The organism is Microbacterium faecale (assembly GCF_014640975.1).
Lineage (GTDB): Bacteria > Actinomycetota > Actinomycetes > Actinomycetales > Microbacteriaceae > Microbacterium > Microbacterium faecale.
In genome coordinates this window covers 653,566-767,820 of record NZ_BMHO01000001.1, presented here as the reverse complement: position 1 = coordinate 767,820, position 114,255 = coordinate 653,566, and the positions used below count along the sequence as shown (strand labels likewise).

At 68.5% G+C, this 114,255-nt stretch carries 109 protein-coding genes (2 of these 109 cut by a window edge); 45 read left to right on the top strand and 64 right to left on the bottom strand.

Going from position 1 to position 114,255, the window contains the following annotated elements; translation table 11 throughout:
* A protein-coding gene (locus IEW87_RS03515) for a TIGR03620 family F420-dependent LLM class oxidoreductase (RefSeq protein WP_229730902.1) crosses the window boundary here: on the bottom strand, positions 1-567 show its 5' portion. Its footprint begins 267 nt before the window's first position; the window shows 567 of its 834 coding nt (coding positions 1-567); the start codon lies at positions 565-567; the stop codon falls past the left edge of the window.
* A 70-nt stretch (positions 568-637) separates the two neighbouring features.
* A complete protein-coding gene (locus IEW87_RS03510) occupies positions 638-1,723 on the bottom strand; it encodes an enoyl-CoA hydratase/isomerase family protein (protein ID WP_188710913.1) in 1,086 nt (361 codons plus the stop codon).
* 86 nt (positions 1,724-1,809) lie between these two features.
* On the opposite strand from IEW87_RS03510, the gene IEW87_RS15010 reads away from it, so the two are divergent.
* Positions 1,810-3,621, top strand: a complete 1,812-nt coding sequence (locus IEW87_RS15010; protein ID WP_229730900.1) for an ABC transporter ATP-binding protein — start codon at positions 1,810-1,812, stop codon at positions 3,619-3,621.
* A 16-nt stretch (positions 3,622-3,637) separates the two neighbouring features.
* On the opposite strand, the gene IEW87_RS03500 is transcribed toward IEW87_RS15010, so the two are convergent.
* On the bottom strand, positions 3,638-4,006 hold the full coding sequence (locus tag IEW87_RS03500; protein ID WP_188710912.1) for a hypothetical protein: 369 nt from the start codon (positions 4,004-4,006) through the stop codon (positions 3,638-3,640).
* A gap of 143 nt (positions 4,007-4,149) precedes the next feature.
* Between IEW87_RS03500 and cofG the strand changes: the two genes are divergently transcribed.
* The 5 genes from cofG to IEW87_RS03475 are packed head-to-tail and all read left to right on the top strand — an operon-like array spanning position 4,150 to position 10,363.
* Positions 4,150-6,612, top strand: a complete 2,463-nt coding sequence (cofG, locus tag IEW87_RS03495) for a 7,8-didemethyl-8-hydroxy-5-deazariboflavin synthase CofG (protein ID WP_188710911.1) — start codon at positions 4,150-4,152, stop codon at positions 6,610-6,612.
* Positions 6,609-8,177 carry a flavin-containing monooxygenase gene (locus IEW87_RS03490; protein ID WP_188710910.1) on the top strand — a complete coding sequence of 523 codons (1,569 nt, stop codon included), beginning with the start codon at positions 6,609-6,611 and terminating at the stop codon, positions 8,175-8,177. Before cofG ends, IEW87_RS03490 begins: the two co-directional genes overlap by 4 nt.
* Positions 8,174-9,184: a glucose-6-phosphate dehydrogenase (coenzyme-F420) gene (gene fgd / locus IEW87_RS03485; protein ID WP_188710909.1), complete on the top strand. Its 1,011-nt coding sequence runs from the start codon at positions 8,174-8,176 to the stop codon at positions 9,182-9,184. Before IEW87_RS03490 ends, fgd begins: the two co-directional genes overlap by 4 nt.
* A 32-nt stretch (positions 9,185-9,216) precedes the next feature.
* On the top strand, positions 9,217-9,831 hold the full coding sequence (gene cofC / locus IEW87_RS03480; protein WP_188710908.1) for a 2-phospho-L-lactate guanylyltransferase: 615 nt from the start codon (positions 9,217-9,219) through the stop codon (positions 9,829-9,831).
* A 22-nt stretch (positions 9,832-9,853) separates the two neighbouring features.
* Positions 9,854-10,363, top strand: a complete 510-nt coding sequence (locus tag IEW87_RS03475; RefSeq protein ID WP_188710907.1) for a methylated-DNA--[protein]-cysteine S-methyltransferase — start codon at positions 9,854-9,856, stop codon at positions 10,361-10,363.
* A gap of 59 nt (positions 10,364-10,422) precedes the next feature.
* On the opposite strand, the gene IEW87_RS03470 is transcribed toward IEW87_RS03475, so the two are convergent.
* The 14 genes from IEW87_RS03470 to hemE form a co-directional block, all read right to left on the bottom strand.
* On the bottom strand, positions 10,423-11,286 hold the full coding sequence (locus IEW87_RS03470; RefSeq protein ID WP_188710906.1) for an LLM class flavin-dependent oxidoreductase: 864 nt from the start codon (positions 11,284-11,286) through the stop codon (positions 10,423-10,425).
* A 75-nt stretch (positions 11,287-11,361) separates the two neighbouring features.
* Positions 11,362-12,675: a glutamate-1-semialdehyde 2,1-aminomutase gene (hemL, locus tag IEW87_RS03465; RefSeq protein WP_188710905.1), complete on the bottom strand. Its 1,314-nt coding sequence runs from the start codon at positions 12,673-12,675 to the stop codon at positions 11,362-11,364.
* Between the two features lie 18 nt (positions 12,676-12,693).
* On the bottom strand, positions 12,694-13,665 hold the full coding sequence (locus IEW87_RS03460) for a 3-hydroxyacyl-CoA dehydrogenase family protein (protein WP_188710904.1): 972 nt from the start codon (positions 13,663-13,665) through the stop codon (positions 12,694-12,696).
* 10 nt (positions 13,666-13,675) lie between these two features.
* Positions 13,676-14,650 (bottom strand): sugar phosphate isomerase/epimerase family protein, encoded by a 975-nt coding sequence (locus IEW87_RS03455; RefSeq protein ID WP_188710903.1) that lies wholly within the window; start codon positions 14,648-14,650, stop codon positions 13,676-13,678.
* A 2-nt stretch (positions 14,651-14,652) separates the two neighbouring features.
* A complete protein-coding gene (locus tag IEW87_RS03450) occupies positions 14,653-16,995 on the bottom strand; it encodes a glycoside hydrolase family 3 N-terminal domain-containing protein (protein WP_188710902.1) in 2,343 nt (780 codons plus the stop codon).
* Between the two features lie 82 nt (positions 16,996-17,077).
* Positions 17,078-18,061 carry a porphobilinogen synthase gene (hemB, locus tag IEW87_RS03445; protein WP_188710901.1) on the bottom strand — a complete coding sequence of 328 codons (984 nt, stop codon included), beginning with the start codon at positions 18,059-18,061 and terminating at the stop codon, positions 17,078-17,080.
* Entirely contained in the window at positions 18,058-18,894 is an 837-nt protein-coding gene (locus tag IEW87_RS03440) for a uroporphyrinogen-III synthase (protein WP_188710900.1), read from the bottom strand. The genes hemB and IEW87_RS03440 overlap by 4 nt, the downstream gene beginning before the upstream one ends.
* A complete protein-coding gene (gene hemC, locus IEW87_RS03435) occupies positions 18,891-19,931 on the bottom strand; it encodes a hydroxymethylbilane synthase (RefSeq protein ID WP_229730898.1) in 1,041 nt (346 codons plus the stop codon). The genes IEW87_RS03440 and hemC overlap by 4 nt, the downstream gene beginning before the upstream one ends.
* Before the next feature lie 3 nt (positions 19,932-19,934).
* Complete coding sequence (hemQ, locus tag IEW87_RS03430; protein ID WP_188710899.1) at positions 19,935-20,612, bottom strand: hydrogen peroxide-dependent heme synthase; 678 nt, start codon at positions 20,610-20,612, stop codon at positions 19,935-19,937.
* Between the two features lie 58 nt (positions 20,613-20,670).
* Positions 20,671-20,937 (bottom strand): hypothetical protein, encoded by a 267-nt coding sequence (locus tag IEW87_RS03425; protein WP_188710898.1) that lies wholly within the window; start codon positions 20,935-20,937, stop codon positions 20,671-20,673.
* Positions 20,927-21,349, bottom strand: coding sequence for a phage holin family protein (locus tag IEW87_RS03420; RefSeq protein WP_188710897.1), 423 nt, complete (start codon positions 21,347-21,349; stop codon positions 20,927-20,929). The genes IEW87_RS03425 and IEW87_RS03420 overlap by 11 nt, the downstream gene beginning before the upstream one ends.
* Positions 21,349-21,687, bottom strand: a complete 339-nt coding sequence (locus tag IEW87_RS03415) for a hypothetical protein (protein ID WP_188710896.1) — start codon at positions 21,685-21,687, stop codon at positions 21,349-21,351. The genes IEW87_RS03420 and IEW87_RS03415 overlap by 1 nt, the downstream gene beginning before the upstream one ends.
* 81 nt (positions 21,688-21,768) lie before the next feature.
* The gene (locus IEW87_RS03410; RefSeq protein WP_188710895.1) at positions 21,769-23,283 is read right to left on the bottom strand and encodes a protoporphyrinogen/coproporphyrinogen oxidase; all 1,515 of its coding nucleotides are present in this window, start codon (positions 23,281-23,283) and stop codon (positions 21,769-21,771) included.
* Positions 23,280-24,317: a uroporphyrinogen decarboxylase gene (gene hemE, locus IEW87_RS03405; RefSeq protein WP_188710894.1), complete on the bottom strand. Its 1,038-nt coding sequence runs from the start codon at positions 24,315-24,317 to the stop codon at positions 23,280-23,282. Before hemE ends, IEW87_RS03410 begins: the two co-directional genes overlap by 4 nt.
* 132 nt (positions 24,318-24,449) lie before the next feature.
* On the opposite strand from hemE, the gene IEW87_RS03400 reads away from it, so the two are divergent.
* The 3 genes from IEW87_RS03400 (at position 24,450) to IEW87_RS03390 (ending at position 26,984) form a co-directional block, all read left to right on the top strand.
* Positions 24,450-25,733: a glutamyl-tRNA reductase gene (locus IEW87_RS03400; RefSeq protein ID WP_229730897.1), complete on the top strand. Its 1,284-nt coding sequence runs from the start codon at positions 24,450-24,452 to the stop codon at positions 25,731-25,733.
* Positions 25,734-25,884: 151 nt separating this feature from the next.
* On the top strand, positions 25,885-26,523 hold the full coding sequence (gene mobA / locus IEW87_RS03395; RefSeq protein WP_188710892.1) for a molybdenum cofactor guanylyltransferase: 639 nt from the start codon (positions 25,885-25,887) through the stop codon (positions 26,521-26,523).
* A complete protein-coding gene (locus IEW87_RS03390; protein WP_188710891.1) occupies positions 26,520-26,984 on the top strand; it encodes an ASCH domain-containing protein in 465 nt (154 codons plus the stop codon). Before mobA ends, IEW87_RS03390 begins: the two co-directional genes overlap by 4 nt.
* Positions 26,985-26,994: 10 nt before the next feature.
* On the opposite strand, the gene IEW87_RS03385 is transcribed toward IEW87_RS03390, so the two are convergent.
* The 7 genes from IEW87_RS03385 to IEW87_RS03355 are packed head-to-tail and all read right to left on the bottom strand — an operon-like array spanning position 26,995 to position 35,649.
* Positions 26,995-28,125, bottom strand: a complete 1,131-nt coding sequence (locus IEW87_RS03385; protein ID WP_188710890.1) for a flavin reductase — start codon at positions 28,123-28,125, stop codon at positions 26,995-26,997.
* A gap of 17 nt (positions 28,126-28,142) precedes the next feature.
* Positions 28,143-29,447, bottom strand: a complete 1,305-nt coding sequence (locus tag IEW87_RS03380; RefSeq protein WP_188710889.1) for an NtaA/DmoA family FMN-dependent monooxygenase — start codon at positions 29,445-29,447, stop codon at positions 28,143-28,145.
* Positions 29,444-31,123, bottom strand: a complete 1,680-nt coding sequence (locus IEW87_RS03375) for a CocE/NonD family hydrolase (protein ID WP_188710888.1) — start codon at positions 31,121-31,123, stop codon at positions 29,444-29,446. Before IEW87_RS03375 ends, IEW87_RS03380 begins: the two co-directional genes overlap by 4 nt.
* Before the next feature lie 16 nt (positions 31,124-31,139).
* Positions 31,140-32,183: an ABC transporter ATP-binding protein gene (locus tag IEW87_RS03370; RefSeq protein WP_188710887.1), complete on the bottom strand. Its 1,044-nt coding sequence runs from the start codon at positions 32,181-32,183 to the stop codon at positions 31,140-31,142.
* Positions 32,180-33,904, bottom strand: a complete 1,725-nt coding sequence (locus IEW87_RS03365) for an ABC transporter permease (protein ID WP_188710886.1) — start codon at positions 33,902-33,904, stop codon at positions 32,180-32,182. Before IEW87_RS03365 ends, IEW87_RS03370 begins: the two co-directional genes overlap by 4 nt.
* Positions 33,905-33,910: 6 nt before the next feature.
* Positions 33,911-34,462, bottom strand: coding sequence for a nuclear transport factor 2 family protein (locus IEW87_RS03360; RefSeq protein WP_188710885.1), 552 nt, complete (start codon positions 34,460-34,462; stop codon positions 33,911-33,913).
* Positions 34,463-34,518: 56 nt separating this feature from the next.
* A complete protein-coding gene (locus IEW87_RS03355) occupies positions 34,519-35,649 on the bottom strand; it encodes an ABC transporter substrate-binding protein (protein WP_188710884.1) in 1,131 nt (376 codons plus the stop codon).
* A gap of 239 nt (positions 35,650-35,888) precedes the next feature.
* Between IEW87_RS03355 and IEW87_RS03350 the strand changes: the two genes are divergently transcribed.
* Genes IEW87_RS03350 through IEW87_RS03340 form a run of 3 tightly spaced genes read left to right on the top strand, consistent with a single transcriptional unit; the run spans position 35,889 to position 39,409 of the window.
* Positions 35,889-37,403, top strand: coding sequence for a GMC family oxidoreductase (locus IEW87_RS03350; RefSeq protein ID WP_188710883.1), 1,515 nt, complete (start codon positions 35,889-35,891; stop codon positions 37,401-37,403).
* Positions 37,400-38,866, top strand: coding sequence for an aldehyde dehydrogenase family protein (locus tag IEW87_RS03345; RefSeq protein ID WP_188710882.1), 1,467 nt, complete (start codon positions 37,400-37,402; stop codon positions 38,864-38,866). The genes IEW87_RS03350 and IEW87_RS03345 overlap by 4 nt, the downstream gene beginning before the upstream one ends.
* Positions 38,867-38,872: 6 nt before the next feature.
* Complete coding sequence (locus tag IEW87_RS03340) at positions 38,873-39,409, top strand: MarR family winged helix-turn-helix transcriptional regulator (RefSeq protein WP_188710881.1); 537 nt, start codon at positions 38,873-38,875, stop codon at positions 39,407-39,409.
* A 133-nt stretch (positions 39,410-39,542) separates the two neighbouring features.
* Here the strand turns inward: IEW87_RS03340 and IEW87_RS03335 are convergent, their stop codons facing one another.
* Positions 39,543-39,848: a HepT-like ribonuclease domain-containing protein gene (locus IEW87_RS03335; RefSeq protein ID WP_229730895.1), complete on the bottom strand. Its 306-nt coding sequence runs from the start codon at positions 39,846-39,848 to the stop codon at positions 39,543-39,545.
* Positions 39,849-39,886: 38 nt separating this feature from the next.
* Positions 39,887-40,330, bottom strand: a complete 444-nt coding sequence (locus IEW87_RS03330; RefSeq protein WP_188710879.1) for a helix-turn-helix domain-containing protein — start codon at positions 40,328-40,330, stop codon at positions 39,887-39,889.
* A 101-nt stretch (positions 40,331-40,431) separates the two neighbouring features.
* On the opposite strand from IEW87_RS03330, the gene IEW87_RS03325 reads away from it, so the two are divergent.
* Positions 40,432-41,004 carry an HhH-GPD-type base excision DNA repair protein gene (locus IEW87_RS03325; protein WP_188710878.1) on the top strand — a complete coding sequence of 191 codons (573 nt, stop codon included), beginning with the start codon at positions 40,432-40,434 and terminating at the stop codon, positions 41,002-41,004.
* On the opposite strand, the gene IEW87_RS03320 is transcribed toward IEW87_RS03325, so the two are convergent.
* On the bottom strand, positions 40,906-41,349 hold the full coding sequence (locus tag IEW87_RS03320; RefSeq protein WP_188710877.1) for a ribosomal maturation YjgA family protein: 444 nt from the start codon (positions 41,347-41,349) through the stop codon (positions 40,906-40,908). The genes IEW87_RS03325 and IEW87_RS03320 overlap by 99 nt on opposite strands.
* A gap of 152 nt (positions 41,350-41,501) precedes the next feature.
* On the opposite strand from IEW87_RS03320, the gene IEW87_RS03315 reads away from it, so the two are divergent.
* The 4 genes from IEW87_RS03315 to IEW87_RS03300 all read left to right on the top strand — a co-directional run bounded on the left by IEW87_RS03315 (position 41,502) and on the right by IEW87_RS03300 (position 45,447).
* The gene (locus IEW87_RS03315; RefSeq protein ID WP_188710876.1) at positions 41,502-43,223 is read left to right on the top strand and encodes a cytochrome c biogenesis protein DipZ; all 1,722 of its coding nucleotides are present in this window, start codon (positions 41,502-41,504) and stop codon (positions 43,221-43,223) included.
* 79 nt (positions 43,224-43,302) lie between these two features.
* Positions 43,303-43,599 (top strand): HhH-GDP family DNA glycosylase, encoded by a 297-nt coding sequence (locus IEW87_RS03310; protein WP_188710875.1) that lies wholly within the window; start codon positions 43,303-43,305, stop codon positions 43,597-43,599.
* A 195-nt stretch (positions 43,600-43,794) separates the two neighbouring features.
* Positions 43,795-44,793, top strand: a complete 999-nt coding sequence (locus IEW87_RS03305; protein WP_188710874.1) for an amidohydrolase family protein — start codon at positions 43,795-43,797, stop codon at positions 44,791-44,793.
* A gap of 6 nt (positions 44,794-44,799) precedes the next feature.
* On the top strand, positions 44,800-45,447 hold the full coding sequence (locus IEW87_RS03300) for an RraA family protein (protein ID WP_188710873.1): 648 nt from the start codon (positions 44,800-44,802) through the stop codon (positions 45,445-45,447).
* A 15-nt stretch (positions 45,448-45,462) separates the two neighbouring features.
* On the opposite strand, the gene IEW87_RS03295 is transcribed toward IEW87_RS03300, so the two are convergent.
* Positions 45,463-46,236, bottom strand: coding sequence for an IclR family transcriptional regulator (locus IEW87_RS03295; protein WP_188710872.1), 774 nt, complete (start codon positions 46,234-46,236; stop codon positions 45,463-45,465).
* A 151-nt stretch (positions 46,237-46,387) separates the two neighbouring features.
* Between IEW87_RS03295 and IEW87_RS03290 the strand changes: the two genes are divergently transcribed.
* The 6 genes from IEW87_RS03290 to IEW87_RS03270 are packed head-to-tail and all read left to right on the top strand — an operon-like array spanning position 46,388 to position 53,602.
* On the top strand, positions 46,388-48,148 hold the full coding sequence (locus IEW87_RS03290; RefSeq protein WP_229731169.1) for an ABC transporter permease: 1,761 nt from the start codon (positions 46,388-46,390) through the stop codon (positions 48,146-48,148).
* 35 nt (positions 48,149-48,183) lie between these two features.
* Positions 48,184-49,206, top strand: a complete 1,023-nt coding sequence (locus IEW87_RS03285; RefSeq protein WP_188710870.1) for a DODA-type extradiol aromatic ring-opening family dioxygenase — start codon at positions 48,184-48,186, stop codon at positions 49,204-49,206.
* Positions 49,203-50,372: an ABC transporter ATP-binding protein gene (locus tag IEW87_RS03280; RefSeq protein ID WP_188710869.1), complete on the top strand. Its 1,170-nt coding sequence runs from the start codon at positions 49,203-49,205 to the stop codon at positions 50,370-50,372. Before IEW87_RS03285 ends, IEW87_RS03280 begins: the two co-directional genes overlap by 4 nt.
* A 32-nt stretch (positions 50,373-50,404) precedes the next feature.
* Positions 50,405-52,297, top strand: a complete 1,893-nt coding sequence (locus IEW87_RS15005; RefSeq protein WP_229730893.1) for an FAD-dependent oxidoreductase — start codon at positions 50,405-50,407, stop codon at positions 52,295-52,297.
* Entirely contained in the window at positions 52,294-52,968 is a 675-nt protein-coding gene (locus tag IEW87_RS03275; RefSeq protein ID WP_229730891.1) for an RraA family protein, read from the top strand. The genes IEW87_RS15005 and IEW87_RS03275 overlap by 4 nt, the downstream gene beginning before the upstream one ends.
* The gene (locus tag IEW87_RS03270; RefSeq protein ID WP_188710867.1) at positions 52,958-53,602 is read left to right on the top strand and encodes an RraA family protein; all 645 of its coding nucleotides are present in this window, start codon (positions 52,958-52,960) and stop codon (positions 53,600-53,602) included. The genes IEW87_RS03275 and IEW87_RS03270 overlap by 11 nt, the downstream gene beginning before the upstream one ends.
* Before the next feature lie 91 nt (positions 53,603-53,693).
* Here the strand turns inward: IEW87_RS03270 and IEW87_RS03265 are convergent, their stop codons facing one another.
* A complete protein-coding gene (locus IEW87_RS03265; protein WP_188710866.1) occupies positions 53,694-54,782 on the bottom strand; it encodes an amidohydrolase family protein in 1,089 nt (362 codons plus the stop codon).
* A gap of 311 nt (positions 54,783-55,093) precedes the next feature.
* On the opposite strand from IEW87_RS03265, the gene IEW87_RS03260 reads away from it, so the two are divergent.
* From IEW87_RS03260 to IEW87_RS03245, 4 genes are read left to right on the top strand one after another with little or no spacing between them, the layout of a single operon-like run.
* Positions 55,094-56,524: an NAD-dependent succinate-semialdehyde dehydrogenase gene (locus IEW87_RS03260; protein ID WP_188710865.1), complete on the top strand. Its 1,431-nt coding sequence runs from the start codon at positions 55,094-55,096 to the stop codon at positions 56,522-56,524.
* The gene (locus IEW87_RS03255; protein WP_268234588.1) at positions 56,433-57,419 is read left to right on the top strand and encodes a p-hydroxycinnamoyl CoA hydratase/lyase; all 987 of its coding nucleotides are present in this window, start codon (positions 56,433-56,435) and stop codon (positions 57,417-57,419) included. Before IEW87_RS03260 ends, IEW87_RS03255 begins: the two co-directional genes overlap by 92 nt.
* The gene (locus tag IEW87_RS03250; protein ID WP_188710863.1) at positions 57,412-59,514 is read left to right on the top strand and encodes an acetate--CoA ligase family protein; all 2,103 of its coding nucleotides are present in this window, start codon (positions 57,412-57,414) and stop codon (positions 59,512-59,514) included. Before IEW87_RS03255 ends, IEW87_RS03250 begins: the two co-directional genes overlap by 8 nt.
* Before the next feature lie 29 nt (positions 59,515-59,543).
* The gene (locus IEW87_RS03245) at positions 59,544-60,674 is read left to right on the top strand and encodes an ABC transporter substrate-binding protein (RefSeq protein WP_188710862.1); all 1,131 of its coding nucleotides are present in this window, start codon (positions 59,544-59,546) and stop codon (positions 60,672-60,674) included.
* A 101-nt stretch (positions 60,675-60,775) separates the two neighbouring features.
* Here IEW87_RS03245 and IEW87_RS03240 read toward each other — a convergent pair whose 3' ends face one another.
* Positions 60,776-61,555, bottom strand: coding sequence for a YwaF family protein (locus IEW87_RS03240; protein WP_229730887.1), 780 nt, complete (start codon positions 61,553-61,555; stop codon positions 60,776-60,778).
* A 117-nt stretch (positions 61,556-61,672) separates the two neighbouring features.
* On the opposite strand from IEW87_RS03240, the gene IEW87_RS03235 reads away from it, so the two are divergent.
* Positions 61,673-62,080 (top strand): DUF1801 domain-containing protein, encoded by a 408-nt coding sequence (locus IEW87_RS03235; protein ID WP_188710861.1) that lies wholly within the window; start codon positions 61,673-61,675, stop codon positions 62,078-62,080.
* 104 nt (positions 62,081-62,184) lie between these two features.
* Here IEW87_RS03235 and IEW87_RS03230 read toward each other — a convergent pair whose 3' ends face one another.
* The 7 genes from IEW87_RS03230 to IEW87_RS03200 form a co-directional block, all read right to left on the bottom strand.
* A complete protein-coding gene (locus IEW87_RS03230) occupies positions 62,185-62,754 on the bottom strand; it encodes a DapH/DapD/GlmU-related protein (RefSeq protein WP_188710860.1) in 570 nt (189 codons plus the stop codon).
* A 554-nt stretch (positions 62,755-63,308) separates the two neighbouring features.
* Positions 63,309-64,694, bottom strand: coding sequence for a glycine--tRNA ligase (locus IEW87_RS03225; RefSeq protein ID WP_188710859.1), 1,386 nt, complete (start codon positions 64,692-64,694; stop codon positions 63,309-63,311).
* A gap of 149 nt (positions 64,695-64,843) precedes the next feature.
* Entirely contained in the window at positions 64,844-65,512 is a 669-nt protein-coding gene (locus tag IEW87_RS03220) for a YdeI/OmpD-associated family protein (protein WP_188710858.1), read from the bottom strand.
* 52 nt (positions 65,513-65,564) lie between these two features.
* Positions 65,565-66,821: a glycosyltransferase gene (locus tag IEW87_RS03215; protein WP_188710857.1), complete on the bottom strand. Its 1,257-nt coding sequence runs from the start codon at positions 66,819-66,821 to the stop codon at positions 65,565-65,567.
* Between the two features lie 80 nt (positions 66,822-66,901).
* On the bottom strand, positions 66,902-67,291 hold the full coding sequence (locus IEW87_RS03210; RefSeq protein ID WP_188710856.1) for a type II toxin-antitoxin system VapC family toxin: 390 nt from the start codon (positions 67,289-67,291) through the stop codon (positions 66,902-66,904).
* Complete coding sequence (locus IEW87_RS03205; protein ID WP_188710855.1) at positions 67,288-67,557, bottom strand: type II toxin-antitoxin system Phd/YefM family antitoxin; 270 nt, start codon at positions 67,555-67,557, stop codon at positions 67,288-67,290. The genes IEW87_RS03210 and IEW87_RS03205 overlap by 4 nt, the downstream gene beginning before the upstream one ends.
* 27 nt (positions 67,558-67,584) lie before the next feature.
* On the bottom strand, positions 67,585-67,980 hold the full coding sequence (locus tag IEW87_RS03200; RefSeq protein WP_188710854.1) for a hypothetical protein: 396 nt from the start codon (positions 67,978-67,980) through the stop codon (positions 67,585-67,587).
* A 124-nt stretch (positions 67,981-68,104) separates the two neighbouring features.
* On the opposite strand from IEW87_RS03200, the gene IEW87_RS03195 reads away from it, so the two are divergent.
* On the top strand, positions 68,105-69,550 hold the full coding sequence (locus IEW87_RS03195) for an MFS transporter (RefSeq protein WP_373285084.1): 1,446 nt from the start codon (positions 68,105-68,107) through the stop codon (positions 69,548-69,550).
* 194 nt (positions 69,551-69,744) lie between these two features.
* Here IEW87_RS03195 and IEW87_RS03190 read toward each other — a convergent pair whose 3' ends face one another.
* The 8 genes from IEW87_RS03190 to IEW87_RS03155 all read right to left on the bottom strand — a co-directional run bounded on the left by IEW87_RS03190 (position 69,745) and on the right by IEW87_RS03155 (position 75,733).
* A complete protein-coding gene (locus IEW87_RS03190; RefSeq protein ID WP_188710852.1) occupies positions 69,745-70,425 on the bottom strand; it encodes a GNAT family N-acetyltransferase in 681 nt (226 codons plus the stop codon).
* 85 nt (positions 70,426-70,510) lie between these two features.
* A complete protein-coding gene (pcaC, locus tag IEW87_RS03185; protein WP_188710851.1) occupies positions 70,511-70,906 on the bottom strand; it encodes a 4-carboxymuconolactone decarboxylase in 396 nt (131 codons plus the stop codon).
* Positions 70,903-71,685 carry an alpha/beta fold hydrolase gene (locus IEW87_RS03180; RefSeq protein ID WP_188710850.1) on the bottom strand — a complete coding sequence of 261 codons (783 nt, stop codon included), beginning with the start codon at positions 71,683-71,685 and terminating at the stop codon, positions 70,903-70,905. Before IEW87_RS03180 ends, pcaC begins: the two co-directional genes overlap by 4 nt.
* A 9-nt stretch (positions 71,686-71,694) precedes the next feature.
* On the bottom strand, positions 71,695-72,978 hold the full coding sequence (locus tag IEW87_RS03175) for a lyase family protein (RefSeq protein WP_229730886.1): 1,284 nt from the start codon (positions 72,976-72,978) through the stop codon (positions 71,695-71,697).
* A 55-nt stretch (positions 72,979-73,033) separates the two neighbouring features.
* Entirely contained in the window at positions 73,034-73,591 is a 558-nt protein-coding gene (pcaG, locus tag IEW87_RS03170; RefSeq protein WP_188710848.1) for a protocatechuate 3,4-dioxygenase subunit alpha, read from the bottom strand.
* Positions 73,591-74,409, bottom strand: coding sequence for a protocatechuate 3,4-dioxygenase subunit beta (gene pcaH, locus IEW87_RS03165; protein ID WP_188710847.1), 819 nt, complete (start codon positions 74,407-74,409; stop codon positions 73,591-73,593). The genes pcaG and pcaH overlap by 1 nt, the downstream gene beginning before the upstream one ends.
* A gap of 75 nt (positions 74,410-74,484) precedes the next feature.
* On the bottom strand, positions 74,485-75,252 hold the full coding sequence (locus IEW87_RS03160; RefSeq protein WP_188710846.1) for an IclR family transcriptional regulator: 768 nt from the start codon (positions 75,250-75,252) through the stop codon (positions 74,485-74,487).
* 91 nt (positions 75,253-75,343) lie between these two features.
* On the bottom strand, positions 75,344-75,733 hold the full coding sequence (locus IEW87_RS03155) for a hypothetical protein (RefSeq protein ID WP_188710845.1): 390 nt from the start codon (positions 75,731-75,733) through the stop codon (positions 75,344-75,346).
* Positions 75,734-75,820: 87 nt separating this feature from the next.
* Here IEW87_RS03155 and IEW87_RS03150 point away from each other — a divergent pair, with 87 nt between their 5' ends.
* The 7 genes from IEW87_RS03150 to IEW87_RS03120 all read left to right on the top strand — a co-directional run bounded on the left by IEW87_RS03150 (position 75,821) and on the right by IEW87_RS03120 (position 84,277).
* Positions 75,821-77,365 (top strand): hypothetical protein, encoded by a 1,545-nt coding sequence (locus IEW87_RS03150; protein WP_188710844.1) that lies wholly within the window; start codon positions 75,821-75,823, stop codon positions 77,363-77,365.
* The gene (locus IEW87_RS03145; RefSeq protein WP_229730884.1) at positions 77,362-78,978 is read left to right on the top strand and encodes a class I SAM-dependent DNA methyltransferase; all 1,617 of its coding nucleotides are present in this window, start codon (positions 77,362-77,364) and stop codon (positions 78,976-78,978) included. The genes IEW87_RS03150 and IEW87_RS03145 overlap by 4 nt, the downstream gene beginning before the upstream one ends.
* On the top strand, positions 78,971-80,095 hold the full coding sequence (locus IEW87_RS03140) for a restriction endonuclease subunit S (RefSeq protein ID WP_188710843.1): 1,125 nt from the start codon (positions 78,971-78,973) through the stop codon (positions 80,093-80,095). The genes IEW87_RS03145 and IEW87_RS03140 overlap by 8 nt, the downstream gene beginning before the upstream one ends.
* Positions 80,092-81,276: a hypothetical protein gene (locus IEW87_RS03135; protein WP_188710842.1), complete on the top strand. Its 1,185-nt coding sequence runs from the start codon at positions 80,092-80,094 to the stop codon at positions 81,274-81,276. Before IEW87_RS03140 ends, IEW87_RS03135 begins: the two co-directional genes overlap by 4 nt.
* Before the next feature lie 220 nt (positions 81,277-81,496).
* On the top strand, positions 81,497-81,643 hold the full coding sequence (locus tag IEW87_RS03130) for a hypothetical protein (RefSeq protein WP_188710841.1): 147 nt from the start codon (positions 81,497-81,499) through the stop codon (positions 81,641-81,643).
* Positions 81,644-82,010: 367 nt separating this feature from the next.
* On the top strand, positions 82,011-82,703 hold the full coding sequence (locus IEW87_RS03125) for a PIN domain-containing protein (protein ID WP_188710840.1): 693 nt from the start codon (positions 82,011-82,013) through the stop codon (positions 82,701-82,703).
* Positions 82,704-82,789: 86 nt separating this feature from the next.
* Positions 82,790-84,277 carry an HNH endonuclease signature motif containing protein gene (locus IEW87_RS03120; RefSeq protein WP_188710839.1) on the top strand — a complete coding sequence of 496 codons (1,488 nt, stop codon included), beginning with the start codon at positions 82,790-82,792 and terminating at the stop codon, positions 84,275-84,277.
* 85 nt (positions 84,278-84,362) lie between these two features.
* Here IEW87_RS03120 and IEW87_RS03115 read toward each other — a convergent pair whose 3' ends face one another.
* Together IEW87_RS03115 and IEW87_RS03110 are read right to left on the bottom strand one after the other, a co-directional pair.
* A complete protein-coding gene (locus IEW87_RS03115) occupies positions 84,363-84,914 on the bottom strand; it encodes a hypothetical protein (RefSeq protein WP_188710838.1) in 552 nt (183 codons plus the stop codon).
* A 134-nt stretch (positions 84,915-85,048) separates the two neighbouring features.
* A complete protein-coding gene (locus IEW87_RS03110) occupies positions 85,049-85,696 on the bottom strand; it encodes an Rv1352/Rv1906c domain-containing protein (RefSeq protein ID WP_188710837.1) in 648 nt (215 codons plus the stop codon).
* Between the two features lie 153 nt (positions 85,697-85,849).
* Between IEW87_RS03110 and IEW87_RS03105 the strand changes: the two genes are divergently transcribed.
* Positions 85,850-89,014: a type I restriction endonuclease subunit R gene (locus IEW87_RS03105; protein WP_188710836.1), complete on the top strand. Its 3,165-nt coding sequence runs from the start codon at positions 85,850-85,852 to the stop codon at positions 89,012-89,014.
* 8 nt (positions 89,015-89,022) lie between these two features.
* Here IEW87_RS03105 and IEW87_RS03100 read toward each other — a convergent pair whose 3' ends face one another.
* A complete protein-coding gene (locus tag IEW87_RS03100; protein ID WP_188710835.1) occupies positions 89,023-89,460 on the bottom strand; it encodes a MarR family winged helix-turn-helix transcriptional regulator in 438 nt (145 codons plus the stop codon).
* Between the two features lie 105 nt (positions 89,461-89,565).
* Here IEW87_RS03100 and IEW87_RS03095 point away from each other — a divergent pair, with 105 nt between their 5' ends.
* The 6 genes from IEW87_RS03095 to IEW87_RS03070 all read left to right on the top strand — a co-directional run bounded on the left by IEW87_RS03095 (position 89,566) and on the right by IEW87_RS03070 (position 95,455).
* A complete protein-coding gene (locus tag IEW87_RS03095) occupies positions 89,566-90,492 on the top strand; it encodes an SDR family NAD(P)-dependent oxidoreductase (RefSeq protein WP_188710834.1) in 927 nt (308 codons plus the stop codon).
* The gene (locus IEW87_RS03090) at positions 90,489-91,376 is read left to right on the top strand and encodes an amidohydrolase family protein (protein WP_308420909.1); all 888 of its coding nucleotides are present in this window, start codon (positions 90,489-90,491) and stop codon (positions 91,374-91,376) included. Before IEW87_RS03095 ends, IEW87_RS03090 begins: the two co-directional genes overlap by 4 nt.
* A complete protein-coding gene (locus IEW87_RS03085) occupies positions 91,373-92,548 on the top strand; it encodes an acyl-CoA dehydrogenase family protein (protein ID WP_188710833.1) in 1,176 nt (391 codons plus the stop codon). Before IEW87_RS03090 ends, IEW87_RS03085 begins: the two co-directional genes overlap by 4 nt.
* Before the next feature lie 22 nt (positions 92,549-92,570).
* A complete protein-coding gene (locus IEW87_RS03080) occupies positions 92,571-93,035 on the top strand; it encodes a MaoC family dehydratase (protein ID WP_188710832.1) in 465 nt (154 codons plus the stop codon).
* Between the two features lie 90 nt (positions 93,036-93,125).
* Entirely contained in the window at positions 93,126-94,721 is a 1,596-nt protein-coding gene (gene menE, locus IEW87_RS03075) for an o-succinylbenzoate--CoA ligase (RefSeq protein ID WP_188710831.1), read from the top strand.
* A 107-nt stretch (positions 94,722-94,828) separates the two neighbouring features.
* On the top strand, positions 94,829-95,455 hold the full coding sequence (locus tag IEW87_RS03070) for a magnetosome magnetite crystal formation protein family (RefSeq protein ID WP_188710830.1): 627 nt from the start codon (positions 94,829-94,831) through the stop codon (positions 95,453-95,455).
* 61 nt (positions 95,456-95,516) lie between these two features.
* Here the strand turns inward: IEW87_RS03070 and IEW87_RS03065 are convergent, their stop codons facing one another.
* Genes IEW87_RS03065 through IEW87_RS03045 form a run of 5 tightly spaced genes read right to left on the bottom strand, consistent with a single transcriptional unit; the run spans position 95,517 to position 100,185 of the window.
* The gene (locus tag IEW87_RS03065; protein ID WP_188710829.1) at positions 95,517-96,701 is read right to left on the bottom strand and encodes a Bcr/CflA family efflux MFS transporter; all 1,185 of its coding nucleotides are present in this window, start codon (positions 96,699-96,701) and stop codon (positions 95,517-95,519) included.
* Positions 96,702-96,720: 19 nt separating this feature from the next.
* On the bottom strand, positions 96,721-97,578 hold the full coding sequence (locus tag IEW87_RS03060) for an ABC transporter ATP-binding protein (protein ID WP_188710828.1): 858 nt from the start codon (positions 97,576-97,578) through the stop codon (positions 96,721-96,723).
* Positions 97,568-98,344 (bottom strand): ABC transporter permease, encoded by a 777-nt coding sequence (locus IEW87_RS03055; RefSeq protein ID WP_188710827.1) that lies wholly within the window; start codon positions 98,342-98,344, stop codon positions 97,568-97,570. Before IEW87_RS03055 ends, IEW87_RS03060 begins: the two co-directional genes overlap by 11 nt.
* Positions 98,344-99,180, bottom strand: a complete 837-nt coding sequence (locus IEW87_RS03050; RefSeq protein ID WP_188710826.1) for an ABC transporter permease — start codon at positions 99,178-99,180, stop codon at positions 98,344-98,346. The genes IEW87_RS03055 and IEW87_RS03050 overlap by 1 nt, the downstream gene beginning before the upstream one ends.
* Before the next feature lie 3 nt (positions 99,181-99,183).
* Positions 99,184-100,185 (bottom strand): ABC transporter substrate-binding protein, encoded by a 1,002-nt coding sequence (locus tag IEW87_RS03045; RefSeq protein WP_188710825.1) that lies wholly within the window; start codon positions 100,183-100,185, stop codon positions 99,184-99,186.
* A gap of 155 nt (positions 100,186-100,340) precedes the next feature.
* Here IEW87_RS03045 and IEW87_RS03040 point away from each other — a divergent pair, with 155 nt between their 5' ends.
* The gene (locus IEW87_RS03040) at positions 100,341-102,320 is read left to right on the top strand and encodes a tannase/feruloyl esterase family alpha/beta hydrolase (protein ID WP_229730882.1); all 1,980 of its coding nucleotides are present in this window, start codon (positions 100,341-100,343) and stop codon (positions 102,318-102,320) included.
* Between the two features lie 77 nt (positions 102,321-102,397).
* On the opposite strand, the gene IEW87_RS03035 is transcribed toward IEW87_RS03040, so the two are convergent.
* The 11 genes from IEW87_RS03035 to IEW87_RS02985 all read right to left on the bottom strand — a co-directional run bounded on the left by IEW87_RS03035 (position 102,398) and on the right by IEW87_RS02985 (position 113,076).
* The gene (locus IEW87_RS03035) at positions 102,398-102,991 is read right to left on the bottom strand and encodes a carboxymuconolactone decarboxylase family protein (protein ID WP_188710823.1); all 594 of its coding nucleotides are present in this window, start codon (positions 102,989-102,991) and stop codon (positions 102,398-102,400) included.
* Complete coding sequence (locus IEW87_RS03030) at positions 102,984-103,979, bottom strand: VOC family protein (protein WP_188710822.1); 996 nt, start codon at positions 103,977-103,979, stop codon at positions 102,984-102,986. Before IEW87_RS03030 ends, IEW87_RS03035 begins: the two co-directional genes overlap by 8 nt.
* Before the next feature lie 34 nt (positions 103,980-104,013).
* Positions 104,014-104,934, bottom strand: a complete 921-nt coding sequence (locus tag IEW87_RS03025) for a fumarylacetoacetate hydrolase family protein (RefSeq protein ID WP_188710821.1) — start codon at positions 104,932-104,934, stop codon at positions 104,014-104,016.
* Positions 104,935-104,938: 4 nt separating this feature from the next.
* Complete coding sequence (locus tag IEW87_RS03020) at positions 104,939-106,342, bottom strand: aldehyde dehydrogenase family protein (RefSeq protein ID WP_188710820.1); 1,404 nt, start codon at positions 106,340-106,342, stop codon at positions 104,939-104,941.
* A 17-nt stretch (positions 106,343-106,359) separates the two neighbouring features.
* Positions 106,360-107,502 (bottom strand): TRAP transporter substrate-binding protein, encoded by a 1,143-nt coding sequence (locus IEW87_RS03015; protein WP_188710819.1) that lies wholly within the window; start codon positions 107,500-107,502, stop codon positions 106,360-106,362.
* Positions 107,503-107,624: 122 nt separating this feature from the next.
* On the bottom strand, positions 107,625-109,025 hold the full coding sequence (locus tag IEW87_RS03010; RefSeq protein ID WP_188710818.1) for a TRAP transporter large permease: 1,401 nt from the start codon (positions 109,023-109,025) through the stop codon (positions 107,625-107,627).
* A gap of 2 nt (positions 109,026-109,027) precedes the next feature.
* Positions 109,028-109,558, bottom strand: a complete 531-nt coding sequence (locus IEW87_RS03005) for a TRAP transporter small permease (RefSeq protein ID WP_188710817.1) — start codon at positions 109,556-109,558, stop codon at positions 109,028-109,030.
* 4 nt (positions 109,559-109,562) lie between these two features.
* Positions 109,563-110,444: an NAD(P)-dependent oxidoreductase gene (locus IEW87_RS03000; RefSeq protein ID WP_188710816.1), complete on the bottom strand. Its 882-nt coding sequence runs from the start codon at positions 110,442-110,444 to the stop codon at positions 109,563-109,565.
* Between the two features lie 28 nt (positions 110,445-110,472).
* Positions 110,473-110,901 (bottom strand): carboxymuconolactone decarboxylase family protein, encoded by a 429-nt coding sequence (locus tag IEW87_RS02995; protein WP_229730881.1) that lies wholly within the window; start codon positions 110,899-110,901, stop codon positions 110,473-110,475.
* A 143-nt stretch (positions 110,902-111,044) separates the two neighbouring features.
* Positions 111,045-112,016 (bottom strand): AraC-like ligand-binding domain-containing protein, encoded by a 972-nt coding sequence (locus IEW87_RS02990; RefSeq protein WP_188710815.1) that lies wholly within the window; start codon positions 112,014-112,016, stop codon positions 111,045-111,047.
* A gap of 121 nt (positions 112,017-112,137) precedes the next feature.
* The gene (locus tag IEW87_RS02985) at positions 112,138-113,076 is read right to left on the bottom strand and encodes a LysR substrate-binding domain-containing protein (protein ID WP_229731168.1); all 939 of its coding nucleotides are present in this window, start codon (positions 113,074-113,076) and stop codon (positions 112,138-112,140) included.
* A gap of 116 nt (positions 113,077-113,192) precedes the next feature.
* On the opposite strand from IEW87_RS02985, the gene IEW87_RS02980 reads away from it, so the two are divergent.
* Positions 113,193-114,255 carry the 5' portion of an aminomethyl transferase family protein gene (locus tag IEW87_RS02980; RefSeq protein ID WP_229730879.1) on the top strand. 311 nt of this gene lie beyond the right edge of the window, so only the first 1,063 of its 1,374 coding nucleotides appear in the window; its start codon is at positions 113,193-113,195; its stop codon lies beyond the right edge, outside the window.

The following is a 114,255-nucleotide window of genomic DNA, read 5'->3' as shown; positions in this document are numbered from 1 at the left end:
CGCGGTCTCGCGCGCGGTGTCGGCGTCGGCTGCGAGTGACACCTTCAGCTCAGGCGCGAGCACAGCATCACCGAGGATCCCGCGAGCGTGCTTCGTGTGCGCGGGAGTCGTCAGGTACGGGTGCGCCCCGAGCGACCGCTCGGCGGCGAGCGCCAGCGTCTTGTCGCCGAGCGCCGCGAGCAGGCGCGCGTCAGTCGGCACGCCCTCGGCGTCGAGCGTATCGAGGTAGGCGCGCATCGCCGCGAGCGGGCGGACGCGCTCCGGCGTCGCCTCCCGGTGGCCCGATCCGATGCCGAGTACGAACCGCCCTGGGTGGGCGTCTTCAAGCCGCAGGTAAGAGGCGGCGACCTCGACCGGATCCGCGTTCCAGATGTTGACGATGCCCGTCGCGACGGTGACGCTCTCGGTCTCGTTCAGCACGGCCTCGACGCTCTCGAGCTCGGCCGCGGGAGAACCGCCGATCCAGAGGGTGCGGTAGCCGAGGCGCTCAGCGACCGCGGCGGTGCCGGGCACCCAGGTCCGCTCGGCCAGCCACACGCCGTACGTTCCGAACTGTTGTCTGCTCACGATGTCGCCTCCCTCTTGGCGCGCCCCACCCTACGCACCTGATGTGACACACGGGTATCGTGCGCGTAACTCAGTGCCGCAGAGGAACCACTTCGTGCGCGAAGGCGCGTCCGACGATGTCGTCGGGCAGATCCTCGAGCCGCGCGGGTGACCAGTGGGGATCCTGATCCTTGTCGATCATCTGCGCGCGGATCCCCTCGAGCATGTCGGGCTGCGTGGCGACGAACCACATCACGAGGCGGAACTCCTGGTCGAGTGCAGCGCGGAGGTTCGGCAGTGCGCGGGCCGAGCGGATCGCGGCGAGCGTGACGGCGAGGGACGTCGGCGGTCGCTCCTCGAGCGCGGCGAGCGCTGCCGCGGGCGACCGACCGGATCCGGCGAAACGCGGTTCGTCGGCGAGCTCGCGAAGCCGCTCGCGCACCTCGAGGAGCGTCTGCCGCGAGAAGGCGTCGTCGATCCATTCGCGCGCAACGACGAGGTCGCTCTCGTCCGGCGTCTCGTCGAACAGCCACAGCAGCTGACCGGGAGTATCCGGGTCAGCGCGGGTCTCGAGCGCCTCGATGACGCCGGGCAGATCCTTGCGCCAGACGAAATGATCCGCGAAGCCGGCGTAGAGCGCGTCAGCCGCGTCCATCGTGTCGCTCGTCAGGGCCAGGTACTCGCCGAGCCGCCCCGGCGCGTGGGCGAGCAGCCAGGATCCCCCGACGTCGGGCGTGAACCCGATGCGCGTCTCGGGCATCGCGAGGCGCGAGGTCTCCGTGACGATGCGCACCTGCGCGTGACCGGCGAGGCCGATGCCGCCGCCCATCGTGATGCCGTCGGCGACGGCGACGACCGGCTGGGGGTGCTCGGCGATGGCGGCGTTGAGGGCATACTCCGTGCGGAAGAACTCCTCGGCCGCGTCGCGGTTGCCCGCGGAGATCGCCTCGTGCAGGCTGCGGATGTCGCCTCCCGCGCAGAAGCCTCGGTCACTGGTCGCATCCAGGAGCACGGTGTCGATGTCGGAGTCCTCACGCCAACGCCGGAGCCCAGCCGCGATCGCTCGCACCATCGCCGTGTCGACAGCTCCGATCGCCCGTGGGCGGTCGAGCGTGATGCGTCCCACGGATCCGTGCTTGCGCACGAGAACGCGTTCGTCGTCGAGTGTCTCGGTCACTTTCCTCACGCTACCCGGCCCGGGGTCCCACCGCTCGGCGCTTTATCCGACAAAATGGAGCCACCGCCGATCTGAGGGAGGCGCGCGTGAGCGACGGCAAGGTGATCGAGTTCGCCGACGTGACCATGGTCTTCGGCGATGTCCCGGCCGTCGACGGGCTTACCGCCCGCGTCGACCCCGGGCGCGTGACGGCGTTCCTGGGTCCGAACGGCGCTGGAAAGACGACGACGCTCCGCGTGCTCCTGGGCGACTTGCGCCCGTCGCGTGGCCGGGCGACGATCGGCGGATCCGAGTACCAGCGGATCGCGCGGCCCGCCGCGTCGATTGGTGCGGTGATGTCACTGCTCCCGCTCGAGAAGGCGCGCCGCAAGACGGTCGCGAAGTACCTCGAGCGCCAGGCGCGACGCGTCGGCGTCGGCGTCGGACGGGTGCGCGAGGTGCTGACGATCGTTGGGCTCGCCGAGATGGCCGACATGCGCATCGGCAACTTGTCGCTCGGGATGAAGCACCGGCTCGCCGTCGCGGAGGCGCTGCTCGGCGATCCGAGCGTGCTCGTGTTCGACGAGCCCGCGAACGGCCTCGACCCGGAGGGGATCCGGTGGATCCGCCTGCTCATGCGTCGCTTCGCCGACGAGGGGCGCACTGTGCTGATGTCGTCGCACGTACTCAGCGAGGTCGAGCAGGTCGCCGACGCCTTGCTCGTGCTGAATCAAGGCAGCCTGCTCTTCGAGGGGCCGATCGAGCTGCTCAGCGAAGCCGAGAGCGGTCCCGTCACGGTCGACGCGGAGGATCGCGACGAGCTGCTGGCGGTGCTCGACGACGCTGGACTCGACTATCGCATCCTGCGCTCGGGCATCACGATCGACAGCACGACGACGGCCGAGGTCGGATCCCTCGCGGCGAAACGCGGCTTGGCACTCACGACCCTCACGCATCGCGGTCCCTCGCTCGAGGACATCTACCTGCGGATCATCGACGGCACGTGGACCGCGCCCGCGCGCACCGCCGCGCTGTCGCCGTCGCACTTTGCCGCGGACGCGCCGGGCGACGACGCGGCCGAGGGTGCGGGAGACGCGCATTCGGGCACGGCCGATTCGGGCACGGACGACACGGAAGGCGAAGCTGGCATCAAGCCCGCTGACGCCACGGCGGAATCAGCTGACGAGGACGCCCGCTCGAACGAGGCGGACACCGCCGCGATCGTTGGCGCCGTCGGGGTCGCCGGTGCGAGCGGCGCCGCGGACGCGGCAGGCATCACCGACGACCGCGAAGACGACGCGGACGACGCCGCGATTGAGGACGCGCAAGGCGCCGACGCAGAGCTCTTCGAAGGCGACGCCGACGCCAACACGTCGAATCCTGCCGACGACACGCACGAGGGCGACGCACACGAGGCGTCGGACGACACCACGCCGGACGGCACGGACCCTGCGGGCGCGGACACCGACACGGGTACGGACGCCGATGTCGACACCGGCGCCGACGCGGATGCGGGTACCAACGCGGACGTAGACGCAGACGCCAGCCTCGACGCAGACGCGGCAGACACCGCCACGCCCCATGCGGCCGGTGCCGTCGGGGGACTGCCGGGCCTCGCCGGGCTGGCCGGACTCGCGCAGGGCCTGCGCGCGGGTGACGAAGACGGCGTCGGCAATGACGAAGACGACCCCTCGGCCGGAGCGGTATCTCCCTCGTTGCGCGCCGCGTTCGAACGCGCGGGCCAGCTCGAGCGCGACGCCGACGACATCGAGTCGGACATCGAGGCGCGGGAAGCGCGCGCCGACGCGGGGGACGACTGGGAGGCGCAGCTACGCGCGCTGTTCGACGACGAGTCAGATACCTCCGCCGACAACGACGCGTTCCCGACCGCCAACTTCGAGGTGCCCGGGCGCGACTGATCGTCGTGCGTCGGCGTCAGCCCAGCTCGGCGTCCTCGTCGCGCTGCAGTGCCTTCGCGAGCGCGATGCCGTACCGGGTCGTGACGAGGATCCGCTCGAACTCGTCATCGCCCTCGAGGTCGATGACGACCCCGGGACGGCCGTTGCGCATCGCCGCGAAGTCGTCGCCGAAGACCGACTTCCACGTGCCGTACGCGAGGCGGCTGGGAACGTGGGTCCCGGGCGAGCGCACCCCGCGCAGCCAGGTGAACGGATCCTCGGTGAGCTGCACCTTCGCGATCCGCGCGCGTTCGACGCGCACGATCTCGGAGCGACGCGCCAACACGCGCTCGAGCGGCGCGAGCTGGATCTCGAGTGTGTCGGTGTCCACGAGCAGCCTGACCATGACACCATCCTGGCACCGACTCAGCTCCGCCGCTCGCGCAGGAGTGCGGTCGCTCGGCACGAGCGGCCCCGAGCCACGCCGCTCCTCGCCTGTCACGCCGGAAACCGCCGTACACCTGCCGCGAAGTGACAGACTATCCAGTGATGACGACGCTGGTTTCCCCCGCTCTCACACGTGCCATCGACCGGGCCGAGCGCGGCGAACGTCTCGGCACCGACGACGCCGAGGCGCTGCTGACCGCGGGCGGGTCAGACCTCGATCGGCTCCTCGAACGCGCGTCCGCGGTGCGCGACGAGGGGCTGCGTGACGCCGGGCGGCCGGGCGTCATCACTTACTCGCGCAAGGTGTTCATCCCGCTGACGACCCTCTGCCGCGACCGCTGCCATTACTGCGTGTTCGTCGACACCCCGGGGCAGTTGCTCGCCCAGCGCAAGCCGGCGTACATGAGCGAGCAGCAGGTGCTCGCCGTCGCGCGTCAGGGCCAGGCGATGGGGTGCAAGGAGGCGCTGCTCACCCTCGGCGATCGTCCCGAGGATCGCTGGCCCGAGGCGCGCGCGTGGCTCGACGCGCACGGCTACTCCTCGACGCTCGACTACGTCGGAGCGATGGCACGGCGCATCCGCGAAGAGACCGGCCTGTTGCCGCACCTGAATCCCGGCGTGATGCACCCCGAGGAGTTGGCGGAGCTGCGCGACGTCGCCCCCTCGATGGGGGTCATGCTCGAGACGACCTCGCGTGCGCTGTTCGAGAACCGCGGCGAGGTGCACTACGGATCCCCCGACAAGGATCCGGCCGTCCGGCTGAAACTGCTCGACGACGCGGGCCGCGCGCGGATCCCGTTCACCACGGGGATCCTCGTGGGCATCGGCGAGACGATTCGCGATCGCGCCGAGTCGATGATCGCGCTGCGTGACGCGCACGAAAAGCACGGGCACCTGCAAGAGATCATCGTGCAGAACTTCCGTGCGAAGCCCCGCACCGCGATGCAGAACGCGCCCGACGCGCAACTGCTCGAGTACGTCGCCGCGGTGGCCGTGATGCGGCTCGTGTTCGGGCCGAAGATGCGGATCCAGGTGCCGCCGAACCTGCAGGATCTCGTAGAGCTCGACCTGCTCGCGCGCGCCGGCGCCGATGACTGGGGCGGGGTGTCACCGCTGACAGCGGATCACGTCAACCCCGAGCGCCCCTGGCCGCACCTCGACGACCTCGCTGACCACACCGCAAAGCTCGGCTTCACGCTCCGCGAGCGGTTGACCGCGCACCCGGAGTTCCGCGGCGACGAGTGGATCTCCCCAGCGCTTCGGGCATCCGTGGATGCGCTCGCGGATCCCACGACCGGCCTCGCCCGTGAGAACACCACACCGCAGGGCGCCAACCCGCGCCCGCGCGCCCGGATCGTCCGCGATTCTCCGGACGTCCCGGACTCCGGCCCCACCCCCATTGGGTCGCCAGAGTTTGCCGCCCCCGGGGGCCGCAACACCGCAAACTCTGGCGACCCATTTGGTGGGGCCGGCGGAGAGAGCGCTGCGGGGGCGACGCGCGGCGGGGACGGCGGCGGTAGCGCGCCCGGCGGGCTGATCGCGGCAGTCATCGAGCGGGCATCGCAGGATCCGAGCGCCGTCGAGGACGACGAGTGGGTCCGACTGCTCACCGCGACCGGCGATGAACTCGACGCCGTCGTGCAGGCCGCCGATGACGTGCGCCGCTACACGGTCGGCGAGGCCGTCAGCATCGTCGACAATCGCAACATCGCCTCGACGCTGTTCGGCTCGGCGGATCCGGGTGGTTACGACCTCGACGAGCTCGCCGCAATGGCGCGCGATGCGACCGACCTCGGGCTCACGGAGATCTGCGTGCAGGGCATGGTGCCCGGCGACGCGAGCGGGTACCTCGACATCGCACGCACGATCTCCCGCGAGGCCCCGGGGGTCCATCTGCACGCCTTCCGCCCGCAGGACGTGGCGGACCTCGCCGATCGCGCGGGGCTCGGCCTATCGGGCGCCCTGACGGCGATGCGCGACGCCGGCGTCGACACGGTGCCGGGCACGGGAGTCAAGATCCTCAGCGAACGTGTACGCGCGCTCGTCGCCCCGGGTGACCTTGAGATCGACCGGTGGATCGAGACGATCACGGCCGCGCACCGCGCCGGATTCTCCTCGACCTCGGTGCTGTTCTACGGGCACGTCGAGACCGCCGCCGAGCGCGTGGCGCACCTGCGCGAGCTCATCCGGATCCAGCGTGAGACCCGTGGCTTCACCGAGTTCGTGCCGATCCCGATTCCGGGGTGGGGGCGCCCCCTCGTCGAGGGGCGGGCGACGATCGACGAGCACCGCGCGATGGTCGCCGTCTCGCGGCTCATGCTGACCGGGATCATCCCCCACATCCAGCTGCCCTGGACCCGGCTCGGGCTCGATCAGACGCGCGAGCTGCTGAACGCGGGCGGCGACGACCTCGGCGGCACGCTGCGCGACGGCCGCGTCGGCCCCCTCAGCGGCGTCGAGGCCGGGCAGGAACTGACCCTCGATGCGGCCCGCGCGCTCGTGAAGCCGCTGTTCCGTCCGCTCCGGCATCGCACCACGACCTACGGCGAGGTCGGATCCGCATGACACTGCGCGTGGATGCCGTCATCGTCGGCGCCGGGTTCGCCGGAATCGCGCAGGCGCTCGCGCTGCGCGAGGCCGGTATCGAGTCGTTCGTCATCCTCGAGCGCGAAGGCCGCATCGGCGGCACGTGGCGCGACAACACGTATCCGGGCATCGCCTGTGACGTGCCGTCGCACCTCTACTCCCTCGCGTCGCATCCCTGGCCTCACTGGACGCGGGCGTTCGCCCCGGGCGGCGAGATCCAGGCGTACCTCGAGCGGATCGTCGCCGACGAGGGCCTCGACCAGCACCTGCTGCTCGGCACGGCACTCACCGACGCCCGCTGGGAGGACGGCGCCTGGCAGCTCTCGATCTCCCGCCCCGTGCAGGAGTCCGGCAGTCGTGCGATCCCGGCGTCCGAATCGGCCGGATCTGGTGACATCGGGGCAGGACTGCCGTCCTCCGGCGGCCGCGAAGTCGTCGCCGACCACCTCGTGCTGGCGGCCGGCCGCCTGACCGAGCCGCAGATCCCCGACATCCGCGGCCTCGGCACGTTCGTCGGGCCCCTGTTCCACTCCTCTCGATGGGATCACGACGCGCTGCCCCACGGCGATCTGGCGGGCCGGCGCATCGCGGTCGTCGGCACCGGAGCCTCGGCGGTGCAGCTCGTCCCCGAACTCGCCCGCCGCGGCGCCGAGGTCACGCTGTTCCAGCGCACGCCGGCGTGGATCGTGCCGCGCGAGGACCACCCCGTCGACACCGCCGACCGCCAGCGACTGACGGACGAACCGGACGCCCTCACGGAGCTGCGCGAGCGCCTCTACGCCGAGGGCGAGGCACGATACGCGTCGCGCTCCGGGGATCCTGATGCCGCGGCCGCCGCACGCGACGTCGCCCTCGCGCACCTCGCGCGGCAGGTGCCGGATCCGGGACTGCGGCGCGCGCTCACCCCCGACTACGCGTTCGGATGCAAGCGCGTGCTGCTCAGCGACGACTTCTATCCCGCGATCGCGAGCGGACGCGTCACGCTCGAGCCGTCGGCGCTCTTCGAGGTGCGCGGATCCACACTGATCGCGGCCTCGGGGCGCACTCTCGACGCCGACGCCCTCGTCCTGGCCACCGGGTTCGCGACGACCCGCCAGCCGTACGCTGGCCTCGTCACGGGCGAACGCGGACAGACGCTCGACGAGCACTGGCGCACCGGCATGACGGCCGTCGCGTCGACGCTCGTGTCCGGCTTCCCCAACCTCTTCGTCGTGAACGGCCCGAACGCGTCGCTCGGCCACAACTCCTCGATCCTCGTGTCGGAGGCGCAGGCGGAGTTCGCCGCCTCGCTCATCGCCGAGCGTCAGTCGGCGCCGTTCGCGTACCCCGCACCGGTGCGGGTCACGGAGGCGGCGGAGCGCGCGTCGACCGACGAAATCGCCCTCCGCGCCGCGACCACCCCCTGGCTGACGGGCGGCTGCAGCAACTGGTACGTTGATGATCGCAGCGGGCGGCTCGCGCTGCTGTGGCCCGGCACGGTCGCCGATTTCCGCGCCCGCCTCGAGCGAGCCCGGTCCGCCCTCACCGAAGGAGTCACGACATGACGGTCCCCTTCCGATTCGGCTACAAGGCCTCCTCCGAACAGTTCGCCCCGCGCGAGCTCGTCGACTACGCGGTCGGCGCTGAGGAGAACGGGTTCGACTCCGCGTTCCTCAGCGACCACTTCCAGCCGTGGATGCACGACGGCGGGCACGCTCCCGCCACCCTGCCGTGGCTCGGCGCCGCGGGCGAGGCCACGAAACGGATCCTGCTGGGTACCTCCGTCCTCACCCCCACTTTCCGCTACCACCCGGGTGTCATCGCGCAGGCCTTCGGCACGCTCGGTCTGCTCTACCCGGGCCGCATGATCCTCGGCGTGGGCACGGGAGAGGCGCTGAACGAGGTCACGCTCGGCCAGAACTGGCCGGACCCGCCCGAGCGCTTCCAGCGGATGAAAGAGGCGATCCTCATGATCCGCGAGCTGTGGCGCGAGGAACGCGTGACGTACGAGGGGAATTACTACACCGTCAACAACGCCACGGTCTATGACCGCCCGGAGCAGGAGGTCCCGATCTACATCGGCGCCTCCGGCCCGGCCGCCACGCGACTGGCCGGGCGCATGGCCGACGGCTGGATCACGACGAGCGGAAAGGCGAACGAGCTCTACACCGACAAGCTCATCCCGGCCTTCGACGAGGGGATCCGCAAGGCCGACCGCAACAAGGACGACGTCGACCGCATGCTCGAGGTGAAGGTGTCATTCCGCCCGGACCGCGACGCGGCGCTCGAGAACACGCGCTTCTGGGCTCCCCTCGCGCTCACTCCGGACGAGAAGATGGGCGTCGACGACCCCGTGGAGATGCAGCGGTTGGCGCAGGAGCTGCCCACCGAACGCGCCGCGAGCCGGTTCATCGTGTCGGACGACCCCGAGGAGCACGTCGCGCAGATCCAGCGCTATCTCGACCTCGGCTTCACGCATCTCGTGTTCCACGACCCGGGCCACGACCAGGAGACCTTCCTCGAACTGTACGGTCGCGAGGTTCTCCCCCGCCTCCGCGCCGCGGTAGCCTGATCACCGCCCCATTCCTCCCCCGAAGGGACCCCATGCTCTGGAGCGTTGTCATCCCGGTGAAGACGACCCAGTCCGGTAAATCCCGGCTGGAGATCTCTGGCGCCGATCGTCCGCAGCTTGCGCTCGCGATCGCGCTCGACACCGTCGCCGCCGCAGCGAGCGCGCAGGCGGTCGGCGAGGTCGTCGTCGTCACGAGCGACGCCGACGTGCAGGCGGGCGTCGAGCAGATCGACGGCGCCACCTGGATCCCGGACCCCGGCATGAGCCTCAACGGCGCGGCTCGTGCCGGCCTGGAACGCGCCTCCCACGAGGCCCGCGCGGTGATGCTTGGCGACCTGCCGGCGCTGACTGCGGCGGATCTCGACGACGCACTCGCACGCGCGACCGGCCAGGAGCGCGCGGTCGTTCCGGATGCCGAAGGGTCCGGATCCGTGCTCGTCACCTGGCGCGTGCCGGGCGCGCACGAGGCGCACTTCGGCACGGACTCGGCAGCGAAGCACGCGGACGCCGGTCATACCGTGTTGGACGTGCCGGCCTCCTCGACCCTGCGACGCGACGTCGACACCGCGGAGCAGCTTGAGGTGGCCGCCGCGCTCGGTCTCGGCCCGCGCACGACCGCGTTGCTGGAAGCAGCTCGCGCGGCATAGCGCCTCGCGCAGGGAGGCGACGATGTCCCCGCACCGCTACACCGTGACTGCGACACCGGTCGGGGCCGCCGTCGCCGTCTTCACGAGCGCGGATCATCTCGTCGCACTCGGCACGGCGGACGATCCGCTCTGGGTCGTCGATTCCGTCGCGCGCGAGCTGCGCGGATCCCTCGAGCCTGCGAACGCCGACGTGGCCGGGCTCGGCGCCCAGTTGGACGAGTACTTCGCCGGATCCCGGCGCGAGTTCGACCTCGAGATCGACTGGAAGCTCGCGAAAGGTTTCCAGCGCGAGGCGCTGCAGTGCGTCGCCGAGATCCCGTACGGCGAGACGGCGAGCTATGGCGAGGTCGCTGAGATGGCCGGGCGTCCGCGTGCCGCACGTGCCGTCGGCACCGCCTGCCGTTTCACACCGATCACCCTCATCGTGCCGGCGCACCGCGTGATCCGCTCCGACGGCACGCTCGGCGAGTACGCCGGCCGCGAGGACATGAAGCGGTTCCTTCTCGCGCTCGAGGGTGCCGACGTGCGCTGAGCGCGCCCCGCTGGCGGTCGCCGGGCCCCGCGCTCACCTCTTCGGCCGTCGGTGCGCGCTCACAGGGCCGGCGGCCCCTGCCGTGCGCGTTCGAGTAGCCACTCGGGCGTGACGGTTCCCGGATCCCACCACGAGTCGATCCACCACGTCGCTCCCGCGTCGGCCGCGGCGCGTGCCTGCTCCGCCGCGATCGCCGGGTCAGCGTCGAGGCGACCCTGGAAGATGATGTCGAAGGGCTCGTCCGTCTCCGCGCGGTGTTCCGCGACCCACGCCGCGAGGGCGGCGATGTCGTCCGGGCTGGCTTCCGCGTCCTCTGGCGAGTCGCCGCGCACCTGCGGCACGATGCCTTCCCACCGCAGCGCACGGTCGAGGCTGCGGCGCGGCGGGCGCTGCGCGTCCCAGACCGCAACGGGCCAGACAGGGATCCGCCCGCCCACCGGTGCGAGCGGGAACTGGAAGTCACCCGTCGTCACGTGCTGCCCCTCGAAGTCGAACACGTCGGTCGACCAAGATCGCTCGAGCCACCCGAGCGTGTCGTCGAGCGTCTCCGCGCGATCGCGCAACGCAGTGGGCTGACCCGCGACCGACGTGAACGCACGGTCGATCGGCACACCGACCCCCACCGGCAGCACGAAGCGCCCGCCCGACAGGTGATCGATCGTCAGTGCCTGTTGCGCGAGCTCCCACGGGCGGCGCCGCGGAACCGCGAACACCATCGCACCCAGTGTGATCCGCTCGGTGACGGCGGCGGCCGCGCCGAGCAGCGCGAACGGATCCCACGTTGCGCCCGCATCGAACTCGCCCGCGTCGAGACTGACGCCGTCCCAGGTGAAGAACCCGTCCCACCCGTTCGCCTCGCACTCGCGTGCGAGCCGCACCTGCTGGGCCGGGCTACCGTAGCTTCCGATGAATCCGAATTTCATGTGGCACACGCTACGGCGGACCTCAGACATTCGAAACGGGTCGATCTCCGTTCCCGCGGCCCTCCCCGCCCCGCGTCAGGCGCGGGCGGCGGCGCGCGACGCGGCGGGCAGTGCCTCGACGATGCGTCCGAGCGCCTCGTCGTCATGCGCGGCGGTGACGAACCACGCTTCGAACACGCTCGGCGGCAGGTGCACGCCCGCGTCGAGCATGGCGTGGAAGAACGGCGTGAAGCGGTGCGCGTCCTGCTGCTTCGCCGATGTGTAGTCGGCGGGCTTGCTGTCACGGAACACGAGGCCGAACAGCGATCCGACCCGCGGGATCGCGTGCGCGACGCCCTCGGCGGCGAGCGCGGCAGACAGCGCCGTGGTCACCTGGTCGGCCGCGCGATCGAGGTGCGCGTACACCTCGGGCGTCGCCCGCTCGAGCGTCGCGAGCCCCGCGGCGACCGAGAGCGGGTTCCCCGAGAGGGTTCCCGCCTGGTAGACGGGCCCGGTCGGTGCGAGCTGCTCCATGACGGCGCGCTTGCCGCCGAGCGCCGCGAGCGGCATCCCGCCGCCGACGACCTTGCCGAACGTGATGATGTCCGGCTCGTAGGGGTGGCCGGCCTCGACCTCGCGCCCCCACTCGCCCGCAGGGTGCACGCGGAAGCCGGTGAGCACCTCGTCGACGATGAGCAGGGATCCGGCGTCGTGCGCGATCTCGGCGAGGGCGGCGTTAAATCCGGCCGGCGGCTCGATGACGCCCATGTTCGCGGGCGCCGCCTCGACGATGATGCCGGCGATGCGCTCGCCGTGCGCGGCGAAGACCTCGCGTACGGCGTCGAGGTCGCCGTAGGGAACCACCAGCGTCGACGCCGCGACCGACGCGGGCACGCCGGCCGTGCCGGGCAGCGCGAGCGTCGCGACGCCGGATCCGGCGGCCGCCAGCAGCCCGTCGGAGTGGCCGTGGTAGTTGCCGTCGAACTTCACGAGCAGGTCGCGGCCGGTGACGCCGCGGGCGAGGCGGATCGCGGTCATGGTCGCCTCAGTACCGGTCGAGACGAGGCGCACCTCCTCGATGGGTGCGAGTCCTCCCGCCTGCACGCGCTCCGCGATGAGCGACGCGAGGCGGACTTCGCCCTCGGTCGGGGCGCCGAACGACAGCCCCTGCGCCGCGGCGGCCTGCACGGCCGCGACGACGTCTGGGTGCGCGTGGCCGAGCAGCGCGGGGCCCCACGTCGCGACGAGGTCGACGTACTCCTGCCCGGCGGCGTCGGTCACGTACGCACCGCGCGCCGACGCGAGGAAGCGCGGCGTGCCGCCGACGGATCCGTATGCGCGGACGGGCGAGTTCACGCCCCCGGGAATGACGCGGCGGGCACGGTCGAAGAGCTCGTCGTTACGGTCCATCCCGCTATTATCTCGCGCTTACGTGTGCTGTTCCTCAGTCGGGCCCTCGTCGAACGGCGACGGGCCGACCTCGTCGAGCACCTCGGCCATCTTCGCGTAGACGCGGTTGCGGTACGCGACGAGTTCGTCGATGCGTGCGGGGTCGATGTCGCGGAACCCGCCGCCGGTCTTCGTGCCCAGCGTTCCCGCCTCGACCAGCTTCGCGAGCATCTCGGGCGTCTGGAACCGGTCCGGGTAGCCGCCGTGCAGCGACTCGTAGCAGAACGCATAGACGTCGAGCCCCGCCATGTCGGCGATGGCGAACGGCCCGAAAAACGGCAGCCGGAACCCGAACGTCGAGCGCGCGATGTTGTCGACGTCTTCGGCGCTCGCGACGCCCTCCTCCACGAGCTTTGTGGCCTCGTCGAAGAGCGCGTACTGCAGCCGGTTCAGCACGAACCCGACCGAGTCCGCCACGCGCGCGACGGTCTTACCGGCGCCGCTGACGAGCGCGCCGGCGACCTCGACCGCGGTCTCGTCGGTCGAGGCGTGAGGGATGATCTCCACGCCAGGGATGAACGGCGCGGGGTTGGAGAAGTGCACGCCGAGGAAGCGCTCGGAATTCACGACCGGCTCCGCGAGCTTCGCGATGGAGATCGTCGATGTGTTGCTGCCGATCACCGCGGTCGCGTTCGCCTCGGACACGCGGCGGAGGGTGTCGTGCTTGATGTCGATGCGCTCCGGAACCGCCTCTTCGATGTAGTCCGCGCCAGCGGCGGCCTCCTCGATCGAGTCCGCCGCGGTGATCCGCTCGGCGATGATCGCCGCCGCACCCGCGCGGAACAGCCCCTGCTCCTCGAATTCCGCGGCCTCGCGGTGCACCCGCTCGGCGTTGGCGCGTGCGACCTCGCCGGAGACGTCCGCCAGCACGACATCGTGCCCCGCCAGGGCGAAGATCTGTGCGATGCCTCCGCCCATGTACCCGCTGCCGATGATCGCGATGTTCGTCATGTCGCACCCTTCATGTGGTCGTCCGGTGTGGCGGCTGCTGCACGCGGCTCGTTCCGGCGGCGTATCCGTCGCGCTTGGGAAGCACGTGGCGGCGCAGGTAGTCCTGGTTGTCGGCGCAGACGCTCAGGCCGTCGCCGCCGTAGTGTTCCGCGCAGATGACGCCCTGGAATCCGTTCTCGATGGCGTACGCGAACGCGCGGCGATAGTCGATGACGCCCTGTCGCATCGGCGTCGGCAGCGCGACGTAGGAATCGCGGGCGACGTCCTCGTCGCGCGCATAGTTCTTCACGTGCCAGAAGTTCGCGTACGGCAGCGTCTTCTCGACGACGTCCCACCACGGCTCGATCGGACGATGCAGGCGCACGAGGTTGCCGATGTCGGGATTGAGGCCGACGTTGTCGAGCCCGATGTCCTGCACGAGCCTGACGGCGGAGTCGGCCGTACCGAGGAAGGTGTCCTCGTACATCTCGAGCGACATGACGATGCCGAGCTCGGCGGCGTGCCGGCCGAGCTCGCGCAGACGGGTGACGGCGAGCTCCCAGTCGGCAGGGTCGTCCTGGTGCCCCTCAACCGTCCAGAACCACAGCTGCTCCTGTTGCCGGGCCGTCAGCGGACGGTGCAGCCCGAACGACACCGTGTCGATGCCGAGCGCGGCCGCCGCGTCGAGCGTGCGGTGGCTGTAGTCGAGGTTCGCCTCGCCCGTGGCTGGATCCGTGACGCTCTGTCGGATCACGGACACCGAGGCAGCCTCGACCCCGGCCTCGCGCGAGACGGCGGCGAAGTCGCGCCGCCCGCCCTCGTCAAGGTCCCCGATCCGCAGCCACGAGTCGGTGAGGTCGACGAGGTTGAAGCCGGCGTCGGCAACCTCGCGGAGGGGCCCCGCCCACGCTTCTGCTCCCGCCTCGGCGACGCTGCGACCGTCGCTCGTGCGGCCCGGGAACGGGAGGGTGGCGGCGGCGATCGGCCAGGTCTGGGCGGTGTACATCGTCAGTCCTTCGCGGTGGGGTGGATGGTGACGGGAGTCTCGAGCACGGGACGGTCGACCTCGCGCACCGCCCCCTCGATCGTGAGCTCGGCAGGGTCGCCGACGTCCGTCAGCGACAGCCCCGCGGTCAGCAGTAGCGCGCCGGGCTCGACAATGCGGCGCCGGGCGAGCCCCGTGAAACTGAAGCGATCGGCGTGCAGTTCGAACGCCACGCGGGCCGTCTCGCCGGGGGCGAGGTCGACGCGGGCATAGCCGACGAGCTGCTGCACCGGTCGCGTGATCTGCGCGACGGGGTCGGCCGCGTACAGTTGCACGACGGTCGCGCCGGGCCGCGATCCGGTGTTGGTGATGGTCGTCTCGGCGGTGACGGTGCCGTCGGTCGCGATCGCGTCGCGGTCGAGCCGCAGCTCGCCGTATGCGAACGACGTGTACGACAGGCCGTGGCCGAACGGGAAGGCCGGGGCGATCGACAGGTTGCTGATCCGGTCGCCGTCCTGTCCGAGGGGTGGCGCGAGGTACGTGTGCGGCAGGGCGCCGTTCGTGCGCGGGATCTGCACGGGCAGGTGCCCGCTCGGGTTCACGGATCCGCTCAGCACGCCCGCGAGAGCGTGCGCACCCTCGACGCCCGGCATGAACGCCTGGACGATCGCTGCGGCGCGGTCGACGTATGCTCCGAGCGCGTATGGTCGCCCCGACATCACGACGAGCACCACGGGACGGCCGGTCGCCAGCAACGCCTCGACGAGGTCGCCCTGCGACCCGGGAAGGTCGAGGCTGGGGGCGTCGGATCCCTCACCCGAGGTGCCCTTGCCGAACATGCCAGCGCGATCGCCCACAACCGCGACGATGAGGTCGCTCTCGGCGGCGTTCGCGGCCGCGCGGGCGATCTCGTCGACGTCGGGTGGGTCCACGAGCGGACACCCGCGCAGGGCCACGACGTCGGCGTCAGGAAGCACGGCGCCGAGGGCCTCGGGGATCGCGCTCGCGTCGAGCCCGAGCCCCAGCTGCGGGTGCCGGGGCAGCACGTGGATCGGGTACGAGTACGCGCCCATCATCGCGCGGGGGTCGTCGGCGCAGGGGCCGACGACCGCGATCCGCGCCGTGTCGGCCGCGAGCGGAAGCGCGCCGGCGCGGTTGTCGAGCAGCACGATCGACTCGTCGGCGAGACGGCGGGCGATTGCGCGGTTGCGCGGGCTGTCGAAGTCGACGTCCTCCGGGCCCCGTGGACGCCAGTCCGCGTCGAGGAGACCCGCGTCGAGCTTCTGCCGCAGGATCCGGCGCGCGGACGTCTCGACGTCGGCCATGGTCTGATCCGGATCCGGGTCGCCCTCGGTGAGCTGGCGGTAGGCGGCGATGTCCGGCAGCTCGACGTCGAGTCCGGCGTGCAGGGCGAGGCGCCCCGCGTCGGCTACGGTCGCCGCGACGCCGTGCTTCGCTTTGAGGAACGCGACGGCCCAGTAGTCGGACACGACGGTGCCGTCGAAGCCCCATTCGCCGCGCAGCAGCTCGGTGAGCAGCCACCGGTCGGCGGCGGCGGGGACGTGGTCGAGCTCGGTGTACGAGTTCATGACGCTCGCGGCGTGCCCGACGCGCACCGCCATCTCGAACGGCGGCAGCACGAGATCGCGCAGCTCGCGCTCGCCCATCGCGACCGGCGCGTGGTTGCGTCCGCCGCGCGAGCTGGCGTGGCCCGCGAAGTGCTTGAGCGTCGCGATGACGCCGTTCTCCTGCAGCCCGCGCACGTAGGCGGTCGCGAGCGTCGACACGACGTACGGATCCTCGCCAAGTGTCTCCTCGACGCGCCCCCACCGATAGTCGGTGACGACGTCCAACACGGGAGACAGCCCCTGGTGCACACCGACAGCCGCCATGTCGGATCCGATCGCGCCGGCCATCTCGCGCACGAGCGCCGGGTCGAACGTCGCCGCCCATGCCATCGGAGCGGGGTAGACGGTCGCGCCGAGGGTCGTGAAGCCCGTGAGGCACTCCTCGTGGACGATCGCCGGGATCCCCAGCCGCGTGTTCTCGATCAGGTACCGCTGCGCGGCCTCGACCTGCGCCATTCCGTCGCGCGGGGCGACCGGGGTCGTGCCGAAGACGCGCGTGAGATGCCCGATGCCGTCGTTCGTCGCCTCTTCGAAGGGCGGCCGCCCCGCCGAGAAGACGTCCTGCATGGGCGCGATGATCTCGGTGGAGTCCCGCCGATCGGCCCAGTAGCCGCCGAGCTGCGCGACTTTCTCGTCGAAGGTCATCTGCGCCAGCAACGCCTCGACCCGTTGGTCCGGATCCGCGGTGGGGTCGCTCCATGCCGGTCGTGCGGCATCGCCGTCGGGGGCATGCGTCATCGTCGACACTCCAGCCTAATTTGGTCTGATAGGCAACAATTATAGCCGCTCCCGGGACCGGTCGGCGAGGTGTCGGTGGGTGTTACGCGTCCTCGCGGATCCACCCCGCGGCCTCGACAGCCCAGTAGGTGAGGATCGCGTCGGCGCCCGCGCGCGCGAACGACGTGAGCGAATCGAGCACCGTCGCGCGGCGGTCGAGCCACCCCTTCTCGGCGGCCGCCTCGACCATCGAGTACTCGCCCGACACCTGATAGGCCCACACCGGCACGTCCACGGATCCGCGCACGTCGGCGAGCACGTCAAGGTACGGCAGGCCGGGCTTGACCATGACGATGTCGGCGCCCTCCTCGATGTCGAGCAAGGCCTCACGCACGCCCTCCCGCGCGTTGGGTGGATCCATCTGGTACGTGCGGCGATCGCCCGTCAGCCGGGAGTCGACGGCCTCGCGGAACGGCCCGTAGAACGCGCCGGCGTACTTCGCGGAGTAGGCCATCAGGATCGTGTCGGTGAAGCCCTCCTCGTCGAGCGCCTCGCGCACGGCGGCGACTTGGCCGTCCATCATGCCGCTGAGCCCGAGCAGCTGCGATCCCGCCCGCGCCTGCGCGACGCCCATCTCGGCGTACCGGGAGAGGGTCGCGTCGTTGTCGACGGCCCCGGACGGCGTCAGCACGCCGCAGTGGCCGTGGTCGGTGAACTCGTCGAGGCACAGGTCGGTCTGCACGACGAGTGCGTCGCCGACCTCTCGCGCGATCTCGCCGACCGCGAGGTTGAGGATCCCGTTCGGGTCGACGGCGCCGCTTCCGGTCGCATCGCGCACGGCGGGAACACCGAAGAGCATGAGCCCGCCGATGCCCGCCTCCGCCGCGTCGACGGCCGCGCGACGCAGCGAGTCGAGCGTGTGTTGCACCTGCCCGGGCATCGACGAGATCGGCCGCGGCTCGGAGATCCCCTCGCGGACGAACATCGGCAGCACGAGCTGCGCGGGAGCGACGCGCGTCTCCGCCATCAGACGGCGCACCGGCGCCGACTGGCGCAGGCGACGCGGACGGTGGGTGGGGAAGCTCACTCCTTCTCCTCGCGGAGATCGAGGACGTCGGTCGGCGGAATCTGCAGCGCGTCGGGCGTGGGCGGCGGCACGGGGATGCCAGCGAGCGCGTCGATGAGCGACTCGACGGTGCGTTCCGGGGCGATCACCTGAATCGGGAGGTCGACGCCCGAGGCGTCGTGAGCCGTCTGGGGACCGATCGCGGCGATGACCGTCTGATCGGGGATCTGCGCGAACTGCTCGCGCACCTGGCGCGCGACGGATCCACTCGTGACGAGGATCGCGTTGATGCGGCCGTTGTTGACGTCACGGAGGACACGATCGGTCGCGGGGACGCCGACCGTGCGATAGGCGACAACGGCGTTGACGTCGTGCCCGGCCTCTTCGAGACGAACCGAGAGCACCGGCTTGGCGATCTCGCTGCGCAGGCACAGGATCCGCTTGGGTGAGGGCTCGAGCGCGATCATCTCGGCGGCCATGCCTTCGGCCGAGTTGTCGTGCTCGGGCACGAGGTCGACCGGGTACCCGACCGCCGAGAGCGCGGCGGCAGTCGTCTCGCCGACGGCGGCGATCTTCGTCGTCTGCGGGATCTGCGCGCCGTAGGCGTACAGGACGTCGACCGTGGTCGCGCTCGTCACGGTCAGCCAGGCGTACTGCCCGGCCGCCAGCTCGGCGATGACGTGCTCCAGCTGCGTGCTGTCTTCGGGAGGAGCGAAGTTGATCAGCGGCGACACGACAGGGACCCCGCCCTGCGCACGCAGCCGCGCCGCGACATCGTCACCCCACGGGCCACCGCGCGGCACGAGCACGCGCCACCCGGTGAGGGGTTTCTCCGCCTTGGCTTCCTTCGTCATGAAGATGGGGCCGCCTCTCTGTTCACGATGTCGGCTGCCCCATAGCGCAACAGCCGACGCGCGAGCTCAGATCCGATCTCGCGTGCCCGGACCGTCAGGCCCGAGCTGTCGGCAGCAGCGCCGCTGCCTCGTGCCTGAATATACCCCTCGATCAGGGATTCGAAGCCATCGAGGCGCTCAGAATGGTCAAGCGTGACATCATTGTGAGATTCATCGTCGTAGACGCCGGCCCGCACGTGGACGGTGCCGTCGGAGGTCTGCGCGTGAATCCCGACCGGCGCGTGGCAGCCGGCCTCGATCCCCCCGAGCACCGCACGCTCAAGCGTGACCGCGAATCGCGTCAGCGGGGCGTCGAGCTCGCCGAGCCAGGCGAGCAGCTGCGGATCCGCGTCCGTGAGGGTCTCGACGGCGAGCGCGGCCTGCCCCGCGGCTGTCGGCCAGGACGAGAGCACGCGGGGTTCGACGCTCAGGCCGGCGACCGTGGGGATCTCGGCATCATCGGATCCGGTACGGACGAGACCGGCAGCGGCGAGGATGACGGCGTCGAGCTCGTCGTCGCGGACGCGGCCCATCCGGGAGTCGATGTTGCCGCGCAGGTCATGCACGGCCGCCTGCGGGTTGGCGCGCCGCACCTGCGCCATGCGGCGCGGGGATCCCGTGCCGATGCGCGACCCCGGCGGAAGCTCGTCGAGCGTGATGCCGTCGCGCGTGATGACGACGTCGCGGGCGTCGGCACGCGGAGGCGTGGCGGCGATCACGAGCCCGGGCGGCTGCTCGACCGGGAGATCCTTCAGGGAGTGCACGAGGATGTCGCACTCCCCCGCCCTTAGCGCCTCGCGCAGCCGCGTCGCGAAGACGCCGGCTCCGCCAAGGGAGGCGAGCGAGGCACGGTTCGTGTCGCCCTCGGACGTGATCTGCACCAGCTCGACCGGGCGACCTGAGACGCGTTCCAGTTCGCGCGCGACCGTCCCCGACTGCGCGACCGCGAGCCTGCTGCGTCGGGTTCCGAGGCGGATCGGCGTCATTTCGTTCGTCATGACTTACCTCAATACGTCCGCGACGTCGCTGACCTCGATGCGGCGTCCGGTGTAGAACGGCAGCTCCTCGCGGACGTGGAGACGTGCATCGGTGTAGCGCAGGTCGCGCATCATGTCGACGAGGTCGGTGAGAGAGTCGGACTCCATGGGGAGCATCCACTCGTAGTCGCCGAGCGCGAAGGCGGGCATCGTGTTCGCCACGACGCTCTTGAAGGCGGCACCGCGGCGGCCATGGTCGGCGAGCATGCGGCGGCGCTCGTCGTCGGGCAGGAGGTACCAGTCGTAGCTGCGCACGAACGGGTACACCACGAGCCAGTCACGCGCGTGCTCGCCGCGCAGGTAGCCGGGGATGTGGGCCTTGTTGAACTCGCTGTCGCGGTGCACGGCCATGGCGCTCCACGTCGGCAGGAGCGTCTCGAGGAGGCTCGTGCGGCGCAGGCGGCGGACCGCATCCTGCAGCTGCTCGGCGCTCGGCCCGTGCGACCACACCATGAGATCGGCGTCGGCGCGCATTCCGCTGACGTCGTAGAAGCCGCGGATCGTCACGCCGTCGGCGCTCAGCTCCTCGACGAGGGCGGCGAGCTCGCCGGCGTCGTCCGCGGCGACCGAGCGCTGCGGATCACGTCGCCAGACGGTCCAGAGGCTGAAGTTATCACCGGAGGGAGCAGAGTTTTCGGGCATGCCTCCATCTTGCTCCTCTGGAGCCGATGAGGGTAATCCTGCCTGTGCGAACGCTCAATCAGCGCGAGATCGCGCGCGCCAGTGCCCATACGGCGGAGCCCGCTGCGGCGGATCCCACGACGATGCCCGCGAGCGCCGCGACGGGCCGGCTGGCGGCGACCGCGCGCGCCTTGCGCACGGCGCGGTCGGTCGCGTTCGAGATGCGCTTGGGATAGTTCGCCTTGATCTCGATCGCGGCGAGCGCGGCCTTCAGCTCGGCGCGCGCCAGCTGCACGGGATCCGAGATGCCGCTCGGGACGACCGTGGGAGAGGACTCAGAACTCATCCGCGAACTCCTTCACGATCGCCGCGTCGGCCTTCGCCGCCTGTCCGGGGCTCTCGAGCTTCATGATGGCGCGCACGTGGCGCACGTATGCCCAGATGCCGCAGAGGGCGATCATCACGATGCCGATGCCGAGCACGATGAGCGCGGAGGCCCACAGCGGCAGCCACAGGGCGAGCAGGATGATCAGGAACGCGAGGAACGCGGGGATCGTCCAGAACAGGAAGAACAGCGCCGCAATCGCGAAGATCGCGGTCCAGCCGCCGTGCTTGACGAGCGTGCCGACGTACTTCTTGATCGCGTCGAGCTCGGCCTTGAGCAGGTTCTTGACGAGATCGGGAACGTCGCCGATCAGCGTGAACAGGCCGTCGTCGGCGCGGTCGCGCAGGGGTGATGCCTGTCGGTCGCGGGCCATCAGTCGGCTGCCTTCTTTGCCTCGGAGACCGCGGTCTTCGTCTTGCGAGCCGCCGTCTTCGCCTCGCCCGCGGCGGCCTCAGCCTTGTCCTCGGCGGATCCCGAGGTCTCCGCGGCCGCCTTGGCGACCTTGGTGAGGCCGTCCCACGCGACGCGCGGGATCGTCATCGCGCTCTGCTGCGCGAAATCCTTCGCCTTGCCAACCTGCTTCTGCACGGCGTCGAGCTCCCAGACCTTTTCAGCCTGTGCCTTCAACTGCTCGTAGCGCGCGCGACCCGCGCGGGTGCCGAGCACATAGCCGATGCCGAGGCCGACGATCAGACCGAGCTTTCCTCGCATGGGTACCCCCTAGATGAGTCCGAAGAGCTTCGACAGCTACGTTACATTCCCGAAGTGGAATGATGCAGGCCCCTTGAAAATTCAGTCGGATTCGGGAAACAGCACCGCGCGACGGATCCGGTCGGCTTCCGCGATCGCGTCGGGCACGACCTGCGCGAGGCCGGTGCCCGCGAGCCACGCGCCGACCGCCCCGATCGTGGGGGCTGAGCGGATCGCGGCACGAGCGGAGCGCGTGCGCTCGGCCTGGCCGATGGTCGACGCGGGCTGCGACTGCGCGAAGCGCTCCACGCGCGAGGCGATGAGTGCCGTGCGGTCGAGATCGACGCCGAGCAGCGCGGACGCCTCCGCGAGCGCGAGGGTCGCGGCATCCGCCGCGGAGAGGCCGTCGGTCGCGGGCGGTCCGTCCGCGGACCCGAACGACACGCGCAGCGCGTGCACGCCGGCGCCCGCTTCGTCGGCCACCCACTGCCACTTCGCGGTCGTGTGGGTGAGCGCCTTGGCGCGGTGGGATCCCGGGACGGTGAGCACGCCGGTGCCGCGCGGAGCGGCGTCGAGGGCGTCGCTGCGAACGACGAGCGTGACGATCGCGATCGCAGGGCCCGGGGCAGGCGGATCCGCCGCGAGGCCGTCGGCGATCGGCGCGACGAGGCGGCGTGCGGGCGCTTCTTCGGTCGCGACGATGACGGCGTCTGCGGCGAGCGCGTCCTCGTCGGCGAGCGTGACGCGCCACGCACGCGGGCTCTGCTCGGCGTCGTCGATGGGTTCCGGATCCTCGGGCTCGGTCGCGTCCGCGCGCTCAATCGCCAGCGCGCGCACCCCGGGGCGAACCTCGCCGCCGAGCTCGACGATGTCGTCGACGAGGGCGGTCACGAGCCTGCCCATCCCGCCGCGGAGTCCCCGCACGGCTCCGCCCGGCGCGACCTGGCGGTCGGCGACAAGCGCGGCGACGCCTCCGGAGAGCGATCCGGCGCGTGTGACGGCCGCGTTGAGGCCGGGGGCGGCGATGTCGGGGTCGATATCGTCAGCTGTTGCGGAATAGACGCCCGTCGTCACGGGCGCCACGAGGCGGTCGCGCACCTTGGCGCCCATGCGCGATCCGACGAGCTCGCCGAGGGAGCGAGCGTGGCCGATCGTGAGCACCGGACGAATCCGATCGAGATACGCGCGCCAGACACCGCGCCAGCCGAGAACGCGACGCACGTCATCGGCGAAAGGGTTGGCGGGGATGCCGAGGATGCCGCCCACGGGAAGCGGTGCGGCGCCGACGCCCGGGACGCCCGCGACCCACGCGCCGCCGGCTCCCGTGCCGGGGGTGACGACCTCGTCCGCGAGCCCGAGGTCGTCGAGCAGGCGCTCGACGTGGTCACCGCGCGTGGCGAAGCTCTCGGCCCCCAGGTCGAGCATCAGTCCCGCGACACGCGCCGAGCGGATGGCGCCTCCGGGGGCGTCCGCGGCGTCGACGAGCGTGACGCCGATGCCGAGCTTCGCGATCTCGCGGGCCGCGACGAGGCCGCCGATTCCTGCACCGACCACGACGACGCGAGCATCCTCGGCCCGCTCGTGCAGGTCAGCGAGGTCGTAGGCCTCGTCGCTCACAGCGCGTGCACCAGCTCGACGATGCGCGTCAGCACGGTCGGGTCGGTCTCGGGCGGAACGCCGTGGCCGAGGTTGACGATGTGACCGCGTGCGGCGCGACCTGCGGCGACGACCTCGCGCACGTGCTCCTCGAGCACGGGCCAGGGCGCCTGCAGCAGGGCGGGGTCGATGTTGCCCTGCAGCGTGATGTCCTGTCCGACGATGCGCGCCGCTTCGTCGAGACCGAGCCGCCAGTCCACGCCTACGGCGTCGACGGATCCGTCGAGCGTCATGTCCGCGAGGATGGGGCCGGTGCCGACGCCGAAGTGGATCCGCGGCACCTGGGTGATCTCGTCGAGCGCGCGGGCCGAATGGGGCGCGATGAAGCGGCGATAGTCCGCGGGCGAGAGCGACCCGGCCCAGGAATCGAACAGCTGGACGGCCGACGCGCCGGCCTCGACCTGAACCGAGAGGAAGGCGGCGGCCACGTCGCTGAGCCAGCCCGCGAGCCGGTCCCACGACTGCGGGTCGGCGTGCATCATGGCGCGCGCACGGAGGTGGTCCTTCGACGGGCCGCCCTCGATCAGGTAGGCGGCGAGCGTGAACGGAGCGCCCGCGAACCCGATCAGTGGAACGCCCTGCGGGTGCAGCTCGTCGGTCGTGATCCGCACCGCCTCGCGGATCGGATCGGCGGCAGCGACGACCTCCTCCGCGGGGATGCTCGTGATCCGGTCGACGTCAGCGGCCGTGCGCACGGGGTCGGCGAACACCGGCCCGCGACCCGGCACGATCTCGACGTCGATGCCGATCATCTTGAGCGGCACGACGATGTCACTGAAGAAGATGGCCGCGTCGACGCCGTGCCGGCGGACGGGCTGCAGCGTGATCTCCGCGGCCATGTCGGGGGTGAGGCACGCGTCGAGCATCTCGGTGCCGACGCGAAGCTCGCGATACTCGGGGAGCGAACGACCCGCCTGGCGCATGAACCAGATGGGGGTCGTCTCGGGGCGCTCGCCGCGGAGCGCACTCAGGAGCGGGGCATCGATGAGAGACATGGCTCCATCTTCCCACCGGCGATTCGGGATCCCCCGAGAGCGCGGTCGCGTTGGCGGGCGGCGAGGCTTCGTTCCCTGGAACCATTCAGATCTTGTTTCGACGGCGTGTAGAATCGGAGGGTGCTTCTTTGTGTGTCCGCGAGTCACAAGACCGCTCCGTTCGAGCTCCTCGAACGACTGAGCGCTCACGCGGAACCGCTGAACCCCCTCATTGCCGCCGACGATCCCGCGATCGCAGGTTCGGTCGTGCTGTCGACGTGCAATCGATTCGAGGCGTATCTCGACGTCAGCGGCGGATCCGACGAGAGTCGCGCGACGGCGCTCGTTGCCGTGCGCGACGCGCTCGCGAAGGCCACCGGCATCGACGGCAGTGAACTGAACGGCAGCTACGAGGTCACGCAGGGCGCCAAGGTCGCCGAGCACCTCTTCGCCGTCGCGTCCGGGCTCGAGTCGGTCGTCGTCGGCGAGGGCGAGATCGGCGGGCAGGTGCGCCGCGCGCTCGGCGAGGCCCGCACGCAGGGAACGACGACCCGCGACCTCGAGCGTCTCTTCCAGCGCGCGACCGAGACGCAGAAAGCGGTGAAGAACAGCACGGCCCTGGGCCGCGCGGGCCGCTCGTTGGTGCGCCTCGCCCTCGATCTCGCCGATAGCCGCATCGCTGACTGGTCGACCATGCGCGTGCTGCTCGTGGGCACCGGCTCCTACGCGGCGGCCACGCTCGCCGCGCTGCGTGACCACGGCGTGCGCGACATCACGGTGTACTCGCCGTCGGGCCGCGAGCAGTTCGCGACCAAGCACGGCCTGAGCCAGACGTCGCACGCCGCGTTCCCGACCGCGGCGGCCACGAGCGACATCGTCATCACGTGCACGAGCCGCGAGGAGCCGGTGCTGACCGCCGCGACGCTCGCGGCCGGCGGCTTCGACGGATCCGCTTTCGTCATCGACCTCGGACTGCCGCGCAACGTGCACCCGGACGTCGGCGACGTGGCGGGCATCACGCTGCTCGACCTCGAGACGATCCGGCTGCACGCGCCGCTTGAGGAACTGCAGGCGACCGACGCCGCCCGCGAGATCGTGCGTGAGGCCGCTTCGAAGTTCGCCGGCGACCGACGTCGACAGGCCGCCCAACCCGCCGTCGTGGGTCTGCGCAAGCACGTCTTCGAGGTGCTCGAGCGCGAGCTGGAGCGCGGGAAGAACCGCGAGCACGCGGAGGACATCGCCGAGGCGCTGCGGCACTTCACCGGCATGCTGCTGCACACGCCCACCGTGCGCGCACAGGAGGCCGCGGTGGATGGTCGCGCCGACGAGGTGTTCGATGCGGTCGAGACGCTGTTCGGCATCGACGTGCGCCCGCACATCACGTCGGCCGAGCCTCCCGCCGAGTGCCCGGCGAGCTCCGACTACCGCGCGAGCTGAACCCCCTCCCGCTGGGTAAGCCACCCACGGCGTCCATGCCGTCGCCGCAGGACGACGGCACCGGAAGGCGGATGATCACCGGATCGCACGGTGTCGTGCCGTCGCCGTCCGCTCGCTGCCGTAGTCGTGCACGGGACAGTAGGCTCGGGCCGTGGAGACGCTGACGGTGGTGCTGGCCGGCGGTCGCTCCTCGCGGCTGGGCATGCCGAACAAACCCGCACTGCTCATCGACGGCGCGTCGATCATCGACCGGGTGGTTGCGGCTGCCCCTCCCGGACCGATGGTCGTGGCCGGCCTCGCCGACGGCCTCACCCGCGCGGCGCTGGTCGTGCGCGAGGATCCGCCGTTCGCCGGTCCGGTCGCGGGTATCGCGTCCGGGGTCGCGGCGGTTCCCGAAGAACCGACCCGCGTGGTCCTGCTCCTGGCCGGCGACATGCCGTTCCTCGACCAGCGATTTCTCCGTCAGCTCGTCGCCCATGCGCCGGCCATGGCGCGCGACGAGACGGGTCGGCTGCAGTTTCTCTGCGCGGCCTGGCCCGAATCGCTGCTGCGGGCACGGCTGGACGAGCTCGGCGATGTCACCAACGCCCCCGCGAAGCGGTTGTACGACGGCCTGGACGTCACCGTGGTCGATGCGCCGCCCGGCACGATGCACGACATCGACACACCTGAGCATCTGGAGTCGGCTCGAGCGCGCATCCTCCGCTCCGGTGGCTCAACCGAGGCGAGCGGCGCGAACGAGCCCCGGCGGCACCTCTCCGGCGAGGAAGGAAGAGACGCAGAACCATGAGCGACGTCACCACGTTCTGGGCCGAGGCGCGCGCCGCCGTTGCGGTGTTGCCGAAGGATCCGCCGCCTGCCGACCGTGTCTGGGGCTTCGGCGCGACGCCCGCGCACGCCGACGAACTGCTGGCGCTCGTCCTCGCGGGCGTCAAGACAGGCACGGCCGGTTTCGGCTGGGAGTACGAGGCGGACGGGGAGTCGCTGCCTGTGCCCGGCGCCTTCGACGTGATCCTCGACGGATCCGGCGCCCCGCGCGCGATCATCGAGACGACCGACGTCGATGTCGTCCCGTTCGACGAGGTGACGGACGAGCACGCGCATGCCGAGGGCGAGGACGACCGCACGCTCGCCTCGTGGCGGCGGATCCACCGCCGGTTCTACGAGGAGCACATCGATATCGGGCGACCGTTCCGCGAGGACATGCCGATCGTGTGCGAACGCTTCCGCCTCGTCTATCCGGTCGACTGAGGGCGGATCGTCACAGCCCGGCGACGTCCGTCACGGCCGCGTGAGCCAGGGCGCGAGCCTCATCGTGGTAGCGCTGGATGGCGCGGATCGCCGTCGTGAGGTCGCCGTCGCGCAGCGCGCCGATGAGGTCGCGCAGCGCGCGCTGGCCGTGGAACTCGCGCCAATCCTTCTGATCCCACAGGGACCGCCACGCCCACGCGATGCTCAGTCGGCGATATGACTCGAGCAGCTGCGCGGATCCCGACTGCGCGACGATCGTGTGGTGCAGCTCGGTGTGCAGTGCGAGGAACTTCTCGCGTCCGTCCGGCGCACGCGTGAGCGCCTCCATCTCGTCGACGAGCTCCGCGAGCGTGCGGATCACGTCGTCCGGCACGCGACCCACGAGGTTGGCGACGACGCCGATCTCGATGTTCGCGCGAGCGGAGTAGATGCTCTCGATGAGGTCGCCGCCGATGGGCGCGGGGGTGAAGCGCCCGTCCGGCAGCCGGTCGACGAGGGATTCCGTCGAGAGGGTCACGAGCGCGTTGTTCACGTCGTCGGGCCGCGCCTCCAGCCGCACTGCGAGCGCCTCGATGTCGAGCGGTTCGCCGACGCCGACGTCGCGCTGCAGCACGAGCCGCCGCATCTGCTCGTATGTCGCGTGCTCACGCAGCCGGTCCCAGCGACCGAAGGATCCGCCGAAGTAGGTCAGCGGACGCCCGTCGACGGTCGACGCGTCGCGCACCTCGCCGAAGAGCACAGTGTGCGTGCCGACCGTCGCGGTCTCGCGCAGGCGGCACGAGAACGTCGCCAGCGCGCCGTCGAGGACGGGGGCATCCACGGACGACGAATCGCGGTGGGCGACGCCCGCGAACTTGTCGCCGGGGCCCGCGAACTGGCGCGCGAGCGCGCCCTGGCCCTCCGCGAGCACGCTCACCGTGAAGGATCCGCTGCGCACGATGGCCTCGCGCGTCGAGCTGCGTTCGTTCATGCAGGCGAGAATGACGGGCGGATCATCCGAGACCGGCGCGACAGCGGCGACCGTCGTGCCGAACGACTGCCCGTCGACCCGCGTGCACAGCACGGTCACGCCGCTCGTGAGCGCCCCGACCGCGCGTGCGTACACCTCGATCTCGTCGACGCCGTATTCAAAGCTCGTCATGACCGCACCGCTCGCCGTTACGCGGAGGGCCGCGCGAGTCCGAGGTTCTCGCGGAACGTGGATCCCTCGTACTCGGTGCGGAAGTAGCCGCGCTCCGTCAGCTCCGGTACGAGCAGGTCGCAGATCGCGTCGAGGCCCTCGGGGTTGAACGGCGCGTTCATGTTGAACCCGTCGCACGCCTCCGACTCGAACCACTCGATCATGAGATCCGCGGCCTGGGCCGCCGTGCCGACGAACCACACGTGGCCCGTCGAACGCGCCCGATCGACGATGAGCTCGCCGAGCGTGAGCCCCTGCTCGACCGCCTTGCGACGGAAGATGTGGTAGCGGCTGCCCATCTTCGGGTCCTCGGAGAAGCGCTCGGCGGGGATGCGCTCGTCGAAGGCGATGTCATCGATGTCGAGGAAGAGGTCCCCCGCCACCTGACGGCGGCCGGCGTCGAGGTCGACGTTGTCGGCGAGCTCCTGCGCCATCTCCCGCGCCTCCGCCTCGGTGCGACCGACGACCGGGACGATGCCCGGCAGCACGGTCACCGTGTCGGGGTCGCGCCCGTGCTCCGCCACGCGCTTCTTGAGGTCGCGATAGAAGGTCTGCGCCCCGGCCAGGTGCGGCTGCGCCGTGTAGATGAGGTCGGCGACCTTTGAGCCGAACGCCATGCCCGTCGCCGACGAGCCGGCCTGCACGAGGATGGGGTGGCCCTGCGGCGGGCGCGGGATGTTGATCGGCCCCTGGACCGTGAACTGCGCGCCCGCGTGTTCGATGGGGCGCAGACCGTCGGTGTCCAGCCAGCGGCCAGCCTTGCGGTCAACGATGATCGAGTCGTCGGACCAGCTGTCCCACAGCTGCTTGACGACGTCCACGTGCTCGTCCGCGCGGTCGTACCGCTCCTCGGCCTCCGGCACCCCGGAACCGCCGAAGTTCGCGAACCCGTCGCGCGAGGTGACGATGTTCCAGCCCGCGCGCCCACCGGACATGTGGTCGAGGCCCGCCATCTGGCGCGCGACGTTGTACGGCTCGGTGAAGGAGGTCGAGACCGTGCCGATCAGGCCAATGTCCTTCGTAACCGCGGCGAGCGCCGACAGCGTGCTGATCGGCTCGTAGAAGCCGTTCATCATGATGTCGCCGCGCATGGTCGCGTTCGCGTGGACGCAGTCGCCGAGGAACACCGCGTCGAGCTTCGCCCGTTCCGCGGTCCGCGCGAGGTCGGCCATGAAGGGGAGGCCGGCGAGTTCGTCGGCCCGGCTCTCCTCGCGTCGCCAGCTGTCGCGGTGGTAGCCCGCCGGCAGGAGGAACGTCGTCAGGATCATGCGCTGGCGTCTCATCGGGGATCTCCGTTCGTGGGGTTCGGCGGGGTCATCGGAAGGCTGAGGTGGGAGTCGTGCTCGCCGCCAGAGTGCAGACGCCACCGACCGCCGTTGCGCAGGTCGGTGTGGGCGATGACGGGCGAGGTGGGGTCCGGTGCGCGCGCGACGAAGTCGTTGCCGAGGATCGTCACCGCGATCTTCTCGCCGGCGTGGAAGCGCGTCGCTGAGGGCCACAGCTCGATCTCGAGCGCCGTCGGCACTCCCGGCTCGAGCGGTTCCTCGCTCTCGTGCGGGTGCACGGGGCGAAGCTCGCTCGACGCGTCGACGTCGAGGGCCCGGTGGCTGGCACGCAGCCAGCCCAGCGCGACCGGTCCGTCGTCGAAGAGCGCGTTGAACGGATATCGGATCTCGCGTCCGTCGGCCGCGAATTTCCGGGCCGCGACGAACACGTCGGCGTCGGGGGCATCCTCCGTCTCGAGCCAGAGGCGCAGACGCATCGGGCCGACGACGTCGGTGTCTTCGCGGAACGTGTACGAGACGGTCACCTCGCCGTCGCGGCTGTCGAGCCACACGGAGGCCGGGTCCGTCGCGGTCTCGGCGAGCGCGCCGGAGGCGACATCGAGGGCCAGCCGCACGGCGTCGTCGTCGCTCGTCGGCCACGGGAGGTCGCCACGGTGCGTGTGCGTGGTCTCGTCGTCCCGGATCTCGAGCTGCACGCGCGGCCACGCGCTGGGACCCTCGCCACGGTCGAGCAGGTAGTAGTCGAAGAACACCCGCTGGCGCTCGACGCTCTCCGGGTCGTAGAAGTAGCGCCACTTCTTCTGGCCGTGCACTTCGAGCCACTTCTCGTCGCTCGCGATCCGATCGAACGCCGCGAGCGTGCCGCGGGTGTGGAGGCCGTGATCGCTCCAGCTCGCGACGATGTACGCCGGCACCTCGATGTCCTCGAGCGGCGGGTACTTCTCGCGGTAGTAGTCGTCCATCAGCGGGCGTGCGGCGATGTTCGCCGCCGTGTCCTCGGTGCGCGTGCGCGAGAACCCCATGTTCTGCGAGGCGCGCGGCAGGAACCCGGTCTCCGGGATGCCACCGTGGAAGGCGAACTCGCGGTACCAGTCGGTGAAGCACTCCCAGGGGCTGATGGCCTTGAGCGCGGGCGGCCGCATCGCCGCGGCGATGAATTGGCTGCCGGCGAGGTAGGACACCCCGAGCATGCCGACCCGACCGTTGCTCCAGTCTGCGCCGCCGAGCCACTCGACGGTGTCGTAGATGTCGTCGGCCTCCTGCGGGCCGTTGTGTCGGCCCTCGCCCTCGCTGTTCCACATACCGCGCGGGTCCGCGCAGGCGACCGCATACCCGCGGGGGCACCAGTACTTCGGGTCGGGCGCCTCGAAGCCGGTCAGCTTCGACATCCAGCCGGACTCGATCTCGGCGGGCGGCCAGAGCTGATCCTTGGTGTTGTGCTTGCCGTACGGCCCCCAGGCGAGCAGCACGGGGAGGTCGCTCTCCGTCCCGGCCGGGCGATAGACGTCGATGTAGATCCGCACGCCGTCGCGCAGCTCGACCGGCACGTCCTTCTCCTGGACGACGTCGCCGTGGTCGATCGTCTCGCGGCGCAGCGGCGGCAGCGGCGGCTTGCCCGGGGCATTGTCCGGGACGAGGCCCGGCCGGTCGATGATCTCTGGTCGTTCACTCATCATTCGTCTCTTCCCGTCAGCGCTGCAGCGCGATGACGTCGTCGGAACGCACGGAGAACTCCGTCTCGGTGCCGTCGGTCATGCGGCGGTCGTGGTCGGCGGCCATGGTCACGCCGATCGACGTGCCATCTGCGGCTTCGACGCGCGCCGTCCAGTACTCGCCGACGTAAGCACTGTCGCGGATCACGCCGCGCCCGACGAGGCCGCCGGTCGTGTCGCCGAGGCGGACGCTCTTGCTCCGGAAGGCGAGTGCGCCCCCCGCGGGCGCCGTGAGGGAACGGTCGGTCGCCCGCAGCCCGCCGGCCAGCGCGGATCCGTCTGCCCCGACGATGTTCTCGAAGCCCACGAAGTCGGCGGCGAACCGCGACACGGGGCGTCCGTAGATTTCCTCCGGGGTGCCGACCTGGTCGATGCGCCCGGAGTTCATGATCACGACACGGTCGGACAGCGCGAGCGCCTCCTCCTGGTCGTGCGTGACGTAGATGGACGTGTTGCCGAACTCACGGTGCAGGCGCTGGATCTCGGCGCGCATCGCGATGCGCAGCTTCGCGTCGAGGTTCGACAGCGGCTCGTCGTAGAGCATGAGCCCGTTGGCGGACACGAGGCCGCGCGCGAGCGCGACGCGCTGCTGCTGGCCGCCCGAGAGCTCGTGCGGAAAGCGATCCGCGTGCTTCGCCATGTCGACGGAGGCGAGCGCCTGCGCGGCGCGCTGCCGGATCTCCCCGCGCGGCACCTTGCGGCGCTTCATCGGGTAGGCGACGTTGGCCGTCACGGACAGGTGCGGCCACAGCGCGTAGCTCTGGAAGACCATGCCGACCTTGCGGCGGTGCGGCGGCAGGAAGCGCAACGAGTCGGCGTTCGCGAACGTCCGATCGCCAGCGTCGATGCTGCCGCCGTCCGGATCCTCGAGACCCGCGATGCACCGCAGCGTGGTCGTCTTGCCGCAGCCGCTCGGGCCGAGCAGCGTGACGAACTCGCCGTCAGCGATCGTCAGGTCGATGCCGTGCAGCACCTGCGACTTGCCGAACGACTTCGTAACGCCGGCGAGCTCAACTCTCATGACTGGTCCTTCCCTGGGGTCGACGCCGTTCGCAGGCCGCGGCGCGCGACCCAGGCGAGCAGGAGCGCGACGGCGCTGATGGTCAAGAAGCTCGCGATCAGCAGGAGCGACGCGGCGGCCGACGTGGGTGCCTGCCCCTCGACGTACCGGCTGTAGATCTCGACCGAGAGATAGTTGCTGCCCGGGGCGGACAGCACGAGTGGGGTGGAGAGGACACCGCTGATCACGACGAAGCACAGCACCCAGCCGCTGATGATGCTCGGGGCGATGAGGCGGATCACGACGTCCCAGATCGCACGGTACTTCGTCGCGCCCGATACCCACGCCGCCTCTTCGAGCGACATCGGGATCTGCGCGATGGCGCCGCCGGTCGTGCGTCCCGCGAGCGGAATGATGCCGACGAACAGGGCGAACACCATGATCACCGGGGTGCCGTAGAACTGGCCGAGGCCCGGCACCTCGAGGAAGAGCCACAGCACCGCGAGCGCGAGGATCAGCCCGGGCATCGCGAGTCCGAGCCACTGGCTGAACTCGATGAACCGCGAGAGCGCGCCGCCACGGAAGCGGGCGGCCCAGCTGAGGATCGTCGCGGCGGCCATGGCGAGGAAGGCGCCGAACGCGGCGACCATCAGCGTGTTGCCGAACGCATCGATCATGCGCGTGTTCGTCAGGATCGACGCGAAGTTGTCGAACCCGAAGTTGTCCGATGCGCCGAAGTATGGCGAGAGCGAGACCCGAATGAGCTGATACATCGGCAGGACGAGCGTGACGAGGGCGAAGAGCACGATGCCTCCGCTGAACACCCACTTCCAGCCGCCGACGTCACGGCGCACGGGGCGCGCCTCTCGCCCGCCGACCGTCACGAACGAGCGCTTCCCGAGGATCCGCACCTGCACGAGCACCAGAAGCAGCAGCACGATCATGAGCAGCAGCGACATCGCGCTCGCATGCCCGAACTGCGGCCCCGTGGAGGCCGACAGGAACTGGTAGATCTCGGTGGGGATCACGAAGATGCCGGCGGGTACTCCGAGGATCTGCGGCGCATCGAACGCTTCGAGGAACAACACGAAGCCGAGGATCATCGACCCGGTCAGCGCCGGTGCGAGGATCGGAATCTCCATCTGGAAGAACGTGCGCAGCGGGCTGGCGCCGCTGATGCGCGCGGCCTCCTCGAGGGAGCGGTCCATGGCGAGGAACGGTCCGAGCAGCAGGAAGAACTGCAACGCGATGAGGCGCACGGCCGAGACGAGAACGATCCCCCACCACGATTCGGCGTTGATCACGCGTGCGGCGTCGCCGAAGAGCGCCGCCAGCACGTCGTTGACCAGGCCGACGTTCGGGTTGCCGAGCATGCCCCACGCGATCGCGAAGAACAGGCCCGGCGTCGACATGAGGATGAACATCACGGCGGGGATCAACTGGCGCAGCGGGGTGCGTGTCTTCGTGTAGACCGCCGCGAAGAACAGCGCGATCACGGTCGAGACCGCGATCACGGCGATCCCCATCCCGATCGTCGTGAGCGCCACGCTCAGCACCCGCGGCGACGTGATGACCTCGATGAAGACCGCCGTCGTGAACTCGCCGTCGTCACCGAACATCTCGGTCTTGAAGGCGCCCTGGACGATCATCAGTGCGGGCGCGACGAAACACACCACGCACACGAGAGCGACCACGACCTGCGGGTTGCTCGCGTACCTCCGGAGACGACGTGCGATTCTCACGATGCGCTACCGGCTCTCGGCGCCCGGATCCGCGAATCCCCCGCCGATGACGGCTCCCTCAGGCATGACGGCGACGTCGTCGTCATGATCGGGACGGATCACGCGCGTCCACAGATTCGAGATCTTCCACTCGCCGTCGATTCGGCGGTAGTGCACTTTATAGAGCCCCTCGGACCAGGGCCCCCACACGCGCATGAGACCGAACGAGGTACGGAACTCGCAGATGAAGCGGTGCCAGATGAACTCGCCATACGCGGTGTCGCCGTCGACCGTGATTGTCGGCGAGGAGAGGACGTAGCCGTCCTTGCTCTTGACGACGGGAGCGAGCTCGTCGCCGATCATCGCCGCGATCGCGTCGCGTCCGCGGTGCGGTCCGTGCTGACGAATGTCGCATATCGCGTCCTCGGCGTACGCCTCCGCCACCCCGTCCCAGTTGCGGTCGCTGAGCGCCCGGAGGTACCGCTGCTGCAGCTCCTGGATCTCCTTCGCCGCCGCCAGATCGTGGACCTGTTGCTCCAACCTCGTTACCCGTTCGAGCAACTCATCGACTACGGACATGCATGCCCCATCTCTCCGCCGTTCCCGGTCGGTCTCGTCATCCTTCGATCAGCGCGTTACTTCGCGGTGATGTCTTGGAACAGGTCCTGGTTCGAGGCGATCTCCTCGCGCATCTGATCCTGAGCGGGCAGCGGCACGAACTCGATCTCGTTGAGCGCGGGCCAGCCGTGGGCCGGTTCCAGCGAGGGGTGCGGGTTGAGCGGGAAGTTGCCCGCCTCCATCACCTGCTCCTGCGCCTCGAGCGTGAACAGGTAGCTCAGGAACAGCTGGCCTGCCTCCGGGTTGGGGGCGTTCGCCGCCGGCATCCACTTCTCCGTCGCGATAACGGGGTTCTCGAGCAGGTGCAGGTCGACCGGGGCTCCGCCGTTGATCGCCTTGCGAATGCTCGTCGCAGCGGACGTCAGGTCGATCGGGTACTCGCCGGCGCTGACGGCCTGGAGAGCGAGCTGGTCCTGCGCCACGATGCTCGACTGTGACGCGACCGTGCGCAGCCACTCCTCGTCGACGAGGTCGCTCTGCAGCAGGATCGACAGCACCGTCTGCATGCCGCCCGGCACCGACGGCGTCATGAACGTGACCTGGTCGGCCCACTCGGCGTCGGCGATCTCCGGCCAGTTCGCCGGCAGCTCGGAGTCTTCGAGCATCTCGGTGTTGTAGCCGAGCGAGAACAGCAGCGCCCACGGCGAGTGGTAGAACCCGTTCGGATCCTCGTACTGGTCGGGGTGGATCCGGTCGGCGGCCCACTCGGGTGCCTCGTACGTGACGGGCGTGAACTTCTCCGCGAAGCCCTGGTCGGCGTAGCGGTCGGCGTTCGGGTTGGAGATGACATCCACGACGTGACGCCCCGTCGCCTTCTCGGCCTCGAGCGTCGTCTGCAGGTCGGCACCGACGAACGTCTCGGGGACGACCGTGAGTCCGGGGAAGCGCTCTTCGAACGCTTCGTAGATCGCGACGAACTCGTCGTGGTGTCCCGCATAGATCGTGACGTCCGTGTTGCCGGCGTCGATGGCCGCTTCGTACAGCTCCGTCAGCTCGGCTTCCTGCTCCTGCTCGAGCTCGAGCGGGCCGAGGTCGAGCTCCTCCGCCGTCGCCACGGGTTCGGACCCGCCGCCGCACGCGCCGAGCGCGAGCACCCCACCCAACGCGATGACCGCCGTGGATGACCGTAACCAAACATGAGACCGCATCTTTGCTCCTCCAGTCGTCGGGACCGACACCGTCGTCGATCACGTTGCTCACCGTGACACGAAGGGACGATTTTTGTCAAGCTATTGACATCTTTCGTGCGCGTAAACCGCATGGTGGTGCGTATGTGACCAATGAATCCCGCTGTATTTGATGGATTGGTTGACAAATATAAGGTCGTCCGCGACGATCGAGGCGTACGCATCGGCGCGTACGACGCGACACCGGGAGGCACCGCAACATGACGAGCTGGGACTACATCGTGGTGGGTGCCGGATCGGCCGGGGCGCTGGTCGCCGAACGGCTCAGCGCGGCGCCGTCCCGATCCGTGCTCCTGTTGGAAGCCGGCCCCGATTATCGGGCCGCCGACACCCCGATCGAGTTTCGCGACCGCACGAAGGGCCTCGGCCTGACGCTCGAGGCCCCGAAGACGGGCACCCCCGCGTTCTACTGGCACGGCACGAGCGCGGTCCGCGCGCGCGGCCAGGAGCCGTTCCCGTACCGCCGCGGCCGCGGCCTCGGCGGCAGTTCGACGGTGAACGGGCTCTACGCGATCCGCGGAGTCGCAGACGACTTCCGTGCCTGGGAGAATCTCGGCGCCCGCGGCTGGGGCGCCGAGGCGATGCTCGACGCGTCGTGTGCGATCGAGGACGACCTCGACTTCGGGGATCGGCCGTATCACGGCAGCCACGGCCCGACGCCGATCTACCGCGAACCCGAGTCCGGGTGGGGAGGCGTCGATCACGCGGTGCGCGATGCCGCGCTGGCCGCTGGCTACGAATGGCACCCGGATCACAACGCGCCCGGCAGCACCGGCGTCTCGCCGACGGCGATGAACATCCGTGACGGACAGCGCGTCTCGACGAACCACGCCTACCTCGAGCCGGCCCGCGACCGCGAGAACCTGCGCATCGTCGGCGACACGCTCGTCGACCGCGTCCTGTTCTCGGGCGATCGGGCGATCGGGGTCGTCACGGCGGATGGCGAGGAGCACCACGCGCGCCAGGAAGTGTTCCTCTGCGGCGGATCCACGGCGTCTCCCGCGATTCTCATGCGCTCCGGAATCGGACCGCGCGACGACCTCGCCGCCCTCGGCATCGACGTACGCGCGGATCTTCCCGTCGGGCGCGGATCCCAGGATCACGCCGTGACGTTCATCGAGGTGCCCGTGCTGCCGGCGGCGCAGCAGTCGGTCGCGCACCGCCCCACGAACATCGTGCTGCGGTACTCGTCCGGTCTCGGTCGCGACAACGACATGATGATGATGGCGACGAACCACAACTACTGGTTCGGGCGGGACACGGCGGGCATCGCGATCTCCTTGCAGTCGCCCGACTCGCGCGGCACCATGACGCTGCGTTCGCGCGATCCGCGCGACGAGCCGCATTTCGACTTCGACTTCCTCTCGGCGGGCAGCGACCTCGAGCGGATGCGCGACGGGCTCGCCCGCGGGCGGGCGCTCATGGACGACGAGGCTTTCGGGCGGATCCGGACAGGCGAGCCGACATGGCCGCAGGACGACGCCGAGATCCTCGCGACGGTGAAGGACACGATGCACCTGACGTCGACCGTGCCGATCGGATCCGAGGGCTCGGCCCGCGCGGTCGTCGGACCCGACTGCCGCGTCTTCGGAACGCGGGGCCTGCGCGTCATCGACGCCTCCGTGCTGCCGACGGTGCCGAGCGCCAACACTTACCTGACGGTGCTCGCCGCCGCCGAGCTGTTCATGCAGAAATTCGAGGGGGAAGCACGATGATCAGGCCGCACACACCAGAGTCTGCGCACGAACTCGCGGCCCGTGTGGCGCGCGACGCGCGGCACCTGATCGGCGGCGAGCTCGTGCCAGGTGCGGTGTCCGCGACGGTCGCCGCGCCCTGGGATCTGTCGCGCAGCGTCACCTACCTCGCTGTCGACAACAGCGGTGCGCAGGCCGCGATCCGCGCCGCCGCACACGCCTTCGCGACGGACGAGCGGAGCCCCGAGCGCCATCGCGACGTGCTGCGGGCGATGGCCGATCGCGCGGAGGAGATCCAAGAGGATCTCGCCGCGCTCATCGCCTTCGAGAACGGCAAGCTCATGCCCTCGGCGACGATGGAGGCGGCCGCAGTGGCCGGATCCCTGCGCTACTGGGCGGAGGTCCACCCGCAGAACGAGACGCTCAGCTCCGGCGACGATCACGTCACGGAGCTGATCCGGCGCCCGCTCGGCGTGATCGCGGCGATCACGCCGTTCAACATGCCCGTGCTCATGGCGGTGAACAAGATCGGCGCCGCCATCGCAACCGGGAACACGGTGGTGTGCAAGCCCTCCCCCGCGACACCGCTGTCAGCGCTGCTCTTCGCGCGCGCCGTCGCCGACGTCGTGCCCGCCGGGTGGGTCAATATCTTCGCCGGCACCGACGAGACGGGCCCGTTCCTGTCGACCTCGCCCGATGTGGCGCTCGTGTCGTTCACGGGCAGCATTCCCGTTGGCAAGCAGATCATGGCGAGCGCCTCGCAGGAGCTGACGCGGGTGCAGCTCGAGCTCGGTGGCAACGACCCGGCGATCATCGGCCCGGGCGCGGATCTCGACACGGTCGTCCCACAGATCTTCCGCAGCGCGTTCGGCTCGAGCGGCCAGGCGTGCGTCGCCGCGAAGCGCGTGTACGCCCCCGCCGACCTCGCGGACGAGGTGGCCGACCGCCTCGCGACGCTCGCCCAGGCGACGCGCGTGGGGCACCCGTTCGACCCGGAGGCGACGGCGCCCGTCCTCACAACACGAGCGCAGTATGAGAAGGTCGATGCCATGCTGAACGAAGCGCGCACCGACGCTCAGGTCGTGTTCGAGGGCGTCCGGGACAGCGAGACGGGCTACTACGTGCATCCGTCGATCGTGACGGGCGCGACGAACGGAATGGCGATCGTCGACGAGGAGCAGTTCGGGCCCGTGCTGCCCGTCGTGTCGTATGCGACGACGTCGGAGGTCGTTGCGCTCGCGAACGCGACGCCGTTCGGGCTCGGCGCATCGGTGTGGTCCCCGGACGACGAGTTCCTCACGGCGGTCGTCCCCCGCCTCGAGGCGGGCACCGTGTGGGTCAACGGTCTCGGACGTCCGAGCCCGGCCCTCCCGTTCGGCGGCGTGAAACAGAGCGGCATCGGCCGTGAAGGCGGCGCTCCCGGCATCGACGACTTCTCGGAGCTCGTGACGATCACGCGGTTTCGCCCCACCGAAGCAGTGTGACCGGCGATGACCGATTCGTCGCCGGAGCCCGAGGAGGAGACTCCCGTCCGCCCACCGTTCTATTCCTTCGTCGACGGCGTCGCGGAGGTCGTCTCCCGTGAGGACGTCGCGTCTGACTCCGTCACGCCGCGGCTGAGCCTGATGATGCGCCGCGTGAACCAACTGATGAGCGATGACGCGACGCGACGCGTCTACCGGCCGCACGGCTGGTCACACGCCGGGTTCCGCATCTGCATCGCCCTCTGGGTGATGGGACCGATGGCCTCGCATCGCGTGACGGCGATGACGAACATGGGGCGCGCCACCGTCTCGGCGGCACTCAAGCGCATCAGCGACGAGGGGCTCGTGATCAAAGAGCCCTCCCCCGACGATCTGCGGTCGGTGCACGTGCGCCTGACGCCCCTCGGCGAGGAGAAGATCCGCGAGAGCTACGCGGTGCACCTGGCCGGGGAGCACGAGTGGCTGGACGCCCTGACCCCGGCCGAGAAGCATATGCTGCTCATGCTGCTGGAGAAGCTCGCCGCGAACGCGCCGCGCCGCTAGGGTCTGTCCGCGGATCCGTGCGAGCGACGAGCTGCTGAGCACCGACCCCTTCGCGCTCCTCCTCGGTATGCTGCTGAACCAGCAGGCGCGCTCACCACGGGGTTCGTCCAGCGATAACAGATCCGGTGGTCACTCATCGGTCCACTTCAGCCAGGAGGGATGCGATCGCCGCACGCACGCGCGGAAGGTCGACGCTGATGGTTGCCCACACCGCATCGTAATCGGTCGCCCCATAATGATGCGCGAGCCGATCACGCATGCGCTTGATGCTCGACCATGGCACCTGCGGGTTCGCGGCGATCTTCTCGTCAGTCAATCGTGCGACGTTCTCGCCGATCTTGATGATGATCGATTCGGCCGCGAGCCCCGGCGTATTGAGCGCGTCGGAGACGTACCAGTCGTGGCCTCGAGCCGCGAGTTGCGTTCCGTCATCACACAACCGGACAATCTCGCGTAGGCACCGGTGGTCCCTCCCACTCATGTGGCCACCGCCGACAGCAGGATCGGATGATTAGCGGGGAGCCCCCCGTCAGTAACCACATCGACCGGAACACCGAGCAACTGTTCGGCTTCTGAGGCGAACTCGGCGATCGTCAGCAATCCGACGTTCGGCGCGCGGCTGACAAGGATATCGAGGTCGCTCTGCGCTGTGTCCGCGCCCCGCCCCGCTGAACCGAACACGCGCACGTTGCTCAGCCCGTAGCGTGCAGCAAGCTCTTTGAGTTCGCCGCGATGCTGCTCGAGCGCCTCGTGCGGCAGAGGACGCAAAGCCAAGCGCAGCCTGCCGATCATTGCCTCCGAGGGAATTCGCCGCCCGGACTCGTAAGCGGCGATGTTCGGCTGCGCAACGCCGCTGCGCAACGCGAGCTGCGACTGGCTGAGCCCAGCGCGCTCGCGCAACTTCCGCAACGTCTCACTCATATCATGATGATATCGCACGCTCTGCGGGCACGGTCCGCCACACCGCTTCCACTCGCCCTCTGAGCCGTGTCCTCAGGAACACAGGGTGGGAGACTGGAGCCATGGCCCTGCACATCACCGGAGACACCGCTGCCGACGAACTGCTGACCGAGAATCCCCTGGCCCTTCTGGTCGGTATGCTGCTGGACCAGCAGATCGCGATGGAGACCGCGTTCGCAGGTCCGCAGAAGATCCTCGACCGCACGGGATCCCTCTCTGCAGCCGACCTCGCCGGCTATGGCCCGGACGCGCTCGTCGAGGTCTTCCGCGAGACGCCCGCGGTGCACCGCTACCCCGGATCCATGGCGGGCCGCGTGCAGAAGCTCTGTCAGGAGGTCGTCGCCGAGTGGGATGGCGACGCCGCCGCGATCTGGACCGACGGGAATCCGTCCGGCGCCGAGGTGCTGAAGCGGTTGAAGAAACTGCCCGGGTTCGGCGACCAGAAGGCTCGCATCTTCCTCGCGCTGCTCGGCAAGCAGTGCGAGTTCACCGGATCCGGTTGGCGCGAGGCCGCGGGGGACTACGGCGAGGAGGGCTCATTCCGTTCGGTCGCCGACATCACCAGTCCGGAGACGCTCGCGAAGGTGCGCGAGACGAAGAGAGCCATGAAGGCGGCGGCCAAGGCGAAGAAGTAGCGCGCAGCTTGTCGCAATCGCGACGCCCGCCGCATAGAACAGCAGATCGGTGGCGGAGAAAACAGTGCCGAAGACGAGCATGAGCGGACGGAACGCGGCACCCCACTGCTCGGGAAGGCCCGTGAGCTGGAAAAACTCCACGGAAACGCACCAGACGAGGGCCACGGCGCCGATGAACCATGGCGACCGAGACGGTATGAGGAAAGCCACGAGAAGGAAGATCAGCGCGGCGTAGAGGGTATCGCCGACGGCATCGGTGACGAATCCGGTCGGAGCGAGGAAATGCACACCGAGACCGGCCGCGACGACAACCACTGCGGCGAGCGCGATGGGGAGGCGGCGCATGGGGCGATCGTACGGCGTGCGCGCTGGACGGGTGCTTTCAGCGTCCTCTGCCCGCGGTCATCAGCTCGGCGATGACTGCGCACCGGTGACACCCGATCCCATCCGTTCCCCTCTCTGCACCGAAGAAGGAGTGACAGAGAAGGGACGCGCACATGTCGCTCGTCATCATCGGAATCCTCGGCGGACTCATCACCGGAATCTCGCCGTGCATCCTCCCGGTCCTCCCCGTGATCTTCCTCACCGGCGGCGCGCAGTCGGCGCGCCGTCCGCAGGACGACGACGGCGCCGTGAAACAGGTCTCGCGCTGGCGGCCCTACCTCGTCGTGCTGGGGCTCATGACGAGCTTCACGCTCGTCACACTCGCTGGCTCGCTGGTCCTCGGAGCCCTCGGGCTGCCGCAGAGCGTGCTCCGGTGGGTCGGGATCGCGCTGCTCGTCGCGATCGCGATCGGGCTCCTCGTGCCGGCCGTCGAGCGTCTGTTGGAGCGCCCGTTCTCCTGGCTGCCGCGACGGGAGGTGTCGAATCAGCGCAACGGGTTCGCCGTCGGCCTCGCTCTCGGAACCGTGTTCGTCCCGTGCGCGGGCCCGGTGCTGGCCGCCATCATCGTCGCGGGGTCGACGGGGCAGATCGGCCCAGGCACCGTCGTGCTCACGGTGTCGTTCGCGATCGGAGTGGCGATTCCCCTGCTCATCTTCGCGCTCGCGGGACGCAGCGTGGTCGAACGGATCCGGCACTTCCGCGCACGCGAACGCGGCCTGCGGATCGCGGCGGGGATCGCGATGCTCGCGCTTGCCGTTGGGCTCGTCTTCGACGTGCCGGCCGCTCTGCAGCGGCTCGTGCCCGACTATACGGCGCCTCTACAGGAGCGGCTGTCCACCGACGAGAACGTGCAAGACGCGCTCGATCTCGGCGGAATCGTGACGGACGAGAACCGCGAGCTGAGCAACTGCACGAACGCCGCCGATGAGCTTGAATCCTGCGGTACGGCGCCGTCGATTCGCGGAATCGAGGAGTGGTTCAACACCCCGAACGGATCGGCGATCGAGCTCGACGATCTCCGTGGCGAGGTCGTGCTCATCGACTTCTGGGCATACTCGTGCATCAACTGCCAGCGCAGCCTTCCGCACGTGGTCGCCTGGGACGAGGCCTATCGCGACGCCGGTCTGAACGTCATCGGGGTGCACTCGCCCGAGTACGCGTTCGAGAAGGATCCGGGCAACGTCCGTGCCGGTGCCGAGAACTTCGGAATCACCTACCCGGTTGCGCTCGACAACGACCTGTCGACCTGGACGAACTATCGCAATCGGTATTGGCCCGCCCACTACCTCATCGACGCCGAAGGGACCGTCCGCCACATCTCGTTCGGCGAGGGAAACTACGCCGCAACGGAGAAGCTCATCAGGGAGCTCCTCCTCGATGCCGATCCCGCCGCCGCGTTGCCGGACGCCACCGAGGTGGCGGACGAGACACCGACCGATCCTGAGCGGACGCCGGAGACTTTCCTCGGCTGGACAAAAGAACACAACTTCGGCGGGGACGACGCGTATCAGCCTGGGACGGCACGGTTCACCCTCCCGGCGGAGCAGCCCGACGACAGCTTCGCACTGACGGGAGAGTGGACGATCGAGAGTCAATACGCGACGCCGGCGGAGCAGTCGGCAGGCGTGCGCCTGACCTACTCGGCCCGGGAGGTCCGTATCGTGCTCGCGGGGGAGGGCAGCGTCACAGCAACGGTCGACGGATCCGCTCCCGAGACGCTCGACGTCTCCGGCACTCCGCGCTCATACCTTCTGCGCGACGGCGACGCCGGATCCGGCGTGATCGACCTGTCGATCGATCCCGGTGTCGAGGTCTATTCGTTCACCTTCGGATGACCCGCGCGGCCCGCGACGACACCGAAATCGTCGCGGGCCGCCGGATCATTCGGTCGGGATCGCGACGATCGGATCCGTCGTGGGCGCACCGGTCGACGACCCGCCCGCGTCTTCGATCTGGACCGACGGGGATCCGTACGGCGCTGAGGTGCTGAAGCGCCTGAAAAGGCTGCCGGGGTTCGGCGACCAGAAGGCGCGCATCTTCCTCGCGCTGCTCGGCAAGCGGTGCGGGTTCGTGGCATTCGGGTGGCGAGAGGCGGCCGAAGACTACGGCGAGGAGGGTTGGTTCCGCTCTGTCGCCGGCATCAGGAGTCCGAAGACGGTCGCGAAGGCAGGCGAGACGAAGAAGGCCATGAAGGCGGCCGCGAAGAAGTAGCGCGCGCGGTCTCGCCTCAGCGACCCTCGGAACGTCTCCGGTTCCGTAGAGCGGAATGGCCACGCTGTGACGATTGCGTACAGTGAGATATCAACCTTGGCTCGTCGAAGAGACATCCTCGATCAACGGCCGTTGATGACCCGGCGAGATACGCGCTTCGGCAACGTGCCGTCCCCTCACATGGCTGGAGAACCTATGAAGATCGACATTCACGGACACGTGACGGCCCCCGCTTCCCTGTACGCGTACAAGGCAGGCCTGCTCTCTCACCGCGGCGCCCACGGCCGCGGCAGCGCTGGGGTGACGGACGAGACCCTTCGCGCAGCGCTCGACGCCCCGAACCCGAGCTTCGGCAATGTGTCGCACATGGAGCATCTCAACAACGCGGGAATCGATCTCCAGCTGATCTCTCCGCGCCCGTATCAGATGATGCACAGCGAACAGGCGAAGCTCGTCGAGTGGTTCACCGCCGAGACGAACGATGTGATCGCGCGCTCTGTGTCGCTGGAGCCCGATCGATTCCGAGGCGTCGCGGGCTTGCCACAGAGTATGGACACCAGCCCAGAGCAGTGGGCCGCGGAGATGCGTCGTGCCGTCACGGAGCTCGGATTCGTCGGCGTGATGCTGAACACGGATCCCTACGAGGGCACCGCGCAACCGCCCGCCCTCAGCGACCGCTTCTGGTACCCGATCTGGGAAGCAGCCAGCGAGCTGGACGTGCCGATCCTCCTCCACTCCGCGGGCTGCCGACCACCGGCGCGCGAGACCTACTCGCTGCACTTCATCCAGGAAGAAACGATCGCGGTCATCAGCTTGATCAACTCGTCGGTCTTCGACGACTTCCCTGGCCTCAAGATCATCGTCTCCCACGGCGGAGGCGCGATCCCCTACCAGCGCGGTCGGTTTTTTCCCGCCGCGATGCGCAAGGGCACGACGTTCAGCGACCAGCTCCGCAAGCTCTACTACGACACGTGCCTGTACACGCAGGACTCCATCGAACTGCTCGTGCGCGCGGTCGGTTCCGACCGGACGGTGTTCGGATCCGAGAAGCCCGGCACGGGGTCGCACATCGACCCGAAGACGGGGCGTTGGATCGACGACATCCACCTGCTGATCGAGGACATCGACTGGCTCACGGACGACGACCGCTCTCGGCTGTTCGAGAACAACGCCAAGGCACTCTTCCGGCTGTAACCGTCGATGTCCAGCCCACAGGATTCACGCTACGACCTCGATGCGATCCGCGAGGAGATCTTCACGCTCGGCACCGCCACGCTCTACGAAGCGTCCGGTATGGACTGTCTGCTGTCGCCTGCGCTGCGGCCGGCGTGGCCGGGCGCAGCGCTTGTCGCACGGGCCCTCCCCGTCACGACAGCCGCAGGCGACAACCTCGCCCTGCACCTCGCCATCGAGCAGGCCCGGCCCGGAGAGGCCCTCGTCGTCGATGCGCAACAGGCCGACCACGGCTACTGGGGTGAGGTCCTCACCGCGTTCGCGCAGGCGCGGGGCGTGGTCGGCCTCGTCATCCTCGGCGGGGTGCGGGACGTGCGGGACATCGCCGCTCGTCGCTTCCCGGTCTTCAGCACGTCGATCGCTCTGGCGGGAACGTCCAAGGACGACGCCGGCGAGATCGGCGCGCCGATGCGCTGTGGCCACGCTGTCATTCGGCGCGGCGACGTGATCGTCGCCGACCACGACGGGGTGATCTCGATTCCCGACGACGCGTTCGCGACGGTGGTGAGTCGGTCCCGCGAGCGCGCGGAGCAGGAGACCGAGTACATGCGTCAGCTCGAGGACGGCGCGTCGAGCGTCACGCTCTACGGCTTCGATCGCGACGGACGCCGATAGCGATGCCGCGGCCGCTCAGGGGAGGTCGTTGCGGATGAGCGTCGCCGTCTCGGCGAGCGCGGAGTAGAAGCCGTGCACTCGTGATTTCGGCATGCGGCTCGCCGGCGTCGAGCAGGCGAGGGCGGCGATCGTTCGACCGATTCGATCTCTCACGGGTACCGCGATCGCTCGAAGCCCATGCGCACTCTCCTCGTCGTTGAACGCGTACCCCTTGAGCTGCACGTAGGCGAGCTCTTCCCGAAGCTGCGCGACCGTCTTGCGCGTCTGCGCCGTGACCTTCTTCAAGCCCCGAGGGTAGAGCTCTCGGATCGTCTCCGGAGGAAGCGAGGCGAGAAGAACCTTCCCGCCCGAGGTCGCGTAGGCCGGCAGAACGAGCCCTGTCGCGACGCGCGTGCGCACGACTTTCGGCCCCTCGACGCCGCCGATGAACTTGGCGTTCGCCCCGTCGAGCACGATGATGTTCACGGTCTCGCCAAGCTGCTCAGCGAGGGCCTTCATGTGCGGCTCCGCGAAGCGGCGGAGATCGAATTCGCTGATGGACCGCAAACCGAGTTCGATCAGCGCGGTGCCCGCGCGAAACGCACGGGTGACGCGATCCTGCACAAGAAATTGCCTCCATGCCAACGTGACGAGCAGCCGGTGCGCCGTGGACCGGGCAACCCCCAGCTCGTCGGCGACCATCGACACTCGGAGCTCGCTGTGGTGCTCAAGCATGCTGAGCACGCGGAGCGCGTGGTCGACCGATTCGATGCGATCGGGTGGCGGCGGAGTCGTGAGCCCTTTGGACATGAAGCCATTATGCACATCCTGGGCGCCGCGCGATTCCGCTCTGCGGGACGTTAGACATTCCTGTTCCCACTGTCGGGCATCGGTGGCGCAGATTGATGATATTCCTTGGGTGAGCCCGAGACTCAGAGAAGAGTGAGGTGGTCCCCGCGTGATGAAGATCCGTCGGCAACCGAGCAACGGTGCATTCACTACTCCGCGCAGCATGCTTCCGTTGGTCGTCATCGCCGTGCTGCTGTTCGCATTGCCCGTGGTGATGCTCGTGGTGGGTGCGTTCCGCAACGCCCCTCCCGGGCAGCCAGCGCAGTGGTCATTGGATGCCTTCGGTCGCACGCTCGGCAGCGCGAGCACATACACGACGTTCGCCAACTCGCTGGTGATCGCGGTGCTCTGCGCAGGGTTCTCCATACTTCTCGCAGTGGTTCTGGTGTTCTTCGCCGTGAGAAGCACCGCCCCGCTGCGTCGGATCGTGACGCCCGTCATGGTGCTCGTCCTCGCCCTTCCGCCGCTGTTCTACGCCATGAGTTGGGGCATGCTCTGGAACCCCCGACTCGGGCAGGTCAACCAGTGGTGGATGGCGCTGACAGGGGGCGACGAACCGCTGTTCTCCGCGTACTCCTGGCCGGGCCTCGTGTCTGTGATGGTCCTCAAGGGGACGTCCTTCTGCTACCTGCTCCTGCTCGGGCCGTTCCGCGCGATGGACCGGACGCTGGAGGAGGCCGCGCAGATGGCGGGCGCGAGCCGACTCCGTACGATCTTCAACATCGACCTCGCGGTTCTGATGCCCGCGATCTCCGGCGTCGTCATCCTCAATCTGATCATCGGGTTGGAAGCGTTCGAGGTGCCGCTCTTTCTCGGCACGCCGGCCGGGATTGACGTGTTCTCGACCGAGGTCTACGGATACATCGCCGATCAGACGCCCGCTGACTACGGCGGCGCGAGCGTCCTCTCGCTCGTGCTCGTCGCGCTCGTCCTGCTCATGGTCGCGGTGCAGTGGCGCGTACTCGGCCGCAAGAATTACACGACAGTGACCGGTAAGAGCTACGACACGGCTCCGTGGGAGATCGGCGGCTGGCGCTGGGCCGGAACAGGCATCATCGCTCTGTACGTCCTCTTCGGCGTCGCCCTCCCCCTGGCGCAGCTCCTCCTCGGAAGCTTCCAGCCGTTCTTCGGCGGCGACGTGTATTCGACAGCGAACTACGAAATGCTCCTCAGCGACCCGCGCACGATGGAGGCGCTTCGTTCGACGATCATCGTCGCCGTGGTCGGTGGCCTCGCCGCTGTCGCGCTTGCCTTCATCATGATGTACGCGGTCAGCCACAACGAGACGTGGATGCGTCGCGTCCTGGAGATGCTCACGTGGTTGCCGTTCACGCTGCCAGGCATCGTTCTCGCCCTCGGTCTCGCGTGGACATACGTCAGTCTGCCGGGGATCCGCCAGCTCTATGGTTCGATGCTGCTCGTCGGTCTCGGCCTCGTCATCGCGGCGGCGCCCATCGCAACGCGCGCGATTCAGCCCGCGCTGATGCAGATCAATCGCGAGCTGGAGGAAGCCTCACGCATCAGCGGCGCGCGCCCGACCCGTGTGGTGTTCGGCGTCGTGTTGCCGTTGATCGCGCCGAGCTTCTTCGCGGCGTGGTTCGTTGTCGCGATCGTGATCTCGGGAAACCTCTCGATTCCCGTTCTGCTGTCGTCCTCCCTGACACCGACCGTGCCGCTTCTGGTGTACGACCTGAACACGCAGGGCTACGCATCACGGGCGGCCGCGCTCCTCATCCTCGTGCTCAGCACTCTCACGGTCGGGATGATGCTCCTCCTGGCGCTGCAACGCGTAGCCACCGTCGTGGCCCGCCGATACCGCGTATCCGGGCATGCCTCGTCGCCGCCCCGTGAAGCGACCAAGGCGAAAAGCTAACCACGTTCATCAACCGACCCTGAATGGGAGAAGACATGGCATCCCTCACAATGGCATTCGCTACTTCACACGCACCACAGCTCGGCACTCCGCCTGAGAATTGGGACGCGCGTGCAGTTGCGGACAAGAAGAACGAACGCCTTGCGTTCCGCGGCCAGACCTATTCTTTCGGCGAGTTGAAGTCGTTGCGCGACGCGGCATTCGCCGACGAACTCGAGGTCGAGACGTTTCGCGAGAAGCACGCACGATGCAGATCCGCAATCGACGAGCTCGAAGAATTCGTTCGGTCATCTGACGTCGACGTCCTGGTGATCGTCAGCAGCGACCACAAAGAGACCTTCAACGACGAGCATCTCGCACCGTTCGTCGTCTATTGGGGCGACACGGTCCAGCACGAGCCGCTCACCCAGGAGGACCTGGACTCCATGGCGCCTGGGCTGTCCGTCGCCGAGGCGAAGAACGTCCCCGACGTGAGCACGACCCGGCAGTGCCACAGCGATCTCGCCCTGCACCTCATCGAGTCAGTGCAAGCACAGGGCTTCGATATCGCCGCCTCTCAGCAGCTTCCGGCCGGCAAGTTTGGCGACCACGCCATCCCCCACGGCTGGGGCTTCATCATGCAACAGGTCCTCAAGGGAGATGTGCCCGTCCCCATCGTCCCGATCTTCGTCAACACGTTCTGGCACCCGAACCCGCCCACCGCTGCGCGTTCGTACGATTTCGGAACCGCGCTCGAGGCCGCGATCAAGAGCTTTCCCGAAGACATCCGGGTCGGCATCGTCGGTTCGGGTGGGCTCTCTCATTTCGTGGTCGATGAGGAGCTGGACCGTACCGTCCTCGACGCCTTCATCGCTGGCGAGCCTCAGCCGTTGCGCGCGCTCGAGAATGACGTGCTCGTCGCAGGCTCATCGGAGATCCGCAACTGGATCGTCGCCGGAGCCGCCGCCAACGCCGCGGCGCTCGGGGCCGAAGTCGTCGACTACGTGCCGGCCTACCGCACGGATGCCGGCACGGGGTGCGGAATGGGCTTCATGACCTGGAAGGCAACGACGCAATGAGCGCTGTCACGCTCCGAAGTCTCACGAAACGATACGGCTCGGCCGAGACGCTCGCGGTCGACGACCTGTCGCTCGACATCGCCGAAGGCGAGTTCGTCACGCTACTCGGCCCAAGCGGCTGCGGGAAGACGACCACCCTGCGCTGTCTTGCCGGACTCGAGATCCCGACGAGCGGCGAGATCGAGATCGGCGGCCGCACCGTGTTCTCGTATGAGAGCTCACAGTTCGTGCCGCCGGAGAAGCGCGCGATCGGCATGGTGTTCCAGAGCTATGCGCTCTGGCCGCACATGACCGTGGCGCAGACGGTCGGATATCCGTTGAAGCTGGCCAGAACGCCCTCGAGCGAGCGTCGACAGCGCGTCGACGAGATGCTCGAACGAGTGCATCTGCAGGCCCGGGCCGACGACCTCGCTGTCTCGCTGTCAGGCGGACAGCAGCAACGCGTCGCCCTCGCTCGCGCGATGGCGAATCGCTCGTCGCTCGTGCTCTTCGACGAGCCGCTGTCGAACCTGGACGTAAAGCTTCGGCACTCGATGCGCACACAGATACGCGAACTGCACGACGATCTCGGCACGACGTCGGTCTACGTGACTCACGACCAAGAGGAGGCGATCGCGCTCGCCGATCGCGTCGTGGTGATGAACGCGGGACAGATCGAACAGGTCGGCACGCCGCGAGAGCTCTACGCGAACCCGAGGAACGCCTTCGTCGCCGACTTCATGGGTTTCCAGAACATCCTGCCTGCCCGCGTCGTCACTATCTCCGCCAAGACCGCCGTCGTCGAACTCGACGACATCGGCGCGCGGATCGAGATGGTGATGCAGAACGAGCACGCGCCCGGCGACCGCGTGCTCGTCGCGTTTCGCGCGAGCCACGTGGAGATCGTCCCCGACGACAGCCCGTCCGAGGGCGTCATCGCAGGAAGGATTCGGCACATCACGTACCTCGGCATGTCCTTGCGCGTTCTCGTCGACACCGCCCGCGGCCCGGTCCGCGCCCAGATCGATGAACGCGATTTCGGGCGCTACTCAACGGACGACCTGCGCACCGGGCGCGAGATCGCGCTCGCGATCTCGCCCAGTCAGCTCGTCGGGCTTCCGTCGCCCGGCGACGCCGACCACTCGGATCCGGTCTCGTCGACCGTCACTACTCGCGTTCCGGCGTAACAGCGCGCCCGACTTCACCCAGGAGATACGAAATGACTATGCCCGTCATCGACCGACCTCAGCTTCTTCCCACACTCAATCCCGACGAGTGGCCGGAGGAAGTGCCGGTGATCGTCGTCGGGGGTGGGCCAGTCGGCATGTCGTGTGCACTCCTGCTGGCACAACGAGGCATCGAGGTGCTCCTGGTCGACCGTCGAGACTTCGAGTTCCGGCTTCCCCGCGCCCACCTTCTGAATGTGCGGACGATGGAGATCTTCCACTCGATGGGGGTCGCCGACGACATCTACGCGATGGGGCCCGATCACGATCGCTGGCACAAAGTGGCCTGGTACACGTCCGTCGATCCCAGCACGCGGTATGAGGGGCTGAAGATCGGGGACGTACCCGCATGGGGCGGCGGCGCGGACCGCGAACGGTATGCGGAAGCGAGCCCGCGCAAGTACGCGAACCTGCCGCAGATCCGGCTCGACCCCCTGATCCATGCCCACGCGTCGGCGGCGATGCCAGGGCGGCTGCGCGGACATCAAGAGGTCCGCGACTTCACTCAGGACGAGCATGGTGTGGTCGTCACAATCGCCGACCTCGCCGACAGTACGGTACGTCGTCAGCGCGCGCAGTATGCGATCTTCGCGGACGGAGGCCGCACGAGCAACGACCTGCTCGGCATCGATTTCGACGGCGTGCAGGCGATCCGCAATGTCACGACATACCACGTCTCGACCGACCTCTCGATGTGGACGGAACCCGACGCGATCCTCGCTCATTTCGTGCACCCTTCTGGTCACGGGCGCCGAATGGGAACGATGCAGGCGATCGGGCCGACGAACTACAACCGATACTCGGAGGAATGGCTGATCGGTCTCGCTGGCTGGATGCTCGAGGGCGACCCCGAGGACCGCGCCACGCATGACCAGGCCATCCGGCGGCTTCTGAACCTCGATGAGTCGCATCCGCTCGATATCCATTCGATCAATAACTGGACGTACAACGGCGTCGTCGCTCAGAGATTCCGTGTCGGCCGAGCACTCCTCGCCGGAGATGCCGCCCACCGGCACCCGCCGACCGGCGGCTTGGGGTTGAACGGCGGCATCCAGGACGCTGGCAACCTCGCCTGGAAGCTCGCCGCCGTCCTCGACGGGACGGCGGCGGAGTCGCTCCTGGACAGCTATCAGGAGGAACGCCGACCGGTCGCGGCCTTCTACACCGCGCACTCACTGGAGAACGCCAATCGCCACCCTCCGATTGCGGCGGCGCTGGGCTTCTCAGACGAGCGCTCCGTCGACGAGGAGCAGCGCTCGCTCGACGTCTTCGTCGGCGAAGGCCCGGACTCCGACGCCGTGCGTGAGCGCGTGCGCGCGGCCGTTGACGCCAACGCCTTCGACTTCAGTCAACTGAACGTCGAGGCGGGCTTCCACTACGCCGCTGGGGCGATCGTCCCCGACAACTCCCCGCTGCCCGACGGCTACGAGTCCCCGATCGTCTTCGAACCGGTCTCCCGTCCCGGACACCACCTCCCCCACGTGTGGCTGACGGACTCCGAGGCTGACCGGGTGTCGACGATCGACATGGTCGAACCGGAGGGATTCACACTGTTCGTCAGTGAGAGCGCCGCAAAGACCTGGAAGGACGCGGTCGGCGACGTGGCCTCCGCATTGCCGCTGCACGTCGTCGCGATCTCGGATGACGAACGGCACTGGGAGACGGCACGCGGAATCGGCCCGTCCGGTGCACTTCTCGTGCGCCCCGACTGGATCGTCGCATGGCGCGTGATCGATCTTCCGCCGAGCCCGTCGGATGCCCTGCAACGGGCCGTCGACACCGTCCTGCGCGGTGGCGATGCCCCGCTCGTGGACCCCGCGGAACCCTTCGTGGAGCGCATCCGCGTGGCTGCGGAAGGAATCGTGGGATTGGAGATCCGCAAGTGACCGCCGAACGCCTTCTCGAACAACTGGCTCAGCTCGACACATGCGCCATCTCGGATGCGCTCGATACTCTCGGGCTGCCAGGAGCGACGACCGGCGTGGGTCGCCTGTGGCCGGTGTCACGCGTGGTCGTGGGACGCGCGCGGACGATTCAGGCCGCACCGCGCGACGATAACCGCGCGGTCGACCACATCGCCGCCCGCGCGATCGACGATGCGTCGGAAGTCGACATCCTCGTCATCGCGAACGACGGACGCACGGACGTCTCCTGCTTCGGGGGGATCCTCGCGCGGGCGTCCGTGCGCCGCGGCGTTCGCGGCGCCCTCATCGACGGGGCGTGCCGAGACATCGACGAGAGCGAGCAGTTCGATTTTCCGGTGTTCGGCCGAGCGGTCGTTCCTGTCAGCGCCCGTGGCAGGATCGTGCAGCTCAGCATGGATCAGACGATCACGTTCGCCGATGTGAACGTTGACAGCGGCGACCTCGTGATCGCCGACAGCAACGGCATCATGTTCATCCCTGCCCAGGAGGCTGACGACGTGATCCGCATGGCCGAGCTCATCAGCGCCCGCGAAGACCGCATGGCCGCCGCAGTGGACGCCGGAGCGGACGTCGCCGACGTGATGCACGACAGCAGGTTTCCCACACGAGAGGATCTCGACCATGACCGGTGACCTTCCCCTTGCCGACTACTCGACCGCGACCATCTCCGATGCGCTCGACAAACTCGGGCGCAGCGGAACGATGCTCGGGATCGCGCCGCTGTTCTCCCGGACCCGACTCGCCGGCCGAGCATTCACCGTGCGATACGTGGCGGCCGGCCACCCCGCCGGCACAGTGGGCGACTACCTCGACGACGTCGCGGCTAGCGACGTCGTCGTCTTGGATAACGCCGGGCGCACAGACTGCACGGTCTGGGGAGACATCCTGACCGCCATGGCGGCGGACCGCGGTGTCGCCGGTACCGTGATCGACGGCGTCAATCGCGACGTCGAGCGCGCGCTCGACCTGGAGTATCCGATCTACAGCCGCGGACGCTTCATGCGCACCGGCAAGGATCGCGTGGAAGTGGCTTCCGTCGGCACCCCCGTGTCGATCGGCGGCGTGCAGGTTCGCTCCGGGGACGCGATCATCGGAGACGCCGACGGCGTCCTCGTTGTGCCACGAGACATCGAAGAGGCGGTCCTCGAGATCTGCGCGTCGATCAGCGCACGGGAAGACGCCATCGTCGATGCTGTCCTCGCGGGATCCTCACTCGCCGACGCACGCGCGGCACACGGCTACCACCTGCTGCAGCGGGGCGGCTGATCCCGCCGCTCGACCGCCAGACTCGAAGAGGGGGTCTTCCACATCTGACGATGTGGAAGACCCCCTCTTCAGGTCCCGTGCAGTGCCGTCCTCACACCGCGCCGATGGCCTTCGCGTCGAGTCCGAACACGTCAATCGCGATGTCCTGGAAGAACGCCTTCTTCTCGGTGAGGCTCATCGGCAGCTCGTCCTGCATCTCGACCTCCGCAGGCACGTACTGATACGGATAGTCCATCGCATACATGACGTGGTCGTCGCCGACCATCTTCCGCGTGAACATGATCGGTTCCCGAGCGGGCATGCCGCTCGTCGTGATCCAGATGCAGTCCTGGATGTACTCGCTGATCTTGCGCTCCAGCGGCTTGATCGACGGGTAGCGGCGCGACGCCACCATGCCCTGGTGCATGTAGTCGAAGCGGTAGAGCCAGAACGGCAGCGCCTCGCCGAGATGCCCGATCACGAGGCGCAGTCGGGGGAAGCGGTCGAAGACACCCGACGTGATCATTTTGAGGGTGTGCAATGATGTCTCGACCTGGAATCCGAAGACGGCTCCGTCGAGCCCCGCTTCCTGCATCGTGCCGATCATGGCGTCGTTCGGCGTGTTCGGGTGCAGATAGACAGGAACATCCAGTGCTTCGGCTGCTTCGAGGATGGGCCAGAACTCCGGGTCGGACAGATACCGGCCGCGGATGTGCGAGTTCACGATCAAGCCGCGCAGCCCGAGTTTCGAGACCGCGCGCTCAAGTTCCGCGACGGCCGCCGGCACGTTCTCGAACGACACAGCCGCGAGCCCGGTGAATCGAGACGGGTGACGCTCGACAGCGGCCGCCAGCTCGTCGTTGGCATTCGCGGCGATGCCGACCCCACGGGCCGCATCAAGCACCTGCGTACCCGGGGCGGTCAACGCGAGCACGGCGTGATCGATTCCCGCGGCGTCCATGTGCGCGAGTCGTAGTTCGCCCGCATCCTCCAGCCCCGCGCGAACGAAACGCGGGCGATCCGCGTCGCTCGTCATGTAGTGGCCCACCATTCCGAGGAAGCCCGGGCCGCCTTCGCCCGCGTCGATCATCCGCCTCCATTCGTCGGTGATCTCGCGCGTCGCCCATGCCTCTTCGGTCGCGATACGAATGTAGCCGGCATGCCCGCCCGTCGTCGGCGACGTTACTGGTGTGTTTTCCATGAATAGTTCCCTTCAGCGGCTCCCAATGAGCACCTTGTCAAGCCGCGCTCACGCTATCCCCGCCGCGGTCTCGCGAACGCGGACCGAGCCGTCGAATTCCGGCTGGTAGAACTTGAGGGACATCAACCGACGGTCGCCCGCGCCAGAATGAACGCCTGAGAATCACGGAATTAAGCATGACCTTGCTGGCGAAGCGTCCAGCCTGTTCCGCACAATGGAACTCGGTGCACTCGTGTCCGCAGGACGGCCCGAGTGCGAATAGTCTCCGAACAGTGGCGAGGAAGCCACGCAGAAAACGAAGGACGAAACGGATGGACTACCCCACGCTCGAACTCTTCATCGCAGGCGAATGGCGACGCGAAGAACGAGACACCCTGCCGGTTGTGAACCCCGCGACGTTGGACGTCGTCGGCAAGCTGCCGGTTGCGACCGCGACGGATCTGGACGATGCCGCGGAGGCCGCGGCATCCAGCTTTCAGACGTGGCGTTCGACGTCCGCATTCGAGCGATACCAGGTGCTGCGGCGCGCAGCCGAGCTCTTGCGGGAACGCGCACGAGAGATCGGCATCGCGACCACCATCGAACAGGGAAAGCCCGCGAGCGAAGCGATCGCAGAGGTCGGTGCCGCCGCCGACACCTTCGATTGGTTCGCAGAAGAGGGGCGACGCGCCTACGGCCGCGTCGTACCGGCTCGGCGCCCCGGCGTCCGGAACCTCGTCCTCTCGCAGCCCGTCGGCCCGGTCGCGGCCTTCACCCCATGGAACTTCCCGATCACGATCCCTGCGCGCAAGCTCGCCGCAGCCCTCGCCGCAGGGTGCACAGTCGTCTTCAAGCCCGCCGAGGAAACCCCGGCGACCGGCCTCGCCCTCGCGCGCGCTCTCGCCGACGCGGGGTTGCCTGCGGGCATTCTGAACGTGGTCATGGGCGATCCTGCAGCGATTTCCACGCAGCTGATCCGCGATCCCCGCATTCGCAAGGTGTCGTTCACCGGGTCGACGGTAGTAGGCCGCCAGATCGCTCACCTGGCGGCGGACGGAATCAAGCGCGTGACACTGGAACTCGGCGGTCACGCACCCGTACTCGTCTTCGACGACGCTGACGTCGAGAAGGCGGCGACGCTGGCCGCTGGCTCGAAATTCCGCAACGCGGGCCAGATCTGCATCGCCCCGACCCGCTTCCTCGTGCAGGAGAACGTCTACGAGCGCTTCATCGACGCCTTCTCTGCGCGCATCCGGACGCTGGAGGTCGGGAACGGCCTCGACGACGGCACATCCATGGGGCCGCTTGCTCATAACCGCCGCCCTGCCGCCATCTCGGCGCTGGTCGACGATGCACGCGAGCGAGGGGCACGGACCGTCATCGGGGGCGAGCCCATCGACCGTCCCGGATACTTCTGGCAGCCGACACTGCTCGCTGACGTCGATGCGAACGCACGAATCATGCAGGAGGAGCCTTTCGGCCCGGTGGCGGTCGCCGTGCCGTTCACGGATGTCGACGACGGGATCGAGCGCGCGAATGCGCTCCCCTACGGGCTTGCGTCCTATCTCTTCACGGGATCGGCCGCGACCGCCGCTGAGGTCTCGGACCGGATCGAGGCGGGAATGCTGGCGGTCAATCACCTCATGCTCACGAGCCCGGAGACTCCGTTCGGTGGCGTCAAGGAGAGCGGTTACGGCTCCGAGGGCGGCTCAGAAGGCATCGAAGACTATCTCGTCACCAAGCTCGTCAGTGAGACGTGGTGAACAACCGTCGCGGTGCCCCCGTGCCGCGGACAACGACAGAACAGGGAAAGAGAGCACCGTGTCAGAGAATTATGAGTGTATCTCGGTGGACGCCGTCGACCGCGTGGCAACCGTCACGCTGAATCGGCCGGACAAACGCAACGCCATGAGCCCCCAGCTCAACAGCGAGATGCGCGATGCGTTGACGAAGATTCGCTATGACGACGGCATCGACCTCGTGGTCCTCACCGGCGCTGGCGATTCCTTCACGGCCGGCATGGACCTGAAGGAGTACTTCCGCGAGACAGAAGGCGACCCGACAGCCTTCGAGCGCGTTCGGGACGTCGCCTGGGATTGGCAGTACAACATCCTGCGGAATCTGCCGCAGGTCACGATCGCGAAGGTGAACGGGTGGTGCTTCGGCGGCGGTTTCACTCCCCTGACGTCGTGCGATCTCGCCATCAGCGCGGATGAGGCGACGTACGGCCTCTCGGAAGTCAACTGGGGCATCATCCCCGCGGGCTTGGTTACCCGAGATGTCGCCCTCGCCATGGGATACCGGACGGCGATGTACTACATCCTCACGGGCGAACCGTTCGACGGAAAGCGTGCCGCCGAGGTCGGACTCGTGAACGAGTCGGTCCCGCGCGCAGAACTTGACGAGCGGGTCGCGGAGCTTTCCTCCCACCTGAAGGGCTTGAACCCCGCGGTGCTGCGCACCGCGAAGGAGACCTACCGCCACTCGCTCGACATGGACTACGGGCAGGCGTGGGACTACACGGCGGCGAAGGCTCTCCAACTCCGTGCGCGCGACAAGGAAGGCGGACGACGCGAAGGGATGTCGCAGTTCCTCGACAAGAAGTCGTTCAAGCCCGGACTCGGGGCGTACGCGCGACCGGCTGGTTCCGATGCGTGACCTGACCCCGTTGCTGCGACCGCGCACCGTTGCGGTGATCGGCGCATCAAGCAACCTGTCGTCTCTTTCCGGTCGCCCGGTGAAGAACCTCCTCGCGAGCGGGGCTGACGTCGAGATCTATCCGGTCAATCCGCGACGGGAGGAGGTCGCGGGGCTCCGGTGCTATCCCGACATCGCGTCGGTCCCTGCCGCTCCCGATGTCGCGCTGATCCTCACGCCGGCCGCAGCTGTTGCGGAAACGCTTGAAGCGGCGGGAAAGCGTGGCACGAGGGCCGCGATCGTCATCACCGCCGGGTTCGCCGAGATGGGCGAGGACGGCGTCGAACAGCAGAGAGAACTCGCGAAGATCGCTCGCGTGCACGACATGCTCCTGCTCGGGCCGAACACCATCGGCACGCACGACTACCGCCGGGGTCTGCCGTTGAGTTTCGTGTGGTTCGATCGGCGCCCGCCGTCCGACGCGGGATCCGTCGCGGTCGTTACGCAGAGCGGATCCGGCATGGCCGCGCTGTGCGACCGGCTCAACGACGACGGTCTTCCACTCGGATACGGCATCGCGACCGGAAACGAGGCAGACGTCTCTGTCGCGGACCTGCTCGAGCACTTCGTCGACGACGACGACGTCAAGGTCGTCGCGACCGTCTTCGAAGGGATCAAGGACGGCGCGGCCTTCCTGCGCGCTGTCAGCCGCCTCCGCGACGCTGGGAAGCCCGTCATCGCACTGAAGCTCGGACGCACGGCCCATGGAAGTGCGGCGGCAGCCTCCCACACCGGTTCGCTGGCAGGTGAATACCCGACGATCAGTGCCGTGCTGGGACAGCATGGCGTCATCGAGGTCGATGACCTCGACGACTTCGGCCCCCTGATCGGCACGGCGCTCAGTGGGAAGCCCCCCGAGGGGACGCGGATCGCTGCGATCTCGAGTTCGGGGATGGCGGCCGTGATCAGTGCCGACCGCGCGACCGAACTCGGTCTCGAGATGCCCGAGTTCTCCGACGCGGCGCAGGAACAGATCGCCCCGTATCTTCCCGCCTTCTCCCAGGGAGCGACGAACCCGCTCGATCTCACCGCGCAGGCGATGGAGCATCGAAACGCGCTCAGCGACATTCTCGAGATCGCGTTGCGCGAGCCCGACATCGACGCTGTCATCGTCGGGACACCCAGCAGTACGGGCCCGAAGGGGTTAGAGACCGCCGACCGCTTCGCGGAAATTGCGTCACGAACGGACAAGCCGTTCTTCCCGTTCCTCCTCACGGGTGAAGAGGCGTCCGAGGCCCGTGAACGCCAACGCGGTCATGGCCTGGTCCCCTTCAGCTCGCCAGGGCGGGCCGTCGAAGCTGTCGAACGACTCAGCCGATTCGGGCTCGCGCGTCGCCGCTTCGCGTCGGCGGAGTCCGCGTCCGCGCCCAGTCAGTGCGAAGACGGACAGTTGACCGCGATGTCTGAGTCAGAGGCGCTGGAGCGCCTCGCATCTCACGGCGTTCCGGTCGTACCGCACACGCGGGTCAGCACCAGCGACGGCGCGATCGCGGCCGCCGAACGGCTAGGGTATCCGGTGGTTCTCAAGGTCGACTCGCGGCAGATCGCGCACAAGACGGAGATCGGCGGAGTCGTGCTCGGCATCCACGACGCCGCAGGCGTAGCGACGGCCTTCGAGAAGATCCGCGCTTCGGTCTCAGAGAAATGCCCCGAGGCCACGATCGATGGAATCATCGTCGCGCCGATGCAGGACGTGGCATTCGAGATGATCGCCGGTGTCCACATCGATGAGACCTTCGGGCCGATCATCGCCTTCGGGCTGGGCGGAATCTGGACCGAGGTCCTGAATGACGTCGCGCTGAGAAGCGCCCCGATCACGCAGGCAGATGTCGCCGAAATGGTCGAGGATCTTCGCGCGAAGGCGCTGCTGAAGGGTGCTCGAGGAATGCCTCCCGCTGACATGGGCGCCATCGCAGAACTCCTCACGGCGCTCTCACGTATCGCCGTCGCGCACGCTGGTGAGTTCGACAGCATCGACATCAATCCCATCGCCGTGACCCGAGACGGCAGCATCATGGCGCTCGACGCCGCGATATTCACGACTGGTCTGCGATGACGCAGACCCCGACAGGAAGACACCACATCATGCGAAGGACACTCTCACTGACGGGCGCGGTCGCGGCCGCCGCCCTACTGCTCGCCGGCTGTGCTGGATCGTCCACGCCCGCCGAAGAACCGGCTGGAAACGGTGTCGGTGGCGGTGACCCCGCCGCCGACACCGAGCTCCTCGGTGGCAACGAAGCCGCCGCGCAGCTGGAAGAGCTGTATGCGGCCGCCCAGGAAGCCGGACAGACAAGCGTCACCATCTATGGTCCGGGCGAGACGGACAAGGCCGCGATGTACGAAGTCTTCTCGGCTCGGTTCCCCGACATCACTGTCGAGCCGGTCTACATCCTGGGACCGGACCTCACCGCGAAGCTGGAGGCAGAGTTCGCCAGCGGTCAGCACGTGGGCGACATCATTCAGAACGGGGATGCGGGCATCGCCGGCAATCTCCTGGCTGATCAGCTCGAGCCGTTCACTCCGGTCCTCGCGGAACAGCTGGATCCGGTGGCGTACGCCGAGCCGAGCGGCGCCGCGTGGGCCGCGACCGCGGCGACCTTCGGTTTCGCCTACAACACGTCGCTTCTCAGCCCCGAGGAAGCCCCCACGACCTGGGAGGACCTACTCGACCCATCGCTCAAGGGCAAGATGACGTCGGACAACATGACGCGAAACGGAGCGGGGCTCGGCACCCTCTCGCATGTCCTGTGGGACGGTCGGTACGGACCCGACTGGCTAGACGAGTTCGCGGCCCAGGACATCATCTTCCAGGCATCGACTCCTGCGGCCGGAACCGCGGTCGCCACGGGCGAGTTCGCACTGCAGCCGGCGTATCCGATGGCGTTCTACCTGCGCGATCGCGCCAATGGCGCGCCCGTCGAATGGACGCTTCCGGACGAGGGCGTACACCTATCACCGCACTACGTCAGCCTGTTGCGGAACGGCCCGAACCCGGAAGCGGCGAAGCTCCTGATGTCGTGGCTGTTCACTCCGGAGGCGCAGCAGGCAGCTGCCGAGCTCGGCTATTACCCGCTGCTGCCCGGAGAAGCCGGGCCCGATGGACTTCCGCCCGCTGATGAACTCGACCTGCTCGAGCCCCTCAGCCTGACGGACGTGCTCGACATCCACTCCGAGAACCTGGAGACGGTCAAGGTCGCCTTCGGCGAGGAGTGAGCTGACGGCCGTCACCGCGCAACGATGCGTCGGGCCCTTGTGAAGACGAGATCAGGTCTCCACAAGGACCAGACGCATTGGTCGCCCGCGGTGCCGCGGCCTCACCCTCTTCGGTCGCCTGCCCGAGCGGCTGATGCCGGCTGCCGGACGAGGGCGAAGCGGTCGGCGGCGCGCGTCGCTGCGCGCGACCTCTCCGTCTCCCACGGCCAGGTCATCAGGCCCCAGACGAGGATCATGAGCCCCGCCACCGACAGCAGGTAGAGCGGCCACGGACCGAGCACGTCGAGGAGCGATGCGCCCGCCGGCCCGCCGCTCACGTAGCTGTAGTTGGATTCCGTCATCAGGTTCACTGCGAATGCGACCGCCGACCAGACGATGGTCGCGCCGAAGGTGACGGCGTATCCGCGCCAGGTCGGTCGATACCCGAGCCCCCACGTCAGCACGATCGGAGCGATGAGCACAGCCGCGTGGAGGCTCCAGTACATGGCGAACTCGAGCACCGGAAACTGCAGGTAGTTCAGGTCGGGCGTCAGCACCGACTGCAGGTTGAGGGTGAGCCCCCAGTAGTAGACGACCGCGATTGCCCACCCCGCGCGCGTGATCAGCGCGATCGCCGCCAGGTACCGCAGCGCATCGGAGAAGTGGAAGGGCAGCGACTGGTGCAGGTCCCAGTTCGCGGGGAGCAGGCCCCAGACCGTCCACACGGTCGACACCACGAGCAGCATCCAGCCGCTGATTCTCAGCACCCGCATGGTGCTGTCGTCGTCGCGCGTGCGACGCGTGACCAGGGCGCAGACGACCGCGACGACGACGATGACGACGAGCACCGCCACGTGCACGACGCCATACTGCGGCATGTACCCGGCTCCCTCGACGCCCACGCTCGTGAGTGTAGCCACGTCGGTGCCGTGTCGGTCGCGGCACGTCCGCGGAGACTCGGGATCGTCGCTTCACGGGGCGATGACACGTGAGCGCGATCTCACGCGGATACTGGACCCATGACGGACATCGATGAGTTTCTCGCCCGAGTGGCCCCCGCGAAGCGGCGTCGTGACGCCGAGCGCCTGATCTCCCTGATGCGCGACGTGACGGGCGAGGATCCGGCGCTCACTGGATCCATCATCGGCTTCGGTTCCTACCACTACCGGTACGCATCCGGCCGCGAAGGCGATGGCCCGGCCGCCGCATTCGCGCCGCGTAAGGCCGCGACGACGATCTACCTGATGGACGGCGTCGCCACGCATGAGGAGGATCTCGCGCAGCTCGGCCCGCACACGACCGGCGTCGGGTGTCTCTATGTGAAAGACCTCGAGGCCTGTGACCTCGAGACGCTGCGGCGCATCATCGCCCGCTCGTACGCGACGCTCACTGCGGGCGTGATGGGCAATCGCGCAAGCGACGCGTGACCGGGCGCTGGGCGAGCGTCAGGAGGAGATGTCGCCTTCTGAACCGCTCGATCCGCGGATCCGCACCTTCGGAAGGCGACATCTCCTTTCGAAGCGCGCTGAGGTCAGGAGTCGAGGGTGCGGATGCGACGCGCAGGGACGCCAGCCACGATCGTCCGCGCGGCCACATCAGCCGTCACGACCGCTCCGGCCGCGACCACGGCGCCGTCGCCGATCGTGACGCCAGGAAGGATCGTTGCGTTCGCACCGATCCACACGCTGTCGCCGATGACGACCGGCTTCGGCACCGTCGTCGCACGCGTAGCCGGATCGAGATCATGGTTGAGCGTCGCGATCACCGTGTTGTGACCGATCAGAGCATCATCGCCGATCGTGATGCCGCCCTGGTCTTGGAAGCGGCACCCACTGTTCACGAACACACGCTCGCCGAGGCGGATGTTCGTCCCGCAGTCGGTCGTGAATGGCGGGAAGATGCGGAACGAGGCCGGGACGTCGCGCCCCGTGATCCGCGACATGATCTCGACCCGCTCCTCGGGCGTCGTGTACCGCGTGTTGAGCTCCATGCAGAGGCGAATGGCCTCCTCGGCGAGGTCGTTCATCGCGTGAGCCAGGTCACTGCCGGGAGCAGCCGGCTCCCCTGCGTTCATGCGTTCGACGAACTCGTCGGTCTCCATATTCGCCTCCTCCGTGCCGCCCACGATAGCCGCTCTGCACACCGACCCGACGATCGATGACGAGGAGTTGTCCGCGGTGCGGCGGCGATGCAACGGCGCCGCCGCCCGGCGCGGTCACACGCCGAGTTCGGGCGCGGAGAGGATGCGGTCGATCGTGCTGCGGCCGAGGGCGCTCTCTCCGCATCGCGGCGATGCGGGTTCGCGTCGCCACTCTGCATCCGGAAGCGTACGGCGAGGTCGTCGCCCACCCGGTAGATGTCGTTCGTCGTCGCCGACGTGGCCAACGGGACGATGCGTTCGTCTGCGAGCTGCGGGAACTGCTCCCTGATCATGCCCTCCGCCACGACGACCGAGAGCGGGAGCTGGTCGTGATGCATGCGGCCAGGTTAGGGGCGACACGCGGCGACGCCGGAAGCGCGCGGGGAGCGTCGGGCGGAGCATCCTCCTCCCGACGGAGCCGACAGCGGATCCGCACCTTCGCCGGGCGAAATCACCTTCCGAGGCGCGCGAAAGGGTCCGGGGACGAGATTCCCCGGACCCTTTCGCGTACTCGCTTACGCGCCGCGGAGGCGCTCGGCGAGGTAGCCGTACAGACCCTCGAGCGGGACGCGCTCCTGACCCATCGTGTCGCGGTCACGCACGGTGACGGCGTCGTCGTCGAGGCTGTCGAAGTCGACCGTGACGCAGAGCGGCGTGCCGATCTCATCCTGGCGACGGTAGCGACGACCAATCGCGCCGGCGTCGTCGAAGTCGACGTTCCAGGATCCACGGAGGTCGTCGGCGACCTTGCGTGCGAGCGGCGAGAGCTTCTCGTTGCGGCTCAGCGGCAGCACGGCGACCTTCGTGGGCGCGAGACGCGGATCCAGCTTCAGCACGGTTCGCGTGTCGGTGCCGCCCTTGGCGTTCGCCACCTCCTCCTCGACGTACGCGTCGACGAGGAAGGCCATCATCGAGCGAGTGAGCCCGAACGACGGTTCGATCACGTACGGCACGTACTTCTCACCCGACGCCTGGTCGAAGAAGTGCAGATTCGCACCCGACTGCTCAATGTGGTTCGACAGGTCGAAGTCGGTGCGGTTGGCGACGCCCATCAGCTCGCCCCAGCCCTTGCCGGCGAAGCCGAAGTCGTACTCGAAGTCGATGGTCCGCTCCGAGTAGTGCGCGCGCTCGTCTTCTGGAACGTCGAAGCGGCGCATGTTGTCGGGGTTCACGCCGAGGTCGACGAACCAGTTCCAGCACGCCTCGACCCAGTGGTCGAACCATTCGCCGGCATCGTCCGGTGCGACGAAGAACTCGATCTCCATCTGCTCGAACTCGCGGGTGCGGAAGATGAAGTTGCCCGGCGTGATCTCGTTGCGGAAGGCCTTGCCGATCTGGCCGATGCCGAACGGCGGCTTCTTGCGAGCGGCCGTGACGACGTTCGCGAAGTTCGTGAAGATGCCCTGCGCGGTCTCCGGGCGCAGGTAGTTGAGGCCCGACTCGTCGTCGACCACACCGAGGTAGGTCTTGATGAGGCCGGAGAACGACTTCGGTTCGGTCCACTTGCCGCGCGTGCCGCAGTCCGGGCACGCGATGTCGGCCATGCCGTTCTCGGGCGCGCGGCCCTTCTTCTCCTCGAACGCCTCGAGGAGGTGATCCTCGCGGTGGCGCTTGTGGCACTGCAGGCACTCGACGAGCGGATCCGTGAACGTCGCGACGTGGCCCGACGCCTCCCAGACCTTGCTCGGCAGGATGATCGAGCTGTCGAGGCCGACCATGTCGCCGCGACCGCGCACGAAGGTCTGCCACCACTGCCGACGGATGTTCTCCTTCAGCTCGGTACCGAGAGGGCCGTAGTCCCACGCCGACCGGGATCCGCCGTAGATCTCACCCGCTTGGAACACGAACCCGCGATGACGGGCGAGGGCGATGACTTTGTCGAGGCGGGACTGCTCGGCCACGGTGGCTCCAATGGTCGTACGGGGTGTGTCGCGCGGCCAGACGGGCACGCGCGGATGCCCCACAATCCTACTGAGGGCGGCTGGGTGGATCGGTGAGCGTCCTCGCCTGCAGGATCGGCTCCGCCCGTCTCAGGCCGTGCGCGTTTGCGTCAGCTTTCGGCGCGCCGCGCTGCGGCCGTCGCGCGATCCAACCACGCCGGGGTTCGGCCCGGGCGCTGCGGCGGCACCAGTCGCCCTGCCTTGGAGTCGTCGACGAGCTGGCGCGTGCGGCGCTCGCGCGTGGTCTCCTGCTTCGCGGACATGATCCAATGGCGCACGGCCTTGCGATACCCCGGCGTCGCCTCCGCGAGGAATGCGACGGTGCCCGGAGACGCCTCGATGATCGCCTGCAGCTCGGGCGTCAACTCGGCTTCCGGATTCTCGTGCGAGTATGTGCCGGATCGCGCGTCCGTGCGCCGCTCGAACGCCGCAACGCCCGCGGGGTGCATGCGGCCCTCGGCCATCAGCCGCTCGACGTGCTCGATGTTCACACGTGACCACGTGCTGCGCGCCTTCCGCGGCGTCCACCGCTGGCGCCGCGAGTCGTCGTCGATGGGCTGCGAGAGGGAGTCGATCCACCCGAAGCACAGCGCCTCGGGAACGGCATCGGCCCAGCTCAGGCCTCGGTCACCGACATGGGCGCGGTAGAAGCCCATCCAGAGCTCGGGTTCCGTCTCGTGGTGTCGCTCGAGCCACGCGCGGAACTCCGCCGCGTCGCGGAAGAAGATCGCGGGCCTCTCGGCGGTGCCGCCAGGGGTGCCGGGTTCGTTCGCGGTCATGGCACGAGGATGGCACAGACCCCCGACATTCGTGACCGGTCACCGGCCCCGGTCACTCCGCGAGCCGCTCGAGCACGCGCACACCTTCTGCGAGACCGTCCTCCGTACGGATCCTGTCTCCCACCTCGATCGCCCGACGTGCGTAGTTCGGAGCGCCGACGAGTTGCGCGAGCCGGTCGGCGAAGTCGCGGGCCAGACGCTTGGGTGGCACGGGTGATGGCCCCGCGCCGAGCGCATGCACCCGGGATCCCCAGAACGGCTGATCGCCGAGGAAGGGGACGACGAGGCTCGGCTTCCCAGCGCGCAGCCCCGCGGCCGTGGATCCCGCGCCGCCGTGATGCACAACGGCTGAGCAGCGAGGGAACAGGACCTCGTGCGGCGCACCCTCGATCATCAGCACGTCGTCGCTCGGTGCGTCGCCGGGCGCGATCCCGCCCCAGCCAGTGGCGACGATGCCGCGCAATCCGGTGCGCGCGAACGCCTCGAGAACGGCGTCGCGACGCTGTTCCGCGCCCTTTCCGAACCCCATGGATCCGAAACCGACGTAGACGGGAGCATCCCCCGCATCGAGGAAGTGCTGCACGTCCTCGGAGAGATGGCTGTCGGGCGCGTCGAGGAACCAGTATCCGGTGACGTGCGCCGTGGGCGGATAGTCCGCAGGTACAGGGACGACGTGACGGCTGTAGGGGTACAGAACGTGAACGGCGGTGCCGTCGGGGTTCACCAGCGGATTCGTGAAGCGTCCGAAGTCGCCGGCGAGCCCGAGTTGGCGGCGGAAGTCTCTGATCATGCCCGCGTACATGACGGACGACGCCCGTCCGACGGCATAGGTGGCGCGGTTTCCGCGGCGCCCGAAGGACGCGCCGCCGAAGAGCGGCGCCGGGAACTCGCCCGTCGGCGTATAGAACGGCAGCGGGAGCGACAGCACGCCGGGAACTCCGAGCATCTCCGCCAGATGCGGACCCCCGAGGCACTTCGGGTGATACACGATAATGTCGGGCGATGTCGCCTCGGCAGCACGCCGGGTCTCGTCAAGGTGCTGACGCATCGCGTCGCGCATGATTCGCAGGCTTCGTGACGCGTCGCGCACCCCCGACATCTCCGGGAGGAGTTCCTGCACGGTGCGCAGCATGGCGGATCCGGCCGGGGCGACGTCGATTCTCCCGGACCCGGCCTCCGGCACGAGATCGCTCATTTCGTCCGGAATCGCGAGCGTCACGTCGTGCCCGGATCGGGACAGCGCGCCCGCGAGAGCGGCGTACGGCTGGATGTCACCGCGAGTACCGAAGGTCATGATCAGCGCGCGCATGAGGCGAGCGTACGCCGATCATCCCCGGGACGTCGCGGTCTCTTGACCCCGCGGCCCCTCCCTGTCGCGACTGCGGCGCCTCACACGCGCGCGTCGCGGATCCAGCGGAGCCCCAGCGTCAACAGCGCTCGGTCGGCCGTGATCAGCGTGCAGCGGTTGTCGTACGCCTGCGCGGCGAGGAGCCGGTCGAAGGGATCGTGCCCGTCGAGGCCCGGGACCTCCTGCATCGATGCCGCCTGGCGCGAGTTGAGCGGCATTTCGGACAGCCCCATCTCGCCGAACACCCCGGGAAATCGGTCGCCGCCCGGGCGCGGAAGCTTCCCCAGGGCGTTCTTGATCGTGATCTCGGCGACGGATACCGCCGAATAGAAGATCGGGCTGTCGTTCGCGATGCGTTCGCGCGCCTCCGCCCCGAGGCGCCGATCGTCGAGATACATCCACAGCAGCGCGTTGGTATCGAGGAGGATCACAACTCGTCGTCTCGCCCGTTGTCGATGTCAAAGAGCTGCCGGATCTCTTCGTCGGCGGCCTCGAAAGCCTCCTGATCGAACTCGAACTCCCCTTTGCCGAGCCCGAAGATCACCTTCTTCGGACGATGCACAACGAGGTCAACGACAGGCGTTCCGGCGCGCGCGATCGTCACGGTCTCGCCCTGGAGCACACGTTCGACGAGCGCCGAGAGCTGCGTTTTCGCCTCGTGCATGTTGACCTGCGTGGTCGCCTCCGTCGCCGGCATGTTTTCTAGTCTAGCCTAGCTAAGGCATTATCGCCAGGGCGCCACGCGATCCGCCTCGGTCAGCGGCCGCAGCTCAGCGGGCGGCGGCCATGGCAACGCGATCAGCTCGTACGGAACGTCGATCGCGCCGAAGTCGTCGGTCTTCACGACGACTCTTCCCGGGGATCCGTCGATGTCCGGGCGGAACTCGGTCAGACGCACGCGAATCGGCTGTCCGTCGCGTACGAGGATCCACGGCTCGGCCATCCACGCGAGGCTCGCGTTCTCGAGCGCGTCCTCGGCGACGTCCCAGTCGACCGGATCCGTGATGGGCTGCGCGAACAACGACATCGCCTGCCAGACGTCGCCGACGGGGCGGATCCACCCCACGAGTTCGCGATCGGAGGCGCGGCGGTGCGGGATCCAGTCGTCGGCGATCGTCATGGCGCCACGGTACGCGAGACGCCCGTCGCAGCAACAGGGTCGAGACCGAGTATGACGGCGATCTCGCGTTATGTACCGCGCACGGAATGGACGCCCGCTCCGCCGCGTTCGATAGGCTCAGATGGTGAACGACGACGGTGAGAGTTCCCGCAAGCGGCTCACCCGTCGCGCACCCGGGTGGGCGATCGTCGCCGCGCTCGCCTTCAATGGTCTGAGCTCCGCGTTCATGTACACGCTCGTCGTGCCGTTGCAGGCCGAACTGCCGCACCTGCTGAACGCGTCACGCGAAGACACCACATGGGTCGTCACGATCACGCTCCTCGTCGCCGCCGTCGCCACCCCCATCTCCGGGCGTCTGGGCGACATGTTCGGCAAGCGGCGCGTGATTCTCATCCTGCTGTGCGCGCTCATCCTCGGGTCGCTCATCGCGGCCCTGTCGCAGTCGATCATCGGCATCATCATCGGCCGCGGTCTGCAAGGGATCGCCTCCGGTGTCATCCCGCTCGGCATCGCCGTCATGCGGGACGTCCTCCCTCCCGCCCGGCTCAGCACGGCGATCGCGTTTATGAGCGCCACGATGGGCGTCGGCGGCGCGGTCGGCCTGCCCATGTCCGCCTTCGTCGCCGAGAACTACGACTGGCACATGCTGTTCTGGATGTCGCTCGCGCTCGGCGTCATCGGCTTCGTGGCGGTCTGGATCGTCGTGCCGATCGACACGATCCTGTATCCGGGGCGGATCGACGTCGTCGGCGCCGTCGGCCTCGCGATCGGCCTCTCCGGGCTCCTGCTCTACGTCTCGCGGGGGGCCGACTGGGGGTGGTTGTCTCCGATGGCCCTCAGCTCCGTGGCCGGGGGCGTCATCGCCCTGCTCGTGTGGGGCTGGTATCAGCTTCGCGTCGACGAACCACTCGTCGACCTGCGCGTCGCCGCCCGCCCCGCCGTCCTCATCACCAACGTCGCGGCGATCGGCATGGGGTTCGCGCTGTTCGGATCCAACATCTCGTTCCCACAGCTCCTCGAACTGCCGGCCGACACCGGGGTGGGGTTCGGCCTCTCGCTGATGGAGGCGGCGCTGTGCATCATGCCGTCGGGCCTGATCATGATGAGCCTCGCTCCGCTGTCGGGTCGTCTGGAGCGCCTGCTCGGGCCGCGTGTGCTGTTCATGCTCGGCACCATCGCGATCGTCATCGCCTATGCCTTCGTGCTGCTCTGGTCGTCCGAGGTCTGGCACATCGTCATCGCGAACTGCCTCATCGGCGTCGGCATCGCCTTCTCGTTCGCGGCGATGCCGATCATCATCATGCGATCCGTCCCCGCCAACGAGACGGGCGTCTCGAACGGGCTCAACGCGCTCTTCCGCTCGGTCGGAACCTCGAGCGCCGCCGCCGTGATGGGCGGCGTCCTCGCCGCCATGAGCGTTCCGCGCAACGGCGTCGGCGTCCCCACAGCGGCAGCGTTCGCGACCTGCTTCTGGATCGCCATCGCCGCGGCGCTCGTCGCGCTCGTCCTGACGTTCTTCATCCCGCGCGCACGCGCCGATGAGGAATACACCTCGATGCCGCGGCGCTGAGCGCATCCCCCTGCTGGGTCGCCACACATTGCACCGATTCGGCGCGTCAACCTGCAATCTCTGGCGACCCATTGCCTGGCCGACGAATGGGTCGCCAGAGATTGCGACGAAAGCACGTGCGGGAGTGCAAAGTGTGGCGACCCAAACGGGAGCGGTGCCTCGCGGTGCGGCGCGTTACTTCCCGGCGCTGAGCACTACTTCGCGACGAACATGTAGCCGCGGTCGGCCTCGAAGCCGCCGATCTTGAGCCCGCGGTTCGTGAGCACCGCCATCTCGCGTCGCAACTTCATGCGCCACGAATGGGCCTCGGCGGGATCCTCGCGACGCATCTGCTCGACATCGCGCGGAATCGAGAGCGTCTCGACGACGTCGCCGTTCTGCGGATGCTTCGCGATGTCGGCGAGCGCCCACTTGACGTCGAGGCGGTCGCTCTCGTCGCCCGCGTCACCGCCGCCGAAGATTCCGTACTGGTTCACGGCGTAGCCCGTGACCTTCGCGCCCAGCACCGTGAGGAAGAAGTGGGCGTTGCGGGCGATGAGCGGATCGAATGTCCACGTCACGTTGCCGACGCCGCGTGAGAGCGCCCACTGACGCTGGTGCTCCTTAAGTTCGCGGCCCCAGCCGCGGCCACGGAACTCCGGCAGCAGCGCAGTGATGTGCGAGTGCATCGATCGGCTCGAGGGCTCGCCGAAGAACGCCACCGAGGCGCCGACCATGCGGCCCTCGTCGAAGAACCCGACGGCGTAGTTGCCCGACTGCTGCAGAGCGCGCAGCGTGCCGGCGTCCACAACCCGCTCGGGTCCACGGATCGCGTCGAGCACCCCCTGCGCCTCGAGAATCAGTTCGACAGTGTCCAGCTCACGAATCTCGCGCATGCCCCCAGCGTAGTCCGCCGCGTTCCTCGCTGCGTTGTCGTCGCTCACCGGGCGCCCGACCCGCCATCGCTCACCGACCACGGCCCTACTCGCCGTAGACCTCCTGCGCGATGCGGAACGCGGTGTTGGCGGATGGGACTCCGCAGTAGATCGCGGACTGCAGGATAATCTCCTTGACCTCGTCCACCGTGAGGCCGTTGCGCAGCGCCGCGCGGAGATGCATCGCCAGCTCCTCGTTGTGACCGTGGGCGATGAGGGCCGTGATGACGACCGCGGACCGCATGCGTCGCTCCAGGCCGGGGCGCGTCCAGATCTCGCCCCACGCATAGCGCGAGATGAAGTCCTGGAACTCCTCCGTCAGCGGCGTCTGGTTCGCGGTGGCACGGTCGACGTGCTCGTCGCTCAGCACCTCACGGCGCACGACCATGCCGTTGTCATAGCGCTCGGCATCGGTGATTCCCTCACCCATCGGACGGCTCATCGGCTGCTCCCTTCGAAGAACGTCACCAGCTCGGTCGCGACCTCGACCGGCTTCTCTGCGGGCGCGAGGTGCGCCGCGTCGTCGATCCCGACAAGGCGCGCGTCAGGCACGGCCGCGGCGATCGCCTCGGAGTCTGCCTTCGGCGTCGCGGTGTCGTCGGATCCGTACATCACCAGCATCGGCCGGGTGACGGATCCGAGCTGGTCGCGCACGTCGAACTCCGCGAGCGCCTCACAACACGCGGCGTACCCCTCGTCGTCGGCGTCGGACAGCGTGTGCAGCAGTCGGCCCGTGATGTCGGGGCGCGCGGCGATGGATCCCGGAGCGAACCAGCGGCCCGCGGACGCGCTGATCAGCACGGGCGTGCCCTGCGCGCGCACCGTGGCCGCGCGCTCGAGCCAGGCCTCGGCCCCGGCGGCGAAGTTGGGACCGCTGCAGACGACGGCGACCGCGCGCAGGAGATCGCCGTGACGAATGGCGAGCGCCTGGGTGACGGCGCCGCCGAGCGAGACGCCGGCCGCGAAGACGGGCTCGCCGAGGGAACGCACGGCGTCCGCCACGGCATCGGCGAGGTCCTCGACCGTGAACGGCCCGGTCGGCGGCTTCGAGGCGCCATGGCCGGGCAGGTCCCAGGTCACGACGCGGAAGCGCTGGGCCAGGATCGGCACGACGTCCTCCCAGAGCACCGCGCTCGCGGTGCCGAGCGAGGGTCCGAGGACGATGAGGGGCGCGCCCTCGGCGCCGATGGGCTCAGTGACGGCGAGATCCGGACGTGCCACGATGCTCCTTCATTCGGGATCGGTGAACGGGCCTGAGAGACCGATGTAGTCTTCCGGATCCAACAACTCCGGGGCGACGAGGTCGGCGATCGGCACGCCGTCGGCGACGCGGGCGACCACCTCTGCCGCGCGTTCGCGGCCGAGCGCAACGGCCAGTCGCTCGGAGACGATGAGCCCGCCGGTCGCGGCGAGGGTGCGGTCCACGGCGTCGCGGTCGACGCGCAAGCCCTCGGTGAGGTCGGCGGCGTGCGACGCGCTGCCGAGCGCGAGGCGCAGCAACTCGCGCAGCGTCGGCCACTCCGCGTGCCACGCGCCATCGGGGCGCTCGTCCGCGGCGAGCGCTGACGCGAGATGGAGGGTGGCGTTCAGCTGCGGCGCGCGAAGCGCGGCCGAGCGGACCATCACGCTGCGGGTCGGGTTCTGCTTCTGGGGCATCGCGCTGGATCCGCCGCCCGTGGGCTCGGAGAGCTCGCCGATCTCGGTGCGCGACGCGGTCGCCACGTCGGTCGCGATCTTGCCGAGCGCATCGATCGCCTGCGTCAGGGCGTCGCCCAGCTCGGTGATCGGCCAGCGCTGCGTGTGCCACGGCGTGTCGGTGTGCTGCAGGCCGATCGCTGCGGCGTACGCCCGGCGGACCTCCTGCACGAGTACGGGAGCGTCCGGTCGCTCGCGGGACAGTCCGTCGGAGTCGGCGCCGTCCGCGGTTTCCTGCCGTCGTTCTGCAGAATCGTCCGTGGAGCCGCGCGCGCGCACGCGCTCCGCGAGGGCCGCCATGGTCCCCGCCGCGCCGCCGAGCTGAGCCGGAAGCTGGGCGAGAGCGTCGTCCAGCCGGTCGATCGCACGGGCGAGGCCGCGACGCCAGTTCGCTGCGCGCAGCCCGATCGTCGTCGGCACCGCATGCTGCGTGAGCGTGCGCGCGGCGGCGACGGTGCCCCGGTGGGCAGCGGCGAACGCGGCGAGCGCCTCGTTCACGCGGACGAGGTCCTTCAGCACGGCGTACCCGGCATCGCGAGCGACGACCATGAGCGCGGTGTCGAGGATGTCCTGGCTCGTCGCGCCGGTGTGGATCCAGTCCCGCAGCGACTCCGGGGCGCCTGCGCGCAGGGCCTTCACGAGGGGGATCACGGGGTTGCCGCCCGCGACGGCATCGCGCGCGAGCGCGGCCGGGTCGATTTCGACCTCACGCAAGGCGGACGGATCCGCGGTGGCGGGGGCGATACCGCGCTCGACGAGGGCGCGAGTCAGGGCGACCTCGGCGTCGACGAGCGCGGCGAGAAGGGCACCGTCCGACACGGCCTGATCCCGCCCCGCTGAAACAGGCGAGGTCAGGCCGGTGTCGAAGGGCGCGTCAGTAGGCAATGAACACGGTCTCGTTCTCGCCCTGCAGGCGCATGTCGTGACGCAGGTAGCCGTCTGCGGTGCGCGTGGCGACGAGCGTTGCGCGTTCGTCGTCGCTGAGCGACGACAGGAGCGCGTCCGTCTGCCCCGCTTCGACGGCTTCGGGGAGGTAGATGCGGGTGTGCAGCTTGTCCGGCAGACCGCGCGCGTAGACGATCGCGGCGAAGAACGGCGGCTTCCCGTCGTCGGTCGCGCCCGGGTTCCTCGTCCAGAACTCGTACTGGCCCTCGTCGTTCGTGAACGTGCGTCCGAAGCCGGTGAACGAGTGGCCGTCGCGCGCGAGGGTGCCGCGTGCGGTGGGCACGGCCCCGTCCGTGTCAGCACTGAAGATCTCGATCACCGAGTCGGGGATCGCGTTGCCGTCGCCGTCTGTGAGGGTGCCGCCGAGGACGATCGCGCCCGGGCTGTGCGGGAAGGCCACCTCGTGCATGTCGTCGAACTCGACGCCGAACTTGAAGAACGGCCCAACTGTCTGGCCCGCCGTGGGCTCCAGGGTCTTCTCGGCCATCAGTGGTCCCCCTCCTCAGATTCGGTCCACGTGGCATCGGGCCCGTCGACCACGATGTCCCACCGGTAGCCCATCGAGAACTCCGGCACCGTCAGGTCATGATCGTACGCCGCGATCAGTCGGTCTCGATCTGCCTGTTCGCGGATCGTGTTGTAGATCGGGTCGAGGGCGAACAGCGGATCTCCGGGGAAGTACGACTGCGTCACGATGCGCTGCGTGAAGGCCGACCCGAAGATCGAGAAGTGGATGTGCGCGGGGCGCCACGCGTTGACGTGGTTCTTCCACGGGTACGGGCCGGGCTTGATCGTCGTGAACTTGTAGTACCCGTTCGCGTCGGTGACGACGCGGCCAGCTCCCGTGAAGTTCGGGTCCAGCGGCGCCGGGTGCTGGTCGCGCTGGTGGATGTAGCGCCCCGCGGCGTTGGCCTGCCAGATCTCGACGAGCTGGGAGGCGACGGGGCGCCCCCAACTGTCCTTCACGTAGCCCTCGATCGTCATCCGCTCGCCCTGCGGCTCGCCGGTGTGCTGCAGCGTGAGGTCGCTCTCGATCGCGGCGACGTCGCGCTGCCCGAAGGCGGGGCTGAACAGCTCGATCGTCTCGGGGTCGACGAGTCGGGGGTCCTTGGTCGGGTGACGCAGGATGCTCGACCGGTACGGCGGGAAGTCCCGCATCGTCTTCGGAAGGCTCTCGCCCGCCGCCACGCGCTCGGCGTAGCTCGCGTGGAGATCCTGGATCTCCTGGGTGATCTCGGACTGCGTGACCTGATCCGGCGCGGCGAGCAGCGATTCAGGTGCGGCGGCCCCTGGGGTGTCTGTCATCTGCGTCTCCTTCGACAGCGGGGTGTGTTCTCCAGCGTGACGCGCGATCGGCGATTCGCGCGAGATGATTCCCACTCAGTGGGAGTCTACGAGCTCCCTCGTCAGTTCGTGCGCGGCCTGGCGAACGAGGGCCGCGAGGCGCCGCTCGTCAGCGCGCTCGATGTGCACCACGACGCCGATCGCCGCAATCGGCAGTCCCGGCACGGATCCGAGGGGCGCCGCGATGGAGATGTTGCCGAGCGTCATCTCCTCACGTGCGAGGGCGTAGCCGCGGGCGCGCGTGACCCTGATGTCGGCGAGCAGCTGCTCCGGATCCGTGATCGTGCGCGTCGTCTCGCGCACCAGCGGAACGGAGCAGTACTCGCGGACCCAGTCATCGCTGTGCGCCGCCAGCATCGCCTTGCCGACGCCGACCGCGTGGGGCAGGTGTCGCCCACCCATGCGGCTGACCAGCGGGATCGACTGGTGGCCCGTGACCTTGCCCACGTAGAGCGCCGACGCCGCACGCGGCCCCTCCCCGTCGAGGACGGCGAGGTGGACGTTCTCACCCGTGGCCTCGTACAGCCGCACCATGTGCGGCAGCGCGGGCTCGCGCAGGCGCAGCGCGAGCGGCGACAGCTCGCCGAGTTCCCACAGGCGCGACCCGATCGCGTACCGGCGTCCCCCGACGCGCACCATCATGCCGAGGTCGATCATCTGGGCGAGGATCCGGTGGAGCGTCGACGACGACAGCCCCGTCCGCGCGCCGATCTCGACCGCAGTGAGCGCGTCGTGGTCTTCGTCGAAGCACGCCAGGATCCGCATACTCCGCTCGAGCATCCCCTCGCTGGCACGGTCGTCCATGCGCTCACTTTACGTCCCAGTGAGTGGGAGACCCGGCGGCGAAGAGATTACACCGCGCCTTGCCGTTCGCGGCATATGAGCGATAAGGCGTCTAATCAAGATTTCGTTCACCGATGTCTGACCATCTCGATACGCTCACCCCATGCCCATCGACGATCTTCTCATTGGCCTGGCCGGCATCGCCGACCTCGCCGACGTGAAGCGCCAGGTCGTCACTACGTGGCGCCGTCGATTCGGGCACGAAAGCTCCGACCCGTTTCCGGAACCGGCTCGCAGAAGAGGTGAACAGGATCTGTTCGATGCGCGGGCGGTAGCGCGTTGGCTCGTGGAAACGAACCATGGCAACAATCCGCACGCGATATCGGATGCCCCCGCGTTCGCCGTCCTCCACCACCTGGAAGCGGCGGATCGCGACGCGGTCGACGAACTTCTCGCGCTGATCGCGCTCGCGGGCATCACGGGAAATGATCTCCCAGAGCACGCCGACGCGTTACGCCAGGCGGCTCACGTAGTCGACCCGCACGACACGTTCCTCGGCACAGAGATCGCGCGCCACACAGCCCGCGGCATGCAACCCCCACCCCATCTCTCCGACATCGTGGACGGCTTCTACGCCCCCGACCTCGCGATCGCGCGCATCGAGCGCGCCGTCTCGCGGCGCGACCGACACGCAGGAAGCGCAGGCCCGCTCAGCGAGGCGATAATCTCGCTGCTCGCCGACCTCACGGTCGCTCTGCGGCGCGAGCGGGGCGCCGACATCGTCCTTGACGATTCCGCAGAGGTAGCACTCGCAGCAGCGATACGCGATCGAGATGAAGACGCTGCACTCGACGGATCCGACTCGCGGGCGATCATGCGCTACCTCGCTGCCAGCCATCACGCGATCCCCGAGATCTCGCTTGCACCGGTGGTCAGCCTGACGCGGCTCACCGGCGACGCGGTCGATGTCGCGGGCGCGCTTCAGGACATCGCGCAGTCGGGCAGCGAACTCACCCCGGACGATGTGCGCATCATCGTCGGACCGGCCGGGGCGCTCGTCGATCCGCTTAACGGAGAGGCGGAACGGACGCGCGACCGTCTCCTGCGTTCCGGCACCCTCCGCGCTGTCGCACGTCTCCCGAGAGGACACGTCCTGTCTGCGGTGCAGCAGCCGCTCGCGCTCTGGATTCTCACCGCCCCCGCGCCGAACGCCGCTGGTCGCCGCATCATCACCGCTGACGTCGCCGATCGAAATCTGACCGAGGGAACAGTCGAACTGCTGGTGAACGACCTGCTCGCCGCCGTGTGGCCCGCGGGCGTCAGCCGGGCGTTCGCGCTCGCGTCGCCGGTGCCGGCGCGCGCGATCATCGCCCAGCGCGCGTCGCTCATCGCAGACCCGGCGGTGCGACATATGCCGCAGCTCGCGCGAACACGCCGCGCGCATCCCCTCGCCGCCCTGCAGCACGAGTGGGGTCGCGGCCCGACGCTCGACGAGCCGCCGTTCGACTCCTCCTGCGTCACCGCGGCTGCCGAGCCCCGCCACCTTCCGTCTCATGACCTCGGTGCCATGGTGGACGACCGGCATGCGCGCGTCATCCCCGGCACACGCCTCGCGGTGAACGCCAATGATCCGTCCGGCATCGAAGTGCTCGATATTGCGGCGATCCGAACGGATACCATCTCCCGCCGCGTCGACGCGATGCGATTCGCGACCGAGCATCCGAACGCGCAGCTCAGCCGTGCTGGAGACGTCATCTTCGTCACGACGCCGCGCCCCGTGGCACTGGTAGACCGGGTGGGCTCGCGAGTCGTGGCGTACCCTGCGCGCATCTTGCGGATCGATGCAACCGACTCCGCCGGGCTCGTACCTCGTGTCGCGGCCGAGGACATCTCGCGCGCCGACGGGAGCGACTGGCGGTCCTGGCGGATGCGACGCGTCCTCGCCGCACAGCAGAGGCCACTCCTCGAGGTACTCAGTCGGATCGATCTCGCGCGCGATGAGCTGCGCCGCCGTCTTGCCCTCGCGGATGAGATCGCGACACAGCTCACAGACGCGATCGCTGAGGGAACCTCCGAGATCTCACTGCCCGCTGCCGCCTCGACTGCGGCACCACAACCTAAGGAGAGCGCATGACTCCGCGCGTCGCCGCTCCAGCGGCCCCGTCGACGATGAAGGAACTGAAGGACACGCTCTGGAAGGCCGCCGACAAACTGCGCGGCTCGATGGACGCGTCACAGTACAAGGACGTGATCCTCGGCCTCGTGTTCCTCAAGTACGTCAGCGATGCGTTCGACGAGCGGCGCGAACGGATCCGCGCCGAGCTCGCGAACGACGGGTACGACGACCAGCAGATCGCGGAGCTCATCGACGACGTTGAGGAGTACACGGGATCCGGAGTGTTCTGGGTGCCAGAAGATGCCCGCTGGGACTTCCTCGCCCGCAATGCGAAAGGAGACGCGGCCGGCAACTCGATCGGATTCTTCATCGACACGGCGATGGACGGCGTCATGCGCGAGAACCCGCAGCTGAGCGGAACGCTGCCGCGCATCTTCAACCGCGACAACGTCGATCAGCGGCGACTCGGGGAGCTCGTCGACCTGTTCAACTCGGCGCGCTTCGCGAGTCAGGGGCAGAGCGGGGTTGAGGGGCGCAGGGCCCGCGACCTGCTGGGCGAAGTGTACGAGTACTTCCTCGAGAAGTTCGCGGCCGCGGAAGGCAAGCGCGGCGGCGAGTTCTACACGCCCGCGGGCGTGGTGCGCGTGCTCGTCGAGATGCTCGAGCCCACGAAGGGCCGGGTTTACGACCCCTGCTGCGGATCCGGCGGCATGTTCGTGCAGGCGGAGAAGTTCATCGAGCACCACTACGGCGACGGCGCGGACATCTCGGTGTATGGCCAGGAGCTCAACGAGCGCACGTGGCGCATGGCGAAGATGAACCTCGCGATCCACGGTCTCGGCGGCAACCTCGGTCCCCGATGGGGCGACACGTTCGCGCGCGACGTGCACCCGAATCTCACCGGGGCGCAGGGCGCCGACTTCGTGATGGCGAATCCGCCATTTAACATCAAGGACTGGGCGCGCAGCGAGGAGGACGCGCGCTGGCGGTTCGGCGTTCCGCCCAAAAACAACGCGAACTACGCGTGGATCCAGCACATCCTGTCGAAGCTCGCGCCCGAGGGTCAGGCGGGCGTGGTGATGGCGAACGGATCCATGTCGTCGAACTCCGGTGGCGAGGGCAAGATCCGCGCGGAGATCGTCGAGGCCGACCTCGTGCAGTGCATGGTCGCGCTGCCCACGCAGCTGTTCCGCTCGACCGGCATCCCCGTGTGCGTGTGGTTCTTCGCGAAGAACAAGGCCGCCGGTGCGCAGGGATCCACGGATCGCTCGGGCGAGGTTCTCTTCATCGACGCACGAAACCTCGGCCACATGGTCGACCGCGCCGAGCGCGCGCTCAGCGACGACGACATCGCGAAGATCGCGGGAACCTTTCACGCCTGGCGCGGGCGCGGCGAGGGATCGTACGAGGACGTGGCGGGCTTCTGCTACTCGGCACCCCTCGACGAGATCAAGGCCGCGGATTACGCGCTGACCCCCGGCCGCTACGTCGGCGCCCCCGAGGTGGAAGACGACGGCGAGCCCATCGAAGAGAAGCTCGAGCGCCTGCAGAAGGAGCTCTACGCCCAGTTCGACGAGTCGGCCCGGTTGGCCGAGGTCGTGCGGGAGCAGTTGGGGAGGGTCGATGTCTGAGTGGATAACTGCGCCGCTCGGGGACTTCATTACGTTTCAACGCGGCATCGACATCACCCGTAGGTCGCAGACGGAAGGCACGGTTCCTGTCGTCTCTTCCGGTGGAGTTTCGAGCTACCACGGCACGGCGTTTCGCGACGGTCCCGGCGTCGTAATCGGACGCAAGGGGACCCTCGGAAAGACCTTCTACCTGCCAGGCCCCTACTGGCCGCATGACACAACATTGTGGGTGCGAGATTTCAAAAAGAGCTACCCGCGCTTCGTCTACTATTTCATGTCACGATTCGACATTTCGTGGCTGGATACAGGCTCCGCAAACCCAACGCTCAACCGGAATCACCTCCATCCGATAGTCGTCACTTGGCCCGCGCCTGCCGAGCAGCAGGCAATCGCCGAGGTCCTCGGCGCACTCGACGACAAGATCGCGGCCAACACCCGACTCGCGGCGACGGCCGATGAGCTTGCGGACACCGCATTTCGCAAGTACTTGGATTCGGCGACCCGTGGCGGTACTCGATTCGAAGAAGTCGCGGACATCGGTGGCGGTGGGACACCGAGCACGAAGAACTCTAGTTATTGGGGTGGGGAGTTGAACTGGGCGACCCCAACCGACGTCACGGCGTTGGACGCGCCGTATCTTGCGTGCACCGCGCGGTCAATCACCCATGATGGCCTTGCTGCGTGCTCCTCACCGCTATATCCGGTCGGAACGATCCTCATGACCTCGCGCGCCACGATCGGCGCATTCGCAGTACTCCAAGTTGAAAGTGCCGTGAACCAAGGATTCATTACTGTGCGGCCCACGGACCGTACCTCCAAGTGGTGGCTGTTTCATGAAATGCGGAGCAGGGTGGATGAGTTCAAGTCGTGGGCAAACGGCGCGACCTTCCCGGAGCTGAGTCGAGGGAAATTCAAGAAGCTTCCGGTGCGTCTCGCCGCGCGCCGCATGATGCAGGAGTTCGACGCGTATGTCGATTCCTTCCACGCGCGTGCCGCAGCGGCGATCGCCGAGAACCGCACCCTCGCCGCGACGCGCGATGCGCTGCTCCCCCACCTCATGTCGGGCAAGATCCGCGTGCGAGAGATCGAAGATGCCGCCGAGGAAGGCGGCCTATGATCCTGAGCAATGCAGTCGACTCGAGCGTCATCGGCGAGAACATCATCGCGTCGACCTGGTTCGTCGGCCTCCTCGCGATCGCGTTCGTCGCCGTCGGCATCGTTGCCATCGTCCCACCGCTTCCGTCACCGCGGATCACGCCGCGCGAGCGGCGACCCCCGGCGCGCCTCGCCGACTCGGAACGGCTAGGCGTCATCGATGACAATGCGACGCACGCCTGGAACGCGCTCGTCGAGGAACACGCGATTCCCTACGCACACGCGCGGCGCTTCGCTCGTCTCGCGAAGCGGTGGTTCAGGGTCGGCGCCCTCGTCGCCATTCCGATCGCGCTTCTCGCCCCGTCGATGATGTGGATCAACTACACAGCCGACGCGCTCAGCGCTGCCAGCGGAGGAGGACTTCCTTACACCACGGCGATGGTCATCGCTGGCAGTATGTTCGCGATCCCGTTCGCGGGAATCCTCATCGGCGCGGCTGCGACGTCATTCGCCGACAAAGTCATCCGCGACCGCGAGCCGTTCGCGTGGAAGATCGTTACCCGCGGGAGCACGGCCCTGCGGTGGCTCAGCGGCTCCAATGACACGTACAGGGGTCTCGCGCATGAACGGCCCAGAAGCATGGAAGGAGAAGGTTCGACGCTTTCTGCCTCGATGGCGCGTTTTCTTCTCGATCCCCTCGAAGCCGAAATCGTCGTCGGGTTGACCGCGAGTGCGCGCTCGACGCCGGGACGTGCGGTCGAATGGCACGAACGCGACGCGCACGTGGTCAGCGCACTTCTGCGAGAAAAGGCGCAACTACTTGCGGCTCCGCATGCAACCGTATCGGTCGGCGACCTCTATGAATGGCTCGACCTCGTCGCTGCGCGCTGCGTGCTCGATCCGCCGCGCACAGCAGACCTGTCGGAAGTGCCCATCGCCGAGGTTCTGATGGGTGACCGTGCGGTGCGAAACGCGCGCAGAACCCTCGGCCTTGGGGCGAGCGCCGCACTGAACGTTGCCGTCGCGGCGGCGTTCCTCGCATTCGCCCTCGCCATCGTCGGTCTCGGCCTGCTCCTGCCCCTTCTCGGCCCACTCCCGGCCACCTGGATGGAAGCCCTTGTCGCCCCGATCCTTGTCGGTGCATTCCTCGGCCTCGGAGGATGGGCCTGGAGAAGTCTGACGAGTCGCCGCCGGTCGCCATAACCGCGCTGAGCGGACGATGCGCTTCGCTCCTCGTCGGTGTTTTCGTCGCGTGGGCGGTAGCTGCGCGGGCGGGCTTCGGCTGGGGAGGCTTCTTCACGCTGTACGCCGTGCTGACAGCACTGCTGATCGGTTCTCATACGTTCCTGTACATCGCGAACGCCGCCCCGAGCGCGGGCGTGAGTCGGCGATCGCGTTCGGGTGGATCCTCCACACCACGGCAGTGCTGTACCTGGCCGTCTTCGCGACGATCTCCCCCGCACCATTGATGGTCGACACCACATTCGCATTGTTCAGCGCGTTCTTCCTCATGGTCGCAGCCCTCGCCGGGACGGGAGTCACCGCGCAGGTTGCTGGCAAGCGGCAGTGATTCGCACAGGCGAAGACCTGGACATACGCACCACACGGAGCGATGTTGCTCATCCACTCGTCACGCGCAACCGGGCGTGAGACTCGGGCGCGAGAACGACTCGATGCGGCCCTGCGGCGCCGAGAGGCAAGCCATGCGGACGCGAATATGTAACGGACTCAGCACGCACCGGGCCCCTTCGCGTGTCGGAAGTCGCCTCTACCCTGGCGACCAAGCAACGAACAGGAGATGACATGAAGCTCGAGCGGATGGATCGCCCGTCGGCCCGGTCGGCGTGTGCGTTTGCCACCGCGTCAAAGACCTGCAATGATGGGGTAATTGCTCCCCGCCGTCTCCGGATTGGCGGGGCTTTTTCATGGGTGCACGGATGACGTTGCGTGCGAGCGTCGTTATCGACTATCAGAACGTCCATCTCACGGCATACGACGTCTTCAACCGCCGCGGAGAGCGACACGACTCGCTGATCCACCCGATGCAGTTTGCTCACCGCAGCATCGCGGAGCGGAACCGGCGTCAGCGCGAGGGTTACGCGCTCGCCACGCTGCATCGCACGATCGTATGCCGAGGGCTGCCTCACGCCGACTACGACTGGGAGCAGAATCGTCGGTGCCTCGATCAGAAGACCGAATGGGAGGCAGCGGGCGCAGAAGTGCACCTGAGAGACCTGAAGTACGACTTCGAGCGCGATGCTCGCGGACGCCCGATCCTCGACATTCACGGCAAAAGAATCCCTCAAGGCCGCCCGCGAGAGAAAGGCATCGATGTCCTGTGCGCTCTCGCCTGCCTCCGAGAGGCTGCGCGCATCGACGTCGACGTCGTGATCCTCGCGTCACGCGATACCGATCTGGTGCCAGCCCTCGACGAGGTATACGATCATCACACGCTCGAGCCGCAACGATACGCACGTATCGAGACGGCCTCATGGCACAACCCCACCGCGCAAGCGGAGGGGAATCGACATTTCGGCAGCCTCCGCGCGACCTCACCCCGTCGCATCTGGAACACCAACCTTGATCGAGCGTGTTATGAGGCGTCGCTTGACCGTCGCGACTATCGCTGAGTCAGGCCCCTCGCTGCGCTCTGACGTCCGCAAAACGCGCAGCATCAACCCTTCTTTTATTCGAACATTTGTTCTATACTGGATGCATGACGACGCCACCGCCTCCGCCCCACCGGGGGAGTGTGCGCGACCGGCTCGCCGCGGCAACCGACCGCCTGAACGGTCTTGTGGACGAGATCGACGCGCTGACGGACGCGACTCTCGTTGGCGCATCGAGCGACCTTGAGGCACTCGGGCGGAGGGTGGACGCATTGCGCGTCCGTGTCGCGGGGGAGGTCGACGTGCGATCGGATCGCGACACGTCGGGCCGCACGAACGACGACCGCCTGTCGGCACGGTTCGACTGCCGCAACGGCACCGAACTTCTCGAACGCACGACGCGAGTATCCGTGCGGTCGCTACGAACTCGGATCCGGTTGGATCGGCGCACACGCACGAGGGCGACACTCACGGGCGAGACGCGACCAGCGGCATTCGCCGCCGTCGCCGCTGCCCTTCGCGACGGTGAGCTCGGTATGGACGCCGCCTGCCACTTGACCGACGAGTTCGAACAGCTCGAGCGACGCGGCGGCATCTCGCACGAGGAGATGAACGTTGCGGAACGCGAGATCGTCAGCTCCGCAACTGATCGGTCGCCTCGTGACGAGGAAGCCGCGCTCCCCGAGACCTTCGAAGAGTTCCGCGTCATGGTCGGTGCGTGGAGCGAGTTCTTGAATCGCAACGGCGTCGAGCCCGACTCCGACGACGCGGAGCGGTACCGCGGCGTCTCGCTGGGGCGAGCGCGTCACGGCCTCATTCCGCTTCGCGGAGAACTCGTCCCCGAAGCAGCCGCGGGCCTTCAACGGCTCTTCGACGCGTATGCCGGGTCGAAGGTGCGGTTCAGCACCTCACCGGAAGACGCAGCAGAAGATGCGGTGTGGAGCGACACGGACCACATTCACGATCCCCGCACGGCGCCGCAGAAGAGGCACGATGTTCTCGTGTCGATGATCCAGACATCGGCCGCGTCTCCCCAGACGCCGTCTCTGGGCGGGGCCGCACCTACCCTTCTCGTCACGACGACGGTCGACGACTTGGATGGCGGCGTCGCCTCGGTCGACGGCACGGATGTGCCCGCTCCCTCGTCTCTCGCGCACCGGATCGCGTGCACCGGCGCCGTGCAAAAGGTCGTCTTCAACCGGGCCGGCCGCATCATCCGCCTCGGAACGAGCGAACGACTCTTCAATGCGCATCAGCGCCGGGCGATCGGCGCGCGTGACGGTGGCTGCATCATCCCCGGCTGCTCCATCCCCGCCGCGTGGTGCGAGATCCACCACGTCACCGAGCATTCTCACGACGGCGCGACGCACACGGACAACGGCGTCCTCCTGTGCTGGGCGCACCATCACAGGCTGGAACACTCCGGCTGGGAGATCCGAATGCAAGGCGGCGCACCCCAGGTCAAAGCTCCCGTTTGGATCGACCCCCGCTGCGTGTTCCGCCCGATTCGCAACGCCGCCACAGAACGCGAGCGACTCCGACGCCGTCGACGCGATGCAGCGCCTGCGCCGCCCCTCCCGATTCCCACCGGTTGACGACCGCGGGACAACGAACCCTGCATTGTGACCGCATAGCGCAGATATCACGACGCCCAGCAGCGCGCCACCCGGTTCGATCACGCTACTCGCCCTCGCCGCGCTCGAGGAACGCGTCGTATCGTTCCTGCAACCCGCCTTCGTGACCCGCGCAGCTGGCCACCGTGTCGCTCGGCAGATCGAGGACGTACCGAATCTCCTGTGCAGCCGACTCCTGCTCCGGCGTCGGCTGCCCGAAGCTGGCGTAGTACGCGTCGCGATACGTCACCGCGTTCGTCATTGAGCTCAACGTACCCAGATCTGCGATCATTCGATCGCGAACGTGACCACCCAGATCGCGAACCTCATCCGGCCACACGAAGTAGTCATCGTCGAAGAGCTCCGCCGCCTTGCGATACTGATCCGCAAGCCTTGCCGCGGCATCGTTCACAGCACTGACATCAGGGTCACCGCCCGCAAGGAACTCACTCTCGCCATCCTCGAACGCGCCCTCGAGGTCCGTACCGGTGGCGTTCGAGGCGCACACGATGTCGAGATACAGCTCTCCCGCCTCGGCGATCGACAGAACATGAGACGTCGGCGTCGGATCGGGTGTCGGAGAGCGCGTCGGGGACGGCGACGGTGCTGCCGACGTCATGTCGGACTCCGCGGCTGGCGTGCACGCGGCGAGCGCGAGCACGCCGCACATAGCCACAAACGCGAGTAACCTCGCTCGAACTCGGCGCATCGTAGAGACTTTGCAATCGTCCCCTGCTGAGGTGGATTCGCGCATCATTCGACCAGGGTCCACGTACCGCAGCGAGTGTTCTCGAAGCCCCAATCCGAGGGTGAGATCACGACGGTCGTCGGCCCATCGACGTTGTCATTCGCGATGATGTCGCCGAACGTTCCCCCTCCTCCAGACAGGCGTGCCCAGTAGCAGAGGCCGCCGCCACCATCTGTCCGGTAGGTGCCGGGATGGATGTCGGTACCGACGACGTGAGTTCCGCTGCCGAACGAGTTCTGCGCGACCCGCTCTTCCTCAGACGAGATCTCGCCCTCGCGGTCGTCGAGCCCCGACTCGCGCTCATCGAGCTCCGCCGCACGTTTCTCCAGTTCCTCCTCGCGCTGCTCGTAGGCCTTGAGCTTCGTGCGCAAGCTTCCCGACTCCGCGCGGGCGTCCGTCGTCTTTTCGTCGGCCTCGGAGACGGCGGCATCTCGCGTCGACACCGCTTCAGAAAGCTGTGAGGCGCGCGCATCCGCGTCGGACCACAGCAGACCCAGGGGAGCACCAGCGGCGAGGAGCCCGACGACGAGCCCCCCGCAGGCCGGCACGAGCCACGAAGCAACCGAGCGCCTGGGCGTTCGACCCGTTGCCGTGGGCTGATGCTGCGCAGGCGGGGGCGGGGCGCCAGGCGCGGTCGGATGCGGTTCATTCATGATGATTCCTCTCTGTGATGCAAGATGCCTCGATCCTGGCGCGCGGGGCGGAGCCGTACCCGATACGGCCTGATCAGACCCCTCATCAACGATCGGTGGCATAGCGTCGCGCGCGCTCGGTAGCCTGATCGCAGACATCCAAGGAGGGTCAGCATGCACGACGCGATGAGCGAAGCCGCGTGGGAAGAAGACGCGCTCGAACAGCTGCACATGCTCGGATGGCGCACCACGCACGGGTCCGAGGTCGCCCCGGGCACAGGCGAACGCGAGACGTGGGACGATCCGCTCATCAAGCATCGACTGCTTGACGCGATGCGCCGCCTGAACCCCCAGGTGCCCGCGTCCTTCATCGCGCAGGCCGCAGAGGAGATCGCATCCGCGACGTCGCAGGACGCGATCGCCGAGAACAAGCGGATCCACGACATCCTTACGGAGGGATATCGCCTCACGTACATCGATGCTGACGGGCAGGAGCAGAACCCCACGCTCCGCGTGCTCGGCGCCACGCCCGAGGAGAACGACTGGCTCGCCGTCAACCAGCTCACGGTGCGGCAGCGTGACACGCATCGCCGCTTCGACCTCGTCCTCTACGTCAATGGCATGCCCCTGAGCATCATCGAGCTCAAGCGCCCCACGAACTACGACGGAGTCATCGAGGCACGTGCCCAACTGACCACGTACGTCGACGAGTTTCCGCTCGCTTTCCGGTTCGCCGCGTTCGTCGTGGTCAGCGATGGATTCGACGCACGCTATGGCACCCCCTTCACGCCACTGCACCATTTCTCACCCTGGAACGTCGACGACGACGGTCGGCGCTACACATACCCACGCCAGCAGGGGGGCGTGTGGTTCACCGCCTTCAACGATGTGCTCGACGGCCTCTTCAACCAGGAGCGCATGCTCGAGCTCTTGCGTTCGTTCGTCGCGTTCGACGAGGGCGACGACGCTCTCGCGAAACGCATCGCGAAGCCGCACCAATACATTGCCGTCAACAAAGCCGTTCGCAAGACGCTCGATGCGGTCACGAGTGACGGGCGCGCCGGCGTCGTGTGGCACACGCAGGGGTCGGGCAAGTCGATGGAGATGGAGCTCTACGCGAACCTCGTCTGCCGCCACCCGCAGCTCCACAATCCAACGATCGTCGTCGTCACCGACCGCACGGAACTCGACGGACAGCTGTTCGAGACCTTCCAGCGCAGCACGCTGCTCCCAGAACAGCCGCGCCAAGTCACGTCGCGGGTCGAACTGCGCCAGGAGTTGAGCGACAGAACGACGGGTGGAATCTACTTCACGACGCTCCAGAAGTTCGGGCTGTCCTCGGCAGAGAAGAGCTCCCGTCTCGACCACCCGCTGCTGAGCGACCGCCGCAACGTCATCGTCATCGTCGACGAAGCACACCGCAGCCACTACGACGACGTCGACGGGTACGCACGCTACCTGCGCGACGCGCTGCCGCACGCGACGCTGATCGCGTTCACCGGAACGCCGATCTCGCTCGGCGAGCGCGACACGCGCGCCGTATTCGGTGACGACATCGACGTGTACGACCTTTCCCGCGCCGTCGACGACGGCGCGACGGTTCCCGTGCGATTCGAGCCACGTCTGGTGACGGTAGGGCTCTCATCTGACGTATCGGACGAGGAACTCGACCGCGCTGCGGACGAAGCGACGACCGGGCTCGACGACGTGGAACGAGCGCGCGTGGAGTCGTCGGTCGCCGTGATCAACGCGGTGTACGGCGCACCCGAGCGCATCGCCGCGCTGGCCGAGGACATCATTGTGCACTGGGAAGAACGCCGCGACCGGATGCGCACTTTCATCGGCGGACCAGGCAAAGCTTTGATCGTCGGCGGCACACGGAAGATCTGCGCCGATCTCTACGCCGCAATCGTCGAGAGACGCCCCGACTGGCACGACGACGCTCTCGATGCCGGGCGCATCAAGGTCGTCTACTCGGCTGGCAAGGCATCCGACGATGCCGCGGTGCGGGCGCACGCGCGCCGCGAGTCCGAGAACAAGGCGATCAAGAAGCGCATCAAGGATCCTGCTGACGAACTCGAGCTCGTGATCGTCAAGGACATGATGCTCACGGGTTTCGATGCGCCCGCGCTCCACACCCTCTACCTCGATCGTCCCCTCAAGGGTGCCCTGCTGATGCAGACCCTCGCGCGCGTGAACCGCACCTTCCACGGCAAGCAGGACGGGCTGCTCGTGGCGTTCGCGCCGATCACGGAGAACCTCAAGAACGCCCTCGCCGAATACACGGCCGACGACCAGGAGAACCGCCCCGTCGGACGCGACACGGAGGAGACCGCCGAGGGCGTGCGGGAGGCGGTCGCCCTCGCCAGGCAGCTTCTCGACCCGTCCGGATGGCGAGACATCTATGCGGCGGGCGGGCGCTACGCGGTACGGAACGCGCTCGGTTGCGCAGCGAACTACCTGCGTGACCCGCACACGCCGGGCAACTCCACCGAGGGCGAGTCACTCGCCTCCCGATTCCGACGGATCAGCGGCACCCTCGTGCGTCTCTGGGCTCTCTCGTCGACCAACAGCTCGCTGCGCCCACTGCGCGACGAGGTCGCCTTCTACGAGAACGTGCGCGCGTATCTCGCGAAGCTCGACGCGATGGATCGACAAGAGCGCGGCGAGCCCATCCCCGCAGATGTCGAACGCACACTCGCCGCGCTGATCGACGACAGTACGGCCGCCGACGGCGTAGTCGATATCTACGCCGCGGCCGGGCTCCCGCCGCTGACCCTCGACGAGCTCACCCCACAGGTCGTAAGCCAGGCACAACAGTCCCCGAACCCGCAGCTCGCGATCGACGCCCTGCGCCACCTCCTCGTGACGGAAGCATCGACGGCGACACGTGGCAACCTCACGCGCCAGCGCGCGTTCTCGGACCGCATCTCACAATTGATGAACCGTTATACGAACTCCCAACTGACGTCCGCCGAAGTGATGGCGGCCCTCGGCGACATGGCCGACGAGATCCGCGCCGAGCACGCGCGCGGGTCGGGCTTTGAGCCACCGCTCTCGGGAGACGAACTCGCGTTCTATGACGCGATCGCGGAGAACGAATCCGCGATGCGGCTGCAAGGATCCGACACGCTCGCCGAGATCGCACGCGAACTCGTGAAGATCATGCAGCGCGACGTGCGTACCGACTGGACCGTGCGCGAGAACGTCCGAGCGAAGCTGCGGCAATCGATCAAACGTCTGCTCGTGCGTTTCCGGTACCCGCCCGACAAGCAGCCGGACGCCATCGTCGCCGTGCTCAACCAGATGGAGGAGATCGCGCCGCGCTACGCGGCGTGAGTCGGGCGCTACCCCTCGAACGCGAGCTTTGTGAGCGCGCGGCGGAGCGTCTCGGCCTCGTGCTCGTCGACGCCGGCGGTGATGTCGACGACGGTCTCTCGCGCGGTCTCGTAGAGCTCGCTGCCGGCGGGCGTGGCCGCGACGACCTTCGCGCGGCGGTCGCGCGGATCCGTCTCGCGGGCGAGGAGCCCGCGCTGCTCGAGATCGTCGACGAGCGCGACGACCTGACTCGGATCCAGCCGCAGGAACTCGGCGATCTCGCGTTGCGTCGGAGGCTGGTCATCCAGGGCGAGACCGAGCACCGAGAACGAGCGCACCTTGAGACCGAGGGGCGCGAGCGCCTCGTTGTCCCGCTGGGCCGCCACGACGCTCGCTCGGGTGAGGAGGAAGCTCACGTTGCGCGTGAGCGCGGATCCTCGAACCACATCAGCGTGCGCGGGAGTCATGGATCGACTTTAGCAAACTCATGCATACAACAACCATTGACTTTTTCAAGCATTCGCGATGAGATGGACGAAGACTTGCAGATCGAACGGAAATCGGAGAACGCCATGACGCTTACGGGCACCGTCGCCATCGTCACCGGATCGGGCCAGGGGCTCGGTCTCGCCTACGCCCGCGAACTCGCCGCCCAGGGCGCGAGCGTCGTCATCAACGACGTCAGCCAGGAGACGGCGGACGCCGCCGTGAAGCAGATCACCGACGCCGGCGGCACCGCGAGCGCCGTCGTCGCCCCGGTCGGATCCACGGAGACCGCAAAGGCGCTCGTCGACCACGCGTACGAGACCTACGGCCGCCTCGACTCGCTCGTCACGAACGCGGGCATCCTCCGCGACCGCACGCTGTGGAAGATGACCGACGAGGACTTCGACGCGGTGATCAACGTGCACCTGCGCGGCACGTTCACCTGCGTGCGCGAGGCCGCGACCCGCTGGCGCGAGGCCGGCACGCAGGGACACATCGTGTGCATCGGCTCCCCGACCGGGCAGCGCGGCAACTTCGGCCAGACGAACTACGCCGCCGCCAAGTCCGGCATCGTCGGCATGGTGCGCACCTGGGCGCTCGAGCTGAAGAAGGCCGGTATCACGGTCAACGCCGTGATCCCCGTTGCCGCCACCGCCATGACGAAGACCGTGCCGTTCTTCCAGAAGGCCGTCGAGGCCGACGAGCGCGGCGAGGCCATGCCCGAGTTCTTCCGCAAGGAGCTCGGCTTCGGCACCGCTGACGACGTCGCCGGCACGATCGCGTTCCTCGCCTCCGACGCCGCGAACGGCATCACCGGCCAGGTCGTCGGCGTGGGCGGCGACCGCCTGCAGCTGTGGTCGCACCCCGAGGCCGTCACGACGGTCTACCGCGAGGGCGGCTGGTCGTACGACGACCTCGCCTCCGGCTTCTCCGACGCGGTCGGCGAGCTGCAGTCGGTCGGCGAGAAGTTCCCGCAGCTGCCCGACGAGCTCGCTCCGGAGCCGCGGTCGTGACCAGCGCCCGCTACGAGACGTCGATCGACCTCGCGTCGATCGACGCAATCGACACGCACGTCCACATCGAGGTCGACCACGAGGGCCAGTCCTCGCTGCCCGCCGACCTCGCGGAGGCCGCGAGCAAGTACTTCCGCGCTGACGGGCCGCGCCCGGACGTCGACGGCATCGCCGCGTACTACCGCGAGCGCCGGATGGCCGCGGTCGTCTTCACGGTCGACGCGACGACGCACCTCAAGCAGGCGCCGCTGTCGAACGACGAAATCATCGACGGTGCGATCCGTCACAGCGACGTGCTCATCCCCTTCGGATCCGTTGACCCGAACCGCGATGACGCGCTGGACGAGATCGGCCGACTCATCGACCGCGGTGTGAAGGGGTTCAAGTTCCACCCCACCGTGCAGGGCTTCGATCCGAGCGACGACCGGTTCGCTCCCGTGTACGCCGCGCTGCAGGACGCGGGCGTCATCGCGCTGTTCCACACGGGGCAGACGGGAATCGGCGCCGGCATGCGGGGCGGACGCGGGCTGCGGCTCGCCCTGTCGAACCCGATGCTCCTCGACAACGTGGCAGCGGACTACGGCGACCTGCAGATCATCATGGCCCACCCGTCGGTGCCGTGGCAGGACGAGGCGCTCTCGGTCGCGACGCACAAGCACAACACGTGGATCGACCTGTCGGGCTGGAGCCCGAAGTACTTCCCGCCGTCGCTCGTGCGGTACGCGAACTCGCTCATCAAGGATCGGGTGCTGTTCGGATCCGACTTCCCGCTTCTCACGCCGGACCGTTGGATCCGCGACGCCGAGAAGGCCGAGGCGTTCAAGCCCGAGGTGCTGCCGAACGTCATGAAGCTCAACGCCGCACGTCTGCTGAAGCTCGTATGACCGCCGATCCCGTTCTCGATCGCCTCGGCTTCACCGAGCGTCACCTCTCGAGCCCTGCCCGCGCGGCACTCGACGAGCTGGCGAACGTGCTCGAGGACCGGATCCAGCCGCTGCTCGCCGACGCATGGGAGCGGGCCAGCATGCCCGACGAGGTGCTCGGCGAGCTCGTGCCGCTCGGTCTCATGGAGCCAGCCGGCGTCGACGCGGCTGAGGCCGACTCGAGCCTGTTCAGCGGCTTCCGCAACTACGTGCTCGCGCGCTGCGATACGTCGGTCGCGACGATGTACAACGCCCAGTCCGGGCTCTTCCGGGCGATCGTGAACCACGGCGGCTCGGCCGAGCAGGCCGCTCGATGGGATCCGCTCGTACGCCGCTTCGAGATGCGGGGCGTGTTCGCGCTCACCGAGCCGGACCACGGATCCGACATCGCCGGCGGCCTCGCGACGACCGCGACCCGCGAGGGCGACACGTGGCGCATCGACGGCGAGAAGAAGTGGATCGGCGGTGCCGACGCGGCCGACGTGCTGGCGGTCTTCGCCCGCGACACCGCCGACGGCCGCGTCAAGACGTTCCTCGTCGAGCGCGATGCTCCTGGCGTGACGCTCGAGCCCATCGAGGGCAAGGTGTCGTTGCGCATCATGCAGAACTTCCACATCCGTCTCGACGGTGTGCGCGTGAACGAGGACCACCGTCTCCACGGCATCAACTCGTGGCGCGACGTCGCCGACGTGCTGCGTCGGATGCGCTCGGACGTCGCATGGATCGCCGCCGGCCTGCAGGCCGGCGCCGTCGCGGCGGCGCTGTCCTACGTGCGCGAGCGCGAGCAGTTCGGCCGGCCGATCGGCGGCTTCCAGCTCGTTCAGGAGAAGCTCGCGCGCATGGTCGGCAACGCCACCAGCTGTCTCGCCCTCGCCGTCGAGCTGTCCGTTCAGCAGGACGCGGGCACCTGGAGCGACGAGAACTCCGCCCTCGCCAAGATGGTCACGGCCGAACGGGCGCGGGAGACCGTCGCCCTCGGTCGCGAGCTCCTCGGCGGCAACGGACTGCTCCTCGAGCACGCTGCCGCCCGGTTCTTCGCCGACGCGGAGGCCGTGTACTCGTACGAGGGCACCCACGAGATCAATTCCCTCATCGTCGGCCGGTCGCTCACCGACCAGTCGGCATTCATCTGACACCGCCACGGAAGGACCGCATATGACCACGCAGACCGTCGTCCCATACGCCGAGATCACCTCGCTCGAGGGCCGCGACCTGGGCTTCACCGACTGGTTCGAGATCACGCAGGACCGCGTGAACACGTTTGCCGACGCCGTCGACGACCACCAGTGGATCCACGTCGAGCCCGAGCGCGCGACGGCCGAGAGCCCCTTCGGCGGCCCGATCGCGCACGGCTTCCTGTCGCTGTCGCTCGCGACGAAGTTCTGGAGCGACCTGTGCGACGTCGAGGGCGTGAAGACCAAGGTCAACTACGGCCTCGACAAGGTGCGCTTCGTCTCCCCCGTCGCCGTCGGCGCGAAGGTGCGCATGAACGCCGTCATCGCCGAGGTCACCGAGGTCAAGGGCAACGGCTACCAGCTCGCGGTCGACCACACGTTCGAGGTCGAGGGATCCGAGCGTCCGGCCGTCATCACGCGCAGCCTGTACCGCTTCTACGCGTAATCACTCCCGTGTCGCCAGAGATTGCGATGGCGGAGGCACTCCGCCCGCAATCTCTGGCGACCCTCACGATACGAACGAGGACGTTCACGAATGTTCAACCACGGCATCGGCGCCTGGACCTCGAAGCGGCGCCTGAAGCAGCCCGACAAGCTCGCGCTCGTGTTCGGCGAGCGCACGTTCACCTACCGGCAGTTCGCCGACGCGGTCGACCAGATCGCCGAAGTGCTGCACGTGCGCGACATCTCGCGCGGCGATCGCGTGGCGTACCTCGGTGAGAACAGCCCCGAGTTCCTCTTCACGCTTTTCGCGTGCACGCAGATCGGCGCGGTGTTCGTCCCCGTCAACACGCGGCTCGCGCCGCCCGAGATCACTCACGTGCTCACCGACAGCAGCGCGCGGGCCCTCATCCACGACGAGGAATTCGCCGAGCGCGCAGCACCGGGCATCGAGGCGGCCGGCGTCGCGCACGTGATCCCGACGGCGGGAGAGACCGGCGAGACGCTCCCAAAGCTCATGACCCTCTCGCGCGGCGGACGGGTGGCCGAGACCATGGCGCTCGAGGAGCCCGCCGCGATCATCTACACCTCCGGCACGACGGGCCGCCCCAAGGGCGCCGTCCTCAGCCACGAGAACCTCACCTACGTGTCGTTCAACGCCGTCATCGACTACGGCTTCTCCGACGCCGACACCGGCCTGCTCATCTCACCGCTCTTCCACGTCGCCGCGCTCGGCATGGGTGCGCTGCCGCTCGTGCTCGTCGGCGGCACCATCGTGCTCGAGAAGGGCTTCGACGCGGGTCGTGCGCTCGACCTGATCGGCCGCCACGGGATCACCTCGCTCAGCGGCGTGCCCACGACCTACCAGCTGCTCGCCGACCACGAGAAGTGGTCCGAGACCGATCTGTCGACGCTGCGGCGGCTCACGTGCGGCGGATCCGCCGTGCCCACGCGGATCCTCGACGCCTACGAGGAGCGCGGGCTCGCGTTCTCGCAGGGGTACGGCATGACCGAGACCTCGCCGGGCGCCTCCTACCTTCCGCCGCAGTGGACGCGCGAGAAGCAGGGCAGCGTCGGCCTCCCGCACACGTTCACGAACATCCGGATCACGAACGAGGACGGACAGGTGGTGCCGCGCGGCACCATCGGCGAGATCGAGATCCAGGGCCCGAACGTCTTCGCCGGCTACCACGGGCTGCCGGACAAGACGGCGGAGTCGTTCCGCCCCGGCGGCTGGTTCCGTTCCGGCGACATGGGCTATCTCGATGACGACGGGTTCCTGTTCATCGCCGATCGCCTGAAGGACATGATCATCTCGGGCGGCGAGAACATCTACCCCGCCGAGATCGAGAACCTCATTGCCGACATCGACGGCGTCACGGGCGTCGCGGTCATCGGCGTACCCGACGAGAGGTGGGGCGAAGTGCCGTGGGCGATCGTCTCGCTGCGCGAAGGCGACGCGCTCTCGAGCGAGGAGCTCGTCACACATCTCGACGGCCGGATCGCGCGGTACAAGATCCCGCGCACCACGCGCGTCATCGATGAGTTCCCGCGCACGGCGTCGGGCAAGATCCGCAAGGCGGACCTGCGCGCGCGCTTCACGGGATCCGTGCGCCCCACCCGCGAGGCGGGGACGCAGGAGCCGTGGAAAACGGAGACGATCCGCACGCCGAAGCGCGGCCGCGGCTGAGGCAGAAGCCGCGCCCTCCTCGCGCCGACGGCATGGACCTGGCATTCTTAGAGTGAATGCCGCGGGCGACCGAGGCGTTCACTCCACACAGACAGACAGGATGAGCCATGACGGACAACCCGACGGACCCGCAGCAGGGCGCCGAGGGCGCACCGGGCGCCGTGCCGCCGCAGCAGCCGCAGGGCCAGCAGCAGCCGACCCCTCCGCAGCCCCCTCAGCAGCCGCAGAGCCAGCCGACGCCTCCCCCGGCGCCGCAGCAGCAGCCCCCGCAGGGCTACCCGCAGCAGCCGCCCCAGGGCTACCCGCAGCAGCAGCAGCCACCCCAGGGCTACCCGCAGCAGCCTCCGCACGGCTATCCACAGCAGCCGCAGGGCGGATACCAGCAGCCGGCATACGGGCCTCCCGCGGACAACTCGAACCTGCAGCTCAACCTGTGGCTCAGCGTGTTCTTCGCGTGGCTGCCGGCGCTGATCTTCTTCCTGATCGAGAAGGACAAGGTCGACCCCGCCACGCGCAAGGCCGTAGCGGACAACCTGAACTTCCAGCTCATCCGTACGATCGCGATGGTCGCGGCGCTGCTGATCATCTGGATCCCCATCCTCGGCCAGCTGCTGTACATCGGCGTCGCGATCGCCGGTCTCGTGATCGCCATCATGCACGCCGTGAAGGTTCCGCCGCAGGTTCAGACCGGGCAGTACGCAACCTTCATGGTCACGCCGTCGTGGGTCAAGTAACCGCGCACGACGCAACGACCTGAACGATGCCCCCGGATCCGTCCGGGGGCATCGTCGTGTCTCAGGCGGCTTCGCGCGCCTCGCGGAATCCGCCGAACGCCGCCGCCGCGAGAGCGATGAGGAGGCCGCCGATCATGCCGCACACCGCCGGCAGCGCCGTGTCATCGCCCCACAGGCCACCGATCGGCGTCGCGAGGGCGCCGACAACGTACTGCTGCAGACCGAGGCCGGCGGATCCGGCACCCGCCGCGGTGCGGGTGCGCCCGAGTGCCCGCGCGGTCGAGCTCGACATGCCGCCCGCGATGCCCGCCGCGAACACGCACGTCAGCGGAATCCACAGGGCGAACGTGAGCGTGGCTGTGAGGATCAGGCACAGCAGCACGATTGCGGCGGCCACGGCGGCGAGCTGCGCGATCCGCTGTGCGGGCCCGACGCCGATGCGGGTCGCGAGGCGGCCGCTCGCGAGCGCCCCCATCACGAAGGACGCGGATCCCGCGGCGAAGGCGAGCGCGTATGTCACGGGCGTCTGGCCGAAGAGGTTCTGCACGATGAACGACGACGACCCGATGTAGATGATGAACGCGCCGTAGGTGAACGCGTATGACGTTGCATATCCGACGAAGGGCGCGTCGCGCGCCAGGTGCGCGAGGTTTCCGAGCAGCCGTCCGATCCGGGCGGGATGACGGCGTTCGGGCGGGAGCGACTCGGGGATGGCGAGCGCCGTGACGACCGTCATCGCGGTCGCGATCGTCGCGAGTCCCGCAAGCGCCAGGCGCCATCCTCCCCATTCGGCCAGCAGCGCTCCGATGGGCGTGCCGAGGATCGGTCCGATGCCCATCATCGCGACGACGATGCTGATGCCGCGTGCGGCCTGAGCGCGGTCGGCGAGGTCCGTCACGATCGCTCGCGCGAGCGCCGCGCCCGCGGCTCCGAAGAGGCCCTGCGCGAAGCGCAGTGCGATGACGGCCTCGATGGATCCGACAAGGGCGGAGGCGAATCCGGCGACCGCATACAGCGCCAGCGCGACGAGGAGCGTCCGTCGTCGGCCGAGCGCATCGGAGACTGTGCCGACGACGAGCTGGCCGGCCGCCGCGCCGACAAGGAAGGCGGTGAGGGTGAGCTGCACGACCGCCGCGGTCACACCGAAGTCGGACTGCAGACTCGGGAAGGACGGCAGGTACAGGTCTGTCGCGAGCGATCCCGCCATCCCGACGAACCCCAGGGCCGCGAGGAGCCCTGGGGTCAATGTCGGAGTGTTCGCACGATCAGCGCACATGCGCCTCATCAGGTCGGAAGCCTTCCTTGGCGAGCTGGATCTGCTCGTAGACGTGGTGACGAAGCTCGGTGAACCTCGGCAGCGCGCGTGTCTCGAGCTGGTCGCGCTCGTCGGGCAGGTCGATCTCGATGTCTTCCTGGATCACCGTCGGCGAGGACGAGAGGATCACGACGCGCGAGGCGAGATAGACCGACTCGTCGATGTCGTGCGTGACGAACAGGATCGTCACGCCGAGCCGCTCACGAATCGATCGGACGAGGTCCTCGAGGTCGGCACGCGTCTGCGCGTCGACCGCCGCGAACGGTTCGTCCATCAGGAGGACCTCGGGCTCGTACGCGAGGGCGCGCGCGATCGCGACGCGCTGCTGCATTCCGCCCGAGAGCTGCCACGGATACTGGCGACCCGCGTGGGCGAGCCCCACGCTCTCGAGGGCCGTCGCCACGCGCTCGCGGCGTTCGGCCTTCGGCACGCCCGCGTTCCGCAGCGGGAGCTCGACGTTGTCGGCGACCCTCAGCCACGGGAACAGCGACCGGCCGTACTCCTGGAAGACGACGGCCATCTTCTTCGGCGGGCCGACGACGCGCTTGCCGTCGAGCACGACCTCGCCGCTCGTCGGCTCGAGCAGTCCCGCGATGCACTTCAGCAGCGTCGTCTTACCGGATCCGCTCGGCCCGACGAGGCACGTCAGTTCGTTGCGACCGAGGTCGAACGTCAGGTCGCGTACGGCCTCGATGCCGCCGTCGTCGGTTTCGTAGATCTTCTGCAGCCCGCGCACGGACAGCAGCGTCTGCTCGGGCGGAAGCGTCCGTCCGCGGCCGACGGTCGGGGTTGTGTTCTCAGGAGGCATTTTCCAGGTCCTTCAGTCCGTGATACCAGCGCAGTACGCGGCTCTCAACGAGTTTGAACAGCATCGACACCGCATAGCCGATGAGTCCCAGCATGAGGATGCCGGACCACATCTCGGGCACGGCGAACTGACGCTGGAACTGGGTAATGGAGTATCCGAGTCCGGCGGTGGCATAGAGCATCTCGCTGATCACCATGAGGATGATGCCGACCGGCAGGCTCTGGCGTACACCGGCGATGATCTGCGGCATCGCCGAGGGGATCACTTGGAAGCGCACGCGGTTCCAGCCGCGGATCCCGTAGGAACGGCTGGTCTCCGTCTGCACGGAGTCGGTGGCGCGGACGCCCTCGATGGTGTTGAGCAACACGGGCCAGACCGCGCCGAGCACGATCACCGAGATGCGCATGCCATCGGTACGGCCGAGCACGAGGGCGAGAATCGGGATGAGCACGGGCGGCGGCAGCGCGCGGAAGAACTCGAACACGGGTTCGGTGAACGCGCGCAGTCCGCGGTTGAGCCCGACAGCGATGCCGAGGACGATGCCGAGCACGATCGCGATCGTCGTCCCGGCAGCGAACCGCCAGAGGCTCGGGACGACGTCGCCCACGAAGCGGTCGCCGAACCAGACCGCGCCGAACTCCTGCACGAGCTCGACGGGCTTGGGCACGAACGGGTTGGTCGCGCCGAGCGTGGCGACGTACCAGATCACGATCAGGACGATCGGCAGACCCAGCGCGAAGCCGATCGGAGACAGGATCTTACGCATCAGGCGTCCTCCCTCACCGACTGGTGCCACGACAGCACACGCTTCTCGGTGAACCGCACGGCGAGGTTGATCGCGACGCCAAGCAGCCCGGTGAACAGCACGAGGGCGTACGTCGATTCGTACAGCGCCGCATTGCGCGACTGACCGATCTCGTAGCCGAGACCCTGGGACGTGCCGACGACGAGTTCGATCGTGACCGTGAGGATCAGTGCCACGGCGGCTGCCAGGCGCACTCCCGTCATGAGGTACGGCAGCATCGTCGGGAACACCACGTCGCGGACGCGCTGCCACCAGCTGAAGCCGTAACTGCGGGCAGTCGACATCGCGACGGTGTCGACGTCGGCGACGCCGTAGAGCACCTGGACGAAGATCTGCCAGAACGCGCCGTACACGACGATGAGCAGGCTCTGCTGCAGCGGAACGCTGAGCGCGAGCACCGCGAGCGGAATGAGACCGACCGACGGGATCGGGCGCAGGAACTCGACGGTCGAGCGGGTCAGCCGCGTGAGGAACGAGGACAGCCCGATCACGATGCCGAGGGGGGCCGCGAGCGCGAACGCAACAAGCATGCCGAGCCCCCACGTACCGACCGTGACGCCCACGGCGCTCCAGAAGCCGGTCAGCGTCGCGTTCGTGACGAGGGTCGAGGCGACGCTCGTGGCGGGTGGGAAGTACGTCGGGTTCAGCAGGCTCGTCCGGGAGACGATCTCCCAGATGGCGAGGAACGTCACGATGCCGGCGAGACCGAGCAGCAGGCGGCGGGGGCGGAGCCTCCGTCGCCTGCTGCGTCGCTCTGCGACCGCGACGACCCGCGTGACGGTGTCGGGCGCGGCCATAGGTTAGGGCGCGATCACAACGTCGAGGTCGGGCTCCGACTCGATGAAGCCCCACTTCGCGGCCATCGCGCTGAGGTCGGTGATGACCTGCGGATCGAGATCCGCCGTCAAGCGCTCGAGCCCGATGCCCTCGACGACCTCCGCGGGCATTCCCGTGAACGACTCGATCGTGGCGTTGTAACCCTCGCGGTCCTCGTTCGCCGCATCGAGGGTGGCGGCGAGCGCCTCGCGCCACAGCTCGAGCTTCTCGGGCTCGCCGTCGACGACCGCTCCGGAGGAGAACGTCACCATCGTCGGCACGCCCGGGAGCGCAGCCTGGTTCGGGTAGCCGAGCACCGAGTAGGTGTCCGGGTCGGCGAGCGCCTGCGAGAGGAACGGCTCGGGGATCCAGACGGCGTCGGCGTTGCCGGCCTCCAACTGCGGGAGGGCGTCAGGGAACGGGATCTCGACGTACTCGACGCTGCTGGGGTCGCCGCCATCGAGCTCGACGGCCTCGTTGATCGTCAGGTCGCCCTGGGTCTTGATCGCGTTCGTCGCGACCGTCAGCCCCTCGAGGTCGCTCCACGACTCGATGCCGTCCTCGGTGCGCGTGACGACGGCGTTGATGTCGTCACCCTCCTCGAGCGAGAACGAGTAGCCGGACACGATGCGCATGTCGATGTCCTGCGTCGCGGCGGTGAGCACGGACAGCGGGTTGCCGACGCCGAAGTCGTAGGCGCCTGTGGAGACGGAGGGCAGCATGGCGGCGCCACCCTGCGCGGTCTCGACCGTGAGGTCGATGCCGTGCTCCTCGAAGATCCCCTGGTCGACGCCGTACTGGACGGCCGCGGCCGGGGCGATCGTGAGAAGGCCGACGGTGATGGGGGTGAGTTCCTCTGTGCCGGCGCCGCCCTCGGCGGCACCGCCTTCGGATCCGCCGCTCGGGGATCCAGAACTGCAGGATGCGAGGAGCAGACCGGCGGCGGCGATGACGCCGACGGTGGTGATTCGGGTGCGAGTGATCATGCTCAGCAACTCCTTCGTGACTGAGGGCGCCGGGCGGCGCGGGTGCTGGGTCCGTTTAGTAGACATCACAACTATTGCGAATGTCAACGTAAGTGGCCAGGATGTTACGCAGCGCCGATAACGATTTTGGCGCGCACCTCAATGAGGAGGATCACGTGTCGAAAACTCTCCACGGCGCGGCGGCACTCGGAGCCGCTCTCGCCCTCATCCTGGGAGGCTCGGCGGCGGCCGCCGCTGCTCCCCCCGCCGCACAGGTCGATCCGGCGGCACCCGGCACCCTCACGCAGTGCGATGGGCTGGTCGACTTCTCGTTCGAGAGCACCACCATCGATGCTGCTGAGCTCGTCCCCGCGGGCGAGTTCGAGAACGCGGGGGCCGCGGTCGGCGAGCACTGCCTCGTGACCGGGCGCATGAACGAGCGCCTGAGCGACGTCGACGGGCAGACCTACGCGATCGGTTTCGAGATGCGGCTGCCGACCGACTGGGCGGGACGCTTCCTGTACCAGGCGAATGGCGGCATGGACGGCAACGTCGTGCCTGCGTTCGGAGCGATCACCGGCGGCCAGCTCGAGAACGGACTGCAGATGGGCTTTGCGGTCCTCAGCTCCGACGCGGGCCACGGGCCGGACCAGAATCCGTTGTTCGGCCTCGACCCGCAGGCGCGTCTCGACTACGGCTACCAGGCCGTCGGCACGCTGACCCCGATGGCCAAGGACCTGATCGCGGCCGCCTACGACCGCGGGCCGGACACGTCCTACATTGCGGGCGGATCCAACGGCGGCCGCCACACGATGGTCGCCGCGACTCGATACGCCGACCTCTACGACGGGTTCCTGCCTGTCGCGCCCGGATTCCACCTCCCGCAGGCGGCGGTCGCGCAGATCTGGGGCGCCCAGCAGTGGAACGAGGTGGCCGAGACCGCAGGCGACCTGCGCTCGGCGCTGACCGACGCGCACCGCGAGACCATCGCGACGGCGGTGCTCGACCGCTGCGATGCCGTCGACGGGCTCGCCGACGGCATGGTGCAGGATGCGGACCGCTGCGCAGAGATCTTCGAGGCGCCGCGTGACATCCCGTCGTGCGTCGGCGGCGCGACTGAGAACTGTCTCCCGGAAGAGACGATCGCGGTCCTGGATCGCGTCATGGCAGGCGCGGTCACGTCGGGTGGCGAAGCGATCTACACCTCGTTCCCGTGGGATGCGGGCATCGCGAACGATGGCTGGGCCGGGTGGAAGCTCGACGCCAGCATGATGCTCGATCCGATGGCGGTCGGCTTCGTCTTCTCGCCGCAGCCCGAATCGCCGGAGATCCTCGCCGACCTGCCCGGCTATGCGCTCGGCGCCGACATCGATGAGAAGGCCGCCGGGATCTGGGAGGAGTCCATCGCCGGCGAGAGCGCGATGGAGTTCATGACTCCTCCGGACGAGACGAACCTCGACGTGCTGCGTGACACCGGCAGCAAGATGATCGTCGTTCACGGCGCCGCCGATGGCGTGTTCAGTCCCGACGACACGGCCGCCTGGTACGACCGCGTCTCGGAGGCGTACGCCGACGCGAACGACTTCGTGCGCTACTTCGAGGTGGCCGGAATGGCGCACGTCAGCGGCGGCGCCGCGACGGATCAGTTCGACGGACTCGGCGCGCTCATCGACTGGGTCGAGAACGGCCAGGCCCCCGATACGCTCGTCGCGTCCGCCCGCGGCGCCGGCAACCCCGGCGGCGAGAACGCCGAGGTGCCGGCCGACTGGGCCGCGGACCGCACGCGTCCGCTCTGCCCGTACCCGACCGTCGCAACCTACACCGAGGGTGACCCCGAGGTCGCGTCGAGCTTCACGTGCGCCGCGAGCGCCGAAGGAACGCCCGAGCCGGAGCCCGCCCCCGAGCCTGAGCCCACGCCGGAACCGGAAGAGACCCCAGAACCGGAGCAGACGCCCGAGCCCGAGCAGACCCCGGGCCCGACGCCCGCTCCCGATGAGCCCTCGCCGGAGCCGACGACGCAGCCGGACGAGCCCGACGAGCTGTCGCCGACCGGCGGCGACACCGTGCCGGCCCTGGTCGGCACGGGCCTCGCGCTCCTCGTCGCGGGCGGAATCGTGATCGCGAGCCGACGGATCCGTTCGCACGGCGCCGGCTAGGGCGAACGCCGGGCATCCGTCGCGGCATGACGAAGCGCCCGTCTCGAGAGATCGAGGCGGGCGCTTCGTCGTGCGGGTCAGTCGGCGAAGATGCCGCGCGCGGCCGGCGGCACCGGCGGGTCGAACACGCGCAACGACGTCGCGAGCATCGCGTAGTAGCCGGTGAGCCAGACGAGCTCGGCGAGCCCCTCGCGCCCGACGACGTCGACCGTCTCGGCAAACGCCGCATCGTCGAGCGCGCCGTCCGCGTGCAGGGCGCGCGTCGCGCGGCAGACTGCGGCGAGCGCCGGATCCGCCGGTTCGCCGCCGCCGCGAATCGCCGCGACGTCATCCGGAGCGACGCCGGCCGCGACCGCCGCCTGCTCGTGGGCGAACCACTCGAAGTCGCTGCGCTCCGCCGCGGCCACGGCGAGGATCGCGGCCTCGCGCGCGGCGGCCGACAGCGTCCCGGCGAAACGGATCGCGCCGCCGAGGCGCTGGACCGCCATCCCCGTCCCCGGGGCGAGCAGCATCGTGGCGAACGGTCCGAGCAGCGCGCCGTCGGCGTCGGTGGTCGGCGTGCGCGAGGTTTCGGCGGCACGCGGTCCGTTCACGATCGCGTCGTAGACCTCACGCCGGGCCGCGTCGAGCTCCTCCGGGTGCGGCGAGGTGAAGCGCTCCGCGTCAGACATCGTCCGGGCCGAGGGTCGGCACGCGCGCCGCATCGTCGGCGAGCTCCTCGACGACGGGCGTGCCGTAGACGTGGAACTCGGGCGGCGGCGGAGCTCCCCAGCCGGGCTTCTTGCCCCACTCTTCGGCGGTCCACACGAAGGTCTCCTGGTCGGGCGCGAAGCGCAGATAGCCGCCGTGGGCGACCTCGATGCGATTGCCGCCCGGTTCGATCGTGTAGAGGTAGAAGCCCTGGATCGCGGTGTGCTTCGAGGGGCCAGCCTCGATGCGCACGCGCGCGTCAGCCATGATGTCCGCGGCACGCAGCACTTCCTCGCGGCTCTCGACCGCGTAGGCGAAGTGGTGCAGGCGCGCGCGGCCCACCGTCTTCTCGGCGGTGTAGATGAGCTCGTGGCCCTGGATCGAACTGCTCATCCACGCGCCGGCCTCACGCTGACCGTCCGGCATGAGGATCGTCTCGTACGTGCGAAGTCCGAACCCGTCCTCCCAGAACTCGCGGCATGCCCGTACGTCGCGCGCGAGCAGGTTCACGTGGTCGAGGTGCTTCACGTTCGCGCCGCGCCCCACGTACGCCTGCACGTTCGTCGGGATCACGGGACGCGTCGCCTCCGACGGGACGTACCGCTCCGTCTCCCAGTAGATGCGGAACTCGTGCCCGTCGGGATCCTCGAACGCGTAGGCGGGGCCGATCCCCTCGTCGGGGTCGACCCACCGCCCCTCGATGCCGGCGTCTGTGAGCCAGGCGACCCGCTGGGCGAGCTCCTCCTCGCCGTCCGTACGCCAGCCGACGTAGTCGAGCCCGGCGCGATCCGACGCTGTCACCTTGAGCGTCCACGCCTCGTAGGTGTTGAAGCTGCGCAGGTAGGTGCTGTCGCCGCGGGTCGCGACCACGTCCATGCCGAGCAGGTCGTGGAAGTACCGGATCGTCTCATCTGGGGTCGGGGTGAGGATGCCGTGAATCCCGAGGTGGGACAGCTGGTGGCGTGTCATGTACGCGTCTCCTCGCGTCGGATCGGTCGGCGGGTCATCGATGTTCGACGGGGTTCGAGAGCGTCCCGATCCCCTCGATCGCCACCTCGACCACCCCGCCGAGCCGGGTCAGGTCGACGTTCTGCACGGCTCCGCCCTTCGCCGAACGCTTCAGCGCCGTGCCCATCGCGATCACGTCGCCCGCCTCGAGCGTCATGTACTGCGACGCGAAGGAGACCACCTCGGCCACGCTGAACCGCAGGTTCGCGGTGTTGTCCTCCGTGACGAGCGCCCCGTCGTGGCTGCACGTGATGCGCAGGGCGTGCGGATCCGGGATCTCGTCGCGGGTCGCGACCCACGGCCCGAGCGGACCGAAGGTGTCGGTCCCCTTGTAGCGCGCGGGGTAGCTGACCCAGCTCTCGACGTACCGGATGCCGTCAGCCGCGTCAGGATCCGGGTGGATCGCGCGGTAGTGGAACGTGTCCTCGCCGCGCATCGTCGGCGAGGTGAGATCGTTCATGATCGTGTAGCCGAACACGTGCTCGTACGCATCGGCGACAGGGATCTCGGATCCGGATCGGCCGATCACGACGGCGAGCTCGGGTTCGGGGTGCACCCGCCCCATCTCTTCTCGCAGGCGGATGGGGCGCCCCGATCCCACGAGCGAGGACGATGGCTTCACGAACATCGCCGGGGTGTCGGGCCCGGACAGGATCCGGTCGGGGTTCGCGCTGTTGTTCAGCGCGACGCACAGGATCTTTGGCGGGCGCCGCACGGGCGGCAGCCAGTGCGCTCCCTCAAGCGAGACGCGGCGGCCCCGTTCGAGCGCGACCGCGGCCGCTTCTTCGAGGTCGGGTTCGCCGCCGAGGAAGACGTGGTCGAGCGACGCCACGCCGTCGACGATCGCCGCCTCGTCGTCGGACACCCGCACGACGAGGGCAGCGGCGCCGTCGATCTCGATCATTCCGAGTCTCATGGCATCAGACCGTGATGACCTTCGGCGCCCCGACGGCCTTCAGGCCGTGGGAGCCGAACTCGAGACCGTAGCCGGACGCCTTCGTGCCGCCGAACGGGACGACGGGGTTGAGCGTGCCGTGCTGGTTGATCCAGACGGTTCCGGATTCGATTCGGCCTGCCAGCGCGAACGCCTCGTCAGGGTTGCCCCAGAGCGATGCGCCGAGCCCCTGCTCCGACGAGTTCGCCCGCGCGATCGCGTCGTCGACGTCGCTGTAGCGCAGCACCGGCAGCACCGGGCCGAACTGCTCCTCCGCCACGAGCGGGGCGTCGTCGTCGATGTCCGCCACGATCGTCGCGCGATAGAACCGCGGGCCGAGCTCCGTCGCGGGCTCCCCGCCCGTGACGATGCGCGCGCCGCGCTGCCGCGCGTCGTCGACGAGGCGCGAGACGATGCCGAACTGCTGATCGGTCGTGAGCGGGCCGAGCGCGCTCTCTTCGCTGGTGCCCGCGCCGAGCGGCATGCTCTCCGCGATGCCGGCGAGCGCCGTGACGACGTCGTCGTAGATCGAGTCGTGCACGTAGAGCCGCTTGAGGGCCGCGCACGTCTGGCCCGTATTGATGAACGCTCCCCAGAACAGCCCCTCGGCGATCGCGGCCGGGTCGGCGCCCGGCAGCACGATCCCCGGGTCGTTACCGCCCAGCTCGAGCGTCAGGCGCGCGAGGTTGTCCGCCGAGCTCTCGACGATGCGGCGTCCCGTCGCCGTCGATCCGGTGAACATCACCTTGTCGACCTCGGGGTGAGCCGAGATCGCCGCTCCGACGTCGCGTCCGCCCGCGACCCCGGTCAACACGCCCTCGGGCAGGTGACGGTTCATCAGCTCGATCACGGCGAGCACGCTCAGCGGCGTGTACTCGCTCGGCTTCGCGACGACGGTGTTCCCCATGCGCAACGATGGCGCGATCTGCCAGATCGCGATGAGCGCCGGCCAGTTCCATGGGTTGATGGCGGCCACGACGCCGAGCGGCTCGTAGCGCAGCACCGAACGCGTGCCCTCCGCCTCGAACAGGACCTCGTCTTCGAGCGGGGTGTCGGCCGCCGTGCGGATCCAGACGGCGCAGCCGCCCGCCTCGAAGCGCGCCCCGGCACCGTTAAGCGGCTTGCCCTGCTCGCGCGCGATGATGTCGGCGAGTTCCTCGGCGTGCGCCTCGACCTCGTCGGCGGCGGCGTTCAGGATCCGCGCGCGCTCCTCGTGGCCGAGCGCGGCCCACGCCGGTTGCGCGCGGCGCGCGGCTGCCAGGGCCGCGTCGAGATCCGCCGTCGTGTGCTCTGGCGCGTGCCCGAAGACCTCGTCGGTGGCCGCATCTGCGACCGGACGTCCGGATCCGCTCGGCGCCGTGATGGCATCGAGAAGTGCGTTGGTCGTCATCGTCTCGTCTCCTTCTCTCATCGATTCGCGAACTGTTCGACGCAGGAGAGTGTCGCGTCATCGACCTCGGCGTCGGCGTACTCGTCCAGGCCCGCGAGGTAGTCGTCGAGCACGCCCTGCGCGTTGTCGAGGCCCTGATCGGTCGCGAGGTCGACCCAGGCGTCGAGAAGCGCGTCGCCCGTCTCGTCGCGCCACTGCTCGGTGACGGACTCGTCCCACTGGCCGAGGTTCTCGACCGTGCTCGCCTCGAGCATCTGTGGGCACTGGTCGGCGGCGGTGCCGTTGAACGCCTCCGCGCCGAGACCCGAGCTGAGCTCCGCGGCGGCGTCGTCGACGATCGTCTTCAGGTCGTCGGGCAGGCCGTCGTAGGCGTCAGCGGAGAGCCACATGCCGAACGACGAGTACTCACCGATCCCGGGGTCCGTCCAGTGCGGCAGCAACTCCATGAGCTTGTAGTTGACGGGGAAGTCCATGCCCGCGGCTACGCCGTCGACGACACCGCGTTCGACTCCCTCGTAGGCCTCGTTCGCCGGGAGAGCGACGATGTTCGCCCCCGCGTCCTCGAACAGCTGCTGGCCGAGCGGACCCGAGACGCGCAACGACAGGCCCTCGAGATCCGACGGTTCCGTGACCTCCGTGGGCGATCCGATCAGCGCGCGGCCGACGGGCCAGGTGCTCAGGTGGTGCAGCCCGTTGCTGTCCATCATCGCCTTCGCGTCGGCGTTATCGACGTGCAGGTCGTACAGCGACTGCATGATCGCCTGCCAGTTCTGCCCGATGAAGGGGATGCTGACGACGCTCGTCGACGGGAAGTACTGCGGCGTGTAGTCCGGGATGGTGACGCCGATGTCGGCGCGCCCGTCGCGCACGCAGTCGACGATCTCCTGCGCGTTGCACAGCGAGTACGCCTCGGTGCGTTCGAACGAGATCCGGCCGTCGCTGCGCTCCTCGACAAGGTCGAGGTAGGCGTCCTGCACCGCGGCGTTGGGGGTGCCGTCGATCGCGGAGGTCACGAGCGTGAGCTCGACCTCCGCGCCGGCAGAGCCTCCGCCATCGCCGTCATCGTCCGCGACGACTCCCGAACAGCCGGCGACGAGCAGCATCGCGGCTGCCGATCCCGCGGCGAGCGCGGCCCTGCGAGTAAAACGTGAGCGTGACATCGAGGATCCTCTCCGTTGAGGGTGTGCCGAGGTGGCGGGTCGATCTCTGACAGTCTCGCCTGCCATGGTCGGCGGGGTTAGTACGTGGGCGAACGGGTCTGGTGCGCTGGCGCACACCCGCGTCAGACGGCGACGAGGGAGGGCAGGAACAGCGTCAGGGCGGGGAACAGCAACAGCAGGGTCGTCGTGACTGCCTCGATGCCGAGGAGCGGCATGACGCCGCGGAACACGGTCTCGGGCTTGACCCCCGTCGCCCCGGAGACGACGAACGTCAGGATGCCGACGGGCGGGGTCACCATGCCGATCTCGATGAACTTCACGATCATGATCCCGAGCCAGATGCCGCTGAAGCCGAACTCGGCGGCGATCGGCACGAGGATCGGCACCGTGATGATGAGGATCGACATCGACTCGAGGAACATGCCGAGCGGCACGAGGCAGACCAGCAGGATCGCCATCACCGCGAGCGGCGGCAGCGGCAGCTCGCCGACCCACTCGGTGATCGCCTGGGTCACGCCCGCGGCGACAAAGAACGTCGACAGGATCGCGGATCCGATGACGACGAAGAACACCATCGAGGTCGCCTGGGCGGTATCGAGCAGCGCATCCCGGAAATGTCTGATCGTCGCGCGGAGCCCCTGCCGTCGATTCTCGACCGCGAGGATCACGAGCGCGGCGAGGGCACCGATCGCGGCCGACTCGGTCGACGTGAATAGCCCGGTGTACATGCCACCGATGACGATGAGGAACAGGATCGCCACGTGTGCGACGCCGCGCCACGGCAGCGACCGGACGCGCGGACGCGACGCGGTGACGGTGTCAGAGGCGGCGCGCTGACGGCCGACGATCTTCTTGTCCTGCAACTCGCTGCGCGCCTCGCCGATCGCTCCATCGAGGTCCTCGTGGTCGCGACTGACCTGTCGCTGACCGGCCACCATGATGTAGACGACGTAGCCGAGCGCGGACAACAGGCCGGGCACGATGCCGGCGGCGAGCATCTGCGCGACCGACTCGCTCGCCATGACGGCATACAGCACGAGGAAAGTACTTGGCGGGATCATCACGCCGAGAGTCCCGGCGACCGCGACGATGCCGGTCGCGAGCGCGGGTGGATACCCCTTCTGCCGCATCTGCTCGACCGAGAGCTTCGCCATCGTCGCCGCGGTGCCGATGCTGGACCCGGACACCGCCGAGAAGCCGGCACAGGCCATGACCGTGGCGACGCCGAGTCCGCCCGGAGCCCGCCGGACGAAGTGGTGTGCGACGGCGAAAACGTTCTCGGCGATGTTGGCACGCACGGCGAGCATGCCCATCAGCACGAACATCGGGATGATCGTGAGAGTGAAGGTCGCGGTCGTAGAGAACGGAACGGATCCGAGCGTGCGTGTTGCGTAGTCGGTGCCCTGCAGCAACACGAGTCCGACACCGCCGGCGGCGCCGAGGCTGAACGCGACGGGCATTCGCGTCGCAAGCAGGACGAGCATGAGGAGGATCGTGAGGACGACCACCTGCCAGATCTGCATGGTCACTCCGCTCCGGCGTGCGCGACGCCGCTCTCGGGGTCGTCAGTGGATCCCATCGGGAGGCGCCGGGTCGAGACCCGCACGACATTCACGACGCACGCCAGCGCGAGCGCGGCGAAGCCGATCACGATCACCCAGCGCAGGGGCCACAGTGGCCACATCACCAGTCCCATCCGCGTCTCGCCCCGCTCTGTCGACGACAGCGCGCGCTGCCCCGTCGCGAACACGAGCCAGAGAGTCACGAGCGAACAGAGGATCCACACGGCGATCCCCACGACGCGATTCAGAGTCTCGCCCAGTCGATCCATGACCAGCGTGACGGCCACGTGAGCGCCCGTCACGAGCGCCCACGAGAGGCCGAGGAAGATGGACACGACAAGCGCGGACTCGGCGATCTCGACCATCGACGGCACGCTCCCGCCACCGACCTGCCGCGCGACCACGTCGACAACGATGGCGACCATCAGCACGACGAGCGCGCCGGCGGCGATCACGCCGAACACGCGGCTCAGGGCGGTGACGAAGCGCTCCATCGGCTCAGCTCTTCTCCCAGAATTCGTACGCTCGCGTGTGATCGACGGCGCCGAGGTCGTCGAGCGCCCCCTCGAACGCGGCGGTCACCGCGTCGCAGATGGGCGCGGCGTGGTCGACCGACCGTCCGAGCTTCTGCGCGATGCGCACGTCCTTCGTCAGCAGCGGCAGCGCGAACCCGCTCGCGAACTTCCGGTCGACGACGTGCGGGCCGAGCACGTGGCTGCTCGAGAACGTCTGCCCCGTGGAGTCGTTGAAGATGTCGACCATGACCTGCGGGTCGAGGCCGAATCGCTCGCCCGCGATGAGTGCTTCGGCGGAGGCCGCGAACGCGGCGCCGGCGACGAAGTTGTTGAGGGCCTTCATCGCGTGCCCCGTGCCGAGCCCGCCGGTGCGGTAGATGCTGCGGCTCATCGTCTCGATGACCGGGATGGCGGTCTCTGCCGCTGCATCGTCGTCGGTGCCGAGCATGATGGCGAGCGTCGCTGCCTCGGCCCGCTCTCGGGCGCCCGACACGGGCGCGTCGACCATGCGGATCCCGTGTGCGGCGAGCATCCGTCCGGTCTCGACCGTCTCGGTCGGATCCGACGAGCTCATGTCGACGATCACGGTCCCCTCGCGGAAGGGGATCCGAAGCTCGTCGCCGTCGAGCAGGGCCGCGCGGACGAGCGCGCTCGTCGGGAGCATCAGCACGACGACGTCGCACGGCGCGAGGTCGGCGCTGGCGACCGCGCTCACGGCGCCGATCCGCTCCGCCGTCGCCGCCGTGAGCTCCGCGTCGATGTCGTGGACCCGCAGCGGGAACCCGCCGCGGGCGATGTTCCGCGACATCGGGCCGCCCATCGTGCCGAGCCCGATGAATCCGACGTCCAAGGTGTCGTCCGTCATGTCTCGCCTTCCGTCTCTGACTGCTCGATCAGGCCGTCTGCGCGGTGCGCGCGGCCTCTCCGTCGATGTCGAGGCTCACGCCGCGTTCGGTGAGCACCTCCTGGATCGCCCGAAGTCCGTCGTTGGCTGCGGGGATCCCGCAGTAGAGGATCGCGTGCAGCGCGATCTCGCGAAGCTCAAGCGGGGTGATCCCGTTCTCGAGCGCGCCGTTGACGTGGATCCGCAGCTCGTGCGCTCGGCCGAGCGCGATGAGCATCGCGACGGTGATCTTGCTGCGCTCCGGAACCGTGAGGCCGTCACGCTGCCAGAAGTCGCCGAAGCAGCTGCGCGTGACGAAGTCCTGCATCTTGTCGTTCAGATCGGTCGTGTGGTGCACCTGGTCTTCGGCGCCGGCGACGCCGAACATCTTCCGGCGCTGCTCAAGTCCCACATCGTGTGCGTCGTCGCGGATGACCACGTGTTCCTCCCACCGGATCGCCTTCGATCCGTCGTCGCGTATGACGGGCTGAGTTCCGCCCGCATGGCCGAGTCTGCCCGTCGCCGAGCGGGACCTCTTGTGATCTCGCGCACGGGCCTGCGGCGCCGGTGCAGACTCGTCGGCTACGGCGAGACGTGCAGCCCGCGATATTCGCGCGGCGACACATCGAACCGCCCCTTAAAGATCTTGCTGAAGTGGCTGGCGTCGGCGAATCCCCACCGCTGCGCGATCTGCGAGACCGACTGCCGGGCGAGCGACGGATCGCTCAGATCGCGGCGGCAGTGCTCGAGGCGCCGCGCACGGATATACCCGGAGACGGTGAGGTCCTCGTCCTGGAAGCGGTACTGGAGGTGCCGGACCGACACGAAGTGCTCCCGCGCGATCGACGCGGCCGACAGGTCGGGGTCGCTGAGGTTCTCCTCGATGAAGGTCGTGAAGGTGCGCATCTCGGCCTGACGGGACGCGCCCTCCTCGAGATCGCCGCCCGCGAGCTCCGCGTACACGAGCGTCGTGAGCAGGTCGAGCGAGCTGCGCGTGATCCGGTCGCCGTGCACGCCGTCAAGCAGGTCGAGGTTCTCGGCCATGTGCTGCATGAACGGCGAGATCACCGAGCCGACTCCCTCGTCGCCCGCGAGCCGCACCGCGGTGATTCGGCGGATCAGTGCGCGCGGGATCTCGAAGGCGTCGGTCGGGAACGCCATGACGAGGCAGCGCGTGTCGTCGGTGAAGTCGAGCGTGTAGGGGCGGCCGGTGTCGTAGATGGCGATGTCGCCCGGACGCAGGAACGCGTCGCGGCCGTCCTGGGCGACGTAGCCGGTGCCATCGAGCTGCAGGCTCAGCTTGAAGTGCTGCTGCTCGCGCCGCGAGATGAGATCGGACGTACGCTCCACCGTGTGGGTGTTCGCCGTGATCTCGCCGATGCTCACCCGGTCGACCTCACGGAAGCGGAGCATCCCCTCGAAGGTGTCGGCGGCGGTGCGCGTGCGCACCCGGAGGGGCACGAAGCGGTTGCCCGCGATCGCCCGCCATTCATGGATCGAGTGGGCGGTCCCGGTCTCGATCCGCTGTGCTGTCGTCGCATCGTGCTCAAACATCGATTCGCCCTCGAATCTCGGCGCAGCCCTCGCGCGCCGTCCCCCTCAGTCTCGGTTGCTTCGCCTCATCTGTAAAACATGACCAGGCGACGTATCACCACAGGAGAACTCGGGTGCCATGTCAGCTCGTCGCGACCTCGACCCCACCGGGGAGGGGCCGCGAGCGCGCCCACCCGCTCAGGAAGTCGTGCAGCGCACGGTATCGGGCGGTGCGCGGGGCGCCCGCGGGGCGGGCGAGACCGGTGACGGTTGCCGGCACGCTGTCGGCGATCCGCAGGGGCGTGACGACGTGGCCGTCGTACGTCACGTCCGAGGCCGGGTGCTGAAACAGGATGGAGTAGCCCTCGCCGCGGCCGACGAGGCAGCGCGCGAGCTCGAAGCTCGTCGTCGTGTGTCCGATCACCGGGCGCAGCCCGAGGCCGCCGAAGATCTGCTCGGTATTCTGCCGGGCGGGCGCGACGTCGAGGAGCACGAGAGGATCCGACAGCAGCTCGCCGAGGTGCACGCTGCCCCGGCGCGCGGCCGGGTGCTCGGCCGCGACGATCACGTGCGGCGAATGCTCCTGCACCGTGTCGAAGGCGAGCTGCGCCGACACGTCGACGCTGTAGAGCAGCGCCGCATCGATGCGCCCCTGCAGGAGCATGTCATTCAACTGCGGTGCGCTCGCTTCGACGTAGTCGAGCTCGAGGTCGGGATGACGCCGACCGAACTCCTGCAGGATCGGCGGCAGAATGAACGGCGCGAGCGTCGAGAAGCAGCCGAGCCGGAGGGTGCCGGTGACGCTCGTCGATGCCTGCCAGGCATCGCTCGCGAGCGCCTCGGCACCGGTGAGCAGATGCCGGGCGAGCGAGAGCACGCGGGATCCGGCTGGCGTCAGCGTCACCCCGTGCCCCTTGCGGCGCACGAGCAGTTGGAGCGAAAGGTGGCGTTCGAGTTCATCGATCGCCAGCGCGAGGGCGGACGCGCTCACGTGGCACCGCTCGGCCGCGCGCGAGAGCGTGCCCTCGCTCGCGATCGCGCTGAAGTACTCGAGCTGTCGGAATGTGAAGGGAATGTCCATCAACCAAGTTCTCCTGTGGTGTTACGTAGCTAACTCATGTTTTACATACGAACCCGGATCCGTCAACACTGGGGTGGGCGAGGCGAGCGTGCCCCGCCGAGATTCGAGGAGGAATCATGGCTCAGAACCTGGAAGAGGCGATCGCCGAAGCTGGCAGCCCCGTCAAGCTGCTGTGGGAGTCGCAGACTCCGCCGGCCGTCGTGCCGCGCGTGGTGCAGGAGTTCTCGAACTGGCGCGACGAACAGCTCGCGTGGCGTCGCACCGCGGTGCTTTACGACCAGTCGCACCACATGGCGGACCTCAACATCAAGGGCCCCGACGCGCTCAAGCTCATCCGCGACCTTGCGATCAACAGCGTGGAGAACTTCCCCGTCGACATGGCGAAGCAGTTCGTCGCCGTCAACCACGACGGTTACGTGATCGGCGACAACATCCTCTTCCACCTCGAAGAGGACGAGTACCAGGCCGTCGGCATCCCGCCGTCGATCAACTGGATGCACTACCACGCGGTCACGGGCGGATACGACGTGCGCATCTGGCGCGACGACAACTCGCTCGTCCGCCAGGGCGACCCGGTCTGCTACCGCTACCAGGTGCAGGGCCCCGGCGCGATGGACGTCATCCGCGAGGCCACCGGCGAGGAGCCGCCGAAGCTGAAGTTCTTCCACATGACGCGCTTCACGATCGGCGGCAAGGAAGTCCGCGCACTGCGTCACGGCATGGCCGGCGAGCCCGGCTTCGAGATGTGGGGCCCGTGGGAGGACCAGGCCGCCGTTCACGCGGCGCTCCTTGAGGCCGGCGCGAAGCACGACATGATCCAGGTCGGCGGCCGCGCGTACCACACCAACGCGCTCGAGTCGGGTTGGCTCCCGCGGCCGCTTCCCGCGATCTACACGGATGAACGTCTCGCGCCCTACCGCAAGTGGCTGGGGGAGAACGCGTACGAGACGATCTCCCCGCTCGGTGGCAGCTTCCACTCCGACAACATCGAGGACTACTACGTCACGCCGTTCGAGCTCGACTACGGTCGCATCGTCTCGTTCGACCACGACTTCATCGGGCGCGAAGCGCTCGAGAAGGCCGTCGACGAGGGCCGCACGGACACGCGTCGCAAGGTCACGCTCGTGTGGAACGGTGACGACGTCGCCGACGCCGTCGGTTCGATGTACCGCCCGGGTC

Coding starts and splice junctions, on each gene's coding strand:
- IEW87_RS03290 (WP_229731169.1), top strand. CDS start 46,388: ATGAAGATCCGTCGGCAACCGAGCAACGGTGCATTCACTACTCCGCGC.
- menE (WP_188710831.1), top strand. CDS start 93,126: ATGTTCAACCACGGCATCGGCGCCTGGACCTCGAAGCGGCGCCTGAAG.
- IEW87_RS03475 (WP_188710907.1), top strand. CDS start 9,854: ATGTCCCCGCACCGCTACACCGTGACTGCGACACCGGTCGGGGCCGCC.
- IEW87_RS03490 (WP_188710910.1), top strand. CDS start 6,609: ATGACACTGCGCGTGGATGCCGTCATCGTCGGCGCCGGGTTCGCCGGA.
- IEW87_RS03325 (WP_188710878.1), top strand. CDS start 40,432: ATGGCCCTGCACATCACCGGAGACACCGCTGCCGACGAACTGCTGACC.
- IEW87_RS03105 (WP_188710836.1), top strand. CDS start 85,850: ATGCACGACGCGATGAGCGAAGCCGCGTGGGAAGAAGACGCGCTCGAA.
- IEW87_RS03085 (WP_188710833.1), top strand. CDS start 91,373: ATGACCGCCGATCCCGTTCTCGATCGCCTCGGCTTCACCGAGCGTCAC.
- IEW87_RS03120 (WP_188710839.1), top strand. CDS start 82,790: ATGACGACGCCACCGCCTCCGCCCCACCGGGGGAGTGTGCGCGACCGG.
- IEW87_RS03340 (WP_188710881.1), top strand. CDS start 38,873: ATGACCGATTCGTCGCCGGAGCCCGAGGAGGAGACTCCCGTCCGCCCA.
- pcaG (WP_188710848.1), bottom strand. CDS start 73,591: ATGGCCGAGAAGACCCTGGAGCCCACGGCGGGCCAGACAGTTGGGCCG.
- IEW87_RS03440 (WP_188710900.1), bottom strand. CDS start 18,894: ATGACGAAGGAAGCCAAGGCGGAGAAACCCCTCACCGGGTGGCGCGTG.
- hemQ (WP_188710899.1), bottom strand. CDS start 20,612: ATGCCCGAAAACTCTGCTCCCTCCGGTGATAACTTCAGCCTCTGGACC.
- IEW87_RS03305 (WP_188710874.1), top strand. CDS start 43,795: ATGAAGATCGACATTCACGGACACGTGACGGCCCCCGCTTCCCTGTAC.
- pcaH (WP_188710847.1), bottom strand. CDS start 74,409: ATGACAGACACCCCAGGGGCCGCCGCACCTGAATCGCTGCTCGCCGCG.
- IEW87_RS03080 (WP_188710832.1), top strand. CDS start 92,571: ATGACCACGCAGACCGTCGTCCCATACGCCGAGATCACCTCGCTCGAG.
- IEW87_RS03205 (WP_188710855.1), bottom strand. CDS start 67,557: ATGCCGGCGACGGAGGCGACCACGCAGGTCAACATGCACGAGGCGAAA.
- IEW87_RS03100 (WP_188710835.1), bottom strand. CDS start 89,460: ATGACTCCCGCGCACGCTGATGTGGTTCGAGGATCCGCGCTCACGCGC.
- IEW87_RS03450 (WP_188710902.1), bottom strand. CDS start 16,995: ATGACGCATGCCCCCGACGGCGATGCCGCACGACCGGCATGGAGCGAC.
- IEW87_RS03015 (WP_188710819.1), bottom strand. CDS start 107,502: ATGTCACGCTCACGTTTTACTCGCAGGGCCGCGCTCGCCGCGGGATCG.
- IEW87_RS03160 (WP_188710846.1), bottom strand. CDS start 75,252: ATGGACGACCGTGCCAGCGAGGGGATGCTCGAGCGGAGTATGCGGATC.
- cofC (WP_188710908.1), top strand. CDS start 9,217: ATGCTCTGGAGCGTTGTCATCCCGGTGAAGACGACCCAGTCCGGTAAA.
- IEW87_RS03285 (WP_188710870.1), top strand. CDS start 48,184: ATGGCATCCCTCACAATGGCATTCGCTACTTCACACGCACCACAGCTC.
- IEW87_RS03060 (WP_188710828.1), bottom strand. CDS start 97,578: ATGCCTCCTGAGAACACAACCCCGACCGTCGGCCGCGGACGGACGCTT.
- IEW87_RS03145 (WP_229730884.1), top strand. CDS start 77,362: ATGACTCCGCGCGTCGCCGCTCCAGCGGCCCCGTCGACGATGAAGGAA.
- IEW87_RS03320 (WP_188710877.1), bottom strand. CDS start 41,349: ATGCGCCGCCTCCCCATCGCGCTCGCCGCAGTGGTTGTCGTCGCGGCC.
- IEW87_RS03375 (WP_188710888.1), bottom strand. CDS start 31,123: ATGAGTGAACGACCAGAGATCATCGACCGGCCGGGCCTCGTCCCGGAC.
- cofG (WP_188710911.1), top strand. CDS start 4,150: ATGACGACGCTGGTTTCCCCCGCTCTCACACGTGCCATCGACCGGGCC.
- IEW87_RS03500 (WP_188710912.1), bottom strand. CDS start 4,006: ATGGTCAGGCTGCTCGTGGACACCGACACACTCGAGATCCAGCTCGCG.
- IEW87_RS03455 (WP_188710903.1), bottom strand. CDS start 14,650: ATGTACACCGCCCAGACCTGGCCGATCGCCGCCGCCACCCTCCCGTTC.
- IEW87_RS03095 (WP_188710834.1), top strand. CDS start 89,566: ATGACGCTTACGGGCACCGTCGCCATCGTCACCGGATCGGGCCAGGGG.
- IEW87_RS03415 (WP_188710896.1), bottom strand. CDS start 21,687: ATGCGAGGAAAGCTCGGTCTGATCGTCGGCCTCGGCATCGGCTATGTG.
- IEW87_RS03250 (WP_188710863.1), top strand. CDS start 57,412: ATGCGTGACCTGACCCCGTTGCTGCGACCGCGCACCGTTGCGGTGATC.
- IEW87_RS03360 (WP_188710885.1), bottom strand. CDS start 34,462: ATGTCCGTAGTCGATGAGTTGCTCGAACGGGTAACGAGGTTGGAGCAA.
- IEW87_RS03425 (WP_188710898.1), bottom strand. CDS start 20,937: ATGAGTTCTGAGTCCTCTCCCACGGTCGTCCCGAGCGGCATCTCGGAT.
- IEW87_RS02985 (WP_229731168.1), bottom strand. CDS start 113,076: ATGGACATTCCCTTCACATTCCGACAGCTCGAGTACTTCAGCGCGATC.
- IEW87_RS15005 (WP_229730893.1), top strand. CDS start 50,405: ATGACTATGCCCGTCATCGACCGACCTCAGCTTCTTCCCACACTCAAT.
- IEW87_RS03115 (WP_188710838.1), bottom strand. CDS start 84,914: ATGACGTCGGCAGCACCGTCGCCGTCCCCGACGCGCTCTCCGACACCC.
- IEW87_RS03150 (WP_188710844.1), top strand. CDS start 75,821: ATGCAACCCCCACCCCATCTCTCCGACATCGTGGACGGCTTCTACGCC.
- IEW87_RS03245 (WP_188710862.1), top strand. CDS start 59,544: ATGCGAAGGACACTCTCACTGACGGGCGCGGTCGCGGCCGCCGCCCTA.
- IEW87_RS03460 (WP_188710904.1), bottom strand. CDS start 13,665: ATGACGAACATCGCGATCATCGGCAGCGGGTACATGGGCGGAGGCATC.
- IEW87_RS03385 (WP_188710890.1), bottom strand. CDS start 28,125: ATGACGAGCTTTGAATACGGCGTCGACGAGATCGAGGTGTACGCACGC.
- IEW87_RS03135 (WP_188710842.1), top strand. CDS start 80,092: ATGATCCTGAGCAATGCAGTCGACTCGAGCGTCATCGGCGAGAACATC.
- IEW87_RS03265 (WP_188710866.1), bottom strand. CDS start 54,782: ATGGAAAACACACCAGTAACGTCGCCGACGACGGGCGGGCATGCCGGC.
- IEW87_RS03280 (WP_188710869.1), top strand. CDS start 49,203: ATGAGCGCTGTCACGCTCCGAAGTCTCACGAAACGATACGGCTCGGCC.
- hemC (WP_229730898.1), bottom strand. CDS start 19,931: ATGACGAACGAAATGACGCCGATCCGCCTCGGAACCCGACGCAGCAGG.
- IEW87_RS03190 (WP_188710852.1), bottom strand. CDS start 70,425: ATGCGCGAGATTCGTGAGCTGGACACTGTCGAACTGATTCTCGAGGCG.
- IEW87_RS03390 (WP_188710891.1), top strand. CDS start 26,520: ATGAGCGACGTCACCACGTTCTGGGCCGAGGCGCGCGCCGCCGTTGCG.
- IEW87_RS03300 (WP_188710873.1), top strand. CDS start 44,800: ATGTCCAGCCCACAGGATTCACGCTACGACCTCGATGCGATCCGCGAG.
- IEW87_RS03010 (WP_188710818.1), bottom strand. CDS start 109,025: ATGCAGATCTGGCAGGTGGTCGTCCTCACGATCCTCCTCATGCTCGTC.
- IEW87_RS03220 (WP_188710858.1), bottom strand. CDS start 65,512: ATGACCGCGAACGAACCCGGCACCCCTGGCGGCACCGCCGAGAGGCCC.
- IEW87_RS03260 (WP_188710865.1), top strand. CDS start 55,094: ATGGACTACCCCACGCTCGAACTCTTCATCGCAGGCGAATGGCGACGC.
- IEW87_RS03270 (WP_188710867.1), top strand. CDS start 52,958: ATGACCGGTGACCTTCCCCTTGCCGACTACTCGACCGCGACCATCTCC.
- IEW87_RS03420 (WP_188710897.1), bottom strand. CDS start 21,349: ATGGCCCGCGACCGACAGGCATCACCCCTGCGCGACCGCGCCGACGAC.
- fgd (WP_188710909.1), top strand. CDS start 8,174: ATGACGGTCCCCTTCCGATTCGGCTACAAGGCCTCCTCCGAACAGTTC.
- IEW87_RS03215 (WP_188710857.1), bottom strand. CDS start 66,821: ATGCGCGCGCTGATCATGACCTTCGGTACTCGCGGTGACATCCAGCCG.
- IEW87_RS03315 (WP_188710876.1), top strand. CDS start 41,502: ATGTCGCTCGTCATCATCGGAATCCTCGGCGGACTCATCACCGGAATC.
- IEW87_RS03345 (WP_188710882.1), top strand. CDS start 37,400: ATGATCAGGCCGCACACACCAGAGTCTGCGCACGAACTCGCGGCCCGT.
- IEW87_RS03000 (WP_188710816.1), bottom strand. CDS start 110,444: ATGACGGACGACACCTTGGACGTCGGATTCATCGGGCTCGGCACGATG.
- IEW87_RS03045 (WP_188710825.1), bottom strand. CDS start 100,185: ATGATCACTCGCACCCGAATCACCACCGTCGGCGTCATCGCCGCCGCC.
- IEW87_RS03020 (WP_188710820.1), bottom strand. CDS start 106,342: ATGACGACCAACGCACTTCTCGATGCCATCACGGCGCCGAGCGGATCC.
- hemE (WP_188710894.1), bottom strand. CDS start 24,317: ATGTCTCTCATCGATGCCCCGCTCCTGAGTGCGCTCCGCGGCGAGCGC.
- IEW87_RS03295 (WP_188710872.1), bottom strand. CDS start 46,236: ATGTCCAAAGGGCTCACGACTCCGCCGCCACCCGATCGCATCGAATCG.
- IEW87_RS03005 (WP_188710817.1), bottom strand. CDS start 109,558: ATGGAGCGCTTCGTCACCGCCCTGAGCCGCGTGTTCGGCGTGATCGCC.
- IEW87_RS02990 (WP_188710815.1), bottom strand. CDS start 112,016: ATGTTTGAGCACGATGCGACGACAGCACAGCGGATCGAGACCGGGACC.
- IEW87_RS03110 (WP_188710837.1), bottom strand. CDS start 85,696: ATGAATGAACCGCATCCGACCGCGCCTGGCGCCCCGCCCCCGCCTGCG.
- IEW87_RS03030 (WP_188710822.1), bottom strand. CDS start 103,979: ATGACACGCCACCAGCTGTCCCACCTCGGGATTCACGGCATCCTCACC.
- IEW87_RS03350 (WP_188710883.1), top strand. CDS start 35,889: ATGACGAGCTGGGACTACATCGTGGTGGGTGCCGGATCGGCCGGGGCG.
- hemL (WP_188710905.1), bottom strand. CDS start 12,675: ATGGACCGTAACGACGAGCTCTTCGACCGTGCCCGCCGCGTCATTCCC.
- IEW87_RS03140 (WP_188710843.1), top strand. CDS start 78,971: ATGTCTGAGTGGATAACTGCGCCGCTCGGGGACTTCATTACGTTTCAA.
- IEW87_RS03330 (WP_188710879.1), bottom strand. CDS start 40,330: ATGAGTGAGACGTTGCGGAAGTTGCGCGAGCGCGCTGGGCTCAGCCAG.
- IEW87_RS03050 (WP_188710826.1), bottom strand. CDS start 99,180: ATGGCCGCGCCCGACACCGTCACGCGGGTCGTCGCGGTCGCAGAGCGA.
- IEW87_RS03380 (WP_188710889.1), bottom strand. CDS start 29,447: ATGAGACGCCAGCGCATGATCCTGACGACGTTCCTCCTGCCGGCGGGC.
- IEW87_RS03070 (WP_188710830.1), top strand. CDS start 94,829: ATGACGGACAACCCGACGGACCCGCAGCAGGGCGCCGAGGGCGCACCG.
- IEW87_RS03230 (WP_188710860.1), bottom strand. CDS start 62,754: ATGGAGACCGACGAGTTCGTCGAACGCATGAACGCAGGGGAGCCGGCT.
- IEW87_RS03470 (WP_188710906.1), bottom strand. CDS start 11,286: ATGAAATTCGGATTCATCGGAAGCTACGGTAGCCCGGCCCAGCAGGTG.
- IEW87_RS03035 (WP_188710823.1), bottom strand. CDS start 102,991: ATGTCTGACGCGGAGCGCTTCACCTCGCCGCACCCGGAGGAGCTCGAC.
- IEW87_RS03370 (WP_188710887.1), bottom strand. CDS start 32,183: ATGAGAGTTGAGCTCGCCGGCGTTACGAAGTCGTTCGGCAAGTCGCAG.
- IEW87_RS03355 (WP_188710884.1), bottom strand. CDS start 35,649: ATGCGGTCTCATGTTTGGTTACGGTCATCCACGGCGGTCATCGCGTTG.
- IEW87_RS03235 (WP_188710861.1), top strand. CDS start 61,673: ATGACGGACATCGATGAGTTTCTCGCCCGAGTGGCCCCCGCGAAGCGG.
- IEW87_RS03025 (WP_188710821.1), bottom strand. CDS start 104,934: ATGAGACTCGGAATGATCGAGATCGACGGCGCCGCTGCCCTCGTCGTG.
- IEW87_RS03200 (WP_188710854.1), bottom strand. CDS start 67,980: ATGACGATCGCCGACGACTGGATCCCGCACCGCCGCGCCTCCGATCGC.
- IEW87_RS03055 (WP_188710827.1), bottom strand. CDS start 98,344: ATGCGTAAGATCCTGTCTCCGATCGGCTTCGCGCTGGGTCTGCCGATC.
- pcaC (WP_188710851.1), bottom strand. CDS start 70,906: ATGAGCCGTCCGATGGGTGAGGGAATCACCGATGCCGAGCGCTATGAC.
- IEW87_RS03125 (WP_188710840.1), top strand. CDS start 82,011: ATGACGTTGCGTGCGAGCGTCGTTATCGACTATCAGAACGTCCATCTC.